Here is a 96,492-nt window from a genome sequence, read left to right on the forward strand (position 1 = left end):
CACCACCCCCGCCACCACCACTACCCCCATCCTTGGCCTGAGCACTGGATACCCCGGACAGGCTGTCCGGAATCAGTACGGTAGACGCCGACAGAACCGCGCCAATAGCTACTGCCAGTAAAAGCTTACTGATGTGCATGTCGTTCTCCGTCTTCTTGTTTGAGCCTGGAACGTTGATGAGCCTTGCAACGTGCTGCTTTTTCCCATGGGAGCCTGTTAAACACCTCGGCGGGCTGATTTATTCAGTTGGGTGGTTGAAGAAAGGCAACGGACAGCGCGGCCCTGTTCCAAAGGTCAGTGAATACTCGAGGCCAGTTCGAAAATCGGGATGTACATCAGGATCACGATCACCCCGATCAACAGGCCGATGAAGGTCATGAGCAAGGGCTCGAACAGCCGTACGAACCATTCGATCCAGCGGCTGATTTCTTCGTCGTAGAAATCGGCGCTGCGTTCCATCATCTGCCCGAGGTTGCCGGACTGTTCACCGGCGCGCAGCAGGCGCAGGGACACGGGGGTCACCAGTTGATTGAGCTCCAGAGCGGTGGACAACGATTGCCCTTCGCGCACCCGTTCGCAGGCCTGGTCCAGGCGGCTGCGGGAGGCGACGGTGAGCAGGTTGCGGACCATGCCCATGGCGGTGACGAGGGGAATGCCGCCTTGCAGCAGAATGCCCAGGGAACGGTAGAAGCGTGCCAGCTCATACATGAAGATGCGCTGGTGCACCGCGGGGAGTTTTTCGATCACGCGGTCCAGCCCTCGCCGAAACGCCGGTTGGCGCTGCAGCAGGACGAGGGCGACGATGATGGCCAGCAAGCCACCGAAGAATTCGCCCTGGTGGGCGTGAAGGAACATGCCGCTGCTCATCAGGATCTGCGACAACCACGGCAGGTTCGACCCCAGCCCTTCGAACACCAGGCTGAAACGAGGCACGACGTAGCCCATCAGGAACAACACCACACCGCCGCCCACAACCAGCAACAGCATGGGGTAGATCGACGCGCTGATGATCTTCTGGCGAACCTCGTCCATGCGCTGTCGATAACTGACATATCGGCCCAGGGCATCGCCGACGGCACCGGTCTTCTCGCTGGACTGCACCAGCGCCACGTACAAAGGCGGGAAAACGGCCGCCAACTGGCCCAGGGCCTGGGAAAACGATTTGCCCTCGTAAAGCAGGCGCACCAGCTCGCTCAGGGTTTTGCGGGCTTGTGGCGCGTTTTCCTTTTCCGCCAGGCTTTCCAGCGCATCGATCAACGGCAGGCCGGCGTTGAGCAAGGTGGTCAGCTCCTGGCTGAACAACACCAGGTTGAACGTCTCGCGCCTTTGCAGGCGCAGCGCGCGCCAATGTCGCTCGGCATGCAGGCTGAGAACCCGCAGGCCCTGGTCTTCGGCGATGCGCCTGGCTTCGCTTTGCCCCGGCGCATCGACGGTCATTGAGACGACACCGGCCTTGCCGACGGCTTTGAGATGAAAGCGCGTGATCGTCATATCCGTCAGTTCCAGTTGGTGACTTCGGCGTTCTCGCCTTCGCCGCCGGGTTGCCCGTCCTTGCCCATGGACAACAGGTCGTACTCGCTGTTTTCACCGGGATAGCGATAGCTGTAGTTGCGACCCCAAGGGTCTTGGGGGAGTTTTTTCTGCAGGTACGGGCCGGTCCAGCGCGGTTCGTCGCTGGGCGCGGTGACCAGCGCCTGCAAACCCTGTTCGGTCGAGGGGTAATGGCCGACCTCCAGGCGGTAAATGTCCAGGGCTTTGCTCAAGCCTTCTATTTGTGCCTTGGCCACTTTCACTTCGGAACGGCCCAACTGGGCGAAATACTTCGGCGCCACGATGCCGGCCAACAGCCCCAGCACCACCAGCACCACCAACAGTTCGAGCAGGGTGAACCCGCGTTGGGTTCGCCGGGCATAACGCAGATGCTGATTCATGATGACCTCGCACGGTAGGCAGCAGTGTTGCCATGCAGTTGCATGCAATTGCCATGCTCATGATCGGTGATCCTTCTGTACCCCCCGTGCCATGCGCCTTCTCACTTACGGCACAGTGCTTGCGTATGGCTGTTGCACGACTGGCCATTGGGGCAATACCCCCATTTTTCGGGGCCGGGAGGGGAGGTCTGACAATGAACTTACTCACCACCGGGTTGCTGGGTCTGCTGGTGTTGACCGGCGCCGCCCAGGCCGATGTGTTTGTTTCCGTGGACGCCAATGGCAGCTACGTCCTGTCCAATGTCCACCGCCCCGGACGCCACTATGAACGGGTGATCCGAGAACCCGATGCGCCGGTCGTCAGCCTCGACCAGCAGCCGCAGATGATCGCCGCGCAACCCTACGCCGAACTGGTGGCGGCGGCGGCCAGGGCCAACGAACTGCCGGCGGCGCTGCTGCATGCGGTGATCAAGACCGAGTCGAGCTACAACGCCCGCGCTACCTCACCCAAGGGCGCTCGCGGACTGATGCAGTTGATGCCCGACACCGCCCGCGAAATGGGCGTGACCAACGTCTACGACCCCAAGGCCAACATCCAGGGCGGCGCCCGCTATCTCAAACGCCTGATGACGATGTTCGACAACGATATCCGCCTCGCCGTGGCGGCCTACAACGCCGGCCCGCAAGCGGTGCTCAGCCGTGGCAACGTGGTCCCGCCGTTCGCCGAAACCCAGCGTTATGTGCCCAACGTGCTGAACCAGTATCGGCGTTTGCAGGGTTTGTCCCCGGATGCGCCGCTGTGATCGAAACCTCCGGGGGGCGATTTTCCCCAATAGTGGGGAATGGTGGCCCCAGTCGGAAAGTTGGGGATTGGGTGGGGAATATCCCCCGGCTTATCAAGTCGTGATTATAACTGGCTGATTAATAACGTATTTTTTTTGGCATGCGGATTGCTCCAGACGATTTGTCGAGAAGTGTTCCCCGATAACCCGCAGCGAGGTCCGAGTCCATGATCGGCATATCCCGCGCCTTGTCCTTGATTAATTTGCAGCGGGTGGCTGCCGACGATTGCCTGACCATCAATCTGCAGAACCTGCTGGCCTACCCCGCCGACGTGCAATTTCGTGTGATGGACAAAGCCTCGGGCCAACCCTTGTCCGGTGACGCGCCGGGTGTCGGGGCGAACCAGGCGATACCCATTAAGAGGAAGCTGACATGAACCGATTCGCGCATCGCGCAATGCTGACGTTCTGCCTGTTGGCCTTCGGTATCGACCAGATGCCGGCTCATTCGACGGACGAGCACGCCGGGCACGGCATGGCAGCCAGGAAGGCCGGCCAGGAGACCGCCCGGATCAGGATTGCCGACGTGGCCTTGCTGGACCAGAACGGCAAGGTCGTCAGCCTGGAAAAAGACCTGGTGAGCAACAAGATCGTGGTCATGGGTTTCATCTACACCCGCTGCACCACGGTCTGCCCGGTGGTGTCCTCGATCATGGGCAAGGTGCAGAAACGGCTGGGTGCGCGGGTCGGCACCGAGGTGCAACTGGTGTCGATCAGCATCGACCCGCAGCGTGACGATCCCCAACACCTGAACGACTACGCCCGCACCTTCCAGCAGGGGCCGGGCTGGAGCTGGCTGACCGGTTCGCCGCAGTCGGTCGATGCCACCCTCAAGGGCCTGGGTGCCTACGGCGGTGACTTCCAGAACCACTCGCCGCTGATTCTGGTGGGCGACGGCAACAACCGCCTCTGGACCCGCTATTACGGTTTCACCGACCCGACGGAACTGGCCCGGGCCGTCGAGAAACTCAGTGGTGAACGCAACACCCACGTCAAGCACACTGCCATTGCCATGGAGCGACAGCCATGAGAGCCATCGACTGCTTCACCCTGGGCATCTGCTACTGCATTTTCAGTTCAGTGGCGTTTGCCCACGAAGGGCATGAGCAGACCGCGCCTGTGGCGGCCGCCGCGCAACCGTCCAGCGGCACCCACGATGCGAAAACCTGGTTCACCGACACGCCGTTGCAGGACCAGAACGGCAACATGCTGCGCTTCTACAGCGACGCATTGAAGGACCGTGTGGTGCTGCTCAATGTGATTTTCACCCGTTGCGACGATGCTTGCCCGCTGATTACCCGCAAGCTCAAAGAAGTGCGTGAAGTGCTCGGCGACAAGGCCGACGGCATCACCTTTATCTCCCTTACCAGTGATCCGCTGCGGGACACCCCGGCGGTACTCAAGGCTTACACCTTGAAACAGGGCATCGATGGGCCCCACTGGTTTTTTCTTACCGGCGACAAGGCGCAAATGGACCTTGTACTGGGTCGTATCGGTCAGATCGTGCCGACCCCCGAGCAGCACTCCACCCACTTGATCGTCGGTGACGTGGCGAACAATCGCTGGAGCAAAATCAGTCCCGATGCCCCGGCGGCCGCCATTGCCCAGCGCCTGCAGCTGCTGACAATGCCCGTGGCCGGACGCTAACCATGGCCATCAATACTGCCCTCGTCCTTGGCCTGCTGCTCTTCGGCGGCCTCACGCTCAGCGTCCAGGCGCTGCCGCTGAACCTCAGCGAAAGTGCCGGCAAGCGCCTGTACCGCGAAGGTATATCGGCCAGCGGCGAGCCGATCATGGTTCGGGTCGGTGCATCGAACATGCTGCTGCCGGCCACCAGCCTGCCGTGCGCCAAATGTCATGGCGACGACGGCCTCGGACGCCCGGAAGGCGGGGTGCGCCCACCGGACCTGAATTGGTCGCGGCTGGCCAGCAACCATGGCCAGCAGCACATCAACGGCCGCAGTTACCCGGCCTACAGCGACAGCACCCTGGCGCAGGCGGTGCAGGAGGGGCGCGACCCCGGCAATAACCGGCTCGATCCATCGATGCCACGATTCGTGTTGTCGATGAACGATCAACGCAATCTCACGGCGTACCTCAAACGCCTGGCCGAAGACCGCGATCCGGGCCTGACCCCCGACAGTCTGCACCTGGGCACGTTGCTGCCGGGCACCGGGCCATTGAGCGAGGAGAGCGTCACGGTGGCGGCGGTGCTCAAGGGCTGCGTGACGCGTATCAACGAGGCGGGGGGCATTCACGGCCGGCAGTTGCGCCTGACCATACTCGACCCCGGTACCGATCGCGCCAGTGCCGAAAAGGCGCTGAACCAGTTGATCGATGAAGAACAGGTGTTCGCCCTGATCGCCCCGCTGGCGCCGGCATTGGACGTGGACCTCGCCGTGCACCTGGAACGGGCCCGCATTCCGCTGATCGGGCCGCTGTCCTTGCAGGGCACGCCCCACGCCAGTCCGCAGATATTCGAACCACTGCCGGGGCTTCGCGAGCAATTGATCGCCCTGGCCGATTACGCCAGTGCCAGCCTGCGGGTGCTTCAGGGGCCGACGTTGATCGCCTATCCGGACGAATCCGGCCAACGGCTGGCGGCGCAGGAACTCAGCCGGTACTTGCAGGGGCGCGCCTGGCAAAAGGTGCGCCTGCAAGCCTACGACCCGAGCGGGGACGACTTGCCCCTGGGCTCGCGCTCGGTGTTTTACCTGGGCACAAGCAGCGGCTTCAGCCGACTGGCCGAGCGCCTGCAAACGGCGGGGCAGGTGCCTTACCTGTTCGCCACCTCGAACCAGGTGGCGGGCAATCTGACCCAGGTGCCCAGCGGATTTTCCCGGCGGGTGTTCCTGGCCTATCCGTTCGTGCCCAGCGACTGGACCCTGGCCGGGCGCCTGGCCCTGACTCAGTTGCGCGAACACCAGGGCCTCGGTGGCCAGCACGCGATACTGCAAGTGGGCGCGTTCAGTTCGATGATGCTGCTCAGCGAAGGCATGAAGCAGGCCGGGCGGGATGCCAGCCGCGAAAAGCTGGTCAGTGCCCTGGAAGGCCTGCATGACTTCGATACCGGGCTGACGCCCCTGATGAGCTTTGGTCCAGGCCGACGCCTGGGCTTGAGCGGTGCCCATATCGTCACGGTGGATCTGCCGGACCAGCGGTTCTATCTGGTCGCCCCCTATAAACCTGTCGCTGCCACGCCCTGACCGGAGGCCGATCATGAAACTCGACACTTTGCCGGTCCTGCGGGCCCGACATACCCCGGTCAAGGTAGCGCCCGGTGCTGACGCTTCCACAGTCGAGGCCGCGGGTCTACGCTTAACTGCGATCAGGGCCCCCATCGTTGCCGGGGCCGATTTCGGCCACGTTGCCCTTGGCGGGTCCGAAGAGGCGTCGGCCTGCGAAGGGGGTCACCTGGGTTACTTTCCCCGTGGACGGAGGGTGCCGCAGTTCGAAGCTGCAGCGTTTGCCCTGGCACCGGGGGCCATCAGCCACTCGCACAATCGGATCGAGCGGATTGATGATGACTAGGGTGTTCCCCAACAGTGGGGGAAAAACTTCAATGCCAATCCGATCGCTTTCCCCGTTTTTGGGGGATGGGATTGCTGTACAAAAAAGGCATTGTTTTTAAATTCAAGGACATGAATGCCTGAAATTACCGGCGCTCAGTCTGGCATGAAGTGTGCGTTAGTCCTCTCAGGGCACGCGCTCCGCCAGGTTCAAAACCCGGACCTGCGGTTTCAAGGAGTCGACCTTGTTGAACAAAGTACTGGTTGTTGATGACGAACAGCTGCTGGCACAAAACCTCCAGGATTACCTGCAGGCGCAAGCGCTGGAAGTCCGGATTGCTCACGACGGTGCACATGGAATCGCCGAAGCAGACGATTTCGCACCCGATGTGATGGTGTTCGATTACCGCTTGCCCGATATGGAAGGCTTTCAGGTGCTCGATGCCGTCCGCCAGAACAGGAAGTGCCATTTTGTGCTGATCACAGGGCATCCAACCGCGGAAGTTTGCGAGCGGGCCCGGCTACTGGGAGTCAGCCATATCCTGTTCAAGCCCTTTCCGTTGGCGGAATTGGCCCGTGCAGTGCTTGATCTTCTGGACAGGCGGCGCGAGCCCAGGCCGGGTGTGAGCACCTCCGAAGGATTCGTCGAACGACGCCAGAGCAGGACCGAGAGTTTCCCGCTGCAGTTGTACGACGGTAGTTGGGTGCTTGCAGATCGCCGAAAAAATACATCGGCTTCCATGGCGCCAGACGACGAACAATTGCTCACCGGGGAGTAGTGGCGCGACAAGACGTTCCGGCCCGTGCCGAAATGGCTCGCCGCGCTGACAGGGCTCTAAGCCCCGGGCGTTGGAGAGCAAGCCATGGACCGTCTATCCCTTGCCGTAGAACCGGCGCAAGTGGAAGGTGTACCGACTCGTTTCACCAGTGAACAACTGGCCCAGGCCCGCGCCCTGGCCACCAGTTCCGGCGAGCGGATGCTGGACACCCTCGGGGCGTTGAGTGAACTGGCTCCCATGCCTTTCATCCAGTGCCTGGGTGTAACCCTGCACTATCCGGTGCTCGACACCGACAGCCTGTTCAGTGCCACCCCGGTGTTCGACCGGGTGACCCTGGCCCAATGCCTCAAGCGAGAATTCATCCTGCTGCGTCACGACGATGCGGTCATCGGCGTATTCGCCGACCCCTTCGACAGCGCACGCCTGGCCTGGATCGATGAATGCCTGCATGGCGCGCCGCTGTACCTGGTGCATGCCGACGACCTGAAGGCCTACCTGGCGCGTCACGAAGAAAGTTTCCACGCGGTGGAGTCGCTCAACGCCCATGCCGAGGGCGCAACCGAGATCGACACCCTGCAAAGCCTGTCCCTGACCAGCATCAGCGAAGACGCCAGCGTGGTGGTCAAGCTGGTCAACTCGACGCTGTACGACGCGCTGAAAATGCACGCCAGCGACATCCACCTGGGCACCACCGGCAGCGGCCTGGTGATCAAGTACCGGATCGACGGTGTGCTCAACAACATCAGCAAGATCCAGGGCAGCGAGTTCGCCGAGCAAGTGATTTCCCGAGTCAAGGTCATGGCTGAACTGGACATCGGCGAAAAGCGCGTGCCCCAGGACGGTCGTTTCAAGATCGGCATCAGCGGCCGGCAGATCGACTTCCGGGTGTCGATCATGCCGAGCATCTTCGGCGAAGACGCGGTGCTGCGGGTGCTCGACAAACAGGACCTCGCCGACAAAGTCTGTGGCGTGCAACTGCAGGCCCTGGGCTTTGAAGAAGATACCCTGCGCCAGTTGCGCCGGCTGGCCGCCGAACCCTACGGCATGGTGCTGGTGACCGGGCCCACCGGTAGCGGCAAGACCACCACCCTGTACGCGATGATCACCGAGATCAACCACGGTGTGGACAAGATCATCACCATTGAAGACCCGGTGGAATATCAACTGCCGGGCGTACTGCAAATCCCCGTCAACGAGAAAAAGGGCCTGACCTTCGCCCGGGGCCTGCGCTCGATCCTGCGTCATGACCCGGACAAGATCATGGTCGGTGAAATCCGCGACCCGGACACCGCACAGATCGCCGTGCAATCGGCGCTCACCGGTCACCTGGTGTTCACCACCATCCACGCCAACAACGTGTTCGACGTGATTGGCCGATTCACCCAGATGGAAATCGATCCGTACAGCCTGGTCTCGGCACTCAATGCCGTACTGGCCCAGCGTTTGATCCGTCTGGTCTGCACCAGTTGCAGCGCCCCTTACAGCCCGACAGAAGAAGAGCTGGAGGTCTCGGGGCTCGATCCGCAAAAGGTCGCTCACTACCGGTTCGTCCACGGCAAGGGTTGCGGGCATTGCCGGGGCACCGGGTATCGCGGGCGCAGTGCGATTGCCGAGCTGCTGCACCTGGATGACGAACTGCGGCAAATGATCGTCGAGCGCCAACCCATCTCGAAAATCAAGGCCCATGCCTGCAAACGTGGCTTGCGCCTGTTGCGCGAGTCGGCGCTGGAGATGGTGGAACAAGGCCGGACCACTCTCGAGGAGATCAATCGTGTCACTTTTATCTCGTGAGCAATTTGTCGCCGTGCTCGGCGCCAGCGGTGTAGGCCTGGGGCATCGGCAAGGCAGTGCAACCCACTGGCTGGGCAGCGTCGGCTACATCGACGAAGGTTTCCAGGCCTGGGCGGTGGCCCTCGACACCCTCGACCGTTTGCTGGCCGAGCACGCCGTTGCCAGGGCGGAACTGACGGTGGTGGTCTCCGGACACTTCAGCCGCTATTGCCTGGTGCCCTGGAGCGATCAGATCAGCAGCCCGGCCGAATTGCTTGGCTTCGCCCAACTGTGTTTCGAGGACCTCTACGGTGCCCCGACGCAACCCTGGAGCCTGGTGCTGTCGGCTGAACCTGCCGGTTATGACCGCATCGCCACCGCGCTGCCCCAGGACTTGCTCGACCGCCTGCGCGCCCTGGTCAGCGCGCGTGGCTTGCGCCTGCGTTCGGTGCAGCCGTACCTGATGGCGGCGTTCAACCATTTCGATAAAAGCCTTGATGCCGGGGACTTCCTGTTCGTGGTCGCCGAACCGGTACGCAGCGTACTGCTGCTGGCCCGGGAAGGGCGCTGGGCTTCAGTGCGCTCGGTGGGCAGCAGCGACAGTGATGCGGCCCTGACGGCGCTGATCGGCCGTGAGAACCAGTTGCAGGCGTCAACCAGCGAGCGGCCGTTGACGGTCTACCTGCATGCGCCGGCGCGTATCGACTCGCACCCTGATGTGCCCGGTGTGCATCTGCGCACTCTCGAAGAAGACCGGACAGCCGTACGCGATTGCCTGTACGTCATGTCCCGGGCGGTGGCCTGACATGCGCCCCCTGATGCTCGACTTTCAGCCGCGCCGCCGTGCAGGTCCCCTGGGCTGGAGCCTGCTGGCCGGTGGCGTGGTGCTGACACTGACTTGCGCTCTGGTGCAGCAGCACCTGAGCAACGAGGCCGAACAACAGCAGGGCCACCTGCAAACCACCCAGCGGGTGCTCACCGGCGACAACGGCAGCAAGCCCGGCCTGACCCCGGCACAAACTCGCGAGCAGGCGCAGAACCTGGCCGAAATGCGCAAGGTCTCCCAGCAGTTGCGCCGTCCCTGGGAGCGTCTGTTCGCCACGCTGGAAGCCATGCCGCGGGACAACATTGCCCTGCTGACCCTGACCCCGGACGCCCGTAAAGGCCAGGTCCGGATCAGCGCCGAGGCGATGGACCTGGACGCCATGCTCGATTTCCACCGCCGCCTCGAAGCCAGTGACGAGCTGTCCGACGTGTCGCTGCTGAGCCACGAAATTGTCGCCAACGTGCCGGAACACCCGGTGCAGTTCAACCTGTCGGCTACCTGGGAGATCGGCGATGCAAATCCATAAATTGATCGTCCACGAATACCTGCAAGGCCTGGGGGCTCCGGGGCTGGCAGGGTTGGCCATGCTGGTGCTGGCGCTGAGCTATGGCCTGGCCGGATTGCTGCCGGACTGGCAGTCGCTGCAAAGCCTCAGCCAGCAGACCCGCGAAGCCACCGAGTACCTGGCCAGGGTCGAAGACGGCACAGTGGCTGCACCGGTGGTGCCGCAACGCCAGCTCGACGATTTTCGCAGCAAGTTGCCGTCCCAGCCCCAGGCCACCGTGGCCATCGACAAGATCTACGCCCTGGCCGCCCAGGAGCGCATCACCTTGTCCCGGGGGGAATACTCCCTGGGCGTGGACCCCAAGACGCACCTGGCCCGTTATCAGATTCTGCTGCCGGTACGTGGCAGCTATCCGCAACTGCGGCGTTTCCTGCACGCCTTGCTCGGCCAGTTGCCGGCGGTGGTGCTCGAGGATGTGGAGCTTCAGCGCAAGAATATCGCCGATACCGACCTGACCGGGCGGATCCGCATGACCCTTTATCTGTCGAGGTCATGATGAATACCAAACGAGTGGTGGGCTGGGTGGCGTTCTTCGGTGTAGCGGCAGCGCTCGCCTGGTTCCCCGAATACTTCAGGCAGGCTGACGACAGCGACCCTGCGGTGGCCGCCGTGGCCACCTCAGCCAAAGGCAAGGCCCCGGGCGCAGCGGCGGCTGCATCGAGCGCCGCGGCGGTCGTGCCGATCAAGGACCTGAGCCCTGCAGGCGACCTGTTCGCCGCCCGCAGCTGGAACGCGGAGCCGGCCCTCGGCACCGTCATTGAACAACCGGTAGTCGTGACTCCAGAGGTGCAGGTCCCCACTGCACCGCCGTTGCCCTTCCAGTTTGTCGGCAGGCTGGACGACCGTTCCGATCTGCAGGTGTTCTTGCAGAGCGGCGAAAAAATATACGTCGTGCGCAAAGGGGATGTCATCGACGAAACCTGGCGGATCGAGCGCATTTCCGATAAGGAACTGAGCCTGGTCTACCTGCCTTTGCATTTGGCTCAGACTCTGTCTGTGGGGAGTACGGAATGAACAAATCCCGTTTGTTGATGAGCCTTTGTCTCTGCGCAGGGCTGGCTGCATGCAGTTCGGCGCAGGTCGCCAAGGAAGAAGCTTCCGCCCTGATGGAATCTGGCCAGTACGAAGCTGGCCTGGCTCGCATCGAACAGGGGTTGCGCGAGAACCCTCGCGATACCGATCTGCACATAGCGCTCAACAGCGGTCGGGCCCGCGCCGTGACGGCACTGCTGACCCAGGCCGACATGGACCGCGCCCAGCGTAATTTCGCCGGGGCCCGCATGGGCTACAGCCGGGTCCTGAGCATCGAACCGAACAACCGTCGTGCCCAGGATTCCCTGCGTCAACTCGACTACTTGCGCAGCATGGACGAGAAACTCGAAATGGCCCGTGGCGACCTGCGTCGCGGTGACATCTACGGTGCCGACCGTCAGGTCAAGCAGATTCTCGAACTGGACCCGCAGAACGAGGGTGCCCGGGAACTGCAAGACAGCATCCGCCTGGTGCAGAGCCGCAACGTGGTGCAGTACCCGCAGTTGCGCACACGCCTGGACCGGCCGGTGACCCTGGAGTTTCGCGACGCCAACCTCAAGACCATTTTCGAAGTGCTGTCCCAGGTCGCCGGCCTGAACTTCATCTTCGACAAGGACCTGCGCCCGGACATGAAAGCCACGATCTTCGTGCGTGATGTGCGCATCGAAGACGCCGTGGAACTGCTGCTGCAACAGAACCAGTTGCATCAGAAAGTGGTGAATGAAAACACCTTGCTGATCTACCCGGACTCGCCGCAGAAGCTCAAGGATTATCAGGAACTGGTGATGCGCACCTTCTACCTGACCAGCATCGATGCCAATACCGCGCTGAACATGATCAAGACCATGCTCAAGACCCGCGACGTGTTCGTCGATGAACGCCTCAATACCCTGACCATGCGCGACTCGGGCGACGCCATCCGCATGGCGGAAAAACTGCTGCAATCGCAGGACCAGTCCAACCCCGAAGTGGTGCTGGAAGTGGAAGTGATGGAAGTGGCCCGTCAGCGCATTCTCGACCTCGGCCTGCAATGGCCCAACACCTTCGGTGTGATCAACAGCGACGGCTCGCCAGTGTCCATCCTTGACCAACTCAAAGGTATCGACTCCAGCCGGATTTCCATCAGCCCGGCGCCACAGGCCAAGATCAACGCCCAGGACAAGGACATCAATACCCTGGCCAGCCCGGTGATCCGGGTGAGCAACCGCGAACAGGCGCGCATCCACATCGGTCAGCGCGTGCCCATCATCAGCGCCACCTCGGTGCCTTCGACCCAGGGGCCGGTGATCACCGAAAGCGTGACTTACCTCGACGTCGGTCTGAAGCTTGAAGTGCAGCCCATCGTGCACCTGAACAACGAAGTGGCGATCAAGGTCGCGCTGGAAGTCAGTAACGCCACGCCGCTGGCGCCGACCGCTCAGGGCACCATTCCGGTCCAGGTCGATACCCGCAACGCCCAGACCACCTTGCGTCTGCATGATGGCGAAACCCAGATCCTCGCCGGTCTGGTGCGCAACGACCATGGCAGCAGCGGTAACAAGATCCCTGGCCTTGGCGACATTCCTGGCCTGGGCCGCCTGTTCGGCAGCAACAAAGACGACATCAGCAAATCCGAACTGGTGCTGTCGATCACCCCGCGGATCGTGCGCAACCTGCCATACCAGAGCCCGTCGGACATGGAATTCTCGACCGGCACTGAAACCAGCATGCACATCCAGGCCCCTGACCGTTCGATGAAAACGACGGTTCAGACCGGCCCCATGAGCGCACCGATCGCCACCACGGTTACTGTCGGGAAGCCTTGATCATGAGCGCCTCGCAACGCGGTTTTACCCTGGTCGAAGTCGTGGTGACGCTGGCCCTGGTCGGCCTGTTGGCCGGCATGGCCGCACCGCTGACCGAGACGGTGGTGCGCCGTGGCAAAGAGCAGGAACTGCGGACCGCGCTGTACCAGATCCGCGATGGCATCGACGCCTACAAACGCGCCTTCGACGCCGGCTACATCGAGAAGTCGCTCGACAGCAACGGCTACCCGCCGAACCTGAAAGTGCTGGTCGAGGGCGTACGTGACGTGCGCAGCGCCAAGGGGGCCAAGTTCTACTTCCTGCGGCGCATCCCCCGTGATCCGCTGGCCACCGTCAAGCGTGACGACGAGGGCGGCTGGGGCCTGCGTGCCTATGACAGTTCGGCTGAGAACCCGCGCGAGGGCCGGGACGTCTTTGACGTTTACTCCAAGGCCCGGGGCAAGGGTCTGAACGGCATCGCCTATCGTGAGTGGTGAGCATATGCGTCGGCAAAAGGGTTTTACCCTGTTGGAACTGATGGTGGTCATGGCAATCATCGCGACCCTGATGACGATCGCCATGCCACGCTACTTCACCAGCCTGGAAGCCTCGAAAGAGACCACCCTGCGCCAGAGCCTGTCGTCCATGCGCGAGGCGCTGGATCACTACTACGGCGACACCGGGCGTTATCCGGACTCCATCGAACAGCTGGTCGAACTGCGCTACCTGCGTAACCAGCCGCTGGACCCGATTGCCGAGCGCAAGGACACCTGGGTCGTGGTCGCGCCACCGGATGGCGTGGCGGGCGGGGTGGCCGATATCAAGAGTGGCGCCAGCGGGAGGGCGCGTGATGGCAGCCTTTATTCCGAGTGGTAAGCCTTCGGGTCAGGACGGCTTCACCTACCTGGGTGTGCTGTTTCTGATTGTCGTGATCGGCATGGGCCTGGCCAGTGCCGGCGAGTTGTGGGCCACCGCTTCACGCCGGGATCGCGAACACCAGTTGCTCTGGGTCGGTACGCAGTATGCCCAGGCGCTGCGCAGCTATTACCGCAGTTCGCCCGGCGTCGCCATGTACCCGAAAGAACTCGCGGACCTGTTGCAGGACGAGCGCTTCCCGTCGGCCAGGCACCATATCCGCCAGTTGTACCCGGAGCCGATGACGGGGGGCGAATGGGAGCTGATGCGCGGTGTCGACGGGCGGATCAACGGTGTGTACTGCCCGTCCGAGCAGAAGCCGCTCAAACAAGAGAACTTTCCCAGCGAGTGGTCGGACTTCAAAGGCATGGCCAGCTACAAGGATTGGCAGTTCGTGGCCGAGAAAGTTGTCCTCGATGGCACCGAGGGGCTGCCGAAAGAACAGTCCACCGCGCCCCAGGCATTGCAGCCTTGAACTCTTGGGAGCGGGTTTTGCGCCAGATATACCGGGTCCAATTGTGGGCTTGCTCGCGAAGGCGGCCTGATAGCCGACCTGTCTTTTTTTGACTGTGTACATATCCGTTTTTTTGGTAACGGCGGCTTATGGTTCCGCTCTTACAGCGGGTCACTTTTGGCAAACGCCCGGAGTGCCGGCCCAGCCAAAAGTAACCAAAAGGTCTCGCCCCTTACGTACGGCCCCTCGCTTAGGCTCGGGGTTCCTTCGCTCCGGTGTCCATCCGGGGGCATTGCCCTCCGGTCGGCTTCGCTTCGACCTACATGCAATGAGTTCGACTGCGTCGAACGGCGCTGCGCGCCCATCCCCGGATGAACACCTCCACTCAGCCTGCCGAGGGGGCGGGTGGATCAAGATCACAAGCTGCAGGCGAGCTAACGCTCGGCCTGATGAGTGGTGAAGAGCGAAGGTGTACGCCGACCTGCCTTTGCTCTTCTGTGGGAGCGGGCTTGCTCGCGAAGACGGCCTGCCAGGCGACCAATTTCTCACAGGTATACCCAATCCCTGTGGGAGCGAGCCTGCTCGCGAAGACGGCCTTGCAGCCAACGAAAATCCTCTGCCTCACACCAGCAAAATGGCCAGAAATTATGGACGTCAGGCAAGGCTGTAGGACCAGGAGTGAGGCTACACCGCCTTGCGTCGTTGCCTACAACTACGCCAGAATCCGCCGGCTTGTGGGCCTTGGACCCTGACTCTATCGTTGTCGGGTCGCTGCAAATTCAGCGACCGGGTTTCGCAGCCCGGGTTAATCAAGGCGCTCAGCGCCACCGTTTCCATACAGTTGGCGCTTTTGTTCGCCCACTGTTTTGCGTTATGGCGGCTGTGCGCGGGAGACTTTCGGGTCTGCCGGGTTCCTTGATTCCCGGTCTGCGAACCTGCGTATGGCCGCCACCTGCTTCGTTTCGCAGCGAATCGTGGCGGCTCCATCAATCAAGGAGCTTCGTCATGGTCAAACCCACACCCAATCCCCCCGAATCAGAAACCAATACCTCTCAACGTGAGGTGATCATGCTGGCGGACCTGGCAGTCAACCGCGCACTGGATAACGTTGCCCCACTGGACTAAACACAGAACCATTGTGGATGTCTGATTGCTCAGATGTGTCGCTATCACCCATGCATCAGGCGCTTTCCAGCATCTTGATCAATTCCTCAGGCCACACCGTTTCTCGAGTCTCTCGCAGTTCGGCTACGGACCACCACTTATGGTCAGCCATTACCCGGGCTTCGTGAGCCGTCCAGCCCTCACGGGACAGGCGGTCACTGTCGGTATGAACCACAAAATACTGTTCAACCGACAGCACCGTTTCACCGCTTGGCAGCATCATCGCAAAACTGCGCTCTGCAACGCTGACTCCCACGGCTGCGACATTCAGCCCGGTTTCTTCAAACAGTTCACGAACCGCCGCAGCCTCAAAGGATTCACCCGGCTCAAGCCCGCCACCGGGTGTCGCCCAGTGGCTTTGGCCGTCGAGGGCATCGCCTTTGTGCTGGAAGTGAAACAGCAGAACCTGTTGTGCAGGATTGATCACCAGCAGTCTGGCGGAATTACGTTGGCGCATTTTTTTCTTTCCATAGAGTGCCGCGAACCGCAGCTTTCACTGCGGCTTGCGACGGTAAAGCTCATGTCGGCGTTATTAGACCGAAAGGGTTAAGCCACCACCCGATAACACGGCACATACGCCGCGCCGCCCGGCAGTTTCATGCGGTGCTGGGCGACGAAGGCTTTGAGCAGCAGGTCCAGCGGTTGCATGATCGCCGCGTCGCCACGGATCTGGTAGGGCCCGTGCTCTTCGATCAGGCGGATGCCCTTGTCCTTGACGTTGCCGGCGACGATGCCGGAGAACGCGCGGCGCAGGTTGGCCGCCAGTTCGTGGGAGGGCAGGTCGAGGCTCAGTTTCAGGTTGGCCATGTTTTCGTGGGTCGGGTCGAACGGGCGCTGGAAGCCTTCGTCGATTTTCAGCAGCCAGTTGAAGTGGAACGCATCGTTGCGCTCGCGGCGGAACTGCTTGACCGCCTTGAGGCCCTGGGTCATCTGGCGCGCCACTTCGGCCGGGTCATCGATGATGATCTGGTAGTGCTGCTTGGCGGCGTCGCCCAGGGTGGCGCCGACGAACGCGTCCAGTTGCTCCAGGTACGGCGCGGCATGTTTGGGCCCTGTGAGGACGACCGGGAAGGGCAGGCCTGCGTTGTCCGGGTGCATCAGGATGCCCAGCAGGTACAGGAATTCTTCGGCCGTACCGGCGCCGCCCGGGAAGATGATGATGCCGTGACCGACGCGGACGAAGGCTTCCAGGCGTTTTTCGATGTCCGGCAGGATCACCAGTTCGTTGACGATCGGGTTCGGCGCTTCGGCGGCGATGATGCCGGGTTCGGTCAGGCCCAGGTAGCGGCCGCCGTGGATGCGTTGCTTGGCGTGGGCGATGGTCGCGCCCTTCATCGGGCCTTTCATCACGCCGGGGCCGCAACCGGTGCAGATGTCCAGGCTGCGCAGGCCAAGTTCGTGGCCGACTTTCTTGGTGTATTTGTATTCTTCGGTGTTGATCGAGTGCCCGCCCCAGCACACCACGATCTTCGGCTCGACGCCGGGGCGCAGGGTACGGGCGTTGCGCAGCAGGTGGAAGACGTAGTCGCTGATGCCCTGGGAGTTGCTCAGGTCGATGCGCTGGCTGTCGAGTTCGTTTTCGGTGTAGACGATGTCACGCAGGGCGCTGAAGAGCATCTCCCGGGTGCTGGCGATCATTTCGCCGTCGACGAAGGCGTCGGCCGGAGCGTTCAGCAGTTCCAGGCGTACGCCTCGGTCCTGCTGGTGAATGCGGATCTCGAAATCCTTGTAGGCTTCCAGAATGGTCTTGGCGTTGTCGACATGGGCGCCGGTGTTGAGGATGGCCAGGGCGCACTGGCGGAAGAGGCTGTAGATACTGCCGGAACCGGCTTCGCTCAATTGCTGGACTTCCCGTTGCGAGAGCGTTTCCAGGCTGCCTTTGGGACTGACGGAGGCGTTGATAACTTGGCGTTGGGTCATTCAATGATCCTTAAAACGATGTCATTCACACAGCAACTACGAATGGCATCCGAATGATGTGTATTCATGAAAGAAGATGGCACGAACTGCGCGGTCTCGCCATGTCCCCCGATTGACGATGAAAAGATGAAAAGGAGCTCCAGCATAGCTAAATCCCTCGCAGAGGCGATAATGGCCCGCTGACTTTTTGCCTCAGCCCCCTTTTTACCCTTTCAGCTCAGGAAAAACCGACGCAATGTTCGAAATCCAGCCGATGAACGCTGACACCTACCGGCAACAGACGCGGCGCAGCACGGTCATCATTGCCCTGATCTTCCTGGCGCTGGCGATGCTGCTGTCCACGGCGGCGGTGGCGCTGTTCGGCACGCCTGGGGGCGACAATCTACGCTTCAACGTCGGTGGCGTGTTTGTTGCCGTGCTGGCGATGGTCGTGCTGATGCGCAAGGTGTTCTGGCGCCAGGCGTGGATGGCGCCTGCGGTCTACAGTTGGCAGCTCAAGCGCAGCCTGATGAGCATCACCAATGTCATGCATCATGTAACGGCTGCCGTGGAACGGGGTGATCCGGTTGCGATGAAGCTGTTGCGTTTCTACCATTTGGGCTTGAACCAGATGCATCAACTCGATGGAAACTCCAGTGACCATGGCCAGTTGATCCGCGAAATGGACCAGCACAAGGAACGGATGCAAGCGCAGGGCATCGAAATCCAACAGACTCGGCTGGATCCGGCGTGGCTGGAGGCGGTCAAGCAGGTGTCGCGCTAACATCATGGCGAGCCCGGCTCGGGCATAGTGAGCAAAAACGGCGATCAGGAAGGTTCGTCCGTCATCGACACAGGGAGCACCATGGGACATCCATTGATCAACGATCAAATTCAAATGCTTCGGTCAGCCGTGCCAAGGCTCAAGGTCCGCTCGGCGGTGACCTTGCTGATGGCGGTGTGCCTGTCGATGGTGGCTATCGTGATCTGGGAAGCCTGGAGCTCACGCCAGTACCACCTGCATGACAAGGAAGTGGTGATGTCCAACCTTGCGCAGACGCTGGCTTCGCAAGCACAGGCAACGATCAAGCAGGCCGATACGCTGCTGTTCACGTTGGTCGATCGTCTGGAACACGACGGCGTGGATCAATCCCGGCTGCCGGCATTGCTCAATGCCCAGCGCAGTGAGTTGAGCCAGCTCCATGGCTTGTTCGTTTTCGACGAAAAAGGGCAGTGGCTCGCCAATTCCAATGGCGCCGGCCAAACCGGCGTCAACAATTCCGACCGCGAATACTTCATCTTCCATCGCGACAACCCCAGCCGTGGGCCGCACATCGGGCCGTCGATCAAGAGCCGTTCGAGCGGCGAGTGGATCCTGACGGTTTCGCGTCGGCTCAATCATCCCGACGGCAGTTTTGCCGGCGTGGCACTGGCGACGATCTACCTCAGTCATTTCCTGCAGCTCTACGACAGCATCGACATGGGCAGCAACGGCGTGATCACCCTGATCGCCGACAACGCCAGCATTATCATTCGCCGACCCTTCAAGGAGACGGATATCGGCAGCAGTCTCGCCAAGAGCCCGTTGTTCACCCGGTTGCTGCCCAAGGGCGATGCGGGCACGGCCACGATCACGTCGGTCGTCGACGGTGTCGAGCGGGTGACGGGGTACCGCCGGGTCGAGGGTTATCCACTGATCGTTTTTGTCGCGCTGAACAAGGATGAAGTGCTGGCCAGTTGGCGCAAGGAAACGCTGCTCAGCGCCGGCATCGTCACGCTGTTGCTCAGTGTTCTCGGGGTACTGGGGTTCCGGCTGATCAAACTGATGAAGCAGCAGAACCTGGCGCAGGTCGAGTTGCTGGACACCCAGGACAAGCTCCTGGAGGTCAATCGCAACCTTGAAGGCCTGGCCCTCAAGGATGCGCTGACGGGGCTGGCCAACCGGCGTCAGCTCGACGCGTTCATCGATGCCGAAATGGGCCGTGCCCGGCGTAGCCAGAGCGAGTTGGCGCTGCTGATGATCGATGTCGATCATTTCAAACCGTTCAACGACCGCTACGGTCACCTGGCTGGTGATGAGTGTTTGCGCAAGGTCGGTGCGATCATCACCGACAACATCAAGCGCCCCGGTGACCTGGCCGCCCGTTATGGTGGCGAGGAGTTTGCAGTGGTGCTGCCCGGCAACGACTACGTGGGGGCATTCCTGGTGGCGGAGAAAATCCGTCGCGCGGTGCTGCAGGCTGAAATTGCCCACAGCGACAGCCCGGAAGGCGCCGTCACCGTCAGCGTTGGCGTGTGTGCCAGCAATGGTGCGTCCCAGGTTCGCTCCGAAGACCTGATCGGTGCGGCGGACAAGGCGCTGTACGTGGCCAAGGCCAGTGGGCGCAATATGAGTGTGATTGCCAACTGAGGCTCAGGCGTCAGGCAAACCGGTCCGTTCCCTGTGTAGGAGCTGCCGCAGGCTGCGATCTTTTGATCCTGGTTTCAGGTTACCCGCCGCAATCGCCACTGCCTGATCAATCGAAGATAGACCAACACATTGATCACCAACACCACGCTGCCCAAACCCAGTTGAATGGTCGGCGTAAGGCCCGCCGGGTAAATCACCGGCCAAATGTAATGCTCGATGAACCCACCGCCATAACCGGTTTGCCCGGCTCCATGGCGCATGTGGTTTTCCCAGTCGGTCAGCGGGCAGGGCAGGTGGAAGAACTCCACCGCCATCCCCCACAGCGCAGCGGGCGGATGCCACCAGATCAGGTGGCGCCATTTGAGTATCAGCAGCCCGCCGAACACGACAAACACAATGAACGACAGGTGAAACAGCATCAGCCCGTCGGCGGCGATTCGGTACAGCATGTCGGTGCCCCTGAAGGCTGATCGAATCGCTCCATGGTACTCGGGCCGCAGGCCGACGCTCTATCGATTGTCGCGATCCAATGTCCTGAGCACGCCTTTCAAACGTGCGGTCATTGATTCGCTGCTGCATTGCATCGGTGCGCGCAGTTCGTCTCCGATCAAGCCTTGCAGGGCCAGCGCGGTTTTCACCGGGGCCGGGTTGGGTTCCAGGAACAGGCTGTTGATCAGCGGCAGCAGACGGAAAAACGTGGCGCGGCCTTCAGCCAATTGGTTGTCGCGGATCTGCCGGTGCAACTGCACGAACAGTTCCGGATGGACATGCGCCGACGCGGCAATCGCGCCTTTGGCGCCCAGGCACAGGGCATTGAAGATCTGGTTGTCTTCGCCACACAGCACGTCGACCTGGCCGCTATCGAGCAAGGCGAGGGTGTTGGAGAAGTTACCGCCGCAATCCTTGATCGCGACGATCCGCTCGTGGGCGACGATGTTGAGCAGGGTCGACTGTTCGAAGGCCACGCCGGTTCGGTAGGGGATGTCGTAGAGAATCAGTGGCACGCTGGAGGCATCGGCGACCGTGCGGAAAAACGTTTCGAGGCCGGCCTGGGACGGGCGGATGTAATACGGCGCCGGCACCAGCAGGCCCGCCACCGGGCGCTTGAGAATCTCGCTCTGGAACTGCAACAACTCGGTCAGGTTGTTGCCGGCCAGGCCCATGACCACCCGTTGCGCCGGCACCAGCTCCAGCACCGCATCCAGCACTGCCAGTTGCTCATGTTTGCCCATCGCCGCCGGCTCGCCGGTGGTGCCGCAAACGATGAGGCCGTCGATACCTTTTTCCAGCAGATGGCTGACCAGCCGGCGCAAGCCGACGAAATCGATGGCGCCGTTGTGGAAGGGGGTGACCAGTGGAACCCAGATACCCTGAAACGCTGACATGCTTTTTTCTCCTGATGGTTGACCGATTTCGTCACCGTCAGGGGCATGGAAGGAGAGTAAGCAAGGGGAGTGTGGTCCGTCGCGCTCAATGTCCTGTCAGCTCATCTGACGGGACAGCGCGCCCCGGTCACATGAGCGACTGTTTCTTCGATTTGAGGGCGTGCGCAACGCAACCTTGCGCCTTGGCAATCAAGCCAATGACGGAAGAGTCGAGATTGAAGGTTGCGGACATACTTGTTTACACCCTGAGTGAGGCGCCCAGTTTTAAAAGCCGGCGCGCCTTTTGTCAATCACGAAAATCAGCGAACTCGGCGCGCATCCGGCCATTGTGCTTGGCCTTGTAGAGCTGATGATCGACCTGCTCGACGAACTCCAGGGCGGTGGCATGCATCGACGCCAGGGTGGTGCCGACGCCGAGGCTGATACTCAGCAGCTTCGACACGTTCGAGAATTCATGGGGGATCTGCTGCTGGCGAATCAGGTGCAGGCACTTGTGCGCCACCAGCCGTGCGGATTCGGCATCGGTTTCCGGCAGCAGCCAGACGAACTCTTCACCGCCGATCCGGGCGATGAAATCCCGTGGCCGGTTCGCCGCCAGGGACAAGGTTTGCGCGACGCGGCGCAGGCATTCGTCGCCCTTGATGTGGCCGTAGTGGTCGTTGTACTGCTTGAAATAATCGATATCCAGCACGATCACCGACAACGGCAAGCCGTTACGCTGGGCCGTGTTCCACTCGCGCTCCAGCACGGTATCGAACATGCGGCGGTTGGCGATGCCGGTCAGGCCGTCCTGGAAGGAATACTCTTCGAGCTGCTTTTGCAGGCGGATCAGGTGCTCTTCGGTTTTCTTGCGCTCGCTGATATCGAACATGAACCCCACCAGCGCCTCGACTTCGCCGTCCTTGCGCACCACGTGCACCACATCGCGGATCCACACGTACTCGCCGCTTTCGGTCAGTGCGCGATAGTCGGCCTCGTGATCGATGCCGGCCCGCGATTGCGAGACACAGAAGTCCATCACGTAGTCGCGGTCATCCGGGTGCATGCGCTCGACCCAGTCATTGACCGAGGCCCAGCTGTGCTGCTTCCAGCCCAGCAGTTCTTCGATCTGTGGCCCGATGTAGCTGAAGGTCATGGTTTTCCAGTCGATGCGCCAGGGAATGGCTTTGGTCGACTCAAGCAGGGTTTTGTAAACGTCGCGGTCGGTTTCGACTGAACTCATGAAGGGCCTGCCTCGATGAAAAATGCAGGGCCATCATGTTGTTAGCACTTTGGCGAATCAAGCGGGCAGCCGATGAATGGCACGCAGGCGTATCAGTGAGCAAGATTGTTCAAGCCTTTGGCCGCCACAGCTGGCAAAGTCTCAGGTCTTTCCCTGTCTGTAGAACGTCATGCCCAACTCACTCATGCCGCGCAGCGCCTTTCTGCGCGGGGCTGCGGCGATCATGCCGCTGTCCCTGGCCACCGCGCCCTGGGGCCTGCTGGCCGGTTCCATGGCCATCGAAGCCAACCTCACGCCCCTGCAAGGGCAGGGCCTGTCGGGCATTGTGTTTGCCGGTGCGGCGCAACTGGTGGCCATCGGCATGCTCAAGGGCGGTGCCGGGATCTTTTCGATCTTGCTCACCACCTTGCTGCTGACCTCCCAGCATTTGCTTTACGGGATGAGCATGCGCTCGGTGATTTCGCCATTGCCGGGGCGCTGGCGTGCGGGGCTGGGGTTTTTGCTCACTGACGAGCTGTTCGCCCTGACCAGCCAGCACGACAAACAGCAATTCAACCGCTGGTACGCCCTGGGCGTGGGCCTGACGTTCTACATCGCCTGGAACCTCTTCACCCTGGCGGGCATTGTGCTCGGCAGCAGCATTCCGGGCCTTGAACACCTGGGCCTGGATTTCTCCATCGCGGCCACCTTCATTGCCCTGATCACCCCGGTGGTACGCAACGTGCCGACCGTGGTGTGCGTGGCGGTGTCGCTGTTTTGCTCGGTACTGTTCAGCTACTGGCAATGGGGTTCAGCGCTGGTGCTGTCGGGGCTGGCGGGGATGACCGCCGGGTTTGTCTGCAATAAATTCTACGGTGGACGCACATGATGGTCTGGGCTGTGATTGTCGGAATGGGCGTGTTGGTGTTCCTCAACCGCTACGTTTTTCTCGAACCGCGCCTGCCGGTGCGCCTGAGCAGCAATGCCCGGCAATTCCTCGGCTTTGCCGTGCCGGGCATGTTGACGGCAATCTGTGGGCCGATAGTGTTCATGCCGGAAAAACAGCTGAATCTACACTGGGACAACCCCTATCTGATCAGCTCGTTGGTGGCGGTGGGACTGGTGCTTTACACGCGCAATACATTGCTCAGCATGCTGCTGAGCATGGGCTTTTTCTTTTTGCTGCGCTGGTGGCTCTGAGCGGAGCAGGGGAACTGATCTACGCTTAAAGTTGACGACCGATCCCTTCAGGAAGAGAGGCGAACATGGCCAATGAACCCAAGCGTCCGGACCCGGAAGAGGACGTGGACGAACCCACGGAAGAAGAAATTGAGGAGCAGAAGCGTTCGGTACCGGACTGGAAGCATCCTGACGACGGTAAGGAACTGTCAGAGCCTGACCGCAAGTTCTGATCACCCCAAACGACAAAGCCCCGTCATTGTAGGAGCGAGCTTGCTCCGGGCGGCGATCCGACGATGGTCGTTAACGATAACGCGTGTTTACTGGCTGAACGCGGCGCTCTTGAGTCCATCGCGAGCAAGCTCGCTCCTACAATTTCCTTAACTGAGCAGCATTACGCCATTGAGTGGGGCTCTGTCGTTATTGATAAGTTCATGGCACTTGTTCAATTAACGCAGCGCCCTGGTTCCTGACATTGCCGACGGCCTTGTCCACCTTGTACCACTCAAATACATCACTGACCTCGCCCTGGGATAACGCCATTTCCTCGGCTCTTTCCTTGGGCGTGGCCGGGTCCAGCCATTCCCGCGCCAGCTCGGGGGAGAACACCACCGGCCGCCGGTCATGCACGTCAAGCAGGCCGCCTGCGCCGTCCGCCGTGAGGATGACGAAACCGTCGTGCTCCCTGTGCGGGGCTCCGCCGATGGGGTATTGGCCGATGGCCGCGCAGAAAGCCGGCGCCCGGTCCCGTCGCCGGATCAACCAAGGTTGTTTGTTGCCGTCACCGGCATCCACCCATTCAAACCAGTTATCGATCGGACAGAGCGCGCGATGCGGCCAGATTGCCCGGAAGTACGGGCCATGGGCGACTTTCTCGACCCGGGCATTGATCGGCTCCGCGCGATCCGTCGCCCAGTGCGGCCGCCAACCCCAGCGCACGGCGTCGGCGTGCAGCCGCTCGTTCTCCAGGTGCAGCAGGGCGAGTGGCGTGGTGGGCGCAGCGTTATAGTGCGCCAGGGGTTCGTTGCCGACGTGGTTGACCAGCGCGTCGGGGATGCTCAGCACCGCCACGAAGTCGTGAATCCCGCGGTATTGCGACAGTCGTCCGCACATGGCCTGACACTCTGGTTGAGCGTTTTTTCAGTTTAGTAGGTGGCGACGAAACAGGCTGGGCAAGCGTCGGAACCAAAGCCTGTGTACCTTATCCAACCTCGGCCCGGCGTCTCGGGTGAAGGACTCCTGCCAATTTGAATTTCAATCGTGATGGTCTGGCCCAAGGCAAAAGATGAAACAGTTGTTCAAGTGTTTAACGGTGTGTGCTCTGGCAGTTGGCTTGCTGGGCTGTATTGCCGCACCCATTGCAATGACGCCGCAGACCGAACAACGTTTGCAGGCGCAACCGCCCATCCGTTTTCTGCTGACGTTCGATGACGGTCCCAGTGCATCGAGTTGGTGGAATCCGACCGTCACGGTGCTTGAGAGCCTGGCGCAAAACCCGCTGCAGCCGGGGATCAAAGCCGTGTTCTTCGTGCAAACCCGCGCGCCGCGAGCCGGTGGCAGCGAATTGGGCCGGGATATCATGCGGCGCGAACACGCTGAAGGTCACATCCTGGGCTTCCACACGGCAACGCCCTGGCACACCAACCATCGCTCGCTGGAGCCGCAAGAACTGGAGCAGGCCCTGACCGATGGCAGCGCCGACATCGCGGCGATCACCGGCGCCCCTCCAACCCTGCTGCGCCCGCCATTCTGGAACTACGACAAGCGCACCTTCGCCGCTTATCAGCAGCATGGCCTGCACGTGCTGCTCACGGACTTGAGCGCCAATGACGGCAAGATCTGGGGCTTCAACGCCAGCCCCCGGCGCCGTTCGCACATGCTGCGCTCGATGTCTGAAGTGCGCGAACGCATGGCTCGTGGTGAATTGCCGGTGGTCGACGGGGTGATTCCGGTCGTGGTGACGTTTCACGACCTCAACCGCTATACCGCCCGGCATACCCGTGAATACCTGCAGATTCTGCTCGACAGCGCCCGGGAGACCGGCGTGAAAACCGCGGACAAGCCGTTTTACGACGAACAGGCTGCGCTACAGCGGGCGGCCATGGCGCGAACCGTGCGCGATGGCTCGCAGCCCGTCGAGTTGCCGGGGTTCTGGAACTGGATCTGGGGCGGGAACGCCCGTTAAACCGAACAGGAATGAGCGCTGGTTAACAGTAATTGCGAATGATTTTTTGTGCAGATTCGCAAAGTGTATCTATTCTGAAACGGATCCAATCCGATCAACTGCCGCCGAGGCATCGGTCATGGTTCCTATTTCAGTGCTTTGCAACATCGTAGAGTCCGGTTTTGAGCCACTGTCGTGCGAGTGCACCGAGAATCTCGGGCTGCTGCGCATCGAAGTCCGCGACCCCGTCGCCGGGCGGGTGGAGCTGCTGATCAGCGGTGTCTCGACAGCCGAACTGACCAGCGTGCGCGCCATCTCTGATTTTATCGGTGAGTTGCGTACCGAGATGAAGGCAGGGCACCGGGCTTTTGCCGGCTGATCGAATGTAACCACCGTCCTGTGGCGAGGGAGCTTGCTCCCGCTGGGGCGCGAAGCGGCCCCCCTCCCAAATAAAAAAAACGGTCCTTACGTTCATGTCCGGGAAACCGGGAAACGGCTTTTAGGGCCGCTACGCAGCCCAGCGGGAGCAAGCTCCCTCGCCACAGGTATTCAATGCCTCAAGTTGCCCGCGGCAGCAGCTCATCAATCATCCGCAAACAATGGCTCAACCCCGGCGAAACATCGCCCACCCGTCGGCTGAGGATGATCGGCGAGGTCGCGTTGTCTTCCAGCAAGGGTGTGAAACCGATGTCGTCGCGGTGCAGCAACTGCACCGAGGCCGGTACCAGCGTGACCCCGATTCCCGCCCCCACCAGACCGATCGCCGTTTGCAGTTCGTTGGTCCACTGCGCGACGTGGATGCTCACGCCATAGGACTCAAACAGCGCGATCACATGGTCGGCGTAACTCGGCCGTGGATTGCCGGGGTACAGCACAAAGGGTTCCCTGGCCAGTTCCCGCAGGCTGATGGGCCCGGCGAGCAACGGATGGCCGGCGGGCAGGGCGGCGACCAGGCGGTCTTCAGTGAGCACGGTCTGGACGATGGCCGGGTCGTCGATGCGGATCCGCCCAAAACCGATGTCGATACGCCCGGCCTTCAATGCCTGCACCTGTTGCAGGGTGGTCATTTCCGACAGGCCCAATTCCAGCTCCAGCGGTTCGCCACTGCGTAACCGGCGGATCAGCTCCGGCAGCACGCCATACAGTGTCGAGGGCGCAAAGCCGATACCCAGCCAGGTCTTTTCACCCAGGCCGATACGCCGTGTGTTGTCGCAGACCTTGTTCAGTTGTTCGAGCAGGGCGGTGGAGTGCTCATGGAAAAAACGCCCGGCGTCGGTCAACTTCAGCGGGCGGCCGCGCTCCAGCAACATCACCCCCAGTTCGTCCTCCAGTTGCTGGATCTGCCGGCTCAACGGCGGTTGGGCGATGTGCAGGCGCTCGGCGGCGCGGGTGAAGTTGAGGGTTTGAGCCAATACCTGGAAATAACGCAGGTGCCGCAGTTCCATGGGGCCTCCGGATTTTCAATTGAATACCTTTAAGGTATCAAGCCAGACCAATTCTATATTGGCCGCCCGGAAAAAGCCGTATGAGAATCCGACTCAGAACTTCAAGAACCTGACGGGTATCGAAATGCTTGCAACCGCCATTGAGTCGATCGAGACGATCATCGTCGATCTGCCGACTATCCGCCCGCACAAACTGGCCATGCACACCATGCAGAACCAGACCCTGGTGATCGTTCGCGTGCGTTGCGCCGACGGCGTCGAAGGCATCGGCGAATCCACCACCATCGGTGGCCTGGCCTATGGCAATGAAAGCCCGGACAGCATCAAGACCAACATCGACACGCACTTCGCCCCCTTGTTGATCGGCCAGGACAGCGGCAACGTCAACGCCGCCATGCTGCGCCTGGAGCGCAGCATCCGTGGCAACACCTTCGCCAAATCCGGTATCGAAACCGCGCTGCTCGACGCCCAGGGCAAACGCCTTGGTCTGCCGGTCAGTGAATTGCTCGGTGGCCGCGTGCGTGATGCGCTCCCCGTCGCCTGGACCCTGGCCAGCGGTGACACGGAAAAAGACATCGCCGAAGCGGAAAAAATGCTCGACCTGCGCCGCCACCGCATCTTCAAGCTGAAGATCGGAGCCGGCGAGGTCAATCGCGACCTGGCCCACGTCATCGCCATCAAGAAAGCCCTGGGTGACCGTGCCAGCGTGCGTGTCGACGTCAACCAGGCGTGGGACGAAGCCGTCGCGATACGTGCCTGCCGAATTCTCGGCAGCAACGGCATCGACCTGATCGAACAGCCGATCTCGCGCAACAACCGCGCCGGCATGGCCCGCCTGAACGCCATGAGCCCGGCGCCGATCATGGCCGACGAATCCATCGAAAGCGTGGAAGATGCCTTCAACCTGGCCCGCGAAGGCGCAGCCTCGGTGTTCGCCCTGAAGATCGCCAAGAACGGCGGCCCGCGCGCCGTGTTGCGCACCGCCTCCATCGCCGAAGCGGCCGGTATCGCCCTGTACGGCGGCACCATGCTCGAAGGCGGCCTGGGCACGATGGCGTCGGCCCATGCCTTCGTCACCCTGAACAAACTGGCGTGGGACACCGAACTGTTCGGCCCGCTGCTGCTCACCGAAGACATTCTCAGCGAACCGCTGGTGTATCGCGATTTTGAACTGCACGTGCCGAAAACACCGGGCCTTGGCCTGAGCCTGGATGAGGAGCGCCTAGCGTTCTTCCGTCGCGACAAGACCACTCATCAAGCCTGAGGAGAGCATTATGCTGTTTCACGTAAAAATGACCGTGAACCTGCCGGTCGACATGAATCCGGAGGCGGCAGCCAGGCTCAAGGCTGACGAAAAAGCCCTGGCCCAGCGCCTGCAAGAGCAGGGCAAGTGGCGTCACCTGTGGCGCATCGCCGGGCACTACGCCAACTACAGCGTGTTCGATGTCGACAGCGTTCAGGAACTGCATGACCTGCTGATGCAATTGCCATTGTTTCCCTACATGGCCATCGAAATCGACGCGATGTGCCGGCATCCTTCTTCCATCCGTGACGATGACCGCTGAGCCCTGCCTGCTCAGCGCTACGCTAATAATTACAAGATGAGGAACCCTGAAAAATGAACGTCAAAATTTCCCACACTGCCGAAGTCCAGAAATTTCTCGAAGAAGCCAGCGGCCTGCTCAACGACGCCGGCGATCCACGGACCAAGGCGCTGGTCTACCGCATCCTGCGTGATTCGGTGAATATCATCGAAGACCTGGCCGTGACCCCGGAAGAGTTCTGGAAAGCCGTCAACTACCTCAACGTGCTGGGCGCGCGCCAGGAAGCCGGGTTGCTGGTGGCCGGTATTGGCCTGGAGCACTACCTCGACCTGTTGATGGACGCCGAAGACGAACAGGCCGGCAAGACCGGTGGTACCCCGCGCACCATCGAAGGCCCGCTGTACGTGGCCGGTGCGCCGTTGTCCGAGGGCGAGGCGCGCCTGGATGACGGCGTCGATCCGGGCGTGACCCTGTTCATGCAAGGCCGCGTGTTCAACACTGCCGGCGAACCCTTGGCCGGAGCCGTGGTGGACGTCTGGCACGCCAACACCGGTGGTACCTACTCGTACTTCGATGCCACGCAGTCGGAGTTCAACCTGCGTCGCCGCATCGTGACCGACGCCGAAGGCCGCTACCGTTTCCGTAGCATCGTGCCATCAGGCTATGGCTGCCCACCGGACGGTCCGACCCAGCAACTGCTCGATCAACTGGGCCGTCATGGCCAGCGCCCGGCGCACGTGCACTTCTTCATTTCCGCACCGGATCACCGCCACCTGACCACCCAGATCAACCTCGACGGCGATCAATACCTGCACGACGATTTCGCCTACGCCACCCGCGACGAACTGATCGCCAAGATCACCTTCAGCGACGATCAGCAGCGCGCAGCGGCCCATGGCGTGAGCGGTCGCTTTGCCGAAATCGACTTCGACTTCACCCTGCAGTCCTCGGCCCAGCCGCAAGAACAGCAGCGCCACGAGCGGGTCCGCGCACTGGAAGACTGATAATCCGCGCTCCCCTGTAGGAGCGAGCTTGCTCGCGATGGACGTCAACGATGACGCTGGGTGCCTGATGCCCCGCGGCGTCCTCAAGTCCATCGCGAGCAAGCTCGCTCCTACAGGGGTTCGGCTCTAGAATGGACTGACGCAACTCATAACAACGAGAGTGACCTGATGATGCAAGCGCAACTGTTGAGTCAGCGCAGCCGGGTGTTCGACCATGCCGACCCTTACGCCGTGTCGGGCTACGTCAATCAGCACGTCGGTAACCACTGCATTCTCATGCCCCGTGCCGGCAGCCCGCTGGCCAGCCTCGATCATCGCAAATTCGCCAGCCTCGACCTGTGCCGCATCAGCTACGGTGCCAGTGTGCGCGTAACGTCCGGTGCACTGGACAGCATTTATCACCTGCAAGTGCTGCTGCGCGGCAACTGCCTGTGGCGTGGACACGGCCAGGAGCATTACTTCGCTCCCGGCGAATTGCTGCTGATCAACCCCGACGATCCGGTGGACCTGACGTACTCGGCCGATTGCGAGAAATTCATTCTCAAGGTCCCGACCCGCTTGTTTGAATCAGTCTGCGATGAGCAGCGCTGGCGTTATCCGGAGCAGGGCGTGCGGTTTCTGGAAAACCGTTATCAGCTCAATGAGCTGGAAGGTTTCGTCAACCTGTTGGCGATGATCTGCCAGGAAGCCGAATCCACCGAGCAGATCCCCAGGGTGCAGGAGCATTACACGCAGATCATCGTCAGCAAGATGCTCAGCCTGATGAAGACCAACGTCAGTCGCCTCGATCCGGGCTCGCAGACAGCCACGTTCGAAGCGATTGCCGATTACATCGCCCATAACCTCAAGCAGGACATCGACAGCGAAGCACTGGCGCGCCAGGCCCACATGAGCCTGCGTTCGCTGTATGGACTGTTCGAACGCAATGCCGGTGACACGCCGAAGAACTACATCCGCCGCAAGCGCCTCGAGTGCATCAACGCCTGCCTCAGCGACCCGACCTGCAACGTGCGCAACATCACCGAAGTGGCCATGGACTACGGCTTCCTGCACCTGGGACGGTTCTCCGACAGCTACCGCAAGCAGTTCGGCGAATTGCCGTCCGATACCCTCAAACGCCGGTATTGACCGGGGACTTCATACGATTTGCGCAAACGCCTCGAAACCCTGTGGGAGCGGGCTTGCCCGCGAAGGCGGTGTGTCAGGCAAGATATACGTCGACTGACACGGCCTCTTCGCGGGCAAGCCCGCTCCCACAGGTTCTGTGTCGTAGCGGACAAGTATTTCTCCACGCCGGCTTCTGCCAACCTCCACCTGCACAAAACGGATAAAGGTCTGCACCCCGCGGATACTCCCGCCTGATCCACCGTCCTAGCATGACCCCTGCCTGAACAATAACAATGGAGGCGGTGGCCATGACCCTGCGACCCGAATATTTGCATTCCCTGCTTGAAGACGATCCCGAGCAGGGCCTCTATCGCTGCAAGCGCGAGATGTTCACCGACCCGCGTCTGTTCGATCTGGAGATGGAACACATCTTCGAAGGCAACTGGCTGTACCTGGCCCACGAAAGCCAGATCCCCAACATCAACGACTTCTACACCACGACCATGGGGCGCCAGTCGATCTTCATCGCGCGCAACAAGGACGGTGTGCTCAACGCCTTCATCAACGCCTGCAGCCACCGTGGCGCGACCCTGTGCCGGCACAAGTCCGGCAACAAGAGCTCCTACACCTGTCCGTTCCACGGCTGGACCTTCAACAACTCCGGCAAGCTGCTCAAGGTCAAGGATCCGGCCAACGCCGGTTATCCCGCGAGCTTCAACTGCGAAGGCTCCCACGACCTGACCCGCGTTGCGCGGTTCGAGTCCTATCGCGGCTTCCTGTTCGGCAGTCTCAAGGCCGATGTTGTGCCACTGGTCGAGCACCTGGGCGAGTCGGCGAAGATCATCGACATGATCGTCGACCAGTCCGCCGATGGCCTGGAAGTGCTGCGCGGCTCCTCCAGCTACATCTACGAAGGCAACTGGAAACTCACCGCCGAAAACGGCGCCGACGGCTACCACGTCAGCTCCGTGCACTGGAACTACGCGGCCACCCAGAACCAGCGCAAGCAGCGTGAAGCCGGTGACACCAACCCGACCATGAGCGCCGGCAGCTGGGCCAAGCAGGGCGGTGGTTTCTATTCCTTCGACAAGGGCCACATGCTGCTCTGGACCCGTTGGGCCAACCCCGAGGACCGCCCGCTGTACGAGCGCCGCGATGAGCTGGCGCAGGATTTCGGCAAGGCTCGCGCCGACTGGATGATCGAGAACTCGCGCAATCTGTGCCTGTACCCCAACGTGTACCTGATGGACCAATTCAGCTCGCAGATCCGTATCGCCCGGCCGATCTCGGTCAACCGCACGGAGATCACCATCTACTGCATCGCCCCCAAAGGCGAGAGCGACCACGCCCGTTCCAGCCGGATTCGTCAGTACGAGGATTTCTTCAACGTCAGCGGCATGGCCACGCCGGACGATCTGGAGGAATTCCGTTCCTGCCAGACCAGTTACCAGGGCAGCGTCACCACCTGGAACGACATGTCACGTGGCGCCGAGCACTGGATCGAAGGTGCAGACGAAGCCGCCAAAGAGATCGACCTGCACCCGCTGCTCAGTGGTGTGCGCACCGAGGACGAAGGCCTGTTCGTGCTGCAACACAAGTACTGGCAGCAGACCATGCTCAAGGCCCTGGCGGCCGAACAATCGAAACTGATCGCCGTGGAGGACGTGCAATGACGATTTCCCATGACACCGTGCGCGACTTTCTCTACCGCGAAGCGCGTTACCTCGACGACCGCCAGTGGGACGAATGGCTGGAGCTGTACGCACCGGATGCGACGTTCTGGATGCCGTCGTGGGACGACAACGACGAGTTGACCGAGGACCCGCAACGGGAAATCTCGCTGATCTGGTACGGCAACCGCACCGGCCTGGAAGACCGCGTCTTCCGCATCAAGACCGAGCGCTCCAGCGCCAGCGTGCCGGACACCCGCACCTCCCACAACATCAGCAACATCGAGCTGCTCGAACAAGCCGACGGACTGTGCAAGGTGCGCTTCAACTGGCACACCCTGAGCTTTCGCTACAAGACCGTCGACAGCTATTTCGGCAGCAGTTTCTACACCCTCGACGTGCGCGGTGAAAACCCGTTGATCAAGGCCAAGAAAGTGATCCTGAAGAACGACTACGTTCGTCAGGTCATCGATGTTTACCACTTGTGAGGCTGGCGTCATGACCCATTCCATTGCGTTCAATTTCGAAGATGGCGTCACCCGTTTCATCGACGCCAACGTGGGCGAGACCGTGGCCGATGCCGCTTACCGCCAGGGCATCAACATCCCGCTGGACTGCCGCGACGGTGCCTGCGGCACGTGCAAGTGTTTTGCCGAAGCCGGCCAGTACGATTTGGGCGAGGAGTACATCGAAGACGCCCTCAGCCCTGAAGAGGCCGCGCAGGGTTTTGTCCTGACCTGCCAGATGCGCGCCCAGAGCGATTGCGTGGTGCGTGTACCGACGTCCTCCGAGGTCTGCCGCACCCGTCAGGCCAGCTACGACGCGACCATCAGCGCCGTGCGCCAGCTGTCCGACAGCACCATCGCCCTGTCGATCAAGGGCGAAGCCCTGAGCAAACTGGCGTTCCTGCCGGGGCAGTATGTGAACCTGGGAATCCCCGGCAGCGAACAGACCCGTGCCTACTCGTTCAGCTCGTTGCAGCGCGATGGCGAAGTCAGCTTCCTGATCCGCAACGTGCCCGGCGGCTTGATGAGCAGTTTCCTCACCGGCATGGCCAAGGCCGGCGATTGCATGAGCCTGGCAGGTCCCTTGGGCAGTTTTTATCTGCGCGACATCCGCCGGCCGCTGTTGCTGCTGGCCGGTGGTACCGGGCTGGCGCCGTTCACCGCGATGCTGGAGAAGATCGCCGAGCAGGGCAGCGATCACCCGCTGCATCTGATCTACGGCGTGACCCACGATTTCGACCTGGTGGAAATCGACCGCCTCGAAGCCTTTGCCGCGCGCATCCCCAACTTCACCTTCAGCGCCTGCGTCGCCAGCCCCGAGAGCCAGCATCCGCTCAAGGGCTACGTGACCCAGCACATCGAGCCAAAGCATTTGAATGATGGCGACGTCGACGTCTACCTGTGCGGCCCGCCGCCGATGGTCGAGGCCGTCAGCCAGTTCATTCGTGAGCAAGGCATCGCGCCTGCGAACTTCTACTACGAAAAATTCGCCGCCAGCGCGGCTTGATCCGACCCAATGTGGGAGCGGCGGTGCGGCGATCCGACTTGCTCGCGAAGAGGCTGGAACATTCGGCATTGATGTCGTCTGTAAGTCCGCTTTCGCGGGCAAGCCCGCTCCCACAGTTGATGGGGGGCGGCCGCTGATTCTGTGCACGACACAGATCCATTGTGGGAGCGGGCTTGCCCGCGAAGGGGCCGGAACATTCAGCATCCAGGTTGCCTGTGAGTCAGCAATCGCGAGCAAGCTCGCTCCCACAGGATTGGGTATCGCCCGACACATCGTCATTGACCGATGAGGTACACATGAACAGATTTCACGAAAAAGTCGCGCTGATCACCGGCGCTGCCCAAGGCATCGGGCAGCGGGTGGCCGAGCGCATGGCAGCCGAAGGGGCGAAGCTGATCCTGGTGGATCGTTCCGAGCTGGTGTTCGAAGTGCAGCAACAATTGGCCGCGACCACTCAGGTGTTGGCCCTGACCGCCGACCTTGAGCAATACGACGAATGCAGCCGGGTGATGCAAACCGCCGTCGAGCGCTTCGGGCGCCTCGATGTGCTGGTCAACAACGTCGGCGGCACCATCTGGGCCAAACCGTTCGAGCACTACGAGGCATCGCAGATCGAGGCCGAGGTGCGTCGTTCGCTGTTCCCGACCCTGTGGTGTTGCCATGCCGCGCTGCCGTTCATGCTGGAGCAGGGCAGCGGGGCGATCGTCAACGTCTCTTCCATCGCCACCCGCAGCCTCAACCGCGTGCCCTACGGTGCGGCAAAGGGTGGGGTGAATGCCTTGACCGCTTGTCTGGCGTTCGAAACCGCTGGTCGTGGCGTGCGGGTCAACGCCACGGCGCCTGGCGGCACCGAAGCACCACCGCGACGCATACCCCGCAATGGTGACGGGCAGAGCGAGCAGGAAAAACTCTGGTACCAGCAGATCGTCGACCAGACCCTCGACAGCAGTCTGATGAAACGCTACGGCACCCTGGATGAGCAGGCGGGGGCTATTCTGTTTCTGGCCAGCGACGAAGCGTCCTATATCACCGGCATGGTCATGCCCGTGGGCGGCGGCGATCAGGGCTGACGCGAGCGACGAGCAACCCCATCGGCAAACGGAGTCATGGTGATGAGTGACAAACCCACGATCGTGCTGGTCCATGGTTTCTGGGGCGGTGCCGCCCACTGGAACAAGGTCATCGTCAAATTGCTCAGCCGGGGCGACACGCACATTCGTGCCGTCGAATTGCCGCTGACTTCGCTGGCTGATGATGCCGAGCGTACGCGCAAGATGGTCGCCCAGGTGCCCGGTCCGGTGCTGCTGGTGGGGCATTCCTATGGCGGCGCGGTGATCACCGAAGCCGGCGATCAGCCGAATGTGGTCGGGCTGGTGTACATCGCCGCGTTCGCCCCGGACGCTGGTGAAAGCCCCGGCGGTATCACGCAACGGCACCTGCCTGCGGCAGCGGCCAACCTGACGCCGGACAGCGACGGTTATCTGTGGGTCAAGCCCGAGCTCTACCACGAGAGCTTCTGTCAGGACTTGCCGGCGACCGAAGGGTTGGTCATGGGCCTCACCCAGAAAGCGCCGCTGGCGAGTACCTTCGGCGATACCATTGGCACGGTGGCCTGGAAGAACAAGCCATCCTGGTATCAGATCTCGACCGCAGACCGGATGATCGCGCCACAGAACCAGCAATGGATGGCCGCGCGGCTCAACGCCCGGGAGATTCTGACCTTGAACGCCAGTCATGCGTCATTGGCGTCGATGCCCGCCGAAGTGGCGGCCTTGATCGACAGGGCTGCGACGGCGTTGGCTAAAACCTAGGGTTGGCAAGGGAATTTCCATGGCGACGTCTGGTCGGTATTTTGGAGAAGGGCGGGTGTAAGGTAAACAAGTCAGCCTGATAGCACTGCCCAGGAGGAGGTGACCATGAACGTTTCGATGCTGAACAAGATGCATATGAACGGCTATGACGTACTCAGCGTGAACAACGGCCCCTGGCGGGTATGCACCCGGAGTGACCGGCTTGGCTCGTTCAACAGTCGAGAGGAGGCACTGGCGTTTGCCGCGTCACTGCCCGGCTACAGGGCGCGTGCCGGCCGCCATCAAACAAAATGACGTCAATCTCCTGTAGGAGCGAGCTTGCTCGCGATGGACGTCAACGATGACGCGCCCTGTCTGAATGAACGCGTTGTCCGGACGTTTATCGCGAGCAAGCTCGCTCCTACAGTGTTAATAGCCACCGCCTCCACTGGGGCGGGAGGGTTCCCGGGCCTTTTGCTGCGTGTGACTCCATTGCGCGCAGGTCATGAAGCCCTTGTGGTCGACCATGCCGCGGCCATCGAAACTGACGTTGTATGCCTGCTGATGGCCTTCGTGAGTCAGTTTGTAGTCAAAGCAGGTACCGGGTTCAACGGTACGATCGGTGACCGCCAGGGGCTGGCCGCCGATTTGCCGGACTTGCTCGCGGGTCATGCCGGTGTCGACTTTCGCCACCAGCGGCTGGTCCTGATAGATCGAGTGGGTGCTGCAGCCTGTCAACGCGGTCAGTGCGACGACCAGCGTGAATAGAGGCCTGTTCATGGCAGCGCTCCCGCTATTGAGCCTTGTTGCGGCTAATGACTTTGGCTTTCACTTCCTCAGCATAGCCGGACAGTTTTTCTTCATCACCCTGAAACAAGGCACACAGTCTTTGCACGGCTTGCGCGTCGACTTCGCTGCCGAGCTGGCGCAACTGCTGTTCTATGCGCAAAAGCTCTACCGCCGACCAGCGCAAATCTGACGCAAGCCCTTGCAGATCACGCCGAAGTTGCTGTTCCGATTCGTTAAGCCACATGATGATCTCCTGAACGCTGCATTCCGCAATTTTAGACCCGTTTACCGGACCGGATGTTGTGTTCATCTGAATCAGCGGGGTTTCCTTTGGTCGGGAAAAGCGAACGGGAAAATGCGCTGTCTGCTCTAGGGGGCGTTCTCACGGCAGGACAATGTCAAATGACCGCCTGCAAGGAACTAACTGGGCGAAGTGATATCAATGACTCGCCGAATCGTCGGGATGGATGTGCGGTCAACGGCAAGCTACATTTTCTCTTTTCGAATTTAAGGAAGCAGCATGCGGATGTTGATGGGGGGAGTCGCGCTGGCATTGCTGGGCGGATGTTCGTTGCCGGCGTCGCTGGTACCGGGCGAGCCGAATTTCAGCAAGCACAGCGAGAAGACGCCAAAAGAGTATGCGGCGTGCGTTTTGCCCGCCTGGCAGACGGAAGTATCGAATACGACCCAGATTTCGATTTCCAACGGCTACCGGATCACCGCACCGAGCGTGATAACAGCCGATGAAGTGCTGGATATCGTGAAACACAAGGACGGCAGCCGGGTTTCGTTGTATCAGGGGCCGCCTTGGGCCAAATCCGGCGACCTGCGCAAAATCGTGCGCGACTGCCTGTAAGTGTGAGAGCGTGAAAATCGGTCACCCACCGTTTTGCGCCTGAACCGAGAGAAACCGGATACCTGGCGTGCATCCGGTTTTTTTATAGGTCTCAGTCTGAAAGGTGGGTCGCAGGAATGATCTGCTCACTGGCCTGGGCGCTGCTTTTCCTTTCCCGACGCTCGTTCATCCAGCTCTCCACCTTGACGCCGAATTCTGCCGGGGCCTTGCGCCCGAATTTCCTGGCGATGTCGAGGATGGTTTGCTGGGCGAGGGCCTCTTCCATGCGTTTTTGCGCAACCATCATCGCCCCATGGACCGCACACGGACCGTCCAGTGCCCATGCCGGCGGGGTGCCATCAAACACGGCGCAACGGCCACGGATCTCCCGACAGTCGAAGATCGACTTGCGACCGTCGATGGCGTTGACGATATCCAGCAGGGTGATTTCGTCGGCGGGCCGGGCCAGCTTGAAGCCTCCGCGCATGCCTTCGGTGGCAACCACCAGCTTGCCTTTGGCCAGCTTGGTGAAGATCTTCGCCAGATAGTCCAGGGGAACGCCTTGCAGTTCGGCCAGGTCGCGCACGCTCGCTTCGCGCGAATCGCCGCCGTTGCCGACGAGAAAAAGCAGGCAGTGGATGCCGTATTCGACACCTGCGCTGTAAAGAGACATACAAATCTCCGACTTGATTAGTCGCCAATTCTAGCAGCCGAGCCTAAGCCAGGCAACGAATCGTCGCGTCCTGAAATTTTTTTGTCCGCTCGAAAAGTCCTTGTCATGCACGTTCTTGAGGCTTTTCTGCCGAGGCATCGACGGGATCGATGGCAGCCATCCAAAAAAACCGGTTGCAGGATTTAACTTGGATCAATAGAGTCGTAGTTGTTCGGGCGGCACAGGTCGACCATTCTCGAAAAACACCGACTTGATGCCGGCTCCCGATGAGCGTGACTCACAACCCTTGTTTATCCCCTGGAGTTAAAGATGAAACAGCACATTCTGGTGATCGGCGCAGGTTTCGGTGGTATGTGGACCGCTTTGAGCGCCACGCGCCTGTTCGACATACATGGCCACAACGACGTTGAGGTGACCGTGCTGGCGCCCCAGGCCGAGCTGCGTGTGCGTCCGCGCTTCTACGAACCGAACGCCCACCAACTGGCTGCGCCGATCGGCGATCTGTTCGATGCTGTCGGGGTCAGGTTCATCAAGGGCGCGGCGCAGACCATCAATGTCGAGCAAAAACAGGTCGGCTATGTCGATGCCGCCGGTGCCCGACAGGTCTGCAGCTACGACAAACTCGTTCTGGCCACCGGCAGCGGCCTGGCTTCGCCAAACATTCCGGGCGTGGCCGAACATGCGTTCGACGTCGACCAGATCGAACAGGCCGTGCGCCTGGAAAACCACCTCAAGGCGCTGGCCAATCAGCCTGAAAGCAAGGCGCGCAACACGGTGGTGGTGGCCGGTGGCGGTTTCACCGGGATCGAAACGGCGACTGAAATGCCGACCCGCCTGCGGGCCATCCTCGGCGACCGTGCCGACATCAATGTGATCATCGTTGACCGTGGCGATAAAATCGGCGGCTCGATGGGCGAGGAAATCGCCGAATCGATCGTCGAGGCCAGTGTGGCAACCGGTGTGAAATGGCACCTGAAAGCCTCGGTCGTGTCGGTCGATGCCAACGGCGTCACCCTGTCCGACGGTGCGCGTATCGATGCCAGGACCGTGGTCTGGACCACCGGCGTTCGCGCCAGCTCCCTGACCGAACAGATCCCGGCCGAACGCGATCGCCTGGGCCGCCTGCATGTCGACGCTCACCTGAAAGTGATTGGCCAGGACGACATCTTCGCCACCGGCGACGTGGCTTACGCAGCCAGTGACGAGATCGGCAACTACGCCCTGATGACTTGCCAGCACGCGATTTCGCTGGGCCGTCATGCCGGCAACAACGTTGCAGCGCAGATCCTCGGTGTCGACCCGACGCCGTACAGCCAGCCCAAGTACGTGACCTGCCTGGACCTCGGCGCCTGGGGCGCGGTCTACACCGAGGGTTGGGACCGCCAGGTCAAGTTGGTCAAGCATGAGGCCAAGGCATTGAAGACCCAGATCAACACCCAGTGGATCTACCCACCGGCGGCAGATCGAGTCACCGCACTGGCTTCGGCGGATCCGATGATTCCTGTGGCTTGATTGATTCGAACATCGCGTCTGAACAAGACAATCCCGCTCGGGTTCGCCGAAGCGGGATTTTTTACGTCTCGATTGCCTGCGTGAAATTAACCGTGTATTTTTTCATGAAATTAAAAATACAAAATTTCACGAGGCCATATGTTTCAGCAATCCACCCGGCATGTCGCCAGTTACTACGCCCATAGCTGCGCCGATCGACTGGTCAATCGCACCGCACTGGAAGGTGAGCAAGACACCGAAGTGCTGATCATCGGGGCCGGTTTCAGTGGATTGCACACGGCGTTGCGCCTGGCGCTGGCCGGCAAGCGCGTGACCGTGCTCGAGGCCAGCCGGGTGGCCTGGGCCGCGTCCGGGCGTAATGGCGGGCAGGCGATTCTCGGTTGGTCGTGCGACATGCCACCGCTGGAAGCGGCGCTGGGATACGAGCGGGCGCGGCGATTGTGGGACGGCATGCGCTGGGCCGCGCGCGAATTGCGTGATCTGCCTGGCCGCCATGAGTTCGATTGCGACTATCGCGCCGGCCATCTCTGGACTTCGGTGATGCCGCGGCGAGTGGGGCTGCTGACCGAGTGGCAGCACGAGGCCAGCCACAAGTGGGGTCACGACAAACTGCAATTCATCCCCCGGCAACAGCTGCCGGAATGGGTGGCCAGCGAGCGTTATCAGGCCGGCCTGTTCGACCCCGAGGGCGGGCATTTGAACCCGCTGAAACTGGCGCTGGGTCTCGCGGATGCAGTTGAGCGGGCTGGCGGTCGTATCTACGAGCAAAGCAAGGCACTGAGTTATGGCGAGGAGGGCGAAGGCTTTGTGGTGACGACCGAACGCGGTCGTATTCGCGCCGATGTGCTGGTGCTGGCGTGCAACGCCTACCTCGATCGGCTCGACCCGCAACTGGCCAGTTGCGTGTTGCCGGTCGGCACCTATCAGGTCGCGACCGCGCCGCTCACCAAGGACCAGGCCACTGCGCTGCTGCCGAGCAACGTGTGCGTGACCGACAACCAGTTCGTGCTCGATTATTTCCGCCGCACCCCGGATAACCGCCTGCTGTTCGGCGGCGGTTGCACTTACCTGGGCGGGATGCCCAAGGACATCGCCGCGGCGACCCGGCCGTTCCTGGAGCGAGTGTTCCCGCAGCTCACGGGCGTGGCGCTGGAGTTTGCCTGGGGTGGACACATCGACCTGACCCTCAAGCGCACGCCGGATATCGGGCGGCGCGGCGATCTGTACTGGATGCAGGGCTATTCCGGGCATGGCGTGCTGCCGACACTGGCCGCGGCGCGGGCGGTGTCCGACGCGATCCTCGGTCAGCCCGACGAACTGTCCCTGTACCAGGGCCTGAACAACGGCAGTTTTCCCGGCGGCAAATACCTGGCCGCGCCGCTGGAAGCCATCGGCAAGGCCTGGTATCGACTGCGCGACAGCATTTGAAGCGACACTTTCTGGAAGCCTCAAGATGGACATGCAAGAAGAGATCTCGGCGCTGGCGATCCTGATCCAGGACCTGCGCAAGCACAAGAAGTACACCCTCAAGGAACTGGCGGACAAAATCGGCCGCTCCGTCGGTTTTCTGTCCCAGGTCGAGCGCGGCCTGTCGCGCCCGACGGTGGCGGATCTGACCGCGATCAGCGAAACCCTCGGCGTGCCGACCACCTATTTCTACAGCCTGCCCAAACCCATGGCGTTGTCCTGGGTCACCCGCCCGGACGAGCGCCGCACGCTGTACTACGCCGACGGCATCACCGACATCCTCGTTTCGCCAAAAATGCGCGCGTCGTTCTCGATGCTTGAAAGCCAGCTCGAACCCGGCGCCAGCAGCGGCGACCGGCACATGAAGGACAGCTCGGAGCAGGGCGGTTATGTCCTCGAAGGGCAACTGACCCTGTGGCTCGACGACAACGAACCGGTGACCCTGCATCCCGGCGACAGCTTTCAACTGGCCAGCCATGCGCACTGCCGCTACGGCAACCTGTCCGACCAACTGACCCGCGTGCTTTGGGTTTACACCTGATAACAACAAGGAACAAGACGATGGATGCCGTGTGCTCTGAACTGCTGGCCGAAGTTCGCAACTTCCGCCACTGCAACCCCGAAGTGCGTTATGTCGACCTGATCTCCCTGGACATTCCAGGGCATTTCTACGGCAAGCGCTACCCGATCGAGATGCTGGAGAAAGTCGCTGCCGGCAGTGCACTGAAACTGCCGCAAAACTGCGTGCTGCTCGGCACCCAGGGCGGGCTGTTCAAGATTGGTGACTACTGCTTCAACGATGGCGACCCGGATGCGTTGCGGCGTTTGGTGCCTGGCACCTTGAAGCTGGTGACTTGGGAAAAGCAGCCTCTGGGCCAGATGCTGATCACCTCCGACGGCACGGAAAAACCCATCGAATTCGAACCCCGTGAAGTGCTGGCCCAGGTGCTGAACCGCCTGCACCGCAAAGGGATTTTCCCGGTGGTGGCCTTCGAGCTGGAGTTTTACCTGTTCGACAGCCGCTTGAAGGACGGCCTGCCACAGTTCCCCCGCGATGAATTGACTGGCGACGCCGATGATCAGCCGAACATGCACATCGAACGCTTGTCGCGCTTCGCCCCGGTGCTCGATGAAATGGTCGAGACCGCGCGCGCCCAAGGCATCGATGCCACGGTGATTACCGCCGAACTCGGCCCGGGCCAGTTCGAAATCAACTTCGGCCATTGCGATGACGGCCTGCGTGCCGCCGACTGGGCCGCCCTGTTCTGTCGCAGCACCCGGGGGGTGGCGCTCAAGCACAACCTGCGCGCCAGCTTCATGGCCAAACCCTACTTGCAACACCCCGGCAGTGGCATGCACGTGCACGTCAGCCTGTATGACCAGGCCGGCAACAACCTGCTGGCGGCCAACGGTCAGCGGGCGCTGCGCCATGCCGTGGCCGGTTGCCTGGAGGTGTTGCCGCACTGCATGCCGATCTTTGCCCCGAACCACAATGCAATGCGTCGCTTGAGTGGCACGGTGAACGTGGCGTCCCGCGCCAGTTGGGGCTTCGAGGATCGCGATGCGTGCTTGCGCATTCCGGAGTCGGACGTCAAGAACCTGCGCATCGAACATCGCCTGGCGGGCGCCGATGCCAACCCGTATCTGGCGCTGGCGGCGATCCTGGTGGGGTTGGAGCAGGGCCTGGAAGGGGAGCGCGAGCCGATTGCACCGCTCAACGAAGACCGCAGCAGTGGCATCGATTTCCCGTTGGAAATGCTCGAAGCGGTGCAGTCCATGCAACATCATTCAGCCGTGCGCGAAGGCTTGGGGGCGGAGTTTGTGGACGTCTATTGCGAAAACAAACGGCAGGATCATCTGGCATTTCTGCATGACATCAGCGCGCGTGAGTACCGCTGGTTCTTGTAGTCACCCTTAGAAAATATGTGGATATATAAGGGCTTAGAGCGTTTAGTAACTGGATAGTGAATTAAAATATCTTGTTACAGGCCGAAATATTCCGTAATATCCGCGCCGCGTTCACCACCACGGTTTATGCATTTTTAAGTCCCGGGCGTCCATCAGCTGCCCGGGATTTTTTTTGCCTGATTTTTGTTGATTGCCATTGGTGGCGAGGGAGCTTGCTCCCGTTGGGCTGCGTAGCAGCCCTAAAAATCGGAATTCATACTGTCAGGCGTCAATTGGGTTCGCTTCGCGACCCTACGGGAGCAAGCTCCCTCGCCACAGATTGTGTGCGCCGCTTCATCAGCCAGTAATAACTCACCGCCGGCACCAGCAACCCGACCACCCACGCCAGATCCACCCCGTCCAGCGCCGTGGCCACCGGGCCGACGTACAGCGTGGTGTTCATGAACGGAATTTCCAGGGCGATCGCCAGCAGGAAACTGCCGCAGGCAATCCGGTTGACTCGCCCGTAGATCCCGTCCAGGTCGAAGATGTCGTCAATCCGGTACTGGCCTTTGCGCAGGCAGTAGTAGTCCACCAGATTGATCGCTGTCCACGGGATCAGGAAGTAGCTCATGAAGAAGATGAAGTTCAGGAAGAAGTTGATGAAGTCGTCCTGACTGATGGTGCACAGGGCCGTGGCCACCAGGCTGATCAGCAGCATGAACACACCGCGCACCCGCGGCGTCACCTTGAGTCGGGCGAATGGCTCGATCACGGTGATGGTCGACATGAACGCGCCGTATAGGTTGAACACGTTGATCGACACCTGGCCATAGACGATGAAGGCGAACAGCAGTACTGCGCCAGTGCCGAACAGACCGGCGACATGCCCGCCGACGTTGCTGGAAAAGTTGCCGATGCCGACGCTCAGGATCGCCCCGAGAATCATCATCCACGCACCACCGCTGACCGTGCCGGCGTAGCTGTACCAGAACACTTGCGCAGTCGGTGTGTGGCTCGGCAGGTAGCGCGAGTAGTCGGCGACATAAGGCGCGTAGGACAGTTGCCAGGTCACGGCGATGCTCACCGCCACCAGGAACTTCGACAACGAGAAACCGGTCGGCAGCCATTGTTCGACCGGGATCGGCAACTGCAAGGCGAGCACCGTGGCGGCCACGAACACCACCAGCGACAGGATCGACAGCAGCTTCTGCAAGCGGTGAATCAACCGATAGCCATAGAGGGCGACGACAAAGCACAACGCGCCGATCAGGTAGATGTTGCCGGACATCGGCAGCGGGCTGACGGACTCCAGCGCCTGGGCCGCGAGCAAGGTGTTGCTGACGAAAAAACCCAGGTAAATCAGCATCACGAACAGCAGCGGCAACACCGCCCCCAGCACGCCGAATTGCGCCCGGCTCTGGATCATCTGCGGAATGCCCAGCTTCGGTCCCTGGGCCGAGTGGGAGGCCATGAAAATCGCCCCCAGCAACGAGCCGACAATGATCGCCAGCGCACTCCAGAACAGGTTGAGCCCCATCACCACCGGCAACACGCCGGAGGCGATGGTGGTGATGTTCATGTTGGCGCCGAACCAGATATAGAACAGCGAACCCGGTTTGCCGTGGCGTTCGGTGTCGGGGATGAAATCGATGCTTCTTTTTTCGACTTGCATGGCGATCACTCCTGAGTCCGGACGAGACGGGATTGCAGACGGGCGATGGTGCTTTGCAGCTCATGGGGCTGGTGGGCAAACAAGTCCGGACGCTCGGGGATCAGGCTCAGGTAGTCGCGCTGTTCCAGGGCGCGCAGGCATTCGGTCGTGGTAAGGATTTCCAGTGAGTAGACCCAGTTGGCCATGATCAGCAGGGCCGAATAATGCCCGGCCTCGGTGGTCGTGGTGCAGGCATCGCTGACCAGGCGCACGCGATAGCCCAGGGCAAAGGCATCGAACACGCTGGTCAGGACGCAGACGTCGGTCAACACGCCGCAGATGATCAGCGTGTCGACCTCCATGGCCCTGAGTCGGGCATCGAGGTCGGTGCGGTGAAAGGCACTGTACCGGCCCTTGTCGATGACCCATTCACCAGACTGCGGCGTCAGCGACTCGATGATTTCCACTTGCCGGGTGCCGGCGCGGTAGCTGCCGGGGCCACAGTCGGCGGCCAGGGGTTCGCCGGGGGGCAGGTCACTGCCGTCGGCCTGATTGACGTGACGGGTATAGATGACAGGCATCCGCTGATGGCGGGCGGTATCGAGCAAGGCGGCGGTATGGGCGACCACCCTGTCGAGGTTCTCCAGGACGAAACCGTCCTCCTGCTGCATGTCGATGATCAACAGCGCGTTGTTATTGTTCATTGGGCAAACCTGATCAAAGGCGAATACAAAGCACCGCACGAGACGCGGGGTGCGTGATTGGCTGTTCGGGTGGGCTCAGTGAACTATTTGCCAGAAGCCGTTCTGCTTGGCCGAAACGCTGGCGCGCAGGCGCTTGAAATGCAGGTGCGAGGCGGTCCATTCACCGCGCAGGTAAGCCCGCGCGGCGCCGGAGGGAAGGGCGAGTGATGGGAGACGATCAGTGATCATTGGAATCGACTCTTGTGGGGGCGCGCTTGCTTCCACAGGACAAATGCGTACCTGTAGGAGCGAGCTTGCTCGCGAAAAACTCTGGACAACGCGTTCATTCAGATGGTCCGCGTTATCGTTGGCGTCCATCGCGAGCAAGCTCGCTCCTACAGTTGATGTCGCGGGGCGGCGTAATCAGCGAAACGCTGGCACCACATGCTTGATAAACAGCTCCAGGGATTTTTTCTTCTGCGCGTGGGGCAGGCTGTTATCGCACCAGAAGCTGAATTCGTCCACGCCCAGTTCCTGGTAGTACTTGATGCGCGGAATGATTTCTTCCGGGGTGCCGATCATGGCGGTCTTGTGCAGGCTCTCGAGTTCGAACTCGGGGCGACCGGCGAATTTCTCTTCCGGGCTCGGTGCGAGGAAGCCGTTGACCGGGGTGGTCTTGTTGCCGAACCAGGCATCGAAGGTGCGATAGAACTTCGAGATCGCCTTGGCCCCGACTTTCCAGCCTTCTGGATCGTCGGCGGTGTGCACGTGTGTGTGTCGCAACACCATCAGTTGCGGGCGTGGCACGTCCGGGTTGTTGTCCAGGGCGGCCTGGAATTTGTTCTTCAGGTCGAGGACTTCCTCGTCGCCTTTCATCAGCGGCGTGACCATGACGTTGCAGCCGTTGGCCACCGCGAAGTTGTGCGAGTCCGGGTCGCGGGCGGCGATCCACATCGGCGGGTTCGGTTGCTGGATCGGCTTGGGCACGCTGGTGGAGGTCGGGAATTTCCAGATGTCGCCGTCATGGGCGTAGTCGCCGTTCCACAAGGCCCGCACCACCGGAACCATTTCCCGCAACGCCTGGCCGCCGGAGGAGGCTGGCATGCCGCCGGCCATGCGGTCGAATTCGATCTGGTAGGCCCCACGGGCCAAACCGACTTCCATGCGGCCGTTGCTGATCACGTCGAGCAACGCGCATTCACCGGCCACCCGCAGCGGATGCCAGAACGGCGCGATGATGGTGCCGGCACCCAGGTGAATGGTGGTGGTCTTGCCCGCCAGATAAGCCAGCAACGGCATCGGGCTCGGCGAAATGGTGTACTCCATGGCGTGGTGCTCGCCGATCCACACAGTGCTGAAACCACCGGCTTCGGCCATCAGCGTCAGTTCGGTCAGGTCTTCGAACAACTGGCGGTGGCTGACGCTTTCGTCCCAACGTTCCATGTGTACGAACAGGGAAAACTTCATGACGCTTACCTCGGATCTTTTGTTGTTGGCCTGTCGACTGCGGGCCTGATGGTTATTGGTATACCATAATACATGATTTCCGCAAATGACTTATCTTCGCGGCTAACGCTAACCAGTGTGGGAGCGGGCTTGCTCGCGAAAGCGAACTTCCAGGCGGCATATGTGTTGACTGACACTCCGTCTTCGCGAGCAAGCCCGCTCCCACAGGGGGATGCGGTGATTCAGAGGGTTCAGGCCAGAACGGGCAGGGCACCCATCTTGCCGTGGCAATACACCAGTGGCCCGTTGCTCTGCTGGGGCACGATCAGGTTCTTCACCGCGCCGACCATGATGGCGTGGTCGCCGCCTTCATATTCGCGCCACAACTCGCATTCGATGACCGCCGTGGCGTTGGCCAGAATCGGGTTGCCCAACTCGCTGAGCGTCCACTCGATCCCCTGGGCCTTGTCCTTGCCTTTGCGCGCGAAGGCATAGGCTTCGCTTTGCTGGCCGCCGGACAGCACGTGGATCGCAAAGCGCTTGTTCCTGATCAGGACCGGGTAGGAGTCGGAGCTGTAGTTGGGGCAGAACAGCACCAGGGCCGGGTCCATCGACAGCGAGCTGAAGGCGCTGGCGGTCAGGCCGACGATTTGCCCATCTTCATCGAGCGTAGTGATCACGGTCACTCCGGACGGGAACGAGCCCATGACTTGTTTGTAGATGGCGGCATCGATCATTGGACGGTCCTCGGGTGGTGTGACGCTGTTTTTATGTGTTTATAGGTCTGATGGTATACCGTAATACATCGATTGCAAGGTCTTTTTGAGTGAACCGATAAACGTACTGCTTTCGTCGGAAACCCAATGATTGCTGGGCTATTGGCTAACAAATGTGGGCGTGAATCGGGCAGGATGCCGGTTCAGAGGCTTGTTCAAAGACCGGATCAGTCTTGTTTAAAGTTTGGAATACCATAATATGGTCCGCATCTGAGGGGCGGCCAGAGAGTCCCCCCGGTTTGGCTTCATACAAAGATAAGAACAGACAAACTCGAGTTCATGCACATGTCCCAGATGTCCCGGCAAGATCCGTTGATCGAGAACCATACGGTCGACTACGTTCCACTCGCAGAGCGCCATGGGAAGGCCCGCGATCTTTTCACCCTGTGGTTCAGCACCAACATCGCGCCACTGCCCATCGTCACCGGCGCCATGGTGGTCCAGGTGTTCCACCTCAACCTGTTCTGGGGCCTGCTGGCGATTGCCCTCGGGCACATGGTCGGCGGTGTGGTGATTGCGCTGGCGTCGGCCCAGGGGCCGTGCATGGGCATTCCGCAAATGGTCCAGAGTCGTGGTCAGTTCGGCCGCTATGGCGCGCTGCTGATCGTGTTCTTCGCCGCGTTGATCTACATCGGCTTCTTCATCTCCAACATCGTGTTGGCTGGCAAATCGATCGTCGGCATTGCGCCGTCGGTTCCGGTGCCGGCCAGCATTCTCATCGGCGCACTCAGCGCCACGGCCATCGGGGTGATCGGTTATCGCTTCATCCACACCCTCAACCGCATCGGCACCTGGGTCATGGGCAGCGCGTTGCTCGCCGGTTTCCTCTACATCTTCGCCCATGACCTGCCGGCGGACTTCTTCACTCGCGGCGGATTCAACCTGTCGGGCTGGCTGGCCACGGTCTCGCTGGGCATCATCTGGCAGATCAGTTTCTCGCCGTATGTGTCGGACTACTCGCGCTACCTGCCGGCGGACATCGGCATCACCCGGCCGTTCTTCGCCACTTACCTGGGGGCGACCCTGGGCACGATCCTGTCGTTCACCTTCGGTGCCGTGGCGGTACTGGCGACGCCCGAAGGCACCGAGGCGATGGCGGCGGTCAAGCAGTCCACCGGTTGGCTGGGGCCGATCCTGATGGTGCTGTTCCTGCTTAACATCATCAGCCACAACGCCCTGAATCTGTATGGCGCGGTGCTGTCGATCATCACCTCGATCCAGACCTTCGCCAGCCAGTGGACGCCGAGCATCAAGGTGCGCGTGGTGTTGTCGGGCATTATCCTGGCGGGTTGCTGCGTGGTGGCGCTGGGTGCCTCGGCGAACTTCATTTCGCAGTTCATCGGCCTGATTCTGGCGCTGTTGCTGGTGCTGGTGCCCTGGGCGTCGATCAACCTGATCGACTTCTACCTGATCAAGTGTCGCCGCTACGACATCGCCTCGATCTTCCGCGCAGACGGCGGCATCTACGGGCGTTTCAACCTGCACGCGATCATCGCCTACTTCATCGGCATCATCGTGCAGTTGCCATTCGCCAACACTTCACTGTATGTCGGGCCATACGCCAATCTGGTAGACGGCGCGGACCTGTCGTGGCTGGTGGGGCTGGTGGTGACATGCCCGTTGTATTACTGCCTCGCTACGCGCAGCCAGGCGCAGGAAAGCCGTGCGGTGAAGTTCGGCTACACCGACTGAGGCAAAATCGTTTGATGTTCGATTGAAAATGCCCGGCGCGTCGCCGTCACTGTAGGAGCGAGCTTGCTCGCGATGGACGTTAACGATACCGCGTGTTTACTGACTAAACGCAGCGCTCTTGAGTCCATCGCGAGCAAGCTCGCTCCTACAGTGACGGTAACGTGTCGGGCATTTTTGTGTTCGCTGATTGCTCATCACTGCTTGAACGCATTCAGGCCGCGTTGTACCGCTGGCCTGGCTTCGACCGTGTCGAACCAGCGCGATAGCCGTGGAAGCAGCTTCCAGTCCAGCCGGTCACGGAATGCCATGGCGATGGTGAACGCCGAAATGTCGGCCATGGAAAACTGTTCGCCGGCCATGAATCCGCCGGTCAAAAAACGTTCCGAGTAGGTCAGTTGTTCGATCACCCGCAGATCGATGATCGCCGCCGCTTTGTCCTGCCCTTCCTTGTGCAGAAAAAACGCGGCATGGCTGGGGGCGATGACATCGGTCACGAAAAAGAAATAGCGATCGATCACTCGGGTGCGCACAGGTCCCGGCTGCGCCGGTGCCAGCTTTCCGGGGGCAATGGAGTCGGCGTACTGGATGATGGCGTTGGACTGGTTGATGACCAGCGGCGGTGTCGTCCCGTGATCGATCAGGGTCGGCACTTTCCCGGCCGGGTTAAGCGCCAGGAAGTCCGGCCCGCGGTGCTCCTGCGCATACAGGTCGAGCTTGCGTGCCGTGTAGGCGATGCCCGACTCTTCCAGGGCGATCGCGGCCCGCAGACTGTTGCCGGTACTGGCGCCGAACAGCTCTATCCGATCGTTCATGGGCATTGCTCCTTGAGTGCACACAGGCAGCCAGTGAACACTGCCGATGAGGTCAGTATGATGAAAATCCGCCGCACCGATATTCAACAACAGTGATCGTCCATACCCCTGCGCGACAAGCCGTATCCCTCTACGAAAACGACTTTCACCGCGTTTGATAATAGCCTGCCGGGCAATACACCTGCGACTTCGCTTCGCTCCCACAGAAAAAACGATGTATGGGTTGGCCGCCGCACTGTCGGTGAAACGCCTCGCGACGCTGATCAATGCGGACAGGTATTTTGGCCGTTTCGATCTCCTTTTGGCCTGACTCACGCTGTGAACCGGCCCCGCCCTCGGCAAGAATCACAACCAGAAGCTGACTTCCTTGCCCTTGGCTATTTTCAAGGCCGCTGCCGTGTACAGAACATAAAAACCATCGAACTCACGCCACACTTGGGGAAATGATCCATGGACTCAATGAAACGCATACTGGGCGCCACCGTTTGCGGACTGTCGCTGCTGGCCAGTGCGGTGCACGCCGAAACGCGCGAATTGCGGGTGTACAACTGGGCAGACTACATCCTGCCGTCCGTACCCAAGGATTTTGCCCGGGACACCGGGATCAAGGTGACCTGGGACACCTTCGACACCAACGAGTCCCTGGAAGCCAAGCTGCTCACCGGCAACTCGGGCTACGACCTGGTGGTGCCCTCGAACCAGTTCATCGAAACCCAGATCAAGGCCGGCGTGTTCCAGAAACTCGACAAGTCCAAACTGCCGAACTGGTCGCACCAGGACCCGGCGTTGCTCAAGCTGCTGGACAAGAACGACCCGGGTAACCAGTACGGCGTGCCCTACATGTACGGCACCGTGCTGATCGGTTTCAACCCGGCCAAGGTCAAGGCGGCGCTGGGCGAGAATGCGCCGGTGGACAGCTGGGACCTGGTGTTCAAGCCCGAGAACATGGAGAAGCTCAAGGCCTGTGGCGTCGCGATGCTCGACTCGCCGTCGGAGATCCTGCCGCTGGCCCTGCATTACCTGGGGCTGGACCCGAACAGCCAGAACCCGGATGACTACGAAAAAGCCAAGGCGCTGATGCTCAAGGTCCGCCCTTACGTCACCTACTTCAACTCCGCCAAGTACATGACCGACATCGCCAACGGCGATATCTGCGTGGCCATCGGGTATTCCGGCAGCTTCTATCAGTTCGGCAACCGCGCCAAAGAGGCGGGCAACGGTGTGGTCGTCGACTGGCGCCTGCCGAAAGAGGGCGCGCCGATCTGGTTCGACACCTTCGCCATCCCCAAAAGCGCCAGGAACGTCGAAGAGGCCCACGAATTCCTCAACAACCTGCTGGACCCGAAAGTCATCGCGCCGATCAGCGACTTCCTCGGTTACCCGAATGCCAACAAGGACTCGCTGGCGCTGATCAACAAGGACATCACCGGCAACCCGAACCTGACACCGACCAGCGAGGCATTGAAGACGCTGTACGTCGTGCAGCCATTGCCGCAAAAGCTCGAGCGGGTGCGCACGCGGGTGTGGACCAGCATCAAGTCTGATCAGTAACACTGGGGTATTTTTGTGAGATCCCTGTAGGAGCGAGCTTGCTCGCGATGGTCGTTAACGATAACGCGTGTTTACTGGCTAAACGCGGCGCTCTTAAGTCCATCGCGAGCAAGCTCGCTCCTACAGGTCGTCCTGTGTCGAATTTATCGAAAAAACTCCCCCGGCGTTTCACCAAACTGCTGACGAAACGCCGCAATAAACGCCGACGTTGAGTCGTAGCCGCAGGCCAGTGCGACGTCGGTCACTCGCTCGCCCTGTTCCAGCGGTGTCAGGGCGCCGAGCAGGCGCAAGCGCTGGCGCCAGGCGCGAAAGGTCAGGCCGGTGTCGCGCAGGAACAGGCGACTGAGGGTTTTCTCGGTGACGCCGAACTGGTCGCTCCAGTGACTGAGGGTGGTTTGTTGCTCGGGGTGCGACTCCAGGCTTTGCGCGATTTGCCGCAATCGGCTGTCCTGGGGCAGCGGCAGCATCAGGTCGATCTGGGGGGCCTCAGCCAACTGATCGAGAATCACCTGGGCCAACCGGCCGTGTGCGCCATCCTGGTCGTATTCCACCGGAACCTGACTGAAGGCACGGATCAACTCGCGCAACAGATCGCTGACCGCCAACACATGACAGCCCGGCGGCGCCCAGGTCGAGACGCTGCAATCGATGTACAGGCTGCGCATTTCCGTGCGCGGCGAACTGAACACCCGGTGCGGCATGCCCGCCGGAATCCACACCGCACGCTCCGGCGGGGCCACGAAGCGCCCGATGCCGGTCTGGATTTCGAGCACGCCCTGGATCGCATAGGACAGCTGCACCCACGGGTGGCTGTGGCGCCGGGTCAGGGCGCGATTGGGCAGCGATTCGGTACGGCCGTAGAGCGGCCTTGGCAGGCTGGACAGCCCGGGAATACTGCGCCGGATACTTTTGTCATGTCCTTTAGGCGGCATCGGTGGGCTCATCGGCGTTAGTCGGTAATATCCAGTCACGTTAGAGTCGCTTTCACGTACTGGCAACCCCCGGATGATCAACCCATGACGCGCCCCCGTTTGTTACCCGACAACTTCACCCTGACCCTGATCGGCGTGGTCGCGCTCGCCAGCCTGCTGCCTGCCAGCGGCCAGGTCGCGGTCGGTTTTGGCTGGCTGACCAACATCGCCATCGCGCTGCTGTTTTTCCTGCATGGCGCCAAGCTGTCCCGCGAGTCGATCATTGCCGGTGCCGGGCACTGGCGCCTGCATTTGCTGGTGTTCAGCCTGACCTTCGTGCTGTTCCCGCTGCTCGGCCTGGCGCTCAAGCCGCTGCTGTCACCGCTGATCGGCAACGACCTGTACATGGGCATGCTGTACCTGTGTGCGCTGCCCGCCACGGTGCAGTCGGCGATTGCCTTTACTTCGCTGGCGCGGGGCAACATCCCGGCGGCGATCTGCAGCGCGGCGGCGTCGAGCCTGTTCGGGATTTTCCTCACACCCTTGCTGGTGACCCTGCTGCTCAATGTGCACGGCGAAGGCGCCTCGACCCTCGACGCCATCCTCAAGATCAGCGTGCAGTTGCTGCTGCCGTTCATAGCCGGGCAGATCGCGCGGCGCTGGATCGGCAACTGGGTGGCGCGCAACAAGAGTTGGCTGAGGTTCGTCGATCAGGGTTCAATTTTGCTGGTGGTCTACGGCGCGTTCAGCGAAGCGGTGATCGAAGGCCTCTGGCACCAGATTCCGTTGCTGGACCTGGTTGGGCTGGTGGTGGCGTGCTGCGTGGTCCTGGCGCTGGTGTTGGTGGCCTCGACCGTACTGGGCAAGGCGTTCGGCTTCAATCAGGAAGACCGCATCACCATTCTTTTCTGCGGCTCGAAGAAAAGCCTGGCGACCGGTGTGCCGATGGCGCAGGTGTTGTTTGCCGGTAGCACCATTGGCGTGTTGATCCTGCCGTTGATGCTGTTCCACCAGATTCAACTGATGGTCTGTGCGGTGCTGGCGCAGCGTTTTGCCAATCGCCCGGAATCGATTCCGCAACTGATGGCCCAGGTCGATCCCTGAAAATCCCGGAAAACTGTAGGGGCCAGCCTGCTGGCGATGGACTCAAGAGCGCCGCGTTTATCCGGTTAACACGCGTAATCGTTAACGAACATCGCAGGCAAGCCAGCTCCCACAGGGGACCGTGCCCACGCTGAAACTGTAGGAGCCAGCTTGCTGGCGATGGACTCAAGGACGCCGCGTTTATCCGGTTAACACGCGTAATCGTTAACGAACATCGCTGGCAAGCCAGCTCCCACAAGGGACCGCGTCCGCGACGTTTTTCACGCAATACCTGTAGGAGCCAGCTTGCTGGCGATGGACTCAAGCGCGCCGCGTTTATCCAGTTCACACGCGTTATCGTTGACGACCATCGCAGGCAAGCCAGCTCCCACAGGGGACCGTGCCCACGCTAAAACTGTGGGAGCCAGCTTGCTGGCGATGGACTCAAGGACGCCGCGTTTATCCGGTTAACACGCGTAATCGTTAACGACCATCGCTGGCAAGCCAGCTCTTACATTACTGCTTGTCAGCCGCCAATGGCGGGGTGCGCGGCGGGATCATGCGTTTGCTGCCGGTGGACTCGAACGCCGATGCCAGGTGCAGCAGTGACGAGTCGTCATAGGCGCGCCCGGCAAAGGTCAGGCCGACCGGCATGCCGATGTCCGGCATCACGCCCATCGGCACGGTGACCGTTGGCACGCCGAGGTGGCGGATGGCGAGGTTGCCGTTGGCGACCCATATACCGTTGCTCCAGGCGATATCCGCCGAATGCGGATCGACATCGGCATTCGCCGGCGCTACATCGGCGACCGTCGGGAACAGCACCGCGTCGAGGCCCAGGCGATCCATCCAGTCTTCCAGATCGATCTTGCGGGTCTTCTCCAGTCCGCGCAGGCCGTCGGGCACTGTGCTGATCTGGTCCCACGGCGTGATGCCGCGCTCGGCCATGCGCACGTATTCGTCCATGCCGGCGACCAGGTCGCCCTCGCGGTTGGGCAGGGTGCCCGGGTCGTGAGGGAAGATCAGCGGGCCGTCGACATCGACCAGGCGATTCAATTTCGGATCGCCGTTGGCCTGCAGGAAGTCATCGAACGCCCAGGCGGTCAGGTCCCACAGTTCATGGTGCAGGAATTCCTTGGAGACGATGCCGCGATTGAACACGGTTGGCGCGCCAGGACGATCGCCTTCGCAATTGGAGACCAGCGGGAAGTCCACGTCGATCACTTGCGCACCGGCGTCTTCGAGGGCCTTGCGCGCCTGTTCCCAGAGGCCGATCACCGAAGGACGGGTGTTGATGCGCTGGCCGGTCGGGCCACCGATGCCCGGCGCTTCGGAGGTGCCGGCTTCAGGGTCGGCGTTGATGTACATGCGCGGAACGCCGAACTTCTTGCCTTTGAGCGCTTCGCTGTTCGCCGCCAGCGCGGCATAGGATTGCGGGCGTACCTCGGACGATTTCGGAATGGGCACCCAGGGTTGCAGGCGCCACAGATCGCCACGGGTGTCCGGGTCATCGGCGACCACCACGTCGAGCACTTCGAGCAGGTCGGCCATGGTCCGGGCAAACGGCACGACCACGTCCATGGTCGGGGTCAGCGGCCAGTTGCCGCGTACCGAGATCACGCCGCGCGAAGGGGTGTAGGCGCACAACCCGTTGTTCGAGGCCGGGCCGCGACCACTCGACCAGGTTTCTTCCGCCAGACCGAAAGCGGCGAAACTTGCCGCGGTGGCCGTGCCGGCACCGTTCGACGAACCGGAGGCGAAAGGGGCGGTGAGGTAGCCGGCGTTGTACGGGCTCTCGGCACGGCCGTAGACGCCGCGCTGCATCCCGCCGTTGGCCATCGGCGGCATGTTGGTCTTGCCCAGGCAGATCGCCCCGGCGGCGCGCAGGCGCTCGATGGTGAACGCATCGCGATAGGCGATCAGGTCCTTGAAGGCCGGGCTGCCGGAAGCGGCGGTGAGGCCCTTGACCAGATAACTGTCCTTGGCGGTGTAAGGGATGCCGTCCAGCGGACCCAGCGTCTGGCCCTTGGCGCGACGGGCGTCGGCGGCCTGTGCTTCGGCGAGAGCCTCGGGGTTGCGCACCACCACCGCGTTCAGTGCCGTGGGCGTCTCGGGGCCGTCATAGGCGTCGATCCGCGCGAGATAGGCCTGGACCAGTTCAACCGAGGTGGTCTGGCCGGATTCGAGCGCGGCGCGCAGCTCGGCAATGGAAACTTCGGTGACTTCGATCATGCTGCCACCGCCGCTTGCAGGTGGAGGGTCCCAAACACTTCACTTTTCTCGAAATGGACTTTCATATCGTTATTCTCGTTGCACTGTGTGGCACGACAGGGTCGGGTGTTAAAAATACTGAGCACTATTTAGCATTAAACCGGGACTTTAGGAATCCGTTGTCCAATTTATCTTACAGGCGACTTCACGCCATCCCTGGAACCTGTAGGAGCCGGCTTGCCGGCGATGGGCTCAAGTGCTCCACGTTTATCCAGTTTGCGTGTCATCGTTAAAGTCCATCGCGAGCAATCGAGCGTCGACCGGCTGCTCCTACAGAAGAGCAAAAAAAGGCCACCACAACCCGACGTTGTGGTGGCCCGAGGGTGACGCATTATAGTGGCCCGCGCGCGCAGGCCAATGGATCAGTGAGCGCCGGCAGCCTTGTTCAGGTCACTTTCGGCCCATTCGGTGTAGACGCAGGCATCGGCGGTGGCCCAACGCACCCGCACCGGGTCACCGGCCTTGAGCGGCATGCCGGCGGCGGACAGTGCCTTGACCGTCATCGAGGTGCCGCCGGCAGTGATCACGCTGCAGGTCTGGCTTTCGCCGAGGAACAGCACTTCCACGACTTTGGCCGAGACTTCGTTCCAGCCGGCGGCCAGCGGTTCGGCCAGGGCTTGTTCATTGCTCAGGGCCAGGGCTTTTTCCGGGCGTACCATCAGCAGCACGTCTTGGTCGGTGTGCAGGCCGGCGGTGAGTCGGATCGACAGCGGTTGCCCCTCGAAGGTCGCCACCGCATTGCCCTGGGCCTTGAGCTTGAGAAAGTTGGAGTTGCCCAGGAACGAGGCGACAAAGGCGTTCGGCGGGTTCTGGTACAGGTCATAACCGCTGCCCAGGCCAACGATCTTGCCGTGGCTGAAAATCGCGATGCGCTGGGACAGGCGCATGGCTTCTTCCTGATCGTGGGTCACGTAGACGATGGTGATGCCCAGGCGCCGATGCAGCTGGCGCAGTTCATCCTGCAAGTCTTCGCGCAGTTTTTTGTCCAGCGCGCCGAGGGGTTCGTCCATCAGCAAAATGCGTGGTTCGTAAACCAGTGCCCGGGCGATGGCGACGCGTTGCTGCTGGCCACCGGACAGTTGCGAAGGGCGGCGATGGGCAAATTGCTCAAGCTGCACCAGCTTGAGCATCGCATCGACCCGGCGTTCGCGTTCGGCGGCAGCCAGTTTGCGGATGGTCAGCGGGAAGGCGATGTTGTCGCGCACCGACAGGTGCGGGAACAGCGAGTAGCGCTGGAACACCATGCCGATGTCGCGCTTGTGCGGCGGCACGTTGACCAGCGACTGGCCGTTGACCAGGATCTCGCCGCTGCTCGGCGTTTCGAAGCCGGCGAGCATCGACAGCGTGGTGCTTTTGCCCGAGCCGCTGGAGCCGAGGAAGGTGAGGAATTCACCGTCCTTGATGTCCAGCGAGATGTTGTCCACGGCGGCAAAGTCGCCGTAGTGCTTGTTCAGGTTACGCAGGCTGACCAGGGGTTTGTCATTTTGCTGCGCGGAATCTTTGATCACTGCACTCATGTCGTACTCCTGGCGCTCAAGCGCTGATTTCGTTGCGCCGGCGCAGAGCGGCGGCGATCACCATGACCAGTACCGAGAGGCCGATCAGCAGCGTCGAGGCGACGGCGATCACGGGCGTCAGGTCCTGGCGCAGGGTGGTCCACATTTTCACGGGAAGGGTTTGCAGGGTCGGGCTGGCCATCATCACGCTCAGCACCACTTCATCCCACGAGACGAGGAAGGCGAAGAGGGCGCCGGCCACCATGCCCGGGCGGATCGCCGGGAAGGTCACCTTGAACACCGCTTGCAGGCGCGAGGCGCCGCAGATCACCGCTGCATCCTCGATCGACTGATCGAACAACTTCAGCGAGTTGATGATCGAGATGATGGTGAACGGCAACGCCACGATCACATGGCTGACCACGAAAGCGAACATGGTCCCGGTGTAACCGAGTTTCAGGAACAGCGCGTACACCGCCACGGCGATGATCACCAGCGGCACGATCATCGGCAGGGTGAACAGGCCGTAGAGCATTTCCCGGCCAGGGAAGCGGCCACGCACCAGGGCGAACGCGGTCGGCAGGCCCAGCGCGACGGCAAAGAACGTCGTCAGCACCGCCACCTTGAGGCTGGCCATCGCCGCGTTCATCCAGTCGGCGTTGGAGAAGAACTGGCCGTACCATTTCAGCGTCCAGCCCGGCGGCGGGAACACCAGCCATTGCGACGAGCCGAACGACAGCAGCACGATGAACACGATCGGCAGCAGCAGGAACAGACCGATCAGCCCGGTGGTGGCATAGAGGCCGAAGCGCATCCGGCGGCTCATGGCATTGGGGGTCAGGAGCATGACGGCTTACCTCGCGTTGCTGGCGCCAACCGGGGATTCCGGCTGGAGCTTCAGGTAGAAGTAGAACAACACCAGCGTGATCACGATCAGCAACGCGGCGCCGGCGCTGGCCAGGCCCCAGTTGAGGAACGACTGCACCTGCTGAATGATGAACTCGGGCAGCATCATGTTCTGCGCACCGCCCAGCAGCGCCGGGGTCACGTAGTAACCGAGGGACATCACGAACACCATCAGGCCGCCGGAGAACAGCCCCGGCCGGCACAGCGGCAGGAACACCCGGAAGAAGTTGGTCCAGGGGCTGGCGCCGCAGATCGAACCGGCCTGCAGGATCATCGGGTCGATGGCCTGCATGGTCGCCTGCAACGGCAGCACGATGAACGGGATCATGATGTAGCTCATGCCGATCACCACACCGGTGAGGTTGTGCACCATCTCCAGCGGTTGATCGATGATGCCCATGGCCATCAGCGCCTTGTTGATCACCCCGGAGGCTTGCAGCAACACCAGCCAGGAATAAGTGCGGGCGAGCAGGCTGGTCCACATCGACAACAGCACGATGTTGAGGATCCAGCGCCCCCATCCGCGCGGCACCAGGGTGATCGCCCAGGCCAGCGGGAAGCCCAGCAACAGGCTGAACAGCGTGACCAGGCCCGCCACCGAGAAGGTGTTGAGCAGGACCCGGGCATAGGCCGAGTTGGCGAACAGTTGCTCGTAGTTGCCCAGGCCCGGCACCGGTTCCAGCACGCCGCGCAGCAGCAGCCCAATCAGCGGCGCGAGAAAGAACAGGCCGAGAAACAGCAGGGCGGGGACCAGGTTACTGGCGCCACGCCAACGCTGTTTCAGCGACGGCGAGGCTTGCTTTGCAAGGGGCTGGCCGACTGCCGGACCGGCAGCGCCGATGGCGCTCCCGGAGGCCGTGGAAGGACGAGGCGCGGTTGCCGTCATTTTCATTTGACCAGCCATTCGTTCCACCGTGTCGCAATGGCCGGACCGTTCTTGGCCCAGTATGCGAAATCAAGAGTGATCTGATCCTTTGCATAAGCGGTCGGCAGGTTCGGGGCCAGCGCCGAGTCCAGGCGCGCCACGCTGTCGACGTTGACCGGGGCGTAGGCGGTCAGGTTGGAGAAGTCGGCCTGTCCTTTGGCGCTGCTGGCGTTGGCCAGGAACTTCATCGCCGCGTCCTTGTTTTTCGAACCCTTGGGAATGACCAGGATGTCGGCCATGACCAGGTTCTGCTTCCAGCTTACGCCGACCGGGGCGCCGTCTTCCTGCAGGGCATGAATCCGGCCGTTCCAGAACTGGCCCATGCTCGCTTCACCGGAGGCCAGCAGTTGCTGCGACTGCGCGCCACCGCCCCACCAGACGATGTCTTTCTTGATGGTGTCGAGTTTCTTGAACGCACGGTCCAGGTCCAGCGGATAGAGCTTGTCCGCCGCTACACCGTCGGCCAGCAGCGCCAGTTCGAGCACGCCAGGGCTTGGCCATTTGTAGAGGGCGCGTTTGCCGGGGTAGGTCTTGGTGTCGAACAGCGCGGACCAGTCCTGAGGCTTGTTGGCGCCGAGCTTGCCTTCGTTGTAGCCGAGGACGAAGGAGAAGAAGAACGAGCCAACGCCGTGATCGCTGACGAAGCGCGGGTCGATCTTGTCGCGCTCGATGACTTTGAAATCGAGGGGTTCGAGCAAGCCTTCGGCGGCGGCGCGCAGGGCGAAGTCGGCTTCGACGTCGACCACGTCCCATTGCACGTTGCCGCTTTCGACCATGGCCTTGAGCTTGCCGTAGTCGGTCGGGCCATCCTGCACCACGGTGATGCCGCTGGCCTTGCTGAACGGATCGGCCCAGGCCTGCTTCTGCGCATCCTGGGTGCTGCCGCCCCAACTGACGAAGTTGACGCTTTCGGCCGCCAGCAATGCCTGGCTGGTCACACTCAGCAGTCCCGCAAAAAGAACCGCGGTCGCACGTTTGTTCAACACCATTTTCACGCCCTCATTGTTGTGTTTATGAGCGGGGCTTTCGAGTGCCCGCCTATCGGGAGCAGTAGGTCCGGCGAGTCAGTGCTGACTGTCCGGTCTATGGAATATCATATTATGGTATTCCAAGCTTTGTGCAAGCACTTTGCCGTACCGGCTATCAGCCAAAAGCGCTTTTTCAGTGTCGACGCATTCCCCCTGTGGGAGCGGGCTTGCTCGCGAAGAGGGAGTGTCAGTCGACATCTCTCTGTCAGACATACCGCTTTCGCGAGCAAGCCCGCTCCCACAGGGGATTGCATTCAGCCGAGGATCACTCGGTGAATGGAATGCTCTCCACCACCTCCAGGTCATACCCGGTCAAGCCCGCATATTTCAACGGCGGTCCCAGGTGGCGCAGTTTGCCGACACCCAGGTTCTGCAGGATCTGCGCGCCGGTGCCCACCTCCGAATAAATCCGCGACTGCGAACGGCTGAACTGCCGGGGCGACTGGGTCAATTGCGGCACGCGTTCCAGAAGCGCCTGGGAGGATTCGTGATTGGCCAGCACCACCACCACGCCGTGGCCTTCGGCGGCGACACGCTGCAAGGCGGCCCACAAGGTCCAGTTGGTCGGCCCGCTGTATTCGGCGCCGACCAGGTCGCGCAACGGATCGATCACATGCACGCGCACCAGCGTCGGCTCATCGCGGCGCAGATCGCCCATGACCATGGCCATGTGCACACCGCCTTCGATGCGATCCTCAAAGGTGATCAGACGGAAGGTGCCGTGCACCGTCGGCAAGTCACGTTCACCGATGCGCACGATGGTGTGTTCGGTGCTCAGGCGGTAGTGGATCAGGTCGGCGATGGTGCCGATCTTGATCCCGTGCTTGTGCGCGAACACTTCCAGGTCCGGGCGGCGGGCCATGGTGCCGTCGTCGTTCATCACTTCGACGATCACCGAGGCGGGCGTATGGCCGGCCAGGCGGGCCAGGTCGCAACCGGCTTCGGTGTGGCCGGCGCGGGTCAGCACGCCGCCTTCCCGGGCGCGCAGCGGGAAGATGTGGCCCGGTTGCACGATGTCGGCGGGACCTGCGTTGGCGGCGACGGCGGCGGCCACGGTGCAGGCGCGATCGGCGGCGGAGATACCGGTGGTCACGCCGACGGCGGCCTCGATGGACACGGTGAACGCGGTGCTGAACACGCTGCCGTTGCTCGGCACCATTTGCTCCAGGCCCAGGCGTTTGCAGTGTTCGTCGGTCAGGGTCAGGCAGATCAGGCCACGGGCTTCACGGGCCATGAAGCTGATTGCCTCGGGTGTGCAGCAGTCGGCGGCCAGCAACAGGTCGCCTTCGTTTTCCCGGTCTTCATCGTCGACCAGCAGGACCATTTTGCCGAGGCGGTAGTCTTCGATGATTTCTTCGATGCTGTTGAAGGCCATGCTGGAGTCTCAGTGTTTGTGGGATGGGTAATGTGGTATACCATAATACAAAATAAACCGAGAGGTCACTATGAAGGCGTACTGGATTGCTCATGTGGATGTCACTGACCCTGATCAGTACAGCCAATACACCCGGCGGGCGCCACAGGCGTTTGCCCTGTATGGCGGTCGGATTCTGGCGCGGGGAGGGCGTAGCGAGGCGATGGAGGGTCGGGCGACGCCGCAGCGCAGTGTGGTGATCGAGTTTGATTCCTACGAGCAGGCGGTGGCGTGCTATCACTCGGCGTTGTATCAGGAGGCGCGTGGGTATCGTGAGGGAGTGGCTTTGGCTGAGGTCATCATCGTCGAAGGCGTGGCGCCGCTCTGAATTGCGAATGTGTACAAATCCGTTTCTTCGGTAACGGCGGCTGGCGCTGCGCGCCCATCCCCGGATGAACACCTGCGCTCAGCCTGCCGAGGGGGCGGGTGGATCAAGATCAAGAGCGGCAGGCGAGCTAACGCTCGGCCTGATGACTGGTGGGACGCGTGGGTGTACGCCGATCTGCCCTTGCTCTTCTGTGGGAGCGAGCCTGCTCGCGAAGGCGGCCTGACAGCCGACCAATCTCTTTCAGATGTACTCGGTCAAATTGTGGGAGCTGGCTTGCCAGCGAAGGCGTCCTGCCAGCCGACCAATTTCTTTCGAATGTACCCAGCTCAACTGTAGGAGCGAGCTTGCTCGCGAAAAACCTGAGAGCACCGCGGGGTGTCAGGCTCCCCGCGTCATCGTTGGCCTCCATCGCGAGCAAGCTCGCTCCTACAGGGGATCTGGGTTCACGGGGTAACGATATTGAACTGCGGCGCAAACGTATCGAGGCTGGTCATCAACTCCCCCAGCTTCTTGCCATTGCCTTGCAATTTGATCAGGCCTTTCTGGATCGCCGTGGGGATGTCCAGTTGCTTGAGGCTGATCTGTTCCAGGGTGGCCTTGCTCATGGTCACGCTGGCATCCGCCTGGGCGTTGAGGCCGACGCGGTGGGTCAGCACGCCGTTGCGCAGGGTCAGGTTGAAGTCCTTGTTCAGGTCCTCGAAGGTCCAGTTCAGGGTCAGGTCATGGCCTGCGGCCTTTTCGCTGTCCAGGCGCACTGCCAGGAAGTCGAAGAACATCTGCGGGCTCATCGCCCGCACCATGTCGACCGACACCGAAGTGCCCGCATGGGGCGGTACGCCGTTGCGCAGTTCCATGGCGCCGGTCAGGTACATGTTGCGCCAGGTGGCGTTTTCGCTTTGATAGCCCATCTGCTCCAGCGCCTCGGCCTGGGCTTTGCGCGCATCGCCATTGTCCGGGTTGGCGAACAGCAATTGATTGCCCAGTTGCGCGGCCCAGCGGTACTCCCCCTTGGTCATCGCCGCGCGCATTTTCTCCAGTACCGCCGCTTCGCCACCCATGGCCTCGACCGTGTACTTCGCCGTTTCCACAGGTGGCAGTGGATTGAGGTTGGCCGGGTTGCCGTCATAGAACCCCATGTAGCGCTGATACACCGCACGGGTGTTGAAGCTCAGCGAGCCGTAGTAGCCACGGGTGTACCACTTCTGGTCCAGGCTGCCGGGCAGTTTCTTGATCGAGTCGGCGATTTCCAGCGGCGTCAGGCCCTGGTTCAGCAGGTGCAGGGTGCGGTCATTGAGGAAGGCGTACATGTCGCGCTGGTCCGCGAGGAAGGTGCGGATGCGTTCGCCGCCCCAGGTCGGCCAGTTGTGCTGGGCGAACAGCACGTCGCTCTTGTCGCCATATCGCCCCAGGCTGCCGTCCAGGTACTCGGCCCAGGCCTTGGCGTCCCGCACTTGCGCGCCGCGCGGGGTGAGGATGTTGTGCATCATTTGCGTGGCGTTTTCCGCCATGCACAAGGCACGCAATTGCGGCAGGTACAGGTTCATTTCCGCGGGCGCCTCGGTGCCCGGGGTCAACTGGAATTCCACCTCGAGGCCGGCGATGGTGCGGGTCTGCAGTGCCTTGTCGATCAGGTCGGTGGGCGGGATCAGGGTGACGGTGCCGCCGCTCGGTGTGCTCTTGCCCAGGCCGGCATCGACCTGGCCTTTTTCGCCACGGGGCAGCAGGCTGCCGAACTGGAACTGCGCGCGGCGGCTCATGGCGTTGCCGGCGTAGACGTTCTCACTCATCACGTGTTCCATGAACCCGGCGGGCGCGAACACCTTGACCTTGCCGGCCTTGACGTCGGCTTCGTCGATGACCCCGCGCACGCCACCGAAGTGGTCGACGTGGGTGTGGCTGTAGATCACCGCCACCACCGGTTTGTGCGGGCGGTTCTGGTAGTACAGCTCCAGTGCTGCCTTGGCGGTTTCGGCCATGGTCAGCGGGTCGATGATGATCAGCCCGTCGTCGCCTTCGATGATGGTCATGTTCGCCAGGTCGAGGCCGCGCACCTGATACAGCCGGGGGCTGACTTCGAACAATCCGGCATGGGCGCTGAGTTGGGCCAGGCGCCAGAGGCTCGGGTTGACCGACTCGGGGGCCTGGTCTTTGGCGAGGAAGTCATAGGCCTGGATATCCCAGATGACCTTGCCCGAGGCGTCCTTGACCTGGCCCTTGAAGGGCGCGATCAGCCCCTTGGTGACCGACTCGTAATCGGTGCGATCGGTAAAGGGCAGTTGTTTCAGCACGGCGGCGTTACTGGCCATGGTTTGCGGGCTGGCCGCGACCGGTGCATCGGCGGCGATCACCGGTTGCGCCAGGCAGGCGGTGATCAGGCAAGCGAGCAGCCCGCGAGGGCTCAAGGTGAAACGAGGCATGGTGTCTCCGTTTTTTATCGTTATGGCTAGACCAGCTTCGAGGGTAGGGCGGGGCACGGGCAGGGCGATCATCGGCAACGGACAAAAAACATTCAGGGCCGCTATCCTTGAGCCACGCATACCCAGCAGGTTGACCCATGCTTGAAGTCCATGGCGTTTTCAAAAGCTACGCCACACCGCAGGGACCGCTGCCGGTGCTGCAAGGCGTCGACCTGACGCTCAGGCCCGGCAGCAGCCTGGCGCTGATGGGCGAGTCGGGCAGTGGCAAAAGCACGTTGCTGCACCTGATCGCCGGGCTGGACAAGGTCGACCGCGGCAGCATCCGCAGTGGCGAGCATCGCCTGGAACAGATGAATGAAGGGCAACTGGCAAACTGGCGCCGTACGGAAATCGGCCTGGTGTTCCAGCAATTCAACCTGATCGGCAGCCTGCGGGTCGAAGACAACCTGGCGATTCAGGCGCGTCTGGCCGGGCGTCATGACCCACGCTGGCAAGCCCATCTGGTGCAGCGACTGGGCCTGGACGAGCTGTTGCGGCGCTACCCGGAGCAACTGTCCGGCGGCCAGCAGCAAAGGGTCGCGCTGGGCCGGGCGCTGGCGTCGCGCCCGCCATTGCTGCTGGCCGACGAGCCCACCGGCAGCCTCGATGAAACCACCGGCGCCGAGGTGTTGCAGTTGCTGCTGGAATTGCTCGACGACAGTCCCACCAGCCTACTGATGGTCACCCACAGTCCCGGCGTGGCGGCGCGGCTGGCGCAAAAGGCCTTGCTGTGCGGTGGTCGCCTGGCCGGTGTGGGCGAGCGCTGACATGGGCATCTTTGGCCAGACCCTGCGCGCGCTGCTCAGCCACTGGCGGCAGCATCCGGTGCAGTTTTTCAGTGTGCTGACCGGGTTGTGGCTGGCCACCGGCCTGTTGACCGGCGTCCAGGCACTCAACAGCCAGGCCCGTGACAGCTATGCCCGCGCCAGTCAGCTGATCGGCGGCGAGCCCCAGGCCAGTCTCGGTGCGCCCGGTGGCGGCACCTTCCCACAGCAATGGTTTGTCGATCTGCGCCGCGCGGGGTGGCCCGTGTCACCGGTGCTGCAAGGCCGGGTCACGCTCAAGGGGCATGAAGAACAGCGCCTGCAGTTGATGGGCATCGAGCCGGTGTCGCTGCCGGCGGGCGCGGCGGTGGCGGGGCAGGCCTTGGCGATTGAGCAGGTGGTCGGCTTTTTCAGCCCGCCGGGCAGTACCTGGATATCGTCGCAAACCTTGCAGGCACTGGGCTTGCGCGAAGGTGACCGGCCACTGAACCTGGCGGGCGTGGCACTGCCGCCGCTGCAGGAGCAGGCCGACATGGCGCCCGGTGTGCTGCTGGTGGACATCGGTTTTGCCCAGCAGATTCTCGGGTTGCCGGATCAACTGTCGCGACTGCTGCTACCGAAGGATTTCACTGCGCCGCTGCCGCACGCCTTCCAGGGCCAACTGCAACTCAAGAGCGCTGGCGAAGAAAACAACCTCACACGCCTGACCGAAAGCTTCCACCTGAACCTTGCGGCCTTGGGGGTGCTGTCGTTCGTGGTTGGTCTGTTTATCGTGCACGCCGCCATCGGGCTGGCGCTGGAGCAACGCCGGGGTTTGCTGCGCACGCTGCGTGCCTGTGGTGTGAGTGCGCGCATGCTGATCGCTTGTCTCGCCGTCGAATTGGGTGGATTGGCCCTGGTCGGCGGTGTGGCCGGGGTGGTCAGCGGCTACCTGCTGGCCGCCGTGCTGTTGCCGGATGTCGCCGCCAGCCTGCGTGGCTTGTACGGTGCCGAAGTGGCGGGGCAGTTGAACCTCGGCCTGTCATGGTGGTTCAGTGGTATCGGCCTGAGTCTGATCGGCGCATTGCTGGCCGGGGCCAACAGTCTGCTGCGGGCGGCGCGCTTGCCGTTGCTGGCACTGGCCGACCCGCAGGCCTGGCATCAGGCCCATGCCCGCTGGTTGCGACGCCAGGCCTGGGTGGCGGCCATGGCCGGGGTGATCGCGCTGCTGGCGCTGACCTTCGGCGACAGCCTGATCAGCGGCTTCGTGCTGATGGCGGCGCTGTTGATCGGCGCCGCGCTGGCGTTGCCGGTGGTGCTCAGTTCGCTGCTCAGTCTCGCTTCACAGTGCAGTCGCTCGGTACTGGGCCAATGGTTTGTCGCCGATTGCCGCCAGCAACTTCCGGCGTTGAGCCTGGCGTTGATGGCGCTGCTGTTGGCCATGGCCGCCAATATCGGTGCCGGCAGCATGACCGCAGGCTTTCGTCAGACCTTCAGCGACTGGCTCGAGCAACGGCTGACGGCCGAGCTTTACCTCAATCCACAAAACCCGGCCCAGGCCCGGGAACTGCACGGCTGGCTCAACCAGCAGCCGCAACTGGCGGCGGTGCTGCCCAACTGGCAGGTGTCGATCCAGTTGCAGGGCTGGCCGACGGACCTGTCCGGGATCATCGACCACCCGACCTATCGCCAGCACTGGCCGCTGCTCGACGCCTTGGGCGACAACCCTTGGGAACGACTGGCCAAGGACGATGCGGTGATGCTCAGCGAACAACTGGCCCGGCGCCTGCGCGTGCAACCGGGCGATCACCTGACGCTGCCGACGCCCACTGGCCCGTGGTCGCCACGGATCGTCGGGATCTACGCCGACTACGGCAACCCCAAGGGTCACATCCTGGTCAACATCCGACACCTGTTGCGCGGCTGGCCGCAACTGACGCCGAACCGCTTCAACCTGCGCATCGACCCGGCGTCGATCCCGGCGTTCGTCACGGCGTTGCAGGCGCGTTTTACCCTGGACGACAGCCGCATTGTCGATCAGGCGCGACTCAAGGGCTGGTCCACGCAAGTCTTCGAACGCACCTTCGCCGCCACCGCCGCGCTCAATAGCCTGACGTTGTGCGTGGCCGGCGTGGCGCTGTTCATCAGCCTGTTGACCCAAAGCCAGAGCCGTCTCGGGCAACTGGCGCCGCTGTGGGCGCTGGGCGTGACACGCCGGCATCTGATGTTGCTCAACCTCGGGCAAACCTGGTTGCTGGCCCTGCTGACCCTGGTGCTGGCGTTGCCGTTGGGCATCGCCCTGGCGTGGTGCCTGGACACGGTGATAAATGTGCAGGCCTTTGGCTGGCGCCTGCCGTTGCGGGTGTTCCCGTTGCAACTGTTGCAGTTGATGGGCCTGGCGCTGGTGGCGACATTGCTGGCTTCAGCCTGGCCGTTGTTGCGTTTGTACCGCACGCAACCGGCGGACTTGCTGCGCACGTTTGCCTATGAAAATTAATCTCGGCGTCTTGCTCCTGGTGCTGCTGGCGCTGCTGTTCAATGGCTGCGATCAACCGGCACCGGTAGAAAAAGGTTTTGCCGGGCTGGGCAACCAGGCCGCTGCGTTTACCAAGGTGGTGCCCGGTCGGGTGTTCAGCTTCCCGGCGGATCACGGCCCCCACGATGGCTTTCGCATCGAATGGTGGTACATCACCGCCAACCTGAAGGACGCTCAGGGGCATGAGTTCGGCGCGCAATGGACGCTGTTCCGCAGTGCCTTGAAAGCCACCCCCGAGGTGGCAGGCTGGCAGAACCAGACGATCTGGCTCGGTCACGCGGCGGTGACGTCGGCGACGGTGCATCACGCGGCGCAGCGCTACGCCCGTGGCGGCGTCGGTCAGGCCGGTGTCAGCGTTGCGCCGTTCAATGCATGGATCGACGACTGGCAGTTGAGCAGTCAGGCGCCAGCCGACGATCCCTTGGCCGACCTGCTGCTCAGCGCCCGCGACAAGCGTTTCAGCTACCGGCTGCGGTTGATCTCGACAGGTCCGCTGGTGCTGCAAGGGGACAAGGGGTTCAGCCAGAAGTCCGAACAGGGTCAAGCCTCTTACTACTACAGTCAGCCGTTTTTCCAGGCCAGCGGCGCCCTGGAAATCGACGGCCAGACCTTTCAGGTCAGTGGGCCGGCCTGGCTCGACCGTGAGTGGAGCAGCCAGCCCCTGACGGCCAACCAGAGCGGTTGGGACTGGTTCTCCCTGCACCTGGACAGCGGCGAGCAGGTGATGCTGTATCGCATGCGGCACAAGGACGGCGAGCCTTACCTCACCGGCACCTGGATCGACGCCCGGGGGCAGACTCAGTTGCTGCACGCCAGCGACATCAGCCTCACGCCGCAAGACAGGGCCAGCGTGGCCGGGCGCGAGATGCCCGTTCGCTGGTCGATCAGGATCCCCTCCAGACACCTCGATATCGTCATCACTGCGCTCAATCCCCAGGCGTGGATGGACTTGCGCATACCCTATTGGGAGGGGCCGGTACGTCTCAGTGGCAGTCATGCAGGGAACGGCTATCTGGAAATGACCGGGTATTAGAAAATCAGCGGCCCGCCACGACCACTCGCCAAACAGCGTCTATGCTCATCGCACACATGGCGTTGGGCCTGGCTTCAACGCCGTCTGTTGCCATCTATCACAGGGAAAGTTCTGCCTATGAAACGCCACGCACTGACCAAAGCCATCACCCTCGCCACCTTGCTGTCTGCCGCCAGTTTCGGCGCGGTTGCCGCCGAACTCCCTTTGTCCGAAGTGGTGGTGGTCGATCAGGTCGCCACCCAGGTCGTTTCGGTCGATACCGCCAACCGTATCGTGGTCCTCAAAGGTCCGCAGGGTAATGAGTTCCCTGTGCAACTGACCGAAAAAGCGAAAAATCTCGACAACCTCAAGGCCGGCGATACGGTCGATATCAGGGTCACCAGCGCCGTTGCCGCCTTCCTCGACACCGATGTCGACAAAGGCTTGCCCGGCACTGCCGAAGCCACTGGCGAAGTGCGCGCAGCACCCGGTAGCGACAACCCCGGCGGCGAAGCTTACCGTCAAGTGAAAGTGCAGCTGAAAATCACCCACATCGACCAGAAAAAACACCAGGTGACTTTTGAAAACCCGGAAGGCAAGTCCAAGACCGTTGACGTCAAGCGACCTGAAGTCCAGGCCAAGCTAAAGGACTTGAAAGTCGGGCAAAGCGTAAACGTGGTTTACACCGACATATTGACGGTGACCAGCAAGCACTGAGATTGAGTTATATGGGCTGATTGTTTTTGTAGAAGTCTTGTACGGGAATAATCAGCTCATAGCGTTTAACGGGCGCGTTTAAAGCGTTGTGCGGCGTCGTAATCAAGTCGACATTTCCTTAAACATTGTGTCGATAAATTTCATCTTTGCAGTGCGGACATATTGATTCTCATCTACTAAAATCCTTTCCGTTCGCCCAGTGTACGGCTCTTTACCAGTGCATGGATTGCCGAGGCCATCGCACTGGGCGAACACTTTATTGGTTGTATTGAAAGTTTCGGATATAAAAAAACGGGCGACCTGCAGGTCGCCCGTTTTTTTTGGGATTCCAGCGTGGGCACGCGCCCGTGTAATTGAATGGACTCACCCAAACCGAGGCGTCTGTGCGCCGCGGTGGCATTCTTATAGAAGCCAATGACAGCGTGGGCGCGGTCCCTTGTGGGAGCTGGCTTGTCGGGTCGCCGCATCGCAGCGATGGTCGTCAAGGATAACGCGGGCGAACTGGATAAACGCGGCGCATTTGAATCCATCGCCAGCAGGCTGGCTCCTACAGTTTCAGCGTGGGCACGGTCCCGTGTGGGAGCTGGCTTGCCAGCGATGGTCGTGAACGATAACGCGGGTGAACCGGGTGAACGCGGCGCGCTTGAGTCCATCGCCAGCAGGCTGGCTCCTACAGTAGGTTCAGCATGGGCACGGTCCTTTGTGGGAGCTGGCTTGCCAGCGATGGTCGTTAACGATTACGCGTTTGGACTGGATGAACGCGGCGCATTGGAGTCCATCGCCAGCAAGCTGGCTCCTACAGGTATTGCGTTATCGGTGTTGCCCCGGATTGTATGAAGAGCCTTTTTCATTGGCTGGAACAACATCGGCCAACGCCGCGAAACACTGTTCGATCGAGCGCCGCTGGCTCTCGGCATACAACGCCAACTCATCGATCGTCGAACGCCCCAGTGCCTTTTCGAACGCCTGCTGATTGGCGTGCACGCCGTAACGGGTTTGCGCCGCGTCCCCCAGGTTCGACTGAAAAATCCCCGCCGCGCTGACCGGCAGGAAGTCTTCGTACACCAACGGTTCAACTCGCAGGTAACCGCTGCCAAGCAGGTCTTCCAGGGCGGTATTTTTCAGGTTGCCCGCCGCCAGGCCTTTTTCCGTCACAAAGTAGCGGAAGTAAGCCAGGCCCTGTTGGCGCATGCCTTCCCAGGTGTCGGGGAACTCGCTGAAATGCTGCGCCATCAGGGCGTTATAGCGCGCGGCGTTGGCTTCGTTGGGGAAGTCCTTGAGTTCGTCCCGTGCGGCATTGAGCAAGCGATCGTACAGTGCGCGGCCTTTGGGCGTGAGGGCGGCTCCGCGCTGTTCGATCTCACCGAAGCGGGCACTGTGGCTGCCGCGAGCTTCGTTCTGATCGGTGAAGGCAATCGGCTCGTCGAGGGCCTTGAAACTGGTCTGGCGCAGCAGGATCGGGCACTGGCGGCGGGGCGGACCTTCGATCACCGCTTTGGGGGTAATGCCGTGGGCGGGCATTTGCGCCTGGACGATGTCGATGTCCAGGGTCCGTGGCGTCAGGTGGTTGATGTGCGGGCCCTTGAACGCCACCACGTCGGCGATCAGCCGATGCTGGGCGCTGAGCTTCTGATACTGCTCGGCGGTGACGGTGGCGCTGTGGTGCCAGCGGAAGGTTTCCAGGGCCTGTTCGACGAATTCCAGGGCTTGCGGTTCGGTCAGGCCACCCTCGGATTCGGCACGCTCGATGAGCGTGAGGGCTTGGGCGGTGAAGATCGAGCGCCGGTCGAGCATCGACTGGGCGAACGCTCGCAGTTCCAGGTCTTCGATCAACTCCAGGCGCAGCAGCGAAGTGAATACCCGGAACGGACTGATCTGCAAGGACGCTTCATGCACTGCGCGAAACGCCGTGGAATGCACCGGTACGCCGGCCGGTGTCAGGTCGTAGTAACCCACCGGTTGCATCCCCATCACCGCGAACAGGCGGGCGAGGGTCGCCAGTTCATCGGCCGTACCGACGCGGATCGCCCCATGGCGCTCCAGATCCAGGCGTTCGATTTCGCCGGTGCTGGTGAGCTGTTGCAGGATCTGCAGATCGCTTTGCAGCACGTGACGATTAGTCTGCTCCACCAGTTCCATCAACGCGCCGTACAACGGCACTTCCTCGCGGTACATGTCGGACATCGCTTTGGAGAAGCGTTGGCGGATCAGGTCAGGGCTGACGAAATTCGGGGGGGTCATGAACAGGATTCCTGGCGCGGTGACGTAAAGGATGGTCAAAAGATCGCAGCCTTGAGCGACGCCGACAAACGAAGTTTCTGACGAACTTCATTCTGCAAAGGACTGCAAATGACTACAAACCTAGTGCAGTCGTTGATCCTGTGGACTCTCCGAGCGCAGTGATGCCAAAAAATCCCGATACAGGCGCGCCGAACCGGAGGGCGCTTCCACCATGGGCATGTGCCCGATGGCGTCCCAGATATGCACGCGCAGGTCGGCGATGCCCTTGCTCCAGACCGCCACGCTGCTGACGTCGATCAGCCGGTCCTTGCGCCCCCACAGCAACAGCGACGGGACGCTGATGTCGGGCAGGCGGGGTTCCATTGGCGGGCTGGCGCGGAAATCGCGGAAGATTTCTTCCAGCTCCTCACGGGACTGTTCATAGCGCTGGGCGACGGCATCGAGCACGAGCTTCGGCACCCAGGGCGGGGACGCCATGGTCATGGCGTAGAAACGCCGGAATTCTTCCCGCGAGTGAATCAGAAACGGATTGTGGCCCTTGGCCAAATGCCGCTCCAGGTCACTGGGCTCGGGCGAGGTGACCCCCGACGGGTCGATCAGGGCCAGGGACACAATGCGTTCCGGGTAAGCGGCCGCGAGCCATGCCGCCATGTAGCCACCCATGGAGTTGCCGATGACATGGACTTTCTCGACGCCGCACACGTCCAGCAGCTGGATCATGCGCTTGGCCTGCAGCGGGATGTCGTAGCCGCCGCCCGCCTTGAAGCCGGTTTCGCCATGGCCGGCGATGTCCGGGATGATCACCCGGTGGCTGCCGACAAAGTGCCGGGCGAAACGCAGCCAGAGGTTCTTGTCGGCGCTGAAGCCATGGAGCATCAGCACACTGCTGGTGGCTTCGTACGGCCCGCCTTGCCAGGTCGAGACGGTCATCTCGGGGATGGGCACGACGATCTTGTGCAGCCGGTACAGCTTGGCCTCGGCCGCCATGCTCAAGTCATAGAGCCAGTAGCCGATGGCCGGGTAGGTCAGCCAGCTCCAGGCGACGAACACTGCGAGAACCACGAACAACAAAAGCATCACGCGTCTCCCTTCTATCTGCTCAGGACAAAATGTGATCGGCGGGTTTCAGCGCTCGGGTCAAGCGATGAAAGCTGAAACTGAACCCCGGAAACATCGCAATCACATGACCGCTCTTGCTTTGATACCAACTGTGGCAACCACCGGACTTCCACACGGTGCGTTCCATTTCCCGGTGGATCATTTCAGTGTAGGTACGTTCCGCCTCATGGCGAACTTCGATGCTGCGTAAACCTTGAGCCTTCAACGTGCGAATGCAGTCGAGGATGTAGTTCATCTGCGATTCGATGATGAACAGCGCCGAGGTGTGGCCGATCCCGGTGTTCGGCCCGGTGACGATAAACAGGTTGGGGAAGTCGGGCAGGGCGGTGCCGAGGTAGGCCCGAGGGTATTGCGCCCAGACCTCCTTGAGACGGGTGCCGTTTTTTCCCGTTACCGGGTAGGAAATCACCCCGTCGGTGGCGTCGTAACCGGTGGACCAGACGATCAGGTCCAGGTCGATGTGCTGGCCATCCAGGGTGACGATGCCGGTTTCGTCGATGGCGGCGATGCCTTGCTCGCGGTTGTGCAGCGTCACGTTGCGCCGCGCCAGTGCCGGGTACAGCGTGCTGGACAGGATCACCCGTTTGCAGCCGATGGTGTAGTCCGGCGTCAGTTGCCGTCGCAGTTTGGCATCCGGCACCTGGCGTTTGAGAAAACGCAGGGCCTGGCGCTGGACCATGTGTATCGCCGGCTTCGAATACTTGAAGGCAATCACCCGGGTTTCGAACTGCCAGTAGATCCCCCAGCGCAGCAGTTTGTAGGCCGGCTTGAGCCCCAGCAGCCAGCGCTGGAAACGGCCAAAGCGGCGGTCGGCCCGGGGCAACACCCAGTGGGGCGTGCGCTGGAAGACATGCAAGTGCCCGACATCCGGGGCAATGGCCGGAATCACCTGGGCCGCACTGGCGCCGCTGCCGACGATGGCCACGCGTTTTAGCCGATAGTCGTAGCCGTGATCCCAGTTGTTGGTGTGAAACGTTTTACCTTGAAAACGCTCCTGTCCCTCGAAGCGCGGTACCACCGGTTGACTCAGCGGCCCGGTTGCGTTGATCAGGAACTGCGCGCAATACGTGCCCTTGCCGGCGGTGTAGACGGTCCAGCGCTTGCGGGTGTCGTCCCATTCGATGCGCTCGACATTCGCATCCAGTTCCACCTTGTCGCGCAGGCCGAAGTGTTCCACCACATGGCGGGTGTAGCGATGCAGTTCGGCCTGTTCGGCGAACATCTGCGTCCAGCGATACGGCGCGAAAGACAACGAATACAGCGGCGAAGGCACGTCGACGGCCGCGCCGGGGTAGGTGTTCTGGCACCAGGTGCCGCCGAAGAAATCCCGCCGCTCCAGCAGGCGAAAATCGTCGATGCCGGCCTTGAGCAAATTGATTGCTGCACATTGGCCGCCAAACCCGCTGCCGATGATCAATACTTGAAAGGTCTGCATGGGCCTCCTCTTATGGTCATTGATCAACCCCTTCTGTCATGTATAGCCGTTTCTGGGGTGAGGCTTTTGCTTTTATGCGAGGGTGATGTCGCGATATTCAGCCCGTCAGCCGGTGATGGCTATTTAATCTCGCCCTGATAGACTCCAGCGCACAGGCACAGGCTGTTATCGCATTCCGTCGAGTGGCACAGAGGCCTTATGGAAAAAGCGGGAGGAAAGGGTTTCTCATTGGCCAGGAGGCTCTATACATCGCGAATCCTGGGGGTGGCCCTGGGATTGGTGTGCGTGAGCGCGGCGATGTATCCACTCGATCCGGCGCCCTGGGTCTGGGGTTTCATGTGGTTCAATGGCCTGGTCTGGCCGCACGTGGCTTATCAATGGGCGCGCCGGGCCAGAAAGCCTTATCACGCCGAACACCGCAATCTGCTGATCGATGCCTTTCTCGGCGGCTTCTGGATTGCCGCGATGCATTTCAACCCACTGCCCAGCGCAACCACCATTTCCATGATGGCCATGAACAACGTGGCCATCGGCGGCATGCGCTTCCTGTTGGCCGGGACGGCCGCGCAAGTGCTGGGCATTGGAGTCGGTTTGCAGATTTTCGCCCCGGCGTTCATTCCAGCGACCAGCCCGCTGCAGCTCTATGCCTGTTTGCCCTTGCTGTGCCTGTATCCGTTGGCGCTGGGCTGGATCTGCTTCCGCCAGGCCCATACCCTCGGCCGTCAGAAGCGTGAACTGCTGGCACTGAGCCGCACCGACAGCCTGACGGGCCTGTTCAACCATGGCACCTGGAAGGACCAGCTGGAAGTCGAGTTCCAGCGTTGCAAACGCCAGCAAAAAGGCGGGGCGATTGCCCTGATCGACATCGACCATTTCAAGGCCATCAACGACACCTACGGCCATGTTGCCGGTGATATCGTCCTGCGTCAGTTGAGTAAAATGCTCAAGCAGAACCTGCGAGCGACCGATGTGGCCGGGCGCTACGGCGGTGACGAGTTCTGCGTGATCCTTCCGGACCTGCCCCTGAACCGCGCCGCGGTGGTCATGGAGGCCCTGCGTGATCGCTTCGCCACCTTGGGTTACGAGCAGAGTCCGGCACTGAAAGTCAGCCTGAGCATTGGCCTGGCGTCATACGACCCGGCGCACACCGACGCGACGCTTTGGCTCAACGACGCCGATCATGCGCTATACGAAGCCAAGACCACCGGGCGTAACCGCGTGATCTGTTGCGGCAATGGCAAACCCCATCGCGAACTGCTCGACTCGGCGTGACCTGTGGGAGCGGGCTTGCCCGCGAAGGCGCAGTGTCAGGCGGCATGGATGTTGGCTGTGATGGCCTCTTCGCGAGCAGGCTCGCTCCCACAAATGATCACGGGTGGAGGCAAATGATGTGCTCACTGCAGATCCCCTGTGGGAGCGGGCTTGCTCGCGAAGGCGGAGTGTCAGGCGGCATGGATGTTGGCTGTGATGGCCTCTTCGCGAGCGAGCCCGCTCCCACAAATGATCACGGGTGGAGGCAAATGATGTGCTCACCGCAGATCCACTGTGGGAGCGAGCCTGCTCGCGAAGGCGGAGTGTCAGGCGGCATGGATGTTGGCTGTGATGGCCTCTTCGCGAGCGAGCCCGCTCCCACAAATGATCACGGGTGGAGGCAAATGATGTGCTCACTGCAGATCCCCTGTGGGAGCGGGCTTGCTCGCGAAGGCGGTGTATCGGGTTAAACCGTTATTCCTTCACGCTCATGAATTCTTCCGCATAGCGGATGTATTCCTCCGGTTGCGTGTAGGTGTGAGTCAGCTCGGTCGCGCTCAGGTCCGAGGTCTGGGTGAGGATCTGGCGTTGTTCGCGCAGGCTGTCGTAGGTCGCCTTGATCGCGGCGAAGTAGGCGCCATGGCCGTCGATGGTCACACGCACACCCAGTTCGGCCAGGCGCTTGTCGTCGCGCAGCAGCGGGTTGCCGTAGGTCACCAGCATCAGCGGTACGCTCAGGTGCTCGGCGATCTGCTCCAGATGGTCGAAGTCCTTTACACCCACCATGCAGATCCCGTCGGCCCCGGCTTGCTGGTATTGCCGGGTGCGGCTGATGATTTCCTGCACCGGCAGAATCCCGGCGTGGGTGCGGGCGATGATCGCCATTTCCTTATCGCAGCGGGCTTCCAGCGCCGCGCGGATCTTGCCGACACCTTCGGCGACCGTGATCAGGTCGGTGGATTTGCGGCCGAACTGCGCGGGCAGCAGGGTGTCTTCGATGGTCAGCGCGGCGACGCCGGCCCGCTCGAGTTCGACGATGGTGCGCATGACGTTGAGCGCGTTGCCGTAGCCGTGATCGGCATCGGCAATCACCGGCAACTGGGCGACACGGCCGATGCGGGTGGCCTGTTCAGCGAACTCGCTGAGGGTGATCAGGGCAAAGTCGGGGGCGCCCAGCACCTGCAGCGAAGCAACCGAGCCACCCAGGATCCCGACTTCGAAGCCCAGGTCGGCGGCGATGCGCGCCGACATCGGGTCGAACACCGAGGCCGTGTGGTAGCAGGTGTTGGAGGCGAACAGTTGGCGAAAATTGCGGCGCAAATCTTGATGGGAAAGCCTGGACATATGAGTTCCACCAATGGAATGGAAGGGCTTGAGCAAAAGTGTCAACGCCGAAGAAATAAAAGGCTATCACGCGCGCAGGGGGAGAATGATGACGAATTTGCCGGGTAAGCCGGATTGACGCCTGAGACAGGAAGCTGATAGGTCACGCCGCTGCGGCCTGTTGCCGCTGGTTGAGCAGCGGCACGGCGCGCACCGAGTCGCCGGGCTGCAGCTGCAAACGCTTGGCGGTCAGGCGATCGACCACCAGGCTGTTGCCCGCCAGGCGGGCCGGGACGCAGGTAATGCGGCAGTTTTCCAGGCGCCGATTGTGAATCAGCCAGAGCAAATCGTTAGCGTCCGGCGAGCCGATGGCCAGTTGCAGCGGTCGGCTGTCGCACACGGTGCGGATACCGGAAACCGGGGCCTCGATGACCGGTCCGCCGTCGAAGATATCGATATGGCCCTTGTGGGCAAAACCTTCGGCACTGAGGATTTTCAGGGCCGGCTCGGTGTTCGGGTGGGCCTTGCCGATCACCGCCTGGGCCTGTTCGGTGAGCAGGCAGGTGTACAGCGGTTGGCGTGGCATGAGTTCGGCGATGAACGATTTGTTGCCCAGCCCGGACAGGTGATCGGCATGGCTGAAATCCATCTTGAAAAAATGCCGGCCGAGGCTGTCCCAGAACGGTGAGCCACCTTGTTCGTCGGTACTGCCGCGTAATTCGGCGATCAGCCGGTTGCCGAACAGCTGCGTAAACTCGGCCACGAACAACAAACGCCCGAGCGAAAGCAAACGGCCGTTGCTTCCCTGGCGCTGATCGGGGCGCAGGTACAACGAACAGACTTCCGATTGCCCGGTCAATTCGTTGCTCAGGAACAGGGTCGGGATCTGGCGCTGGATACCCAGGTCCGCGCAAGCACTGACCGTCAGCCCGACCCGGTAGTTGTACCAGGGCTCGCGCAGGCCGATTCCACCCTTCAGGGCGCTGACGCCCACCACTTGCTGCTCGTCGTCCTCGAGCACGAACAGGTAATCGGCATCGGCCCGATCGACCTGTCCGGCGAAGGTGCGTTGGGCCCAGCGAATCCTGTAGGCCAGGCGTTCTTCGTCGGCCGGCAGGCTGGTGAGTCCGGGGCTGGCCTGACGCACCAGCGTAAACAAGGCGGGCAGGTCGGTGATCTGGACCGGGCGGACAATCATGCGGCTATTCCTTGTTCTTGGGGCGGGCGATGACCCAGGCGGGCACTCACAGGGCGATCAGCCTGACCGGGCTGCCTTCGGTGACCCTCAACGCCGTGCACATGGCCGCATCCAGCGTGACGGGTTGCCCGGCGATGTAATCAAGATCGGCGACGATGGCCCGATAATCCGTCAAGGACTCGTTGCTCACCAGAAAGCTGCCCCGGGCATCGTTCACCGGGCCAGGCTGCGTGAGGCCGCACTGGCTGTGGGCGATGGACCGAATGCCCGCGGTGCGCGCATAGAGCGTCGGGCCGCCATCGAACAGATCGATGTAGCTGTTGGTTTCGAAGCCTTCACGCTCGAGGATATCGAAGGCCTCCTGGCCATCGGGGTGGATGCTGCCGATGCAGTCTTGTGCCGCTTTAGGCAGCATGGGCACGTAAATCGGATACTGCGGCATCAGTTCGGCAAGAAAGGTGCGGCTCTGCAGGCCGCAAAGCCGTTCGGCCTCGACGTAGGGCAGGTCGAAGAAATGCTTGCCCACGGCATCCCAGAATGGCGAGTGCCCTTCATCACTGCTGTAGCCGACGATTTCGGTGATCACCGTTGCGGAAAACCGCCCAGGATGGGCCGCGATGAACAACAGGCGCGCCCGCGACAGCAGTTCGGAATGGGCGGTGCGTACCCGTGCGGCATCGATATGGAAGCCGCGCAGCAAGGTGTGGCCACTGAGGTCGTGACACAACGACAAGGCCGGTACACCGTGCTCGATGTTCAGTTCCCGCGAGGCGCTGGTGAAGTGCCGGTTGCGCAGGCTGTAGAACGGCTCGCCGTACCCCGCCGTGGCGAGAATTTCCGAGCAGCCGACCAGGTGCTGCGTCGTCGGGTCTTCGAGGACAAAGAAATAATTTTCCGGGCCATGACCCTCGACGTCTTTCTCGAACGAGGCGCAGGAATCGAGAATTTTTTCGCGCAACCGTTCGCTATCGTCAGGCAGGGATGTGACGCCCACCAGGCTTTCACGAGCCAGCTTCTGCAACCTTGGCAGGTCGGCCAACTCGACTGGACGCAAGACCAGCATGGAGATACTCCTGTATCAAACGATCCGGCGGTTTGAGCCGAACCTGACTATCACTGTCGGTTTTTCCACACATTTATTCGGTGGACATCTGATCGTTGTCAGGCGCCACTCTTTTTCTTGTCAGATGCTTGCCGGGGTTGCCTGCATTAAACGAGGAACGGACGTTTCGGCCGCTGGCGTTGCCGGGCCTGGCACATTGATCGGGTATTGGAGAAAGGGCATCCGGGCTCCTGCTGGATGAGCGTGGCACATGTTTTAACAGTCCGTTGAAAAGAGTATTTAATTATCGCGTGCTGCCTGTCTAGTTAATTTTCGCGTGGTCCGGCCGTGCCCGAAAATGGGGCGAAGTGCCTGTAGCAAGGGGCTACGCCGATGTCGCAAAGTCTTGTAGGCAATTGCCTTTGTTGCAGTCAGCGATAACAGAAAGTCTGCCGGGAAATGCCTGACGGAGTCCGTTTCAAACAGGAAAATTAAACGCCCCCAAGGCCAGCTCGCTTGCGGCACAATTGCGCGATGGCGCTCCCCCTGACGCCGTTGTTCCTTTCCATCCCTGGAGTGATTGCCGGTGCAGGCGACCCGTTTAACCCTGATTTGTCACGCTCGAACCGTCGCACAGAAACGGGCGCGTTTTCCATTGGACGAACCTCTGGAGATGGATTGGCAAGCGCTCAGGCTTTCCCGTTGCAATCAGTTCAAGGGCGTTCCACGTCTTGTCTGCGGTCCGGAACTGCGCACCCGGCAAACCGCTGAACTGTTCGGCAGCGCGGCGCAGATTGTCGATGCATTGAAAGATTGCGACTTCGGGCGTTGGCGGGGTGAGCGCATCGGCGCTCTGCAAAAAAACGACCCCGGGGCGCTCGAGCATTGGCTGGAAGATCCGGCTTCGGCACCCCACGGTGGCGAGTCGCTGGTGCAATTGGGCGAACGGGTGGGGGCGTGGTTGACCGCATTGCAGTCGACACCCGGACACATCGTTGCCATTACCCATCCCTTTGTCATTCGCGCCGCACTGACGCAGGTGTTGCAGAGTGCGGCGTCCAACATGATCGACGTCGAACCCCTGTCGGCGGTGGAACTGAGGTTCCATGGCCGCTGGCGGTTGCGCTTGCCGGGCACCGACCCCGAGGACCTGCTGTGATGAAAAGACTCCTGGTCATCGGCATCGGCGCCGGCAATCCCGACTACCTCACGATGCAAGCGGTGAAGGCGCTGAATCAGGTCGATGTTTTTTTCCTCATGGACAAGGGTGAGAGCAAAGACAAGCTCATCGACTTGCGGCGCGCAATCTGCGAACGCTACATCACCGACCACGCTTACCGTTTTGTCCAGGCCCACAGCCCCGAGCGCGAGCGCGGTGAGGTGGACTACAGGAGCAGTGTCGACGACTTGAACCTGGCCAAACAGCAGACCTTCGAACGCCTGATCAATGAAGAACTGTCCGACGACCAATGTGGTGGTTTCCTGGTGTGGGGCGACCCTGCACTGTACGACAGCACAATCCGTATCCTTCAGGCGATCCAGGCCTCGGGCGCCTGTGGATTCGAGTTCGAGGTGATCCCCGGCATTACCAGCGTCCAGGCCCTGGCGGCACAGCACAAGGTGGCGCTCAACCAGATTGGCTGCTCCGTTGAAATCACCACGGGCCGGCGGTTGGCGGCAGGGCAGGTGAGCGATGCCGACAGCCTGGTGGTGATGCTCGATGCCCAGGATGCCTACCATCAGGTGGCGGACCGGGACACCGAGATTTACTGGGGGGCCTATCTGGGGACGCCGGATGAAATCCTGATCAGCGGCAAGCTCAGGGATGTGGCGGATGAAATCGAACGGGTGCGCAAGGCGGCGCGGCTGGCCAATGGCTGGATCATGGATACCTATCTGTTGCGCAAGCCTTGATCAGTCGGTGACCGGGCTGACGCCTTCGCGGGCAAGTCGGATCGCCGCACCGCCGCTCCCACAGGTTTTGTGTTGTTCACACCATCCATGTGGGAGCGGGCTTGCTCGCGAAGGGGCCCTTGAGAACACCTCAAAAACCAGCACTGCCCCCACGCCCAAACCGCTCCCGATACACCGAAGGCGGCACGCCAACCACGGTGCGAAAGGCCACCCGGAAGCTTTCCACCGAGCGATAACCGCAACGTTCGGCAATCTGCTCGGTGTTCTGGTCGCTGCTTTCCAGCAGTTCGCGGGCGCGGCCCAGACGTTGCTGCTGCAACCAGGTTTTCGGTGACTGGCCGCTGGCTTCGGTGAAGCGACGCAGGAAGGTGCGTTCGCTCATGGCGGCTTCGCTGGCCAGGTCGCGCACTTCCAGCGGTTCGTGCAAGCGCTCACGTGCCCACTGCATGACGCGGGAAAGATCGCTGCGCGGTGTAGGACTGACCGGCGTCGGAATGAATTGCGCCTGGCCGCCGCTGCGTTGCGGCGACATGACCAGGCGCCGGGCCACGGAATTGGCCACTTGCGTGCCGAAATCCCGGGCCACCAGATGCAGGCAGGCATCGATGCCGGCCGCGCTGCCAGCAGAGGTGATCAATTGGCCGGAATCGACATACAGCACGTCCGGGTCCACCCGGATGCCGGGAAACCGCTCGGCCAGTTCCGAGGTGTAGCGCCAGTGCGTGGTCGCACCGTGCCCGTCGAGCAATCCGGTGGCGGCGAGGACGAACACCCCGGAGCAGATCGACAGTAACCGTGCGCCCCGCGCATGGGCCTGGCGCAGGGCGTCGATCAACTCTGCGGGGACCGTGGCGCTGCGGTCGCGCCAGCCGGGAATGATGATGGTGCGGGCGTCGGCGAGCAATTCCATGCCGCCGTCGGCCAGAACCTGGATGCCGCCCATGGCACGCATCGGGCCTTGATCGACGGCGACGATACGATGTTCGTACCACGGGAAATCGAACTCGGGGCGTGGCAGGCCGAAGATCTCCACGGCGATGCCGAACTCGAATGTGCAGAGGCCGTCGTAGGCCAGAATCGCGACCATGGCCGGGTTGGGATGCATTTGGCGGAAAATTCCCGATCGGTGTCTTGTGCGCCACTGTAGCCGCAAGTGCCGGGCGGATAAAGTCTTCCCACACCCACCGCCTCTTTGGAGTACAGCCCATGACCAGTCTGGTTCGCGAAATTCCCGCCGCCCCATCGGCCATCGCCCTGATGCATTTCAGCAACCGTCTGACGTTCGAAACCGATTGTTCCGACGTCTACGGCAGCCAGCAGGCTGGCGAAATCGATTTCATTCTGGTGGATGTGCGTGGCCCGCTGGCGTTCGAGCGCGGGCATGTACCGGGAGCGATCAACATTCCCGCGCGCTTGTTGACCGCCGAAGGTTTGGCCGGTTATCCGAAAAACACGTTGTTCGTGGTCTATTGCGCCGGGCCTCACTGCAACGGCGCCAACAAGGCCGCGGTGAAGCTGGCGGCCTTGGGTTATCCGGTCAAGGAGATGATCGGCGGCGTGACCGGGTGGCTGGATGAGGGGTTTGAGTTGAGTGTCACGGAGCCGCGGCTGGCCCGTGAAGTGATCGGTTGCGAATGCTGACCTTCAAACACTGTTGATCTTTGTGGCGAGGGAGCTTGCTCCCGCTGGGTCGCGTAGCGACCCCAAAAACTGCGTCTGCTGCGCAGCCGAGCGGGAGCAAGCTCCCTCGCCACAGGAATGTGCTTTGATATGGATCAGTGTTCGTTAGCGGCCGCCCACCACTCATCGAGTGTCGCCTCCAGCCACACGGCCATCGCTGCGTAATCCGCACCGTCCTGCACCCCCCGTGGCAATGGCGACTCCTCACCAAAATGCGCATTGAGCACGGCCACCGACCCGGCGTTCCACTCCGGATGAAACTGCAACCCCAGCCGCGCCGGCCCGGCGCGGTACATCTGCTGCACACAGTGCGCGCTGCTGGCCAACAACTGCGCGCCAGGCGGCAGGTCGATGGCGTCTTCGTGCCACTCGAGTACCTTCAGCGCTTGCCCATCGATAAAGCTCACCGTGGTCCATCCGGTTTCGCTCCGGTCCATGCGCCGTACATGGCCGCCCAGACTCAACGCCAGCAACTGAGCCCCCAGGCAGATGGCGAACACGGCCCCGCCCAGATCCAGACTGCCTTTGAGCCATTGCCGTTCGGCCGCAAGCCAGGCCGGGCCGGCATTGGATTCATAAGGCCCGCCCAGCAGGATCACCGGATCGGCGCTGACGGGCGGCAATTGCCCCAGGTCGGCGCGAAACACCTTCAGCGTCAGCCCTCGGGACTCGGCCCAAAAGGCGATGGCACCCGGGCCTTCGGCAGGATGGTGCTGGATCAGGTTCAACGTGGGCATCGGGCTACTCTCGATGGGACGCAAGGGCGCCCAATGTGCCGTAAAACATCCGGTATCGCCAGCCGGCCCGTTGCCTCGGATGGCGCCGAAAAGCCTGTAGGTCTGGTCTGAAAATGCGATTTGTCCGACAGACGTTGCGCCGTCATGGCGAATCCACCGCAATGACTCGATCCCGGCGCCACTTTTTTATAAATATTTGTCGCCTTGGCGTAATTTACCCTCCTGTAGCCGCTCTAGACTGCCGGCCACTTCGGTTCCGCTCACAAAGCAAGGACCGAACGCTGCCAATCGAAGCTGCCAATAAAAGCCTCCGCACACAGGAGTTATAAATGAAGAAGCTAGTGATGTTCGGTGCCCTGGCACTGTCGATGTTGTCCCTGACCGCCGTGGCTGACGACGCCAAGCCGATCCGCATCGGCATCGAAGCCGGCTACCCGCCATTTTCGATGAAAACCCCTGACGGCAAACTCACCGGTTTCGACGTGGACATCGGCGATGCCTTGTGCGAGCAGATGAAGGCCAAGTGCACCTGGGTCGAGCAAGAGTTCGACGGCCTGATCCCTGCGCTGAAGGTCAAGAAAATCGACGCGATCCTGTCGTCCATGACCATCACTGACGACCGCAAGAAGAACGTCGATTTCACCATCAAGTACTACCACACCCCGGCGCGCTTCGTGATGAAGGAAGGCAGCGACGTCAAGGATCCGCTGACCGAACTCAAGGGCAAGAAAGTCGGTGTTCTGCGTGCCAGTACCCACGACCGCTTCGCCACTGAAGTGCTGCAACCGGCGGGGATTGTCCTGGTGCGCTACGGCTCCCAGCAGGAAGCCAACCTGGACATGGTCTCCGGTCGCATCGACGCGCTGCTGGCCGACTCGGTCAACCTAGACGACGGTTTCCTGAAAACAGACGCCGGTAAAGGTTTTGCCTTCGTCGGCCCTGAGTACAACGATCCGAAGTACTTCGGTGGCGGCGCCGGCATTGCCGTGCGCAAGGGCGATACCGCCCTGGCCGAGCAGTTCAACAAAGCCATCACCGAGATCCGCGCCAACGGCAAGTACAAGCAAGTGCAGGACAAGTACTTCAAGTTTGACGTTTACGGCGAGTAATCCAGCCGTTTGGAAAAGTGGCAACCGTCAGACGCGGTTGCCATTTTTTTTGTGCAATCCTTTTCAGCACAAAGATCCCTGTGGGAGCGGGCTTGCTCGCGAAGGCGTCGTGTCAGGCAGCATGGATGTTGAATGTATCGACGCCTTCGCGAGCAAGCCCGCTCCCACAGGTGATTTCGCCGTTCAATATTCGGAGTTCCCATGCAACGCATCGACCACAAACTGCCCTGGAGCCACCTGGGCACTGAGCGCACCCTCAGCGTATTTCGTTATGGCGCGGGGCCGCGCAAGGTGTACATCCAGGCCAGCCTGCATGCCGACGAATTGCCGGGCATGCGCACGGCCTGGGAGTTGAAGAAACGCCTGACCGAACTTGAGCAACAGGGACAGTTGAACGGTGTGATCGAACTGGTGCCGGTGGCCAATCCCATTGGCCTCGACCAGCACCTGCAAGGCAGCCACATGGGGCGTTTCGAGCTGGGCAGCGGCAGGAACTTCAACCGCTCGTTCGTCGAACTCAGCGCGCCGGTGGCCGAGCGGGTCGGTGATCGCCTCGGCAGCGATGCCCAGGCCAATATCGCGTTGATTCGCCAGACCATGGGCCAGGTGCTCGACGACTTGCCGGCAGCGACATCACAGTTGGAAGCCATGCACCGCCTGTTGCTGCGCCATGCCTGCGACGCCGACATCACCCTCGACCTGCATTGCGATTTCGACGCTGCGATTCACATCTACGCGTTGCCGCAGCACTGGCCACAATGGCGATCCTTGGCGGCGCGCTTGCAGGCTGGCGTGGCGCTGTTGTGTGAGGACTCCGGCGGCAGCTCGTTCGACGAATCCTGTTCTTCGCCCTGGTTGCGCTTGGCCCGGGCGTTCCCGGCGGCGGCGATTCCGCCGGCCAACCTGGCGACCACGCTGGAGCTGGGCAGCATGGGGGACACCCGGGTCGACCAGGCCCAGGCCAATTGCGAGGCCATTCTCGGCTTTCTCGCCGAACAGGGTTTCATCTGCGGCACCTGGCCGGCGGCACCGGCCGACTGCTGTGAAGGCATGCCGTTCGAAGGCACCCAATACCTGTTCGCACCGCATCACGGCGTGGTCAGTTTCCTGCGTGAAGCCGGGGAATGGGTAGAGAAGGGCGATGCGCTGTTCGAGGTGGTCGACCCGTTGAACGACAAGGTCACCACCGTGCAGGCCGGCACCAGTGGCGTGCTGTTCGCCATCGATCGTGGGCGCTACACCCAGCCAGGCACCTGGCAGGCGAAAGTCGCCGGGCGTGAGCCGATTCGGGTGGGGAAGCTGATCAACGACTGAGCCGGGAATTTTCTTTGTCTGTACTGGCCTCTTCGCGGGCAAGCCCGCTCCCACAGGTTTTGTGAACGCCACAGGTCCAGTGTGGGAGCGGGCTTGCTCGCGAAGGCGGCATCAGCCACACCCGAGATGTTCCTGCCTACTGCACAGTGTTAGGCTCTTGCGCGAATCCTGCATTCCGTGAAGGAAGACCCATGTTGAAGATTCTCGCGCTGCTCACGCTGTTGGCATCCACTGCCGTCCACGCCCAAACCCCGCTGCAAACCGACCTGCCACTCAAGTACCTGGCGCAGGCCACCACCGATTCGAACCCTCAGCCCCTGGTGATTTTCCTTCACGGTTACGGCAGTAACGAACAGGACCTGTTCGACATCAAGGACGACTTGCCCGCGTCCTACACCTACCTGTCGGTGCGGGCACCTTTGGTGATGGAGGCGGGCAGTTATCAGTGGTTCCGCAAGAAGGGCGAAGGGGCCTACAACGGCGAGACCGATGATCTGAAGACCAGCGGACAGGTGTTGCTGGATTTCGTCACACAGGCCGCGAAGAAATATCACACCGAGCCCGAGAAGGTGTTCCTGATCGGTTTCAGCCAGGGCGCGATCATGTCTTACGAAGTGGGCTTGCGGCACCCCGAAGCGCTCGGCGGGATCGCGGCGCTGAGCGGGCGGATTCTGCCGGTGCTCAAGGCCGAACTCAAACCGGATGAAAAGCGCCAGTCGCTGGCGATTTTCATTGGTCATGGCGAGCAGGACAAACGTCTTCCCTACAGCGACGGCACTGAAGCCAACAGCCTGTTGCAGAGCGTGTCACTCGAACCCGAGTTTCACGGCTACCCCGGTGTTGGCCACAGCATCAGCGCCGAAGAGATCCAGGACTTGAGCGCCTGGTTGCAGCGTCTTAACCCCTGAGCCTTATTTTCCGCTGACGATCTGTTTGATCAGGGTTTCATGGGCCGCCATGTCGCCAGGGCGGGAAATCACCTGGATCACCGCCATGCGGGTGCCGGAGGCGGCCATCAGCGTGGTGGTGAGGGTCATGCCACCGCCTTGCGTGGCCGTGCCGTCGATCTGGCGCAGGCCCAGCCCGGATTTTTGGGTCAGGGTTTTCTCGCTGAGCTTGTTGTAGTCGGGCAGGGACTGGTGTTGCGCCGCATCGAAGTCGGCCACGGTGCCGTCGAGGAACCCGCCGTCGTTGTCCTTGACGCTGATACCGTTGGGCAGGGTGTTTTCAGCGGCAATCACCACGGTCTTGGTGGTTTCATTGCTGTACAGGGTGCCGCTGGCACCGTCCGGGCTGGCGGGCAGCGGGTTGGCGATGAAACCCTTGGGCAGGTTGAAGGTGAACTTGCTGCCGAGCATCGAGACTTTCTGCGCTGGCGTATCGCTGGAAGTGGCCTTGGCGGCCTGCGCATTCAAAGCCCCCAGGCCGGTAGCGGCTGCCAGCAGCAGGACAAGGGCTTTTTTACTCAACAAAGACATCGGAATCTCCAGGGATGTGCGCGCGGTGGGGCGCGATCATCCCACGGAGGTTGTGCTGCATTCCAGCGTGCTCTACCGAGCGGTCACTTGCGGTGAGGTCGCTTTCCTGTGGCATTCTTTCCGACGTACCTCATCGAACGTGTTTCGGTGCTTTGACGGTTCCTCCAGCGCCCGTCGTCGGGCCAACCGGCCGCGCCAGCAGACGCTTTGTCACCCCCAGCATGGCCACCGACACCGCGACGCCCAGGACAAAAGCGTTCATTCCCATCGTCGGCAGGGTCAGCGCCAACACCAGGCAGAAGGCGGCGAACGAGTACATGCCGGTGGCGGTGGCGCGCAGCAACGCGGCGGTAAAGGCCGGGCCACGGGTTTGCTGGGAGAACACCGCCATCACGCTGCCCAATACCGGGAACACCGCCAGCAAACCGCTCCAGCGGTCGCCGACGGTGCTGGCCAGCAGCGTCACGACCAAGGTGAGCAATGCACCGGCCACCATGCGCAGCACAAGCTTGTCGGATTTCGGCCCCGGGCCACTGAGCACCGGTTGCACGGCGGGGAACAGATAAGGCGCGGCGAGCAGCGCGGTCGCGGCGGCGCACAGCGAAAACGCCAGGGACCCCGGGATCAGCGACAGGACAACCGCCACCAGCGCCCAGACCGACAGCGAGATCAGCAACGCCAATGGCCATCCGGCCCGTTGTGCGACCTGGGCGTAGGTCACGCAAAACGCAATCATCGCGAACATGGCTGACAGCGCCGCCGTGGCCGACTGCGCAGCGAACGCCTGGCCTTGCTCAAGGGTAAGGAACAGCAGGATCGGTCCGACTACCACCGGCAATCCCGACAGCCAACCGGCCACGCTCGGTCCCCAGCGTTTGCCAGCCAGGGAAATCAGCAGCAGGAAGCCTGGGATTACCAGCAGTTTGAGGATCAACACGCGCATGTCTCCGACCTGTGTGAGGTGGCAACGGTAACATTACATCGGCTGGATTGCTTTAACTGTATGCTGATTTTGTATACATAAAGCCCTTTGGAATTTGTACGAAAGGATTTTTTGCGCCTGCGTTTCCTGGGCATCTGCGAGGAGGCCAGCCTGCCATGCGTGATGTGAAAGAACTGCAGTTCGCCCGGGCATTTTTTGCCATCTGGCTCGATCCGCGCACCAGAAATCAGTGGGGCGGACAGTGGGTTGATTCTGCAGTTCTTGGGGTGACTCCTCGGGCCTCTTCGCGAGCAAGCCCGCTCCCACAATTGTCCAGACGAGCGCGGTCCACTGTGGGAGCGGGCTTGCTCGCGAAGAACGATGACGCGGTCCAACTGAAAAAACGCAGGCAAAAAAGAACCCGGTGCGACTTGCATCGCACCGGGTGTTTGTCCAGACAGCGACGGATCTTCGTGGGTCCCCGCGCCGTCTGTTGAACGCTTTAAGCCCGTTCGAGCGCCAGTGCCACGCCTTGACCGCCACCGATGCACAGGGTGGCGAGGCCTTTTTTGGCATCACGCTTGAGCATTTCATGCAGCAAGGTCACCAGCACGCGGCAACCCGAAGCACCGATCGGGTGGCCCAGGGCGATGGCGCCGCCGTTGACGTTGACCTTGTTCAAGTCCCATTCCAGGTCCTTGGCCACCGCCAAAGATTGCGCGGCGAAGGCTTCGTTGGCTTCGATCAGGTCCAACTGGTCGATGTTCCAGCCGGCCTTGTCCAGGCAACGACGGGTGGCCGACACCGGGCCGATGCCCATGATCGCCGGGTCAACGCCTGCGTTGGCGTAGGCCGCGATTGTTGCCAGTACCGGCAGGCCCAGGGCCTTGGCCTTGTCGGCGCTCATCAGGATCACGGCGGCGGCACCGTCGTTCAGCGACGAAGCGTTGCCGGCGCTCACCGAACCGTCCTTCTTGAAGGCCGGCTTGAGTTTGCCCAGGGATTCGGCGGTGGTGCCGGCCCGTGGCTGCTCGTCGGTGGCGAAGGACAGCGGATCGCCCTTGCGCTGCGGGATCAGGATCGGGGTGATTTCATCGACGAAGCGCCCGGCTTCGATGGCGGCTACGGCTTTCTGTTGCGAGGCGGCGGCGAACGCGTCCTGCTGCTCGCGAGTCAGGCTGTACTTCTCGGCCAGGTTCTCGGCGGTGATACCCATGTGGTAGTCGTTGAACGCGTCCCACAGGCCATCGCTGATCATGGTGTCGACGATCTGCGCGTGGCCCATGCGCAGGCCGGTGCGCGCGCCGGGCATGACGTAGTTGGCCAGGCTCATGTTTTCCTGGCCGCCGGCGATGATCACCTCGGCATCACCGCAGCGAATCGCCTGGGCGCCCAGGTGCAGGGCCTTGAGGCCCGAACCGCAGACCTTGTTCAGGGTCATGGCCGGTACGGCGAAGGGCAGGCCGGCCTTGATCGCGGCCTGGCGCGCAGGGTTCTGCCCGGCGCCGGCGGTCAGCACCTGACCCATGATCACTTCATCGACTTCGGCCGGGTCCAGGCCGGTTTGCGCCATCAACTGGCGGATCACCGCAGCGCCCAGGTCAACGGCAGAAACATTGGCCAGGGAACCCTGGAAACTGCCGATCGCGGTGCGCGTGGCGGCAACAATGACGACTTCTTGCATGGAATGATTCCTCACTGGGCAGCGAACTGCATTTCCGGAACGTGGTCCGGGACGATCAGTTTACCAGCGGTCTTGGCGACGATTTCCTCGACACTGACGCCAGGTGCGCGTTCCTTGAGGACAAATGCGCCATTTTCGATTTCCAGGTAGGCGAGGTCGGTCAGCACGCGCTTGATGCAACCGGCGCCGGTCAGCGGCAGGCTGCATTGCGACAGGAGCTTGGACTCACCGTCCTTGGACGCGTGGGTCATGATGACGATGATGTTGTCTGCGCCGGCCACCAGGTCCATCGCGCCGCCCATGCCCTTGACCAGCTTGCCGGGGATCATCCACGAGGCGATGTTGCCTTGCACGTCCACTTCGAAGGCACCGAGCACGGTCAGGTCGACATGACCACCGCGGATCATCGCGAAGGACTCGGCCGAGGAAAAGATCGAGGCGCCGATGCGCGCGGTCACCGTTTGTTTGCCGGCGTTGATCATGTCGGCATCGATGGTTTCTTCAGTCGGGAACGGACCCATGCCCAGCAGGCCGTTTTCCGACTGCAGCATGACTTCCATGCCTTCAGGGATGTAGTTGGCGACCAGGGTCGGAATGCCGATGCCCAGGTTCACGTAGAAGCCGTCCTGCATTTCGCGGGCGACGCGTTGAGCCATTTGTTCGCGGGAAAGTGCCATTGTCGTTATTCCTTCATTCGGTCCGGGGGCAGGGGATCACTTACGCACGGTGCGCTGTTCGATGCGCTTCTCGAACGTGCCGCAGATGATCCGGTCGACGTAGATGCCTGGGGTGTGGATCTGCGCCGGGTCCAGCTCGCCGGGTTCGACGATTTCTTCGACTTCGACCACGGTGATCTTGCCGGCAGTGGCGGCCAGCGGGTTGAAGTTCTGGGCGGTGTGGCGATAGATCACGTTACCGAAATGGTCGGCTTTCCAGCCTTTGACGATGGCGAAGTCGCCGGTGATGGACTCTTCCATCAGGTACTTGCGGCCATGGAATTCACGCACTTCCTTGCCTTCGGCAACCGGAGTGCCCACGCCGGTGGCGGTGAAGAACGCCGGAATGCCGGCGCCGCCCGCGCGCATTTTCTCGGCGAGCGTGCCTTGCGGGGTCAGGATGACTTCGATTTCGCCCTTGAGCAGCTGCTCTTCGAACAGCTTGTTTTCGCCGACGTAGGACGCCACCACTTTGCTGATCTGGCGGTCGGTCAGCAGTACGCCGAGGCCGAAACCGTCGACGCCGCAGTTGTTGGAGACCACGGTGAGGTCGCGTGTGCCCTTGCGCTTGATCTCGGCGATCAGGTTTTCCGGGATGCCGCACAGGCCGAAGCCGCCAGCGATCACGGTCATGCCGTCTTCAAGACCTGCCAACGCTTGCTCGTAGGAACTCACGCGCTTGTCGAAACCTGCCATATGCACCTCTTTTATTCTTTGTGGGCGGCTGGCTAGCCGAATGGGATGGAGTGTCTCGCCGAAGCATTCATTTGTTAAGTTGATTTTTACGGTTAATTAATAGATAAAACTCAACAAACCGCTGCTTTCTTGCAGCTCCAGGCTTGTAGCTTACAACTGGAAGCGAAGCGAACATGACCATTAAGCAGATCCGCGCCTTTCTCGCCGTGGCCCAGAGCCTGAGCTTTGCCGTGGCCTGTGAACGCCTGCACCTGTCGCAATCGGCCCTGAGCCTGACCATCAAGGCGCTGGAAGAGGGCCTCGGCGGACGTCTGTTCACCCGCAACACGCGCAACGTGGCGCTCACCGCCGAAGGCGAAGCCCTGGTGCCGCTGGCGCGCCGGCTGATCGCCGACTGGGACAATGTCGAGGACGAACTGCGTCAACGCTTCACCCTGCAGCGCGGTCGCGTGACCCTGGCAGCCATGCCATCGTTCGCTGGCAACCTGCTGCCGCCGATCCTCAAGACCTTCCGCGCCCGCTACCCGAACGTCAACGTGACGGTCAATGACGTGATCAACGAGCAGGTGCTGGAAATGGTCCGTGACCGCCAGGTTGAACTGGGGGTGGCGTTCGAGCCGACCCAGAGTTCGCCGCTGCAATTCACGCCGTTGTACATCGATCGATTCGTGGCGGTAGTGCCCCTGGATTCAGCGCTGGCCGAACTCGATGACATCGATTGGCGGACCCTGCTCAAGGAGCCGTTCATTACCTTGCAGCGACCTTCCACCGTGCGGGTGATGCTTGAAGAGCACCTGCAGGCCCGCGGCATGAAGCTGTCGGTGGAGTTTGAAAGCCATCAACTGGCGACGGTCGGGCGCATGGTCGCCAGCGGCCTGGGCGTGAGCGCGGTGCCGGCCTTGTGTGCCGGGCAGATGCGTGAGCTGGGCGCGCGCTGCATTACCTTGCGCGATCCGGTGGTGGAGCGGGCGCTTGGCGTGTTGACGTTGCCCGGGGGGGAGCTGTCGGCGGCGGCGCAGGCGTTGTTTGATGTACTGAAGGAGGAAAAATTTGGGGAAAAGCTTCTCTGACATGAGCGCCGGCCCCTGTGGGGGGCGAGCTTGCTCGCGAAGGCGGAGTGTCAGCTACATCAATGTGGTTTGACCCACCGCTTTCGCGAGCAAGCCCGCTCCCACAGGGTGTTGTGTTGATCAGGAAGTCAGGCGTTGGGCCAATAGGGGCAACAGATGCTCGCACGCCCCCTCGATCTTCATATCCAGAATGTCATCCGCCCGGGTCTTGCCCAGGTTGATCGCGATCAACGGCTTGCCCTGATCCACCACCGCCCGGCACAAGCGAAACGCCGAATAGGCCATCAACGAAGACCCGATCACCAACAACCCGGCCGCCTGTTCAACGGCCGCCATCGCCTTGGCCGCCGTGGCTTGCGCGACGTTTTCACCAAAAAACACCACATCCGGCTTCATCCGTTCCCCGGCGCAATGCGGGCAATGCGGGACCTGGAAACGGGCCTCGAAGGCCGCGTCGAGCAGGGTGTCGCCGTCCGGCGCCTGCACCGCGTCGACGCCGGCCAGGTAGGGGTTGCGGGTTTCCATCAAGCGCTGGATCGAGTCGCGCTCGCAAAGCCTGCCGCAATCGAGGCACAACACCCGGTGCAAACTGCCGTGGAGTTCGATCACGTCATGGCTGCCGGCCTGGTCATGCAGGGTGTCGACGTTCTGGGTGATCAACCCGCTGATCTGTCGCGTACCCTGCAGCCGGGCCAGGGTGTCGTGGGCCACGTTCGGCTGCGCCAGGCGCACCCGTGGCCAGCCGAGCATCGCCCGCGCCCAATAGCGGCGCCGGGACTCCGGGGCGGAGAGAAACTCCTGGTACATCATCGGCTGCCGGCCCCGTCGCACGCCCTGGTTGTTACGATAATCGGGGATGCCCGACGGTGTGCTGATGCCGGCACCGGTCAGCACTGCAAACGGCGCGTCGGCCATGCGTTGATGGAGGCGGTGGAGTTGTTCGTGGATCAGGCTGTCGAGCATGCTGGAAAACCTGTAGGAGCGAGCCTGCTCGCGATGGTCGTCAACGATAACACTGTAAGCCTGACACCCCGCGGCGTGCTCGCGCTTTTCGCGAGCAAGCTCGCTCCTACAGAGGGGGTGGCGGGGGTTATTTACGTGCCTCCAGAATCAGGTTGAACGGCGTCTCCGTAGCCCGACGGAAACTCGAGAACCCGGCCTCGGTGAACACCTTGCGCAACCGCGCTTCACCGGCCTGGGCACCCAGCCCGAGGCCGACTTCCTGGGACAGCGAGTTCGGTGTGCATATGAAGGTCGAGGCGGCGTAGAACAGGCGTCCGACCGGGTTGAGGTTGTCGTCGAGCAAGTCATTGGCGTAGGGCTCGACCAGCAGCACCGTGCCGTCCTCCTTCAACGATTCATAGGCATGTCTGGCCGCGCCCACCGGGTCGCCCATGTCGTGCAGGCAGTCGAAGTAGCAGACCAGGTCATAGTCGTTGCCGGGGTAGCTTTTGGCCGTGCCCTGGAAGAATTTGGCCCGGCCGGACACACCGCCTTCTTCGGCCCGTTGGGTGGCGACGGTAATGGAGGGCGCGTGGTAGTCGAAGCCGACGAAGCGCGAATCGGGAAATGCCTGGGCCATGATCACCGTCGAGGCGCCGTGACCGCAGCCGATATCCGCCACTTTGGCCCCGGCTTCCAGTTTGGCCACCACGCCGTTGAGGGCCGGCAACCATTCGGCGATCAAATGGGCTTTGTAGCCGGGGCGGAAGAAACGCTCGGTGCCGCTGAACATGCACGGATGGTGCTCGCCCCAGGGTAGGGCGCCGTTACCGCGCATGGCGTTGACCAGCTTGTCCTTGTCGTGGAAAAACGACGCGACCACGCCTATGCCCCCGGCGATGTAGACCGGAGAGTCTTCGATGGCCAGGGCCAGGGCTTGCTCTTCGGGCAGGCGGAACTGGCCGTCGCGGTGTTCCATGTAGCCGGAGGCGGCGTGGGCGCTGAGCCATTCGCGTAGCAGCCGGGTGTTGCAGCCGGTTTTCTCGGCAAGGGTTTCGGGGGTGATGGGTTGGCTGTCGGCCATCGCCCGGTACAGGCCGAGCTCTTCGCCGAGGATGACGTTGGCGAGCATCGCCGCGCCGCCCATGTCATTCACCAGTTTGCCCATGAAATCGTTGAGTCTGGCCTCGTCCATCACGTGTGCTCCTTTGGCAGGATCACGGTCCAGAGGCATCGTTTGGCGAGGCATGCGCCGCTGGGCGGTGGTCGTGGAAATGTGCAGGGCACCAAGCGGGTCCTGTGTGCATTAAGTCTAGTCCGGGGCGTGTGTACTGCTGTCTGGAGCGACGAAAGTCCTCATGATTGACACTAAACCCCTGTGGGAGCGGGCTTGCTCGCGAAAGCGGTGGCTCGGCCAACATCGCTTCTGAATGTGCCGGCCTCTTCGCGGGCAAGCCCGTTCCCACAGGATCAGCGGAGCCCGCAAGGATCGTGTGTATCCCACTGTATCCAGACCCCTTCTTGACACAGTGACCTCTTATTCCGCCCCCAGCCGAACACAGTCCCGATACACCCCTTCGATTAACTGTGCCTCATGGCGGGCACCTGCCCGCGCCCTTGGACACAGGCGAGATCGATACCATGCAGACATCCATTCCCCCCGTAGCCAAGGCCAGCGCCGGGCTTGGCCTGCGTCGCGGTTTACTCAAAGACCTGCAAGCGGCCCCGGCCGGTCATTTCGATTTTCTGGAGCTCGCGCCGGAAAACTGGATCGGCATCGGCGGCGCCCATGGCGCGGCGCTGCGGGCACTGGCCGAGCGTTATCCGTTGTCCTGTCACGGGCTGTCCCTGTCCCTGGGCGGGCCGTCGCCGCTGGACGTCGGCTTTTTGCAGGAAGTCCGGGGTTTTCTCGATCACTACCACGTGCCGCTGTACAGCGAGCATTTGAGCTATTGCAGCGATGACGGTCACCTGTACGACCTGTTGCCGCTGCCGTTCACCGAAGAAGCGGTGCACCACGTCGCCGCGCGTATCCGCCAGGCCCAGGACATCCTCGGTCGGCGCCTGGCGGTGGAAAACGTCTCTTACTACGCCGCCCCCCAACAGGACATGGACGAGGTGACGTTCACCAATGCGGTGTTGCGCGAGGCTGACTGCGACCTGTTGCTGGACGTCAACAACGTCTACGTCAACTCGATCAACCACGGTTTCGATCCCCAGGCGTTTCTCGCCGGTATCGATGCGGGACGGGTGGTGGCCATGCATATCGCCGGGCATTTCGATGAGTCCGATACCTTGAAAATCGATACCCATGGCGCTTCGGTGAAACCGGCGGTGTGGTCGTTGCTGGCCCAGGCCTACGCCCGGTTCGGTGCGCAGCCGACCTTGCTGGAGCGCGATTTCAATTTTCCGGCATTCGCCGAACTGGTGGCGGAACTGCAGACCATTCGCCACCTGCAACAGGAGGGGATGAACCGTGGATAAGTCGAGCCTTGTGCAGCAACAAACCACCCTGGGCCTGTACCTGCGCGACCCTGGACACAACGCGCCACCCACCGAAATGGACCCGGCGCGGGCACAGGTTTACCGCGATCTGGTGTTCGCCAACCTGTCTTCATTGCTCAGTGGCACCTTTCCGGTCCTGGTGAAGATTCTGGGCGATGAACACTGGCGTTCGCTGGTGCGGATTTTTCTGCGGGACTACCGCGCCCGAACACCGAAATTCGGTGAGATCGCCCAGGAGTTTGTCGAGTTTCTTGCCAGTGAACCGCTGGCGTTGGCCGATGGTTCGTGGCCGCCGTTCATGGTGGAGCTGGCGCATTACGAGTGGGTGGAAATGGCGCTGCAACAGTCCGACGCCGAGCCTGTGGCTGCCGGTGATGCGGCGTTGCTGCTGGATCGGCCCTTGCAGGTGTCGCCGCTGGCCTGGCCGTTGGCGTATGCCTGGCCGGTGCAACGGGTGGGGCCGGATTACCAGCCGGACGTTTTACCGGCTCAGCCGACGTTGTTGCTGGTGCGTCGCGCCGAGGACTGGGGTGTGAAGTTTTCCGAATTGAGTCCGTTGGCGTGGCGGTTGTTGCTGCTTGTTGGCGAGTATCCCGGGTTGACCGGGCTTGAGCTGTTGCAGGGGTTGGCGG

97 protein-coding genes and 1 pseudogene are annotated in these 96,492 nt (G+C 61.7%); 56 read left to right on the top strand and 42 right to left on the bottom strand.

The window, feature by feature from the left end:
• Window positions 1–294 precede the first annotated feature (294 nt).
• Both BSF40_RS27465 and gspG read right to left on the bottom strand, forming a co-directional pair.
• On the bottom strand, window positions 295–1,491 hold the full coding sequence (locus BSF40_RS27465) for a type II secretion system F family protein (protein ID WP_095967662.1): 1,197 nt from the start codon (window positions 1,489–1,491) through the stop codon (window positions 295–297).
• A gap of 5 nt (window positions 1,492–1,496) precedes the next feature.
• On the bottom strand, window positions 1,497–1,931 hold the full coding sequence (gspG, locus tag BSF40_RS27470) for a type II secretion system major pseudopilin GspG (protein WP_095967663.1): 435 nt from the start codon (window positions 1,929–1,931) through the stop codon (window positions 1,497–1,499).
• A gap of 194 nt (window positions 1,932–2,125) precedes the next feature.
• On the opposite strand from gspG, the gene BSF40_RS27475 reads away from it, so the two are divergent.
• The 16 genes from BSF40_RS27475 (at window position 2,126) to BSF40_RS27550 (ending at window position 14,428) form a co-directional block, all read left to right on the top strand.
• Window positions 2,126–2,734 carry a lytic transglycosylase domain-containing protein gene (locus BSF40_RS27475; protein WP_095967664.1) on the top strand — a complete coding sequence of 203 codons (609 nt, stop codon included), beginning with the start codon at window positions 2,126–2,128 and terminating at the stop codon, window positions 2,732–2,734.
• Window positions 2,735–2,940: 206 nt separating this feature from the next.
• Complete coding sequence (locus BSF40_RS27480; RefSeq protein WP_095967665.1) at window positions 2,941–3,150, top strand: hypothetical protein; 210 nt, start codon at window positions 2,941–2,943, stop codon at window positions 3,148–3,150.
• A complete protein-coding gene (locus BSF40_RS27485) occupies window positions 3,147–3,803 on the top strand; it encodes an SCO family protein (RefSeq protein WP_095967666.1) in 657 nt (218 codons plus the stop codon). The genes BSF40_RS27480 and BSF40_RS27485 overlap by 4 nt, the downstream gene beginning before the upstream one ends.
• The gene (locus tag BSF40_RS27490) at window positions 3,800–4,420 is read left to right on the top strand and encodes an SCO family protein (protein WP_095967667.1); all 621 of its coding nucleotides are present in this window, start codon (window positions 3,800–3,802) and stop codon (window positions 4,418–4,420) included. The genes BSF40_RS27485 and BSF40_RS27490 overlap by 4 nt, the downstream gene beginning before the upstream one ends.
• An 8-nt stretch (window positions 4,421–4,428) precedes the next feature.
• Window positions 4,429–5,979 (top strand): ABC transporter substrate-binding protein, encoded by a 1,551-nt coding sequence (locus tag BSF40_RS27495; protein WP_095967743.1) that lies wholly within the window; start codon window positions 4,429–4,431, stop codon window positions 5,977–5,979.
• A gap of 13 nt (window positions 5,980–5,992) precedes the next feature.
• Entirely contained in the window at window positions 5,993–6,304 is a 312-nt protein-coding gene (locus BSF40_RS27500; RefSeq protein ID WP_095967668.1) for a peptidylprolyl isomerase, read from the top strand.
• A gap of 223 nt (window positions 6,305–6,527) precedes the next feature.
• Window positions 6,528–7,061, top strand: coding sequence for a response regulator (locus BSF40_RS27505; RefSeq protein ID WP_041474905.1), 534 nt, complete (start codon window positions 6,528–6,530; stop codon window positions 7,059–7,061).
• A gap of 84 nt (window positions 7,062–7,145) precedes the next feature.
• Entirely contained in the window at window positions 7,146–8,852 is a 1,707-nt protein-coding gene (locus BSF40_RS27510; RefSeq protein WP_095967669.1) for a GspE/PulE family protein, read from the top strand.
• Window positions 8,833–9,636 carry a hypothetical protein gene (locus BSF40_RS27515; RefSeq protein WP_095967670.1) on the top strand — a complete coding sequence of 268 codons (804 nt, stop codon included), beginning with the start codon at window positions 8,833–8,835 and terminating at the stop codon, window positions 9,634–9,636. The genes BSF40_RS27510 and BSF40_RS27515 overlap by 20 nt, the downstream gene beginning before the upstream one ends.
• A gap of 1 nt (window position 9,637) precedes the next feature.
• Entirely contained in the window at window positions 9,638–10,183 is a 546-nt protein-coding gene (locus BSF40_RS27520; RefSeq protein WP_095967671.1) for a PilN domain-containing protein, read from the top strand.
• Entirely contained in the window at window positions 10,170–10,718 is a 549-nt protein-coding gene (locus tag BSF40_RS27525; protein WP_015095750.1) for a GspMb/PilO family protein, read from the top strand. Before BSF40_RS27520 ends, BSF40_RS27525 begins: the two co-directional genes overlap by 14 nt.
• Window positions 10,718–11,236 carry a hypothetical protein gene (locus tag BSF40_RS27530; protein WP_095967672.1) on the top strand — a complete coding sequence of 173 codons (519 nt, stop codon included), beginning with the start codon at window positions 10,718–10,720 and terminating at the stop codon, window positions 11,234–11,236. Before BSF40_RS27525 ends, BSF40_RS27530 begins: the two co-directional genes overlap by 1 nt.
• Window positions 11,233–13,059 carry a secretin N-terminal domain-containing protein gene (locus BSF40_RS27535; protein ID WP_095967673.1) on the top strand — a complete coding sequence of 609 codons (1,827 nt, stop codon included), beginning with the start codon at window positions 11,233–11,235 and terminating at the stop codon, window positions 13,057–13,059. The genes BSF40_RS27530 and BSF40_RS27535 overlap by 4 nt, the downstream gene beginning before the upstream one ends.
• 2 nt (window positions 13,060–13,061) lie before the next feature.
• Window positions 13,062–13,535: a type II secretion system protein gene (locus BSF40_RS27540; protein WP_095967674.1), complete on the top strand. Its 474-nt coding sequence runs from the start codon at window positions 13,062–13,064 to the stop codon at window positions 13,533–13,535.
• Between the two features lie 4 nt (window positions 13,536–13,539).
• Window positions 13,540–13,914, top strand: coding sequence for a type II secretion system protein (locus BSF40_RS27545; protein WP_015095746.1), 375 nt, complete (start codon window positions 13,540–13,542; stop codon window positions 13,912–13,914).
• Window positions 13,889–14,428: a type II secretion system protein gene (locus tag BSF40_RS27550; protein WP_095967675.1), complete on the top strand. Its 540-nt coding sequence runs from the start codon at window positions 13,889–13,891 to the stop codon at window positions 14,426–14,428. The genes BSF40_RS27545 and BSF40_RS27550 overlap by 26 nt, the downstream gene beginning before the upstream one ends.
• Before the next feature lie 1,159 nt (window positions 14,429–15,587).
• Here BSF40_RS27550 and BSF40_RS27560 read toward each other — a convergent pair.
• Window positions 15,588–16,028 carry an NUDIX hydrolase gene (locus BSF40_RS27560; RefSeq protein ID WP_095967676.1) on the bottom strand — a complete coding sequence of 147 codons (441 nt, stop codon included), beginning with the start codon at window positions 16,026–16,028 and terminating at the stop codon, window positions 15,588–15,590.
• Between the two features lie 89 nt (window positions 16,029–16,117).
• Complete coding sequence (gene ppnN / locus BSF40_RS27565; protein ID WP_095967677.1) at window positions 16,118–17,491, bottom strand: nucleotide 5'-monophosphate nucleosidase PpnN; 1,374 nt, start codon at window positions 17,489–17,491, stop codon at window positions 16,118–16,120.
• Between the two features lie 235 nt (window positions 17,492–17,726).
• Here ppnN and BSF40_RS27570 point away from each other — a divergent pair, with 235 nt between their 5' ends.
• Both BSF40_RS27570 and BSF40_RS27575 read left to right on the top strand, forming a co-directional pair.
• Window positions 17,727–18,254 (top strand): DUF3087 domain-containing protein, encoded by a 528-nt coding sequence (locus tag BSF40_RS27570; protein WP_095967678.1) that lies wholly within the window; start codon window positions 17,727–17,729, stop codon window positions 18,252–18,254.
• 81 nt (window positions 18,255–18,335) lie between these two features.
• Entirely contained in the window at window positions 18,336–19,880 is a 1,545-nt protein-coding gene (locus BSF40_RS27575; RefSeq protein WP_095967679.1) for a sensor domain-containing diguanylate cyclase, read from the top strand.
• 74 nt (window positions 19,881–19,954) lie between these two features.
• On the opposite strand, the gene BSF40_RS27580 is transcribed toward BSF40_RS27575, so the two are convergent.
• From BSF40_RS27580 to BSF40_RS27590, 3 genes are all read right to left on the bottom strand, one after another.
• On the bottom strand, window positions 19,955–20,329 hold the full coding sequence (locus tag BSF40_RS27580; RefSeq protein ID WP_095967680.1) for a DUF2784 domain-containing protein: 375 nt from the start codon (window positions 20,327–20,329) through the stop codon (window positions 19,955–19,957).
• A gap of 60 nt (window positions 20,330–20,389) precedes the next feature.
• Complete coding sequence (gene dapA, locus BSF40_RS27585) at window positions 20,390–21,265, bottom strand: 4-hydroxy-tetrahydrodipicolinate synthase (protein WP_095967681.1); 876 nt, start codon at window positions 21,263–21,265, stop codon at window positions 20,390–20,392.
• 286 nt (window positions 21,266–21,551) lie between these two features.
• Window positions 21,552–22,487 (bottom strand): sensor domain-containing diguanylate cyclase, encoded by a 936-nt coding sequence (locus BSF40_RS27590; RefSeq protein WP_095967682.1) that lies wholly within the window; start codon window positions 22,485–22,487, stop codon window positions 21,552–21,554.
• 169 nt (window positions 22,488–22,656) lie between these two features.
• On the opposite strand from BSF40_RS27590, the gene BSF40_RS27595 reads away from it, so the two are divergent.
• The 3 genes from BSF40_RS27595 (at window position 22,657) to BSF40_RS32820 (ending at window position 23,878) form a co-directional block, all read left to right on the top strand.
• Window positions 22,657–23,355: an AzlC family ABC transporter permease gene (locus BSF40_RS27595; protein WP_095967683.1), complete on the top strand. Its 699-nt coding sequence runs from the start codon at window positions 22,657–22,659 to the stop codon at window positions 23,353–23,355.
• A complete protein-coding gene (locus tag BSF40_RS27600) occupies window positions 23,355–23,666 on the top strand; it encodes an AzlD domain-containing protein (RefSeq protein WP_015095729.1) in 312 nt (103 codons plus the stop codon). Before BSF40_RS27595 ends, BSF40_RS27600 begins: the two co-directional genes overlap by 1 nt.
• A gap of 65 nt (window positions 23,667–23,731) precedes the next feature.
• Window positions 23,732–23,878 carry a hypothetical protein gene (locus BSF40_RS32820; protein WP_172435763.1) on the top strand — a complete coding sequence of 49 codons (147 nt, stop codon included), beginning with the start codon at window positions 23,732–23,734 and terminating at the stop codon, window positions 23,876–23,878.
• A 199-nt stretch (window positions 23,879–24,077) separates the two neighbouring features.
• Here BSF40_RS32820 and BSF40_RS27605 read toward each other — a convergent pair whose 3' ends face one another.
• Complete coding sequence (locus tag BSF40_RS27605; RefSeq protein ID WP_095967684.1) at window positions 24,078–24,758, bottom strand: SOS response-associated peptidase family protein; 681 nt, start codon at window positions 24,756–24,758, stop codon at window positions 24,078–24,080.
• Between the two features lie 172 nt (window positions 24,759–24,930).
• On the opposite strand from BSF40_RS27605, the gene BSF40_RS27610 reads away from it, so the two are divergent.
• Both BSF40_RS27610 and BSF40_RS27615 read left to right on the top strand, forming a co-directional pair.
• Window positions 24,931–25,830, top strand: a complete 900-nt coding sequence (locus BSF40_RS27610) for a polysaccharide deacetylase family protein (protein ID WP_095967685.1) — start codon at window positions 24,931–24,933, stop codon at window positions 25,828–25,830.
• Window positions 25,831–25,948: 118 nt separating this feature from the next.
• Window positions 25,949–26,188, top strand: coding sequence for a DUF1652 domain-containing protein (locus tag BSF40_RS27615; RefSeq protein WP_095967686.1), 240 nt, complete (start codon window positions 25,949–25,951; stop codon window positions 26,186–26,188).
• Between the two features lie 178 nt (window positions 26,189–26,366).
• Here the strand turns inward: BSF40_RS27615 and BSF40_RS27620 are convergent, their stop codons facing one another.
• Window positions 26,367–27,254, bottom strand: coding sequence for a LysR family transcriptional regulator (locus tag BSF40_RS27620; RefSeq protein WP_095967687.1), 888 nt, complete (start codon window positions 27,252–27,254; stop codon window positions 26,367–26,369).
• 124 nt (window positions 27,255–27,378) lie between these two features.
• Here BSF40_RS27620 and BSF40_RS27625 point away from each other — a divergent pair, with 124 nt between their 5' ends.
• From BSF40_RS27625 to BSF40_RS27670, 10 genes are all read left to right on the top strand, one after another.
• The gene (locus BSF40_RS27625; RefSeq protein ID WP_172435764.1) at window positions 27,379–28,518 is read left to right on the top strand and encodes a muconate cycloisomerase family protein; all 1,140 of its coding nucleotides are present in this window, start codon (window positions 27,379–27,381) and stop codon (window positions 28,516–28,518) included.
• Between the two features lie 10 nt (window positions 28,519–28,528).
• Window positions 28,529–28,819: a muconolactone Delta-isomerase gene (gene catC / locus BSF40_RS27630; protein WP_007978984.1), complete on the top strand. Its 291-nt coding sequence runs from the start codon at window positions 28,529–28,531 to the stop codon at window positions 28,817–28,819.
• Between the two features lie 53 nt (window positions 28,820–28,872).
• Window positions 28,873–29,802 (top strand): catechol 1,2-dioxygenase, encoded by a 930-nt coding sequence (catA, locus tag BSF40_RS27635; RefSeq protein WP_095967689.1) that lies wholly within the window; start codon window positions 28,873–28,875, stop codon window positions 29,800–29,802.
• A 168-nt stretch (window positions 29,803–29,970) separates the two neighbouring features.
• Window positions 29,971–30,930, top strand: a complete 960-nt coding sequence (locus BSF40_RS27640; protein WP_095967690.1) for an AraC family transcriptional regulator — start codon at window positions 29,971–29,973, stop codon at window positions 30,928–30,930.
• A 287-nt stretch (window positions 30,931–31,217) separates the two neighbouring features.
• A complete protein-coding gene (gene benA, locus BSF40_RS27645) occupies window positions 31,218–32,582 on the top strand; it encodes a benzoate 1,2-dioxygenase large subunit (protein ID WP_095967744.1) in 1,365 nt (454 codons plus the stop codon).
• Window positions 32,579–33,067: a benzoate 1,2-dioxygenase small subunit gene (benB, locus tag BSF40_RS27650; RefSeq protein ID WP_095967691.1), complete on the top strand. Its 489-nt coding sequence runs from the start codon at window positions 32,579–32,581 to the stop codon at window positions 33,065–33,067. The genes benA and benB overlap by 4 nt, the downstream gene beginning before the upstream one ends.
• Window positions 33,068–33,077: 10 nt before the next feature.
• Window positions 33,078–34,091 (top strand): benzoate 1,2-dioxygenase electron transfer component BenC, encoded by a 1,014-nt coding sequence (gene benC, locus BSF40_RS27655; protein ID WP_056723552.1) that lies wholly within the window; start codon window positions 33,078–33,080, stop codon window positions 34,089–34,091.
• A gap of 296 nt (window positions 34,092–34,387) precedes the next feature.
• On the top strand, window positions 34,388–35,161 hold the full coding sequence (locus BSF40_RS27660; RefSeq protein WP_095967692.1) for a 1,6-dihydroxycyclohexa-2,4-diene-1-carboxylate dehydrogenase: 774 nt from the start codon (window positions 34,388–34,390) through the stop codon (window positions 35,159–35,161).
• A 42-nt stretch (window positions 35,162–35,203) separates the two neighbouring features.
• Entirely contained in the window at window positions 35,204–35,902 is a 699-nt protein-coding gene (locus tag BSF40_RS27665) for an alpha/beta hydrolase (protein WP_095967693.1), read from the top strand.
• Window positions 35,903–36,007: 105 nt separating this feature from the next.
• Window positions 36,008–36,196, top strand: a complete 189-nt coding sequence (locus BSF40_RS27670; protein WP_095967694.1) for an SPOR domain-containing protein — start codon at window positions 36,008–36,010, stop codon at window positions 36,194–36,196.
• 114 nt (window positions 36,197–36,310) lie between these two features.
• Here the strand turns inward: BSF40_RS27670 and osmE are convergent, their stop codons facing one another.
• A complete protein-coding gene (gene osmE, locus BSF40_RS27675; RefSeq protein ID WP_095967695.1) occupies window positions 36,311–36,661 on the bottom strand; it encodes an osmotically-inducible lipoprotein OsmE in 351 nt (116 codons plus the stop codon).
• 13 nt (window positions 36,662–36,674) lie between these two features.
• Window positions 36,675–36,914 carry a hypothetical protein gene (locus tag BSF40_RS27680; RefSeq protein WP_095967696.1) on the bottom strand — a complete coding sequence of 80 codons (240 nt, stop codon included), beginning with the start codon at window positions 36,912–36,914 and terminating at the stop codon, window positions 36,675–36,677.
• Between the two features lie 276 nt (window positions 36,915–37,190).
• On the opposite strand from BSF40_RS27680, the gene BSF40_RS27685 reads away from it, so the two are divergent.
• Entirely contained in the window at window positions 37,191–37,526 is a 336-nt protein-coding gene (locus tag BSF40_RS27685; RefSeq protein ID WP_095967697.1) for a hypothetical protein, read from the top strand.
• 91 nt (window positions 37,527–37,617) lie between these two features.
• On the opposite strand, the gene BSF40_RS27690 is transcribed toward BSF40_RS27685, so the two are convergent.
• Window positions 37,618–38,178, bottom strand: a complete 561-nt coding sequence (locus tag BSF40_RS27690) for an Rrf2 family transcriptional regulator (RefSeq protein ID WP_095967698.1) — start codon at window positions 38,176–38,178, stop codon at window positions 37,618–37,620.
• 309 nt (window positions 38,179–38,487) lie between these two features.
• Between BSF40_RS27690 and BSF40_RS27695 the strand changes: the two genes are divergently transcribed.
• The 4 genes from BSF40_RS27695 to BSF40_RS27710 all read left to right on the top strand — a co-directional run bounded on the left by BSF40_RS27695 (window position 38,488) and on the right by BSF40_RS27710 (window position 43,065).
• On the top strand, window positions 38,488–39,690 hold the full coding sequence (locus BSF40_RS27695) for an NAD(P)/FAD-dependent oxidoreductase (RefSeq protein ID WP_095967699.1): 1,203 nt from the start codon (window positions 38,488–38,490) through the stop codon (window positions 39,688–39,690).
• A gap of 138 nt (window positions 39,691–39,828) precedes the next feature.
• Entirely contained in the window at window positions 39,829–41,118 is a 1,290-nt protein-coding gene (locus BSF40_RS27700; RefSeq protein ID WP_095967700.1) for an FAD-binding oxidoreductase, read from the top strand.
• 25 nt (window positions 41,119–41,143) lie between these two features.
• Window positions 41,144–41,698, top strand: a complete 555-nt coding sequence (locus BSF40_RS27705; protein ID WP_007976194.1) for a helix-turn-helix domain-containing protein — start codon at window positions 41,144–41,146, stop codon at window positions 41,696–41,698.
• A 20-nt stretch (window positions 41,699–41,718) separates the two neighbouring features.
• Window positions 41,719–43,065: a glutamine synthetase family protein gene (locus tag BSF40_RS27710; RefSeq protein ID WP_095967701.1), complete on the top strand. Its 1,347-nt coding sequence runs from the start codon at window positions 41,719–41,721 to the stop codon at window positions 43,063–43,065.
• A gap of 268 nt (window positions 43,066–43,333) precedes the next feature.
• Here the strand turns inward: BSF40_RS27710 and BSF40_RS27715 are convergent, their stop codons facing one another.
• The 5 genes from BSF40_RS27715 to BSF40_RS27735 form a co-directional block, all read right to left on the bottom strand.
• Entirely contained in the window at window positions 43,334–44,719 is a 1,386-nt protein-coding gene (locus BSF40_RS27715; RefSeq protein WP_095967702.1) for a cytosine permease, read from the bottom strand.
• Window positions 44,720–44,724: 5 nt separating this feature from the next.
• On the bottom strand, window positions 44,725–45,402 hold the full coding sequence (locus tag BSF40_RS27720) for a cysteine hydrolase family protein (protein ID WP_095967703.1): 678 nt from the start codon (window positions 45,400–45,402) through the stop codon (window positions 44,725–44,727).
• A 75-nt stretch (window positions 45,403–45,477) separates the two neighbouring features.
• Complete coding sequence (locus tag BSF40_RS32825; RefSeq protein WP_172435765.1) at window positions 45,478–45,630, bottom strand: hypothetical protein; 153 nt, start codon at window positions 45,628–45,630, stop codon at window positions 45,478–45,480.
• A gap of 174 nt (window positions 45,631–45,804) precedes the next feature.
• Window positions 45,805–46,848 carry an LLM class flavin-dependent oxidoreductase gene (locus BSF40_RS27730; protein WP_095967704.1) on the bottom strand — a complete coding sequence of 348 codons (1,044 nt, stop codon included), beginning with the start codon at window positions 46,846–46,848 and terminating at the stop codon, window positions 45,805–45,807.
• A 230-nt stretch (window positions 46,849–47,078) separates the two neighbouring features.
• On the bottom strand, window positions 47,079–47,564 hold the full coding sequence (locus BSF40_RS27735) for a flavin reductase family protein (protein ID WP_095967705.1): 486 nt from the start codon (window positions 47,562–47,564) through the stop codon (window positions 47,079–47,081).
• A gap of 324 nt (window positions 47,565–47,888) precedes the next feature.
• Between BSF40_RS27735 and BSF40_RS27740 the strand changes: the two genes are divergently transcribed.
• Window positions 47,889–49,295: a cytosine permease gene (locus BSF40_RS27740; protein ID WP_095967706.1), complete on the top strand. Its 1,407-nt coding sequence runs from the start codon at window positions 47,889–47,891 to the stop codon at window positions 49,293–49,295.
• Between the two features lie 194 nt (window positions 49,296–49,489).
• Here the strand turns inward: BSF40_RS27740 and BSF40_RS27745 are convergent, their stop codons facing one another.
• Window positions 49,490–50,107: a glutathione S-transferase family protein gene (locus BSF40_RS27745; RefSeq protein WP_095967707.1), complete on the bottom strand. Its 618-nt coding sequence runs from the start codon at window positions 50,105–50,107 to the stop codon at window positions 49,490–49,492.
• Window positions 50,108–50,557: 450 nt separating this feature from the next.
• Between BSF40_RS27745 and BSF40_RS27750 the strand changes: the two genes are divergently transcribed.
• On the top strand, window positions 50,558–51,658 hold the full coding sequence (locus BSF40_RS27750) for a polyamine ABC transporter substrate-binding protein (protein WP_095967708.1): 1,101 nt from the start codon (window positions 50,558–50,560) through the stop codon (window positions 51,656–51,658).
• Between the two features lie 143 nt (window positions 51,659–51,801).
• Here BSF40_RS27750 and BSF40_RS27755 read toward each other — a convergent pair whose 3' ends face one another.
• Window positions 51,802–52,590 (bottom strand): helix-turn-helix domain-containing protein, encoded by a 789-nt coding sequence (locus tag BSF40_RS27755; protein WP_095967709.1) that lies wholly within the window; start codon window positions 52,588–52,590, stop codon window positions 51,802–51,804.
• Window positions 52,591–52,674: 84 nt separating this feature from the next.
• Between BSF40_RS27755 and BSF40_RS27760 the strand changes: the two genes are divergently transcribed.
• Entirely contained in the window at window positions 52,675–53,673 is a 999-nt protein-coding gene (locus BSF40_RS27760; protein ID WP_095967710.1) for a bile acid:sodium symporter family protein, read from the top strand.
• A gap of 495 nt (window positions 53,674–54,168) precedes the next feature.
• On the opposite strand, the gene BSF40_RS27765 is transcribed toward BSF40_RS27760, so the two are convergent.
• From BSF40_RS27765 to ribBA, 6 genes are all read right to left on the bottom strand, one after another.
• A complete protein-coding gene (locus BSF40_RS27765) occupies window positions 54,169–55,884 on the bottom strand; it encodes an amidase (RefSeq protein WP_095967711.1) in 1,716 nt (571 codons plus the stop codon).
• Between the two features lie 401 nt (window positions 55,885–56,285).
• Window positions 56,286–57,440, bottom strand: a complete 1,155-nt coding sequence (locus BSF40_RS27770) for an ABC transporter ATP-binding protein (RefSeq protein WP_095967712.1) — start codon at window positions 57,438–57,440, stop codon at window positions 56,286–56,288.
• Between the two features lie 16 nt (window positions 57,441–57,456).
• Window positions 57,457–58,266, bottom strand: coding sequence for an ABC transporter permease (locus tag BSF40_RS27775; protein ID WP_007976227.1), 810 nt, complete (start codon window positions 58,264–58,266; stop codon window positions 57,457–57,459).
• A gap of 6 nt (window positions 58,267–58,272) precedes the next feature.
• The gene (locus tag BSF40_RS27780; RefSeq protein ID WP_172435766.1) at window positions 58,273–59,217 is read right to left on the bottom strand and encodes an ABC transporter permease; all 945 of its coding nucleotides are present in this window, start codon (window positions 59,215–59,217) and stop codon (window positions 58,273–58,275) included.
• Window positions 59,214–60,239: an ABC transporter substrate-binding protein gene (locus BSF40_RS27785; protein WP_095967714.1), complete on the bottom strand. Its 1,026-nt coding sequence runs from the start codon at window positions 60,237–60,239 to the stop codon at window positions 59,214–59,216. The genes BSF40_RS27780 and BSF40_RS27785 overlap by 4 nt, the downstream gene beginning before the upstream one ends.
• Window positions 60,240–60,543: 304 nt before the next feature.
• A complete protein-coding gene (gene ribBA, locus BSF40_RS27790) occupies window positions 60,544–61,653 on the bottom strand; it encodes a bifunctional 3,4-dihydroxy-2-butanone-4-phosphate synthase/GTP cyclohydrolase II (RefSeq protein ID WP_095967715.1) in 1,110 nt (369 codons plus the stop codon).
• A 70-nt stretch (window positions 61,654–61,723) separates the two neighbouring features.
• On the opposite strand from ribBA, the gene BSF40_RS27795 reads away from it, so the two are divergent.
• Window positions 61,724–62,020, top strand: a complete 297-nt coding sequence (locus BSF40_RS27795) for a DUF1330 domain-containing protein (protein ID WP_095967716.1) — start codon at window positions 61,724–61,726, stop codon at window positions 62,018–62,020.
• Window positions 62,021–62,348: 328 nt separating this feature from the next.
• Here BSF40_RS27795 and BSF40_RS33240 read toward each other — a convergent pair.
• Window positions 62,349–62,429, bottom strand: a pseudogene (locus BSF40_RS33240) (outer membrane lipoprotein carrier protein LolA); the annotation flags it as partial.
• 34 nt (window positions 62,430–62,463) lie between these two features.
• Window positions 62,464–64,437: an alkyl/aryl-sulfatase gene (locus BSF40_RS27810; RefSeq protein ID WP_095967717.1), complete on the bottom strand. Its 1,974-nt coding sequence runs from the start codon at window positions 64,435–64,437 to the stop codon at window positions 62,464–62,466.
• Window positions 64,438–64,574: 137 nt separating this feature from the next.
• Here BSF40_RS27810 and BSF40_RS27815 point away from each other — a divergent pair, with 137 nt between their 5' ends.
• The 4 genes from BSF40_RS27815 to BSF40_RS27830 all read left to right on the top strand — a co-directional run bounded on the left by BSF40_RS27815 (window position 64,575) and on the right by BSF40_RS27830 (window position 69,484).
• On the top strand, window positions 64,575–65,243 hold the full coding sequence (locus BSF40_RS27815; RefSeq protein WP_095967718.1) for an ABC transporter ATP-binding protein: 669 nt from the start codon (window positions 64,575–64,577) through the stop codon (window positions 65,241–65,243).
• Window position 65,244: 1 nt separating this feature from the next.
• Window positions 65,245–67,716, top strand: coding sequence for an FtsX-like permease family protein (locus tag BSF40_RS27820; RefSeq protein ID WP_095967746.1), 2,472 nt, complete (start codon window positions 65,245–65,247; stop codon window positions 67,714–67,716).
• Window positions 67,706–68,788: a lipocalin-like domain-containing protein gene (locus BSF40_RS27825; RefSeq protein WP_095967719.1), complete on the top strand. Its 1,083-nt coding sequence runs from the start codon at window positions 67,706–67,708 to the stop codon at window positions 68,786–68,788. Before BSF40_RS27820 ends, BSF40_RS27825 begins: the two co-directional genes overlap by 11 nt.
• Before the next feature lie 117 nt (window positions 68,789–68,905).
• The gene (locus tag BSF40_RS27830) at window positions 68,906–69,484 is read left to right on the top strand and encodes a hypothetical protein (protein ID WP_008052121.1); all 579 of its coding nucleotides are present in this window, start codon (window positions 68,906–68,908) and stop codon (window positions 69,482–69,484) included.
• 810 nt (window positions 69,485–70,294) lie between these two features.
• Here BSF40_RS27830 and BSF40_RS27840 read toward each other — a convergent pair.
• From BSF40_RS27840 to BSF40_RS27850, 3 genes are all read right to left on the bottom strand, one after another.
• On the bottom strand, window positions 70,295–71,725 hold the full coding sequence (locus tag BSF40_RS27840) for a VOC family protein (protein ID WP_095967720.1): 1,431 nt from the start codon (window positions 71,723–71,725) through the stop codon (window positions 70,295–70,297).
• A gap of 120 nt (window positions 71,726–71,845) precedes the next feature.
• The gene (locus BSF40_RS27845; protein WP_095967721.1) at window positions 71,846–72,802 is read right to left on the bottom strand and encodes an alpha/beta fold hydrolase; all 957 of its coding nucleotides are present in this window, start codon (window positions 72,800–72,802) and stop codon (window positions 71,846–71,848) included.
• 22 nt (window positions 72,803–72,824) lie between these two features.
• Window positions 72,825–74,279 (bottom strand): NAD(P)/FAD-dependent oxidoreductase, encoded by a 1,455-nt coding sequence (locus BSF40_RS27850; protein WP_095967722.1) that lies wholly within the window; start codon window positions 74,277–74,279, stop codon window positions 72,825–72,827.
• Window positions 74,280–74,477: 198 nt separating this feature from the next.
• Between BSF40_RS27850 and BSF40_RS27855 the strand changes: the two genes are divergently transcribed.
• Window positions 74,478–75,551: a diguanylate cyclase gene (locus BSF40_RS27855; RefSeq protein ID WP_095967723.1), complete on the top strand. Its 1,074-nt coding sequence runs from the start codon at window positions 74,478–74,480 to the stop codon at window positions 75,549–75,551.
• Window positions 75,552–76,004: 453 nt separating this feature from the next.
• Here the strand turns inward: BSF40_RS27855 and BSF40_RS27860 are convergent, their stop codons facing one another.
• From BSF40_RS27860 to BSF40_RS27870, 3 genes are all read right to left on the bottom strand, one after another.
• Window positions 76,005–76,874 (bottom strand): oxaloacetate decarboxylase, encoded by an 870-nt coding sequence (locus tag BSF40_RS27860; RefSeq protein ID WP_007975765.1) that lies wholly within the window; start codon window positions 76,872–76,874, stop codon window positions 76,005–76,007.
• A 142-nt stretch (window positions 76,875–77,016) separates the two neighbouring features.
• Window positions 77,017–78,051, bottom strand: coding sequence for an arginine N-succinyltransferase (gene astA, locus BSF40_RS27865; RefSeq protein ID WP_095967724.1), 1,035 nt, complete (start codon window positions 78,049–78,051; stop codon window positions 77,017–77,019).
• Window positions 78,052–78,097: 46 nt separating this feature from the next.
• Complete coding sequence (locus BSF40_RS27870) at window positions 78,098–79,114, bottom strand: arginine N-succinyltransferase (RefSeq protein ID WP_095967725.1); 1,017 nt, start codon at window positions 79,112–79,114, stop codon at window positions 78,098–78,100.
• Window positions 79,115–79,679: 565 nt separating this feature from the next.
• On the opposite strand from BSF40_RS27870, the gene BSF40_RS27875 reads away from it, so the two are divergent.
• Window positions 79,680–80,252: a histidine phosphatase family protein gene (locus BSF40_RS27875; RefSeq protein WP_095967726.1), complete on the top strand. Its 573-nt coding sequence runs from the start codon at window positions 79,680–79,682 to the stop codon at window positions 80,250–80,252.
• A complete protein-coding gene (gene cobF / locus BSF40_RS27880) occupies window positions 80,252–81,007 on the top strand; it encodes a precorrin-6A synthase (deacetylating) (RefSeq protein ID WP_095967727.1) in 756 nt (251 codons plus the stop codon). The genes BSF40_RS27875 and cobF overlap by 1 nt, the downstream gene beginning before the upstream one ends.
• 130 nt (window positions 81,008–81,137) lie before the next feature.
• Here cobF and ftrA read toward each other — a convergent pair whose 3' ends face one another.
• Complete coding sequence (gene ftrA / locus BSF40_RS27885; protein WP_095967728.1) at window positions 81,138–82,112, bottom strand: transcriptional regulator FtrA; 975 nt, start codon at window positions 82,110–82,112, stop codon at window positions 81,138–81,140.
• A gap of 101 nt (window positions 82,113–82,213) precedes the next feature.
• On the opposite strand from ftrA, the gene BSF40_RS27890 reads away from it, so the two are divergent.
• Window positions 82,214–82,648: a rhodanese-like domain-containing protein gene (locus BSF40_RS27890; protein WP_095967729.1), complete on the top strand. Its 435-nt coding sequence runs from the start codon at window positions 82,214–82,216 to the stop codon at window positions 82,646–82,648.
• Between the two features lie 134 nt (window positions 82,649–82,782).
• Here the strand turns inward: BSF40_RS27890 and BSF40_RS27900 are convergent, their stop codons facing one another.
• On the bottom strand, window positions 82,783–83,424 hold the full coding sequence (locus BSF40_RS27900; protein ID WP_095967731.1) for a type 1 glutamine amidotransferase: 642 nt from the start codon (window positions 83,422–83,424) through the stop codon (window positions 82,783–82,785).
• Window positions 83,425–83,753: 329 nt separating this feature from the next.
• Here BSF40_RS27900 and BSF40_RS27905 point away from each other — a divergent pair, with 329 nt between their 5' ends.
• The 3 genes from BSF40_RS27905 to BSF40_RS27915 all read left to right on the top strand — a co-directional run bounded on the left by BSF40_RS27905 (window position 83,754) and on the right by BSF40_RS27915 (window position 86,755).
• Window positions 83,754–84,533: an ABC transporter substrate-binding protein gene (locus BSF40_RS27905; protein ID WP_095967732.1), complete on the top strand. Its 780-nt coding sequence runs from the start codon at window positions 83,754–83,756 to the stop codon at window positions 84,531–84,533.
• 201 nt (window positions 84,534–84,734) lie between these two features.
• Window positions 84,735–85,847, top strand: coding sequence for a succinylglutamate desuccinylase/aspartoacylase family protein (locus BSF40_RS27910; protein ID WP_095967733.1), 1,113 nt, complete (start codon window positions 84,735–84,737; stop codon window positions 85,845–85,847).
• Between the two features lie 191 nt (window positions 85,848–86,038).
• Window positions 86,039–86,755, top strand: a complete 717-nt coding sequence (locus tag BSF40_RS27915) for an alpha/beta hydrolase (protein ID WP_095967734.1) — start codon at window positions 86,039–86,041, stop codon at window positions 86,753–86,755.
• Between the two features lie 3 nt (window positions 86,756–86,758).
• On the opposite strand, the gene BSF40_RS27920 is transcribed toward BSF40_RS27915, so the two are convergent.
• The 5 genes from BSF40_RS27920 to BSF40_RS27940 form a co-directional block, all read right to left on the bottom strand.
• On the bottom strand, window positions 86,759–87,325 hold the full coding sequence (locus BSF40_RS27920; protein ID WP_095967735.1) for a hypothetical protein: 567 nt from the start codon (window positions 87,323–87,325) through the stop codon (window positions 86,759–86,761).
• Window positions 87,326–87,455: 130 nt separating this feature from the next.
• The gene (locus BSF40_RS27925; protein WP_095967748.1) at window positions 87,456–88,262 is read right to left on the bottom strand and encodes a hypothetical protein; all 807 of its coding nucleotides are present in this window, start codon (window positions 88,260–88,262) and stop codon (window positions 87,456–87,458) included.
• A gap of 487 nt (window positions 88,263–88,749) precedes the next feature.
• Entirely contained in the window at window positions 88,750–89,931 is a 1,182-nt protein-coding gene (locus tag BSF40_RS27930; protein WP_095967736.1) for an acetyl-CoA C-acetyltransferase, read from the bottom strand.
• Window positions 89,932–89,942: 11 nt separating this feature from the next.
• Window positions 89,943–90,608 carry a CoA transferase subunit B gene (locus BSF40_RS27935; RefSeq protein WP_007975748.1) on the bottom strand — a complete coding sequence of 222 codons (666 nt, stop codon included), beginning with the start codon at window positions 90,606–90,608 and terminating at the stop codon, window positions 89,943–89,945.
• Window positions 90,609–90,644: 36 nt separating this feature from the next.
• On the bottom strand, window positions 90,645–91,343 hold the full coding sequence (locus BSF40_RS27940; protein ID WP_015094554.1) for a CoA transferase subunit A: 699 nt from the start codon (window positions 91,341–91,343) through the stop codon (window positions 90,645–90,647).
• Window positions 91,344–91,516: 173 nt separating this feature from the next.
• Between BSF40_RS27940 and BSF40_RS27945 the strand changes: the two genes are divergently transcribed.
• Window positions 91,517–92,413: a LysR family transcriptional regulator gene (locus BSF40_RS27945; protein WP_095967737.1), complete on the top strand. Its 897-nt coding sequence runs from the start codon at window positions 91,517–91,519 to the stop codon at window positions 92,411–92,413.
• Window positions 92,414–92,533: 120 nt separating this feature from the next.
• On the opposite strand, the gene BSF40_RS27950 is transcribed toward BSF40_RS27945, so the two are convergent.
• Entirely contained in the window at window positions 92,534–93,376 is an 843-nt protein-coding gene (locus BSF40_RS27950; protein ID WP_095967738.1) for an NAD-dependent protein deacetylase, read from the bottom strand.
• Between the two features lie 127 nt (window positions 93,377–93,503).
• The gene (locus tag BSF40_RS27960) at window positions 93,504–94,550 is read right to left on the bottom strand and encodes a class I SAM-dependent methyltransferase (protein ID WP_095967740.1); all 1,047 of its coding nucleotides are present in this window, start codon (window positions 94,548–94,550) and stop codon (window positions 93,504–93,506) included.
• Between the two features lie 446 nt (window positions 94,551–94,996).
• Between BSF40_RS27960 and BSF40_RS27965 the strand changes: the two genes are divergently transcribed.
• Both BSF40_RS27965 and BSF40_RS27970 read left to right on the top strand, forming a co-directional pair.
• Window positions 94,997–95,839, top strand: a complete 843-nt coding sequence (locus BSF40_RS27965; RefSeq protein WP_095967741.1) for a DUF692 domain-containing protein — start codon at window positions 94,997–94,999, stop codon at window positions 95,837–95,839.
• On the top strand, window positions 95,832–96,492 hold a 661-nt coding region (locus BSF40_RS27970; protein WP_095967742.1), incomplete at its 3' end, for a DUF2063 domain-containing protein. The genes BSF40_RS27965 and BSF40_RS27970, both read left to right, overlap by 8 nt.

Source organism: Pseudomonas sp. ACN5 (assembly GCF_002303975.1).
Taxonomy (GTDB): Bacteria; Pseudomonadota; Gammaproteobacteria; order Pseudomonadales; family Pseudomonadaceae; genus Aquipseudomonas; species Aquipseudomonas laurylsulfatiphila.

Bases quoted from the DNA above. Each gene is read 5' to 3' on its own strand.
- BSF40_RS27465 (WP_095967662.1), bottom strand. From the start codon at position 1,491: ATGACGATCACGCGCTTTCATCTCAAAGCCGTCGGCAAGGCCGGTGTC.
- gspG (WP_095967663.1), bottom strand. From the start codon at position 1,931: ATGAATCAGCATCTGCGTTATGCCCGGCGAACCCAACGCGGGTTCACC.
- BSF40_RS27475 (WP_095967664.1), top strand. From the start codon at position 2,126: ATGAACTTACTCACCACCGGGTTGCTGGGTCTGCTGGTGTTGACCGGC.
- BSF40_RS27480 (WP_095967665.1), top strand. From the start codon at position 2,941: ATGATCGGCATATCCCGCGCCTTGTCCTTGATTAATTTGCAGCGGGTG.
- BSF40_RS27485 (WP_095967666.1), top strand. From the start codon at position 3,147: ATGAACCGATTCGCGCATCGCGCAATGCTGACGTTCTGCCTGTTGGCC.
- BSF40_RS27490 (WP_095967667.1), top strand. From the start codon at position 3,800: ATGAGAGCCATCGACTGCTTCACCCTGGGCATCTGCTACTGCATTTTC.
- BSF40_RS27500 (WP_095967668.1), top strand. From the start codon at position 5,993: ATGAAACTCGACACTTTGCCGGTCCTGCGGGCCCGACATACCCCGGTC.
- BSF40_RS27510 (WP_095967669.1), top strand. From the start codon at position 7,146: ATGGACCGTCTATCCCTTGCCGTAGAACCGGCGCAAGTGGAAGGTGTA.
- BSF40_RS27520 (WP_095967671.1), top strand. From the start codon at position 9,638: ATGCGCCCCCTGATGCTCGACTTTCAGCCGCGCCGCCGTGCAGGTCCC.
- BSF40_RS27525 (WP_015095750.1), top strand. From the start codon at position 10,170: ATGCAAATCCATAAATTGATCGTCCACGAATACCTGCAAGGCCTGGGG.
- BSF40_RS27530 (WP_095967672.1), top strand. From the start codon at position 10,718: ATGAATACCAAACGAGTGGTGGGCTGGGTGGCGTTCTTCGGTGTAGCG.
- BSF40_RS27535 (WP_095967673.1), top strand. From the start codon at position 11,233: ATGAACAAATCCCGTTTGTTGATGAGCCTTTGTCTCTGCGCAGGGCTG.
- BSF40_RS27540 (WP_095967674.1), top strand. From the start codon at position 13,062: ATGAGCGCCTCGCAACGCGGTTTTACCCTGGTCGAAGTCGTGGTGACG.
- BSF40_RS27545 (WP_015095746.1), top strand. From the start codon at position 13,540: ATGCGTCGGCAAAAGGGTTTTACCCTGTTGGAACTGATGGTGGTCATG.
- BSF40_RS27550 (WP_095967675.1), top strand. From the start codon at position 13,889: ATGGCAGCCTTTATTCCGAGTGGTAAGCCTTCGGGTCAGGACGGCTTC.
- BSF40_RS27560 (WP_095967676.1), bottom strand. From the start codon at position 16,028: ATGCGCCAACGTAATTCCGCCAGACTGCTGGTGATCAATCCTGCACAA.
- ppnN (WP_095967677.1), bottom strand. From the start codon at position 17,491: ATGACCCAACGCCAAGTTATCAACGCCTCCGTCAGTCCCAAAGGCAGC.
- BSF40_RS27570 (WP_095967678.1), top strand. From the start codon at position 17,727: ATGTTCGAAATCCAGCCGATGAACGCTGACACCTACCGGCAACAGACG.
- BSF40_RS27575 (WP_095967679.1), top strand. From the start codon at position 18,336: ATGGGACATCCATTGATCAACGATCAAATTCAAATGCTTCGGTCAGCC.
- BSF40_RS27580 (WP_095967680.1), bottom strand. From the start codon at position 20,329: ATGCTGTACCGAATCGCCGCCGACGGGCTGATGCTGTTTCACCTGTCG.
- dapA (WP_095967681.1), bottom strand. From the start codon at position 21,265: ATGTCAGCGTTTCAGGGTATCTGGGTTCCACTGGTCACCCCCTTCCAC.
- BSF40_RS27590 (WP_095967682.1), bottom strand. From the start codon at position 22,487: ATGAGTTCAGTCGAAACCGACCGCGACGTTTACAAAACCCTGCTTGAG.
- BSF40_RS27595 (WP_095967683.1), top strand. From the start codon at position 22,657: ATGCCCAACTCACTCATGCCGCGCAGCGCCTTTCTGCGCGGGGCTGCG.
- BSF40_RS27600 (WP_015095729.1), top strand. From the start codon at position 23,355: ATGGTCTGGGCTGTGATTGTCGGAATGGGCGTGTTGGTGTTCCTCAAC.
- BSF40_RS32820 (WP_172435763.1), top strand. From the start codon at position 23,732: ATGGCCAATGAACCCAAGCGTCCGGACCCGGAAGAGGACGTGGACGAA.
- BSF40_RS27605 (WP_095967684.1), bottom strand. From the start codon at position 24,758: ATGTGCGGACGACTGTCGCAATACCGCGGGATTCACGACTTCGTGGCG.
- BSF40_RS27610 (WP_095967685.1), top strand. From the start codon at position 24,931: ATGAAACAGTTGTTCAAGTGTTTAACGGTGTGTGCTCTGGCAGTTGGC.
- BSF40_RS27615 (WP_095967686.1), top strand. From the start codon at position 25,949: ATGGTTCCTATTTCAGTGCTTTGCAACATCGTAGAGTCCGGTTTTGAG.
- BSF40_RS27620 (WP_095967687.1), bottom strand. From the start codon at position 27,254: ATGGAACTGCGGCACCTGCGTTATTTCCAGGTATTGGCTCAAACCCTC.
- BSF40_RS27625 (WP_172435764.1), top strand. From the start codon at position 27,379: ATGCTTGCAACCGCCATTGAGTCGATCGAGACGATCATCGTCGATCTG.
- catC (WP_007978984.1), top strand. From the start codon at position 28,529: ATGCTGTTTCACGTAAAAATGACCGTGAACCTGCCGGTCGACATGAAT.
- catA (WP_095967689.1), top strand. From the start codon at position 28,873: ATGAACGTCAAAATTTCCCACACTGCCGAAGTCCAGAAATTTCTCGAA.
- BSF40_RS27640 (WP_095967690.1), top strand. From the start codon at position 29,971: ATGATGCAAGCGCAACTGTTGAGTCAGCGCAGCCGGGTGTTCGACCAT.
- benA (WP_095967744.1), top strand. From the start codon at position 31,218: ATGACCCTGCGACCCGAATATTTGCATTCCCTGCTTGAAGACGATCCC.
- benB (WP_095967691.1), top strand. From the start codon at position 32,579: ATGACGATTTCCCATGACACCGTGCGCGACTTTCTCTACCGCGAAGCG.
- benC (WP_056723552.1), top strand. From the start codon at position 33,078: ATGACCCATTCCATTGCGTTCAATTTCGAAGATGGCGTCACCCGTTTC.
- BSF40_RS27660 (WP_095967692.1), top strand. From the start codon at position 34,388: ATGAACAGATTTCACGAAAAAGTCGCGCTGATCACCGGCGCTGCCCAA.
- BSF40_RS27665 (WP_095967693.1), top strand. From the start codon at position 35,204: ATGAGTGACAAACCCACGATCGTGCTGGTCCATGGTTTCTGGGGCGGT.
- BSF40_RS27670 (WP_095967694.1), top strand. From the start codon at position 36,008: ATGAACGTTTCGATGCTGAACAAGATGCATATGAACGGCTATGACGTA.
- osmE (WP_095967695.1), bottom strand. From the start codon at position 36,661: ATGAACAGGCCTCTATTCACGCTGGTCGTCGCACTGACCGCGTTGACA.
- BSF40_RS27680 (WP_095967696.1), bottom strand. From the start codon at position 36,914: ATGTGGCTTAACGAATCGGAACAGCAACTTCGGCGTGATCTGCAAGGG.
- BSF40_RS27685 (WP_095967697.1), top strand. From the start codon at position 37,191: ATGCGGATGTTGATGGGGGGAGTCGCGCTGGCATTGCTGGGCGGATGT.
- BSF40_RS27690 (WP_095967698.1), bottom strand. From the start codon at position 38,178: ATGTCTCTTTACAGCGCAGGTGTCGAATACGGCATCCACTGCCTGCTT.
- BSF40_RS27695 (WP_095967699.1), top strand. From the start codon at position 38,488: ATGAAACAGCACATTCTGGTGATCGGCGCAGGTTTCGGTGGTATGTGG.
- BSF40_RS27700 (WP_095967700.1), top strand. From the start codon at position 39,829: ATGTTTCAGCAATCCACCCGGCATGTCGCCAGTTACTACGCCCATAGC.
- BSF40_RS27705 (WP_007976194.1), top strand. From the start codon at position 41,144: ATGGACATGCAAGAAGAGATCTCGGCGCTGGCGATCCTGATCCAGGAC.
- BSF40_RS27710 (WP_095967701.1), top strand. From the start codon at position 41,719: ATGGATGCCGTGTGCTCTGAACTGCTGGCCGAAGTTCGCAACTTCCGC.
- BSF40_RS27715 (WP_095967702.1), bottom strand. From the start codon at position 44,719: ATGCAAGTCGAAAAAAGAAGCATCGATTTCATCCCCGACACCGAACGC.
- BSF40_RS27720 (WP_095967703.1), bottom strand. From the start codon at position 45,402: ATGAACAATAACAACGCGCTGTTGATCATCGACATGCAGCAGGAGGAC.
- BSF40_RS32825 (WP_172435765.1), bottom strand. From the start codon at position 45,630: ATGATCACTGATCGTCTCCCATCACTCGCCCTTCCCTCCGGCGCCGCG.
- BSF40_RS27730 (WP_095967704.1), bottom strand. From the start codon at position 46,848: ATGAAGTTTTCCCTGTTCGTACACATGGAACGTTGGGACGAAAGCGTC.
- BSF40_RS27735 (WP_095967705.1), bottom strand. From the start codon at position 47,564: ATGATCGATGCCGCCATCTACAAACAAGTCATGGGCTCGTTCCCGTCC.
- BSF40_RS27740 (WP_095967706.1), top strand. From the start codon at position 47,889: ATGTCCCAGATGTCCCGGCAAGATCCGTTGATCGAGAACCATACGGTC.
- BSF40_RS27745 (WP_095967707.1), bottom strand. From the start codon at position 50,107: ATGAACGATCGGATAGAGCTGTTCGGCGCCAGTACCGGCAACAGTCTG.
- BSF40_RS27750 (WP_095967708.1), top strand. From the start codon at position 50,558: ATGGACTCAATGAAACGCATACTGGGCGCCACCGTTTGCGGACTGTCG.
- BSF40_RS27755 (WP_095967709.1), bottom strand. From the start codon at position 52,590: ATGCCGCCTAAAGGACATGACAAAAGTATCCGGCGCAGTATTCCCGGG.
- BSF40_RS27760 (WP_095967710.1), top strand. From the start codon at position 52,675: ATGACGCGCCCCCGTTTGTTACCCGACAACTTCACCCTGACCCTGATC.
- BSF40_RS27765 (WP_095967711.1), bottom strand. From the start codon at position 55,884: ATGATCGAAGTCACCGAAGTTTCCATTGCCGAGCTGCGCGCCGCGCTC.
- BSF40_RS27770 (WP_095967712.1), bottom strand. From the start codon at position 57,440: ATGAGTGCAGTGATCAAAGATTCCGCGCAGCAAAATGACAAACCCCTG.
- BSF40_RS27775 (WP_007976227.1), bottom strand. From the start codon at position 58,266: ATGCTCCTGACCCCCAATGCCATGAGCCGCCGGATGCGCTTCGGCCTC.
- BSF40_RS27780 (WP_172435766.1), bottom strand. From the start codon at position 59,217: ATGAAAATGACGGCAACCGCGCCTCGTCCTTCCACGGCCTCCGGGAGC.
- BSF40_RS27785 (WP_095967714.1), bottom strand. From the start codon at position 60,239: ATGGTGTTGAACAAACGTGCGACCGCGGTTCTTTTTGCGGGACTGCTG.
- ribBA (WP_095967715.1), bottom strand. From the start codon at position 61,653: ATGGCCTTCAACAGCATCGAAGAAATCATCGAAGACTACCGCCTCGGC.
- BSF40_RS27795 (WP_095967716.1), top strand. From the start codon at position 61,724: ATGAAGGCGTACTGGATTGCTCATGTGGATGTCACTGACCCTGATCAG.
- BSF40_RS27810 (WP_095967717.1), bottom strand. From the start codon at position 64,437: ATGCCTCGTTTCACCTTGAGCCCTCGCGGGCTGCTCGCTTGCCTGATC.
- BSF40_RS27815 (WP_095967718.1), top strand. From the start codon at position 64,575: ATGCTTGAAGTCCATGGCGTTTTCAAAAGCTACGCCACACCGCAGGGA.
- BSF40_RS27820 (WP_095967746.1), top strand. From the start codon at position 65,245: ATGGGCATCTTTGGCCAGACCCTGCGCGCGCTGCTCAGCCACTGGCGG.
- BSF40_RS27825 (WP_095967719.1), top strand. From the start codon at position 67,706: ATGAAAATTAATCTCGGCGTCTTGCTCCTGGTGCTGCTGGCGCTGCTG.
- BSF40_RS27830 (WP_008052121.1), top strand. From the start codon at position 68,906: ATGAAACGCCACGCACTGACCAAAGCCATCACCCTCGCCACCTTGCTG.
- BSF40_RS27840 (WP_095967720.1), bottom strand. From the start codon at position 71,725: ATGACCCCCCCGAATTTCGTCAGCCCTGACCTGATCCGCCAACGCTTC.
- BSF40_RS27845 (WP_095967721.1), bottom strand. From the start codon at position 72,802: ATGCTTTTGTTGTTCGTGGTTCTCGCAGTGTTCGTCGCCTGGAGCTGG.
- BSF40_RS27850 (WP_095967722.1), bottom strand. From the start codon at position 74,279: ATGCAGACCTTTCAAGTATTGATCATCGGCAGCGGGTTTGGCGGCCAA.
- BSF40_RS27855 (WP_095967723.1), top strand. From the start codon at position 74,478: ATGGAAAAAGCGGGAGGAAAGGGTTTCTCATTGGCCAGGAGGCTCTAT.
- BSF40_RS27860 (WP_007975765.1), bottom strand. From the start codon at position 76,874: ATGTCCAGGCTTTCCCATCAAGATTTGCGCCGCAATTTTCGCCAACTG.
- astA (WP_095967724.1), bottom strand. From the start codon at position 78,051: ATGATTGTCCGCCCGGTCCAGATCACCGACCTGCCCGCCTTGTTTACG.
- BSF40_RS27870 (WP_095967725.1), bottom strand. From the start codon at position 79,114: ATGCTGGTCTTGCGTCCAGTCGAGTTGGCCGACCTGCCAAGGTTGCAG.
- cobF (WP_095967727.1), top strand. From the start codon at position 80,252: ATGAAAAGACTCCTGGTCATCGGCATCGGCGCCGGCAATCCCGACTAC.
- ftrA (WP_095967728.1), bottom strand. From the start codon at position 82,112: ATGCATCCCAACCCGGCCATGGTCGCGATTCTGGCCTACGACGGCCTC.
- BSF40_RS27890 (WP_095967729.1), top strand. From the start codon at position 82,214: ATGACCAGTCTGGTTCGCGAAATTCCCGCCGCCCCATCGGCCATCGCC.
- BSF40_RS27900 (WP_095967731.1), bottom strand. From the start codon at position 83,424: ATGCCCACGTTGAACCTGATCCAGCACCATCCTGCCGAAGGCCCGGGT.
- BSF40_RS27905 (WP_095967732.1), top strand. From the start codon at position 83,754: ATGAAGAAGCTAGTGATGTTCGGTGCCCTGGCACTGTCGATGTTGTCC.
- BSF40_RS27910 (WP_095967733.1), top strand. From the start codon at position 84,735: ATGCAACGCATCGACCACAAACTGCCCTGGAGCCACCTGGGCACTGAG.
- BSF40_RS27915 (WP_095967734.1), top strand. From the start codon at position 86,039: ATGTTGAAGATTCTCGCGCTGCTCACGCTGTTGGCATCCACTGCCGTC.
- BSF40_RS27920 (WP_095967735.1), bottom strand. From the start codon at position 87,325: ATGTCTTTGTTGAGTAAAAAAGCCCTTGTCCTGCTGCTGGCAGCCGCT.
- BSF40_RS27930 (WP_095967736.1), bottom strand. From the start codon at position 89,931: ATGCAAGAAGTCGTCATTGTTGCCGCCACGCGCACCGCGATCGGCAGT.
- BSF40_RS27935 (WP_007975748.1), bottom strand. From the start codon at position 90,608: ATGGCACTTTCCCGCGAACAAATGGCTCAACGCGTCGCCCGCGAAATG.
- BSF40_RS27940 (WP_015094554.1), bottom strand. From the start codon at position 91,343: ATGGCAGGTTTCGACAAGCGCGTGAGTTCCTACGAGCAAGCGTTGGCA.
- BSF40_RS27945 (WP_095967737.1), top strand. From the start codon at position 91,517: ATGACCATTAAGCAGATCCGCGCCTTTCTCGCCGTGGCCCAGAGCCTG.
- BSF40_RS27950 (WP_095967738.1), bottom strand. From the start codon at position 93,376: ATGCTCGACAGCCTGATCCACGAACAACTCCACCGCCTCCATCAACGC.
- BSF40_RS27960 (WP_095967740.1), bottom strand. From the start codon at position 94,550: ATGGACGAGGCCAGACTCAACGATTTCATGGGCAAACTGGTGAATGAC.
- BSF40_RS27965 (WP_095967741.1), top strand. From the start codon at position 94,997: ATGCAGACATCCATTCCCCCCGTAGCCAAGGCCAGCGCCGGGCTTGGC.